This window comes from Rubripirellula reticaptiva (genome assembly GCF_007860175.1).
Taxonomy (GTDB): domain Bacteria; phylum Planctomycetota; class Planctomycetia; order Pirellulales; family Pirellulaceae; genus Rubripirellula; species Rubripirellula reticaptiva.
Window position 1 is genome coordinate 1026424 of the sequence record NZ_SJPX01000003.1, and the last position, 115343, is coordinate 1141766.

Genomic DNA, 115343 nt, shown 5'->3' on the forward strand with positions numbered 1-115343 from the left:
TTCCAGTTTGCGTCGCGGGCAAACTGTGCGGCTTTTTGCGAGTCCTTTTCACTGGCGACTCGGTCGCGCGCTCGAGTGGCACCCTGCCCGGCTTGTTCCATCTTTTCAATCGCTTCGCCGATCGCACCAATTTCTTTTTGAATGTCGCGAACCATCGACTGGATGTTTGGCGACAACCGATCATCGTTCATGCCGTGGCTGTACTTGTTCATTACCTCATTGCCAAACGACTCGACTAAAATTCTCAGTTGGCCTTCTGGTCGCATTTCCTGAGTGATGTCTTCGAAACGAATTTGCCAACTTTCGGACCATCGGCTCCATTGGTTTTGGAAATGTCGAAGCGTTGATTCAGGCATCGTCAGTTTGTGCCGTTCGACCAATCGGTCGATCTCTTTCATTCGCCCCATAATCACGGTCAGGTAACGACCGAACCGTTCAAACGGCATCTTGGTTCCATCCGTGTTCTCGGCGCGAATCAACGGACGCAAGCTGCGGTTAAGAGACGAAACATCGGACGCGATCGCGATCGTGAAATCTGTACCAAAGTGGCTTCGCATGAGTTGATTGAGACGCGAGGCCTGAGCGGCGATCGACTTTGACTTTCCTGACGCGCTACGAAGTTCCTTTTCTCGCTCTTCCTTCCACGCGGGATGTTGCTCATCAGCCGCAAATAGTCCCGATGCAAACACATGCCTCAGTGATAGATCAAGGTTCTGTATGCCACGGCCCACCAATTCAATCGTTCGAGCGTTAGGAAGGTTGGTGGTATCAGAGATTTGTTGCTGAATCCGTGTCATCAGCGGATCTGTCGTCCCAGTAAGTTCATCAAGTTCCGTTTGTACGGCCCGAACGTTTTCGGGATCGAATGAATCAAAGGCAACTCGAAGGTTTTCGGATAACTTCGTCGCGCGGTTTGTCCATTCGTCGACCAGCGTGGCCAAGTTGGCGAGTTTGTCGAGTCTCTGATGACGGTCTCGGTCAAATTGTTCGTCCGCAACCAACAATTCGATAAACGGCGATTCACCTCGTTGACCAAGTCGGTCGATGGCGACCAGTCGAACTCGTACGATATCGCCGCCCGCTAGTTTGGTTGATTCTTGACCGTCAAACTCGCGATGCAATAGGTCCCAGTCCCAATCGATCTCGATTTGTCGATCCGATCCAGGAATGGAAACGTTGCGCTCGACCAACGCGTAATTGTTGACTTGAAATTCTTGGATGACTCGGTCCATTGGCAAGTCGTCAGTCGCAATCGCCGACAACGCAACGACTTCCAAAGGCGAAACCATCAACTCGGTTGCTTGCGTGGCCGACCAAACAACGCTTGGCGGTCGATCAGCGATTGGTGTAATTGTGTTTTGCGGGCTGAAGGGATTGTTCAAGCCTGAACGCTGGCTGGTCGCATCGACTTGGTACTGAGTCGGTGTCTTGATAGGAATCATCGTGCGAAAGACTTCTCGCGAACCATCGACGGGTAACAGTTCATATTCTGGACCACGTGACCCGACACGGACCGCCGCTTCCTCGACTGCTTCGTCAAATCGGACCGTCAGATGAGCGCGAGTTCCGATGATCGCTTCCAGGTCACCGTGTTCGGCTTCTTCGATTCGGTCATCCAGGTTTGCATACCCCGGAAACTCGTACCGCTTCTCGTAAGACACAACACTCGGACGGGGCAGCGGTGTCAGCGTGTGCCACAGTGTGATCGCATCGCCGCCAACGATTCGGTAATGCATCGGTTCGGTTCCAACCAAAACATTTGCCGCAAACAGTTCGCCTCGCGGTAGGCTTGGTTCTTCGTCGCCCGTCAATTTTGCTTTAGCGGTCGCAGGGCCTGCGATTCGGATCGACATGGGCGTTTGGCCATCCGTGCCATCATCCATTCGCCACTGCAACGTGACTTTGTCAGCCATCACGCCACCGACGCGCACGATCACACCAACCGCGTCGCCTTCGGCCACGAAACCTGTCGCGGGGTCCGGTGTCACGATCGTCAGTGACGTTAGCGACGCCCGCTGGATTGACAGACCAGGAAGCATGGCACGGGCAAACCGACGGGCGAACTGTGCTCGCGGAATCAGCAGCATCGCCGATACGATCGCGACAAGGATCATCGCGCACATCATCCATCTTTTGACCAGAGTAATCGGCAACAGCTTGGTCACGTTGACCATCGAAGTGCGACGACCGACGCTGGTTTGCAGACGCTCCCGAAAACTTGCCGAACCGTTGGCAGAGTTTGGATCTGCAAGCTCGACCGCGGACAATAAGTCATCACGCAGTCGCGGATCGGCGGATTCAAGCTGACGTGCAATTTGCCGCGGATCTTGCTGGCCAAGATGTCGCAGTCCGAATCGCCATGCCGACGCGCCGACAACGGCGTAACCGATCAGACTGAGCGTCCAGCGGACACCGTCTGACAATATCCAGACGTAATCGCAGACCGCGATGACGGAAACTGCAGCGATCGCCACGACCAATCCGACCGCGAAGGCGCGAAGGATCAACAGAGCTCGTCGCCGGCGAGTGAACTGCTGCAGCGCCGACGCTGTGGTGGGGCTGAGGTCGAGTGGGTTTTGCAAGTTTCCAGTGACAGATGCCATCTTTACACCAACCCTGCTTTTTTACGCAGCCACCACTCGAGTCCGAGGACTCCTATGACAGCCCAAAACCAATAGAACGATTGCCAAACCAAGACATCCGATTCAACGATCGCGCCTGATGACAACGGTCGAAGTGAATCCAGGATCTCTGACGCCGACGATTCATGCAGATAGACGCCACCTCCCGCACTGGCAATCTCGGTCAGAGCATTGCGATTCAAGCTGACGCGATTCATTTCCACGTTGTCTCGTGTTCCCACCCAGATTGGCGACGAAGCTTGCATTGCGGACGCGTCGAACCCGCTGGCGCGAATGCGGACTTCATAACTTCCAGCGGCCAACTTTTCCGTTGTGCCCAAATACGTTCCTCGCGCCGGATCGTCGATCGACATCGGAACGGTTGCGACCACTTCGTTGTCGGCGATCACTAATGCGTCGACCGTTGCATCGCCGACGGGTTTGCCGTTGGTGTCTTGCAATCGCGCTCGGATCACCGCAGATTCGCCGGGGACATATTCAATCTGGTCGGTCCCGAGTGCCACATATTCATCGCTAGCCGCATAGGGTGGCTGCATTGATGCAGCCATCAACTGATTCCAAAATCTTGCGTGAAAGCGGTCGGCAACTTTGTAGCGCCAACGCCAAGACTGGTCCGACGAAACATAGAAGACTCGTCCCGCACCGAACAACCGCGTCACCAACCAAGGCGAGCGATTGCCTTCGGAGTTGACGATGTCCGCCCATGACTCGGCGCCCTCTTGCACTTCAACGGACACCGCCGATTGTGGCGCGGGCAATTGCAACCACAACTGTTCCAGATCAGTTTTCTCACCACCCAGGTTGAACAGAGGTTGTTCTAGACCTAGATGAGTAGGCGATATCGATGCAATGGAAGTCGACACGTCGCTGAGAAAACGCACTGGGACTAAGTCACTTAAAAAGTCGCTTGCCACTCGTTTGACGCGACCGTATCGGCCGTCAATCACGATCAAGCCGCCGCCGCGAGTCACGAATTCCCGAATCAAACTTGCATCAGATGCATCAAATTGGTCGGGCGGCACTTCGCCAAGGACGATCACGTCGTACCGCGACATGACTTCGCGATTGCTGGGGAATTCGCCCGGCTCAATGCCTCGTTTCAAACGTAGGTTGTCAGTGCCGGGACCGTATAGAATCGTATCGACCGACCAAGCGGGATCGCGGTCAAAGACATTGCGGATGTAGCGCATCTCCCAGCGGCTCGATCCATCCAAAATCAGCATCCGGCGATCACGCATCGAAGCAGCGACGCGAAACGACATCGCGTTGTTGACATCACTACCGTCACCTTGAACCGGATCCAACCCCGCACGTAAATCCATCACCACGGTGCTGCGGCGGACGCCACGCTGCGATCCCGCATCCATATTGTCCAGTACCGACTTGACGTCGATCGCGAACGGAATCGTTTGCTTTTCGTTGGCGGTTGATCTGACAACTGTTTGCCAGACAACGTCGCCGCCTTCGCCAGATTCGATCCGAACGTTGAACTCGCGACCTTCCAACCCAAATTGATTCAGCACGATCGTTCCGGCGAGCGTTCCATCGAACGCGACTGAATCGGGATGATCGATTTTCACGATTGCGACTTCGGTTGGTTCCGTTTCGCTGCCCATGCCGATCGTGTGAACGGTCGCGCCGATGGTCTTCATCGGCCCCGCCAAGTCGATTGCAGATTTACCCACGTTGTCGCGGCCATCCGAGATCACGACGAGTGCCGTTTGAGTTAGTTCGGCAGAGTCCTCGGGATTGCCTGCGCCCACCGCGGAACGATGCTGGCTAAGTGCGGAAACTGCCGACGCCAAGTCGGTGCGTGTTCCATCCGGTTCAACCGATAGAAAAGCGATGGAGTCGGTTTCGCCAGAAGCGTAATCTTCGTCGGTGCTTGACCACACTGCGACGGGTTCGCCGGAACTGAACGCGACGACGTCCACATCGTGGGTTGTCTTCAATGTTTCGAGCCAACCTTCCGACCCAGCCTCGCCCGTCAACATTCCCATTGCACGTTTGATTCGGCTCGGAGTCGCCGAGGCGGTTTCGCTGTCGGAAACGTTCATGCTTTGTGATGCGTCGATCGCAAACACGACACGACCAAGCGTTCCCACGGTCACGCGTCGATGCCAGACGGGGCCGGCCAAAATCAAGATCACCATCGCGACCGCGGACGCCCGCAACGCCGGCAGTACAAAACTTAACGGTCCTTCGATATTGCGGGTCTCACGCAGGTACAACCACGCCACCAGCGCCGCGGCGATCAGAGCCGCAGTGCATACCAACCAAGGCGAAAGGTCACTGGCGAATCGAATCGATGCTAACATCAGCGGGCTCCTGCGGTTTGGCGGGCACGAGCAATCAGCGGTGACTTCCACCGTCCGAATCGACGCTGCTGTAATAGCAATTCACCGACCAGTCCCACCAACAACGCGACCAACAGCCAACGCCAGACTTCGCGGCCGAATCGCCGAGTCTGGTCATCCGACTGCAATGATTCCAGGTCTCGATAGACCGATGCGTCCACCAGTTCGGCAGCCCGGTTCAGTCGTGATTTATCGGCGTCGCGCAATTGAGACTCGGCTGCCGGGACCTCGGCAACACGAATGGTTCGATTGACAATTGGTTCGCCCTTCGAGTCAAAGTAGTGCTGCCGGAATTGATACACGCCTGGCGTCGCTGCGCGAGAGACCTGCAGTGAATCCAACTGTTCGTAAATGAACGGCTGAATTGCCGTTTCAACTCGGTTGGGATTTTCAAACGAGTAGGTTGCCGTAGCTTTCTGATCGATCTTTGTATCGGCCGGCAATTGCGATGTCAGTTCGATGACGGGCACATCGATCGGTGAACCCACATCGACCGTTGTTTGCTTTTGCGACCCGGCCAAGTCCAACACCATTTGCTGCATCATCGGCAAAAAGACCAATCGCAGCGGTAAGTTCGACCAGGATGCGTCGCAGGGAATCGCAAACTGAACCACTTGGCCCTTGCCGCGCCGAGCCCGCACGACCAACGGATCGCCTGATGAGAACGACAACAACTTTGTGGTGGTGGCAGTTTCCGGCCCCGACTCGTCGAGGGAAAGTTTTCGGTACCCTGTGATGGCAATCTCGCTGATCGGTCCCGTGCTTGTGTCTGCACCGGATCCGGACCCGATGATCGACCACGGCGCGTAGAGGTTGTTCAATTGACCGATCGAGTATCGGGGGAGATCATCATTGTCCGATCGTGGTCCGCCAACGCGATCACCAAGCTGTGCCGGCAATTTCCAGCCGTCGTCTGAATCGCCCCATACCGTGTTGTACGATTCTGGTTTCAGCTTGTCGCCGTCGAAGACGACCAAGGATCCGCCACGCTCGACGAATAGTGCCAAACGTTTGCGTAGCTCGCTGGTCACGTCGTCAACGTTCGCCAAGACGACGATGTCCGGTGACTGTTTGTCGATTTCCACGACAGCGGCTGTCTTGGTTGTGACCTGATTTCGAACCGCGTCGGGTTGGTCCTGTCCACCGAATGCAAACGGGCTGAGCGCGATCGCCAGAAAATCAGTTGCGCCTTCGAGCGGCCGGTTGCTGGGGCTACCGTTGACCATCAACACGTTGATCTCGCGGATCACGTCGACTGCGATGACTCGTTCGTTGTCATCGGGCAACGCGTCTGAATGTTCAATCGAAACGCTAACCGGATGAACGCCCACAATGTCTACTTTATGTGTCAGCCGAGTGATCGTCGATGAGCGCGGCGGCAGTGTGATCGTTCGCGTGTCAAGCGGTCGACCAGCGACAGTCCAAGCTAAACGCAAGTCCCGAATCGTATGATCGGTTGAATTGCGAATGCGGGCTGAAAACTTTGCGCTGCGTCCAGCGACGACGGCTGGTGAGTCGGAGGTGATCGATTCGACGGAAACATTGTCCAGCGTGTTGGATTGGTCACCGACATTCAAGAAACTGATCGTTGGACGGATTTCTTGCTCTTTAAGCGACAGTTCTAGACGCTTTAGCGATTCAATCGCCGAGTCGCCGACCATGTGACTTTGAAAGTCTGATACCACGATGATTTGTCGCTGGGGGTGTGCGGCGTCGCCAGATACTTCGACCGCTCTTCGAACCAATCGACCAAGGTCAACGGGACCACCCGTTGCGGTCATGTTTTCAACTTGGTCGATCGCGTCAGCGGTGCCCATCGAGCCAACGACGGCATCAATCGAACTGGTGCGGACCAGGATGATTTCGTCGCGCCGCGATAGAGTTTTGAAAAACTTGGCAAGCCCCGCCGAAACGTGGTGCATCCGCGTTTGCCCATCGGAATCACGCGCCGCCATGCTGCGACTGTCGTCGATGGCAACGACCACCGTCCGGGCGGCGTCGCCGGGCAGCGCGCGAAAACCGGTCAAGACGGGCCGAGCCAAACAGAACGCCAACAGGATCGGCAGCATGCAGCGCAGCAACAACAGCAACAAATTCATCAGCTCGATCCGTCGCCGATTGACTCGCACGACATCGTCGAGCAAGTGCATCGCGCCCCAGTTCACCGTGCGGAATCGACTGCGAAAGAGCAGGTGAATTGCAAGCGGGATTGTGAAGGCTAGAGCACCGAGAGCGAGCAGGCCGTTAAGGAGCGTCACCGCAGCCTCCGGCGAAGTGCAAAGTATTCGTGCAACGCATCGTCGAACGGTTGATCGGTGGTGACTGGGAAATAGTCGACGCGGTTTCGACGGCAAGCACTTTGCAGTTCTGATTGGTGTTCGGCCAAACGTTGCAAATAGATGTCGCGAACTGAACGTGAATCGACCACGTGCTCGTTCGTTTCGTTTTCAAGATCGCGAAACTGAACCCGGCCGGTGAATGGAAAGTCCATTTCGTCTGGGTCAAGAATCTGGAAGAATAGGACCTCGTGATTCTTGGAACGGAACTGCGTCAACGCGCGGCTGATCGAGGCAACGTCACCCATTCCGTCGGAAATGATGATCGCCAGTCCTCGTCGGCCCAACTTGGACGCAATCTTTTGAAACACGCCGCCCAAGTCGGTTTCGCGTTTCGTTGCATCCGATGCAAGCGCCGTCATGACTGCACGCAAATGCGACGGGCGGCTGCGAGTCGGGATGATATCGCGAGGTTGATCGTCAAACGTGATGCACCCGACGGCGTCTTGTTGTGCTAATAGCAAATAAGCGAGCGACGCAGCAAGCTGTTGGGCGTAGTCGTATTTCGTCAGCGACTCAGATCCCGCAGTGATTCCTTTGCCGCCGCGATCGCCTCCGTATCGCATCGAACCGCTGCGATCGACCAGCAGGGTGCAGCGCAGGTTTGTTTCTTCTTCGAATTCACGAATGTAAAGTCGGTCGCTCTTGGCGAACACTTTCCAGTCGATGTTGCGCAGTTCGTCGCCGCGGACATACGGTCGATGTTCTTTGAACTCGACGCTGAAACCCTTATGAGGCGACCGGTGGCGACCGGAACAGAAACCTTCGACCACTTGTCGCGCCAGCAATTGCAGCCTCGCGACGCGCGACAGTGCCTTCGGCGTGACGAGGTCCAGGATACGCATGGTGGGATTGGGCCGAAGGCGGGATGGGGCGGGAGCCGCCATTGTAGCCAACTTTGCTGTCGATCGCGTCTTACAAACTGACGGGGTCGAACAGATCTTCGACAGTCCCGTCGCTATCGGCGAACGAATCCAGCGGGACGCCGGCCTTGTTCAGAATGGTCAGGTGCAGGTTCGCCAATGGAGTGGGTTGGTCGTAACGAATATGACGACCGCCACGCATGTTGCCCGCGGCGCCACCAGCGACCAAAATCGGCAAGTTTGTATGGTCATGTGCGTCCGAATCGCCCATGCCGCTGCCGTACAGATAAAGCGTGTGATCGAGCAACGTGCCGCCGGCCTCGGGCGTCGCCTTCAGTTTCTGTAGAAACTCGGCGAATAACGATACATGAAACCGGTTCACTTTCGCGATCTTGGCAAGCTTTTCGGGATCGTTTCCGTGGTGCGTGATCGGGTGGTGAGGATCCGGCACGCCGATTTCGGGGTACGTCCGAGTGCTGGCCTCGCGAGCGAGTTGGAACGAAACGACTCGCGTGATGTCGCCTTGGAACGCAAGCAGTTGCAGGTCGAACATCAGTCGTGCGTGATCCGCATACTGAGCCGGCACACCGACCGGCCGATCCAAATCAGGCAGCGGATTGTCCTTGGCCGTCGCTTCGGCACTGGCGATTCGACGTTCGACTTCGCGTACGCTTTCTAGATATCCGTCGATGCGGTTGCGGTCGGCCGGGCCAACCACGCGCTTGAGTCGCTTGATTTCTTCGGTCACCGAATCCAGCAAACTTGCGCGGCGGCGCAGTGCTGCTTGTCGTTGCTCGGGTGTCCCGCCGTCGCCAAAAAGAGTCTCGAACACGATTCGCGGATGGGCTTCGCTGGGCAGTGGCGTCGTCGGCGAAGACCATGACAAGTTGTTTTGGTAAACGCATGCGTATCCGTTGTCGCACTGACCGACCGTCGACAACAAATCCATCGACAATTCCAGCGACGGCAACTGTGTCTGACCACCAATGTGTTTGGCAGCGATTTGATCGACGGTTGTACCTAGCCGGTAATCTGTGCTCTCGGTCCGTTTCGCTCGTGCCGCACTCAGGAATGCCGCGTTCGACGTCGCGTGTGATCCGGGATAGGCGTTCTGCAGATCCATACCCGTCAACACCGTGACTTGGTCTTTGACAGGATCAAGCGGCATCAACGTCGGTGACAATGTTTCCAGCGAGTCCCCGTTGGGAATCCACTCGGCCGGATTGAATCCCATCGGGATATAGATGTATCCAAGTCGGCGGAGTCGTTCAGGAGCCGCCGCGGTCGCCGCGGTTGCTTTCATCGACGGGATCATCGCGTCGAGCAGCGGCAAAGCAAACGCAGCGCCGGCACCTTGCAGGACCGTGCGACGCGACAGTGCTTTTCGAGGAATCATCATCGCAGGCTCCGGTGAGTAAACGCGTTACTGGTAACGATCTGAGTAATCAGAGAACTAAATCGGTATTCCGAGCCGGCTGCGGATGCAACAATCTTGCGAATCGTCGGGCCATCGTCGGGTTCAATGCCGCGCCCAAGTCCGAATGTCATCAGCTTTTCGGTCATTGTCGACACAAACATCTCGGGACGCGCAAGTATACCTGTTTCCAGGGCGTCGATTCCATTGATCCTTTGTCCATCCGGCATCATTCCGTCGGAATCGATCGCAAGTTCACCATCAAAATCGCGCCAACGTCCGACGGCGTCAAAGTTTTCGAGCGAAAAACCGACCGGATCCATCAAGTCATGACAACTGGCACAAGCCGGATCCGCACGGTGCTGGGCTAATCGTTCGCGAACGCTGGTCGCCGCCAACGTCGACTTTTCCTTTAGATTCGGCACATTGGCCGGCGGCGGAGGCGGAGCCGTTCCGAGGATATTCTTCAGGATCCAGTGGCCACGGATCGTTGGCGATGTTCGCGTCGCATAGGACGTCACGGTCAGGATACTGCCATGACGAAGGATTCCGCCCCGGATGCTGTCGGCTGGCAAGTTGACTCGGCGAAACTGACTGCCAAAGACATGACCGACGCCATAGTGCTTGGCCAATCGCTGGTTCAAATAGGTGTAGTCTGAATCGATCAGCCCCAGCACGCTGCGATCGTTTCGAACCATGTCGCGGAACAGCTCTTCGGTTTCTCGCCGAAACGCTTCGCGCAAGTTGTCGTCAAAGTCGGGGAACAACCGCAGGTCGGGAGTGATCGAATCGAGGTTGCGAAGATACAGCCACTGCGAAGCAAAGTTCGTCGTCAGTGAATCTGACCGATCGTCTGCCAACATTCGCGTCACCTGTTTGGCCAGCACTTCGGGGTCATGCAACTGGTTCGCCTCGGCAAGCGACAACAATTCATCATCCGGAATGCTGCTCCATAAAAAGAACGACAACCGCGACGCCAGTTCCACGTCGCTGATGGGAACCGAGCGACGCTCGGCATCGTCTTCGGCATGATCGGATTCGACCCGAAACAGAAAATTGGGGTTTACCAAGATTGACGTTAACGCCGACTCGACGCCGGCATCAAAACCGCCTTCGCGATCGCCTTCGGAAAAGAAGAACATCGGTGACTCTAGGTCTTCGTCCGTGATCGGGCGACGGTACGCGCGACGGGCTAAAGTTCGGACGATCTGTTCGCCACATTCCATGCGTTCCTGCGCCGCAGCGTCATCGCTGGGCCGGCAAACAAAGATTCGCTTGTCGCTTGCCGATCGTGCGTTGGCGTCTGCCCGATCTGATTTCGTCGGCGCCAGCGGGCCAATGATCGAAACTTGAAAAATCGCGGGTTCGGCGCGCGGGTGACGGTGCCGGTTGTAGCTGGCGTCGAACGGTTGGCGTTTGGTTTGTGCTAGCGAAGCACCCTTGCTAGGGAATGTGACTCCGATGCGATGCGAGCCTCGGACTACGTCGATGCGAGTTCGCAAGTTTGAGTCGACGTGAGTGAAGTCTTTTCGGCCTGGTGGTGGCTTGACGGTGAACTGATGCTCTCGCTGGTCATCGACCAAAACGTCAATCTGGTGAGGCTCGGTTAAGCCTTCGACCATCTCGTCACGATCTCGCGTCAGTCGCAACTCGATCTCGTATTGACCCGACGCCGCAAAGTGGTGCTCGAACACCGTTCCACCTCGCGTGCCAAGCGGCAATCCTTCGACGTGCGCTAATTGAGTTCGGTCGGCAGGAACTCGAACCGTCAAACCGATCGGCCCCGAATCAGCACGCCCGACCGCCGATCGGGCGATCGCCTGAGCCGCCGAAACATAGCGACTCAGCAGCATCGGCGAGAGTTCACCGACTGTGATGTTGTCGAAGCCGTGGCTCGACTCATCAGGCGGCAACATCGCGACGGCATCGATGGGAATGCCCAACAAGTCGCGGATCGAGTTTTGATATTCCGTTCGAGTCAGCCGGCGAAGTGACTCGGTGCGGCCCGGATTCGGAAATTTGGTGGCTCGCTGGTCTAGCAAATCAGTCATCGCCGAAGTCACTGCCTGATACGCCTCCTCACTCGGCCGATCCGGATCGAAACCGTCTTCATCAGGACTATACTCGCTGGCTGGTGGCATCTGCCGAGTGCTGGTTCGTTTTAGGATCGCTTCCCAGACACGGCTGTCAAAGTTCGCCGCCGCAAGCGTTTCGGCCGAGAAATCGACAGATTCCAAGTCCAATCCACCGCTCGCATCCCCGCCGCTGTGGCAACCAATGCAGTTGTCCGAGACGAACGAAGTCACGGTGGCCAGATTTTGGTCATTCGCCGGCGGTGCGTCTGCAATGGCTGTCCGGCTAGAAAGAGCTGACAAGCTCGCCAAAACACAAACAGACAGTGCGATGGTGAATGCGAGAAGTTTCGTCACAGTTTTCATTTGCAGCAAATGGATCGGAACCGATTGCCTTTCATTCTAGCATCCATCGTTCCACAAGTGGGGGATCTTCGCCGTAAACGGACTCGGTAAGCCGGCGATCATCCCGGTCGACTCCCACAGCGACTGCGTCGCTTTGCGGAGCCAAGATCTTCGGCACCTTGCGTAGGGTCTGCTGGCAGCCAGATTGTGTGGTCTCGGAAAGAATCCCACGTTCGTTACCATACGCGTCATGGAACCCATCACTGAACATCACTCGTCGGACAAAGCCGTGACAGTCGATTCCAAAGTTTCATTGGTACTGCTTCGGTTTACCGGTGAAGACCGGCCAGGATTGACCGCGTCGCTTTCCGAATTGTTGGCATCCTTTGGTTGCTTGATCATCGACATCAACCAAGCGGTGATCCACCAGTCACTGCTGTTGGGTGTGCTGGTTCAAATTCCAGCAGAACAAGATCCTGATCGAGTCATCGAAGCGATGCAGGATCGTGGCGAGTCGTTGGGGCTGCGGTGTAAGCCGCGGCACATCCACGACGGGGACTATGACGCCTGGGTCGATCGCCAAGGAAAGTCACGGTTCATTCTGACGCTGCTATCGCGGGCCGTGACTGCGGAACAGTTCAGCGCCGTCAGCAGCATGTTGGCGCAACAGGGATTGAACATCGACGTCATCACTCGGTTGTCCGGTCGCCCCCCCCGCATCCCCACCAGCAAGCTGACTCGTGCCTGTGTCGAGTTCTCGATCCGCGGCGAACCGCGTGACAAAAACCAACTGAAAGCCAGTCTTCTGGAACTTTCTAGCAGCTTGGAACTCGACTTGGCTTGGCAGCGAGATGACGCCTTTCGACGGAACCGCCGCGTCGTCGCGTTCGACATGGATTCGACACTGCTGCAAGCCGAAGTGATCGACGAGCTGGCCAAGGAAGCAGGCGTTGGTGACGAAGTCATCGCAATCACCGAAGCGGCAATGCGAGGTGAAATCGATTTTGATGAATCGCTGCGTCAGCGTGTCAGCAAGCTGGCCGGATTATCGGAGTCGGTGTTGCCGATCATCGCCGAGCGATTGGAGTTGACCGAGGGCGCCGAGCGGTTGCTAACGTCACTGCGTCGGTTTGGATATCGAACCGCTATTTTGTCGGGCGGATTTTCGTACTTCGGCGAGTACCTGAAAAAGCGTTTAAAGATTGACTATGTCTACGCGAACGAGCTGGAAATCGTCGATGGCAAGTTGACTGGACGTGTGACAGGCGAAATCGTCAACGCCCAGCGAAAAGCCGAATTGCTGCAGTCGCTTGCAGATGCCGAGGGCGTCGACCGAAAGCAGTTGATCGCGATCGGTGACGGCGCAAACGATCTGCCAATGTTGGCTCGCGCGGGACTCGGTATTGCATTCCACGCAAAACCAATCGTTCGCCAATCAGCCGAACACCAAATGTCGACGCTGGGACTAGATGCTGTTCTGTATTTGCTGGGCGTGCGAGACCGCGACTTGGAATAGATCGCGAATTAGGCTTGGCTGGCCGGTTTCGCGAATATCTTTTTTGCCAACAAAACCACTGCCAATACAATCGCGCCGATCAAAACGCCGATGATTCCGTTCAGTACCATGGTCGAAATGCTGGCCAGAAATCCACCAATTGGTTCGATCGCCGCAACGCGATGTTCGACCGATTCAATGAAATGGTGGATCGGCGCGATTCCGTGGGCAAGCAGTCCGCCGCCGACCAAGAACATCGCGACCGTGCCGGCCAACGACAAGAATTTCATTAGATACGGCGCCAGCGTTAGAATCGACGTTCCAATCGACCGTCGCAGGGATGACGCTGGCTTAGCCGGACTGGTCAGAATCAGATGTCTACCAAGGTCGTCCAGCTTGACGATTCCCGCCACTAAACCGTAGACGCCGACCGTCATCAACAGGCTAATCGCCACCAAAACGGCGACTCGCGTCATGAATGGTTCCGTCGCTACGGTCCCCAGAGTGATGACGACAATCTCAGCCGACAAAATGAAGTCGGTGCGAATCGCGCCGGCGATCTTGGTCTTTTCGGCTGCCACAATGTCGACCGAGTTATCAGCGATCAACGACTCGTGCTCTCGAGCGTGTTTTTCGTCTTCCGGATCATGAAAGAACGCATGCGCCAGTTTTTCGCAGCCTTCGAAACAAAGATAAGCACCGCCGGCGATCAACAGTGGGTCAATTGACCAAGGTGCGATCGCGCTAAGCGTTAATGCCGACGGGACCAGGATTACCTTGTTCAATAGCGATCCCTTCGCGACTGCCCACACGACTGGCAATTCGCGACTGGCGTCGACACCCGAAACCTGCTGAGCGTTCAGAGCCAAGTCGTCGCCCAAGACGCCGGCGGTCTTTTTAGCAGCAACCTTCGTCAATATCGAAACGTCATCGAGAATTGTCGTGATGTCGTCGAGCAACAACAACAAACCGCTAGCCATACAGAAACTCGCAACGAGCAAAACGAAAAATGAGAGACCCTATTTTGTCGGCCAACTTATCATCCAATCGACTTGCTGTGTGAGCAGCTTGAATCGACTCGCCGCATGACGGCCCGCATCGGGACGCACAGTCTTGCTAAGACTTGATCTTTTGGCGTTTCTTCTTCGGGTTTGCCGCCCTCGATTTCCCGCCATTCGGTTTCGGTTCAGGTTTGGGCAATACAGCCGAACTTAACGCCCATTTTCTCCACGCCGCCACCATCTCGTCTCGCGTTTCCGTCTCGGACTCGGCAAGGTTATCTTGCTCGGTTCGGTCCGTCGCCAAGTCAAACAGTTCCCACGGTTCGCCCTTCACGCGGACCAGCTTCTTGTCGCCGACTCGCATCGCCGCATTGCCTTCGTGTTCCCAGAACAGTGGTCGATCGTTGAAAGTGCCTTGGCCGGTCAACAGCGGTTTCAGGCTCTGCCCCTGCATGGGTGTGATCGCGTTGCCGTTAAATTGTGCTGGGTAATGGGCACGGCCCAAATCAACACAGGTCGCCATCACGTCGATCAAGTGAGTCGGTGTGGTGATCCAGTCTTTTTCGTCGCCGCTCGGTTTGATCGCGGCCGGCCAATGCGCGACCAACGGTGTGGCGATGCCACCTTCGTGGTTGTAGTGCTTGTACATGCGAAAGGGCGTATTGTTCAAGTGAGCCCAGCAGCGACCGATGAACACATTCGAATGCGGATTGCCTGGCAGGTCGCCTTCGTACTTTCCGTTGATGCCAGCCTCGGCATTCCCACCGTTGTCGGACATGAACAAGATCAACGTGTTGTCCAGTTCATTTCGTGATCGAAGTGCTTCGGTCAGTTTGCCCAGATTCTTGTCGATCTCTTCGATCATCGCGGCATAGATCGCCATCATGTCGTCGTAGCGTTTTTGTTCTTCGGCAGATAACGAATCCCAAGCCGGGATCGCGTCGGGCCGAGGTTCAAGTTTCCAGCTCCTGTCGATCAGTCCCAACTCGATCTGGCGTTCGTAACGTTCTTCACGCAGCACATCCCAGCCCTTCATGTACTTGCCACGGTACTTTGCGATTGTTGCTTCGGGAGCCATGCAGGGAAAGTGCGGCGCGGTATGGGCGAGGTACCAAAAGAATGGCTTGTCGGCCGCAATTGCTTCGTCCACAAAACGAATGCCTTGATCGGTAAACAGGTCACAGGCATACCACGGTGGGTTCAATCGCGGATCGTCTTTGGCGATGCTGTCGCCGTTCAAGAAAATCTTCGAACCACCCTTCGATCCGGTCTGATTCGAAAAGTGGACGCCACCGGCCGGCAAGTTCAAGCTGCGATCGAAGCCTCGTCCCCAGGGAGTGACGCCATGCTCGAATCCGACGTGCCACTTGCCCGTCATCGCGGTCAAGTAACCAGCCTCTCGCATCACCTCGGCAATCGTGACACAGTTCGAATTCAGTCCGCCGGCATACCCAGGCGTTCCTTGATCGGTCGTCATCCAGCCCACACCGGCCTGGTGCGAATACAGTCCAGTCAGAAGCGAAGCCCGGGTCGGGCAACATCGTCCCGTGTTGTAGAACTGCGAAAACTTGGCTCCGCCCGCCGCCATCGCATCAAGATTCGGCGTCGGAATCTCGCTGCCGTACCCCATGTCCGAAAACCCCATGTCGTCTACCAAGATGACGATGATATTGGGGCGTTCGTCGGTTCCAGCCCTATCGGCCGCATCGCCGACGGCAAGGCATACCGTAGAGCAGGCAACCGAAACAGAAAGAATCGCAGCAATCGCAACGGCAAACATCAGAGTTCGCATGGGAGGTTCCTAGACACGTTTTTAAATTCACAAACACAGTGACGTCAATTTGGACTGGGGTATCTTACTGCATCGAGAGACTGCGTTCCTGTTTGCGAATCGGCACGCTGCAGTTATTCTGGTCAGGCAAATCTATTCTCTTCTGATCCAGGATCTGTTCGTGACCCACTTTGATGTCTTCAACGGTGATGCCGATGGTATTTGTGCCCTTCACCAACTACGGCTCGCGGATCCTCGGCCGAGTACGCTAGTAACGGGCGTCAAACGCGACATTGATTTGCTTCGACGGGTCGACGTTAAGGCCGGCGACAGTGTCACAGTGCTGGACATCTCGCTGGATAAGAACCGCGACGACCTCGTTCGCTTGCTAGGTGACGATGTTCCCGTAGTCTATTTCGACCACCATTTCGCAGGCGAGATCCCTGACTCGCCGCACTTGACTTCACATATCGATACCGCAGGCGACGTTTGCACGGGCTTGTTGGTAAATCGATATTTAAAGGACGCTTTTTTGCCGTGGGCTGTGGTGGCACTGTACGGCGACAATTTGTACGACGCGGCTCGGTCGGCGGCGAGTCCACTTGCATTGAACGAGACGCAGCTCGGCCAACTCGAAACGCTCGGGACGCTGCTGAATTACAACGGTTATGGCAGCACGCTGGATGATTTATTCTTCGCACCCGGCGAACTCTATCGGCGAGTTTCTCCTTACGCCGACCCGTTTGAATTCATCGCCTCCGATACGACTTTTCAGACGCTTGACGAAGGTTTTCGCAGCGACATGACGCGAGCTCGAACGATCGAACCGGTTTTGGCGACTGAGAAATGCGCCGCGTTCGAGTTCCCATGCGAATCGTTTTCGCGCCGAGTCAGTGGCGTGTACAGCAACGAACTCGCACGCTTGAATCCTGACCGTGCCCACGCTCTGCTCAGCCTGCTACCGTCGGGCGACTATCTGGTCAGCGTCCGCGCGCCGCTGGCAACCAAAGTTGGCGCCGATGATTTAGTTCGGCAGTTTCCGACCGGCGGTGGGCGTAAAGCGGCTGCGGGAATCAACCAATTGCCGGCCAGCCAACTGCAAGAGTTTCTGGACGCGATGCAACGTCAGTTTGTCTGATCGTCCGCGGAAGTCTGTGGCGGCACTTTTGCTAGTTCAGTTCGTCCCAATGCAAACCGAACCGAGTCAGGTACTTCTTCAATCGGTCCGCGTCATTCGGCTTGGCTTTTGACTTCCGCGAAACGTTGAAGAGTTCGCGTCCGGCTGCGGAAAGTGTTTTCGAGCGTCGGCAGACTCGAACCACTTCGGCCAACTGGATTCGATCAAAAGCGTCGATCTCGGCCAGTCGATCCTTGCCCAGCAGCGGCGTCAATGTGTCTTCCGACGTTCGATCAGGGGAAGCTTCTGTCCAGCTTGATCGCAGGCGTGTGATTTCCTCGTCGACAAGTGCGGGAGTGATTCGGCCACCGTCGGCGAGCGTTGACATGCGAGTCACGGCCGCGTTTAAGTCACGGAAGTTGGCTTTCCAAGACGAATCCGGTGCCATCGCAAAGTCGACAAACGCCTTCCTTGCTTCCTTGCCGATCGTAATCTTCTGGCCGCTCGCCTTCGTGAACTGTTGCAGTTCGAAGTCGAGGTTGGGATCAATATCAGCTCGCCGCTCGACAAGTCCCGGCAACCTGAACGACCACAGATTGATGCGAGCGAGCAGGTCTTCACGAAAAGTGCCCTTTGCGATTTCCGAACTGAGATCGCGATTGGTTCCAGCGATCAACTGAAAATTGCTTTCGGTTGTTTTATCGGAGCCGACGGGCAGGAACTGTTTCTCTTCGATCGCGCGCAGCAGCATCGCTTGCTCATCGAGCCCAAGTTCGCCGATTTCGTCAAGGAACAACATTCCGCCGTCCGCCGACTTCAGCAGTCCGGCACGCGAAGTCGCCGCCCCAGTGAACGCGCCTTTGGTGTGACCAAACAGAGTCGACATCGCCTGCTCGCCACGAATCGTTGCACAGTTGACTTCGACAAGCGGGCCTTGGATCTGTCGTCGGTTTCGTTTGAGCTCGTAGATCCGTTTAGCCAACTGAGTCTTGCCGGCGCCGGTGGGTCCTGTCATTAAGATCGGTGCCGTGGTTGCCAAACTGACTCGTTCGATGCGTTCGATCAGTTCGTTGAACGCGGCGTCTTTCGTGTCGATGCCGCACTTTAGAATCGACCGAGCTTCGTCGTGCTCTTCGCCGAACCGTTTCGCGAGTTGATCGTAGCGCGAAAGGTCTAGGTCAATGATTTGGTAGCTACCCGCTGTGCTTTCGGCCTCTAGCCGTCGCGAACGTCCACGGCTTTTCGGTGGCGACGTTTGCAACAGCGTCGCGGGCAAATGACGCGATTCGGTCAGCAAGAACAAACAAATCTGGGCGACGTGCGAACCGGTGGTGATGTGGACGTAGTAGTTGTTGCGATCGGTGTCGAACGAATAGCTGCGGCTGAAGTCATGTAGCGTCGCATAGACTTCTTCCAAGTCCCAAGGATCGGCAAGCGCGATCAAGTGTTGGTGAACCGTGGTTTCGGGCGACACCGTTTCGATGTCCGCCGAAACCTGGTTGGCAAGTTTTGTGTGCTTGGGATCGGCCAACAGCTCAAATCGATCGACGATAAAGTCATCCTGTTGGCAGATCGCCACGGACGGACGCCAGCCCGACCAGCGATCCGTCGACTTGCGAGTCGCGGTGTCCAATTGGGTACCAAGCAGGCCGATCAAAACGTTAGATTTGTTCATTGAGTGGTTTCGACGCAATGCGTGATTTTATCCAAGTTTATAAATTCGCCTCTTTTATGATAGTTCTTTCAGGTTCTTGCTGCTGGTACGCGATTGCTGTTTTGCCGTAAGTGCCTTCATGGTAGTGACTTGCGGTAATTTTGTGCGTCTTGGCACAGCGCATGCTTGGTATTAAGTTCGCCACGAAGGCGAATTTACTTGAACCCCTGAGGCCATCATGTCCACGTCAAGCTCCAACCCTGTTTCAAACACGGCACCACCCAAGGCGCCGGCGCGACGCCAATCCGGCGACCGTCACGTTTACAACGGTCCCGGCATGATCGCGACTGGCGAAGCGACGGCACTGTTGCCAACCGAGACGACTCCGCCAATCAAAGTGTTTGGAACCGCGGCGATCCGTGAGACTTTCGACGACCTGTGCTTGCAACAAGCCGTGAACTCGCGACTTGCGCCCGGCGTGACTGACTTGATCCTGAACCCCGACGCGCACTGTGGTTACGGGGCGCCGGTTGGATCCGTTTTGGTCTCGCCGACGCATATCTATCCGGGGCCAGTGGGGGTCGACATCAAGTGCTCGATGAGTCTGCTGCAGTTGGACCTGCCGGCCGACGCAGTCGACGACCGCAAGGTCCGCCGCGAATTGATTTCGGCGATTTGTCGACGTACGCCGACGGGTGCGGGAAAGGGGCAACGCAGTGTTGCTCAGTCGCGTCACGTCAATCGAACGCTTGGAAAGCAGTTGGTCCTCGAAGGTGCCAGCAAGGATGTTTGCATGGCGCTGGGGATTCCACCGAACTGGGCGTTCCGATGCGAGGACTCGTTTCATGTCGGGCATGATGGGACTGCGACCGCTTTGGAAGCTCGTTTGGAAACTTTGTTGGCGACACGCGAGATGACGAACTTTAGCGAAAAGATGCAACAACTTGGTTCATATGGTGGCGGAAATCATTTCGGCGAATGCGAAGTGGTGGAGGTCGGCGATAACGAACGAGCTCGAAGTGTTGCTGAAACGTTTGGGCTGCACGATGGAAACGTTGCGTTTCTGTCGCACTGTGGTTCACGCGGTTTCGGACACATTTTGGCGTCGGGGCAATTCAAGCATTTGCAAACTAAGTTCGATCGCTGGGGAATTCCTTTGCCGGCGGGCGACCGTCAATTGGTTTATGCGCCGCTTGGATCGGACGAGGCCAACAACTATTTGGACGACATGTCGTTGGGAGCGAACTTTGCAACCGTGAACCATTTGCTGATCAACGCTCTCGTACTGGAAGCGTTCCAGGAAGTGATCCCGGGCGTGAAGGGTGACCTGGTGTACTTCATCAGCCACAACATTGCGCGTCGAGAAATTGTCAACGACCGACCTGCGTGGGTTCACCGCAAAGGGGCAACGCGAGCGATGCCGGCCGGGCATCACTCGCTCGAGGGAACTCCGTTCGCAAATTCGGGTCACCCAATTTTGTTGCCGGGGAATCCTCGCGATGGGTCGGCGGTGATGGTGGCGGATCCGGGTGCCGAAGCATCGTGTTTTAGCGTGAATCACGGAGCGGGACGAGTGCTCGGGCGTCGTCACGCAAAGCGCGTGCTCGATCAATCGACCGTGGATACTGAATTGGAATCAAACGATATCCTTAGCAACTGCCGACGTTATCCAATCGACGAAGCGCCGGCGGCTTACAAGGACTTCAATGAAGTGCTGCATAGCGTGAAGTCGGCGGGACTGGCCAGCGAAGTGGCACGGTTGAAAGCACGTTTCGTGATCAAGGACGCCAGCAAGGCGGATGATTGAATGGTGATGATCGAGATCGATGGCAGCGAGGGCGAAGGCGGCGGACAGATTATTCGTTCGTCACTGGCTCTCGCTGCCGTGACGGGAAAGCCGGTCAGACTGCAGAACATTCGCGCTGGTCGTTCGAAGCCGGGACTACTGAGACAGCACTTGACGGGAGTCAAAGCGATCGCCGAGATCGCCGGTGGCGAGATGATCGGCGCCGATCTTGGTTCGCGCGAGTTGACGTTCACACCGGGCACAGTTCGCGGTGGCGAATACCGGTATCAAGTCGGTTCGGCCGGCAGTGCGGTATTGGTGGCCCAAACGGTTTTGCCGGCGCTGATGATGTCAGATGCCTCGTCGACGGTCACGGTCGGTGGCGGGACGCATGCGTCGTGGGCGCCTCCGTTTGATTTCTTTGAGCGGTGTTTCTTGCCGCTGGTCAGTCAGATGGGTGCGAACGTGACCGCGTCGATTTCAGCGCATGGTTTCTATCCGGCCGGCGGTGGAGAAATCACCGTTGGGGTGAATCCGTCGTCTGGATTGCGCGGGATCGAGCTTGTCGAACGCCTAGGCGAAATGCGACCGCGAGTCATCGCACTCGTTTCGAAAGTCCCGACCTCGGTCGGTGATCGCGAGTGCGATGTCATTCGCCGGAAAGCAGACTGGAACGTTGACGTCTGCGAAGTCATCGAGGTGGCCAAGTCCGGTGGACCGGGGAATGCGGTAATGATCGAGTGTCAGTTCGACAATGTGACCGAACTGTTTGTCGGCTTCGGAAAGATTGGGGTTCGGGCTGAACCGATTGCCCGTTCAACGCTACGCGAGGCACGGAAGTACTTGGTCTCGGACGTTCCCGTCGGGCCTTATTTGGCGGATCAATTGCTAATGCCGATGGGATTGGCGGCAAGCCAGGGCCGCGCAAGTCGCTTTCGCACGACCACGCTGACTCAGCACAGCCTGACTCATATCGCAATCTTGAAACGCTTCTTAAACATCCGAATCGACACAACCTCGAAAGACGATGGCAGTGTCGAAGTTATCGTTTGTTAAGTTGGTGTTTGGAATAATTCGCGGCGGCGGTTCTACAGTTTTGCTGCCGCGGGTTGATCCAGATAGAACGTCAAGTCGTCGACTTGAATGTGCGACGCCGGATAGCGATCGAAGTCGCCGGAGTGACCGACCACATCGGCCAGCACGTCTGCCTTGCCGGCACCGGTGATCAGGAAGGCGATTTTATTGGCGTTGTTCAAGACCGGCCCTGTCAACGTGATCCGTTTCTGTCCCGACGTCGGGTGCGTGGCGACTTCGCAGACGTTCGATGACTTCAGAAACTGATTTTCGTGCGGGAAGATTGACGCGGTATGACCGTCATCGCCCATTCCAAGCATCACGTAGTCGAACACTGGCAATCCGTTATCGCCGACGGCAACATGTTCGGCAATTTCAGTCTCATAGCGAGCACGCTCGTCCGCGGGCGTTGACTCGCCGATCATGCGGTGAACGTTTTCGGCCGGAATCTTGACGCTGTCTAGGAACAGCTCTTTTGCGACTCCATAGTTGCTGTCCGGATCCTCGGGCGCGACGCAGCGCTCGTCGCACCAAAAGAAGTGCACTCGCGTCCAGTCAACCTTGTCGGCAAATTGGTTTGCCCAACGAGTGAAAAGTAGCTTCGGTGTGCTGCCGCCTGACAACGCCACCGTTACCGTTGGCTGCCTTTGCTCGGATAGCCAATTCGAGAAATCCGCGGCAAAGGCGTCTGCTAAAGTCGAAGGATCCGCGAATGTTTTTACTTGAGTTGGCATGGCAATGAAGGAAGTGTCAGCGGGCATTGACGGCAATTGGTACGTGGTCGAATTAGAACATTTACACCGTGGTCTGCGCACCCGCCAACGAGTGTGTGATGTCAACGATGTGGGATACCATTACAATTTCCGATTTTCCGCACCTACAAAGTCTTATCATGCAACTTGATCCGAAGGACCGTATTTCTCGCGTGGACGCTGGGAATCCGTACCGACCGTCGGCAACGTCGTCGGCGTCATCGTCGGCAGTGGCGTCGGCAGTGGCGTCGGCAACACCCGAACCGTCGCAGTCCGACGCCAAGCCGAGTGAAAGGCTCGCTGCCAGATCGCTGCGATATATTGCTCATGGTGTGTACTTGCAGATCTTTTTGGGCGTCGGTTTCCTTCTGCTGGCGGCAACGGGTGTCGATCTGACCCGTCTGCTTGCCGGTCCCCATGTCGTCGGTGGATTGCTGATCATGTTGGGGATAAACTCCCTGATCTACATTCACCGTTACAAAAAGTCGCTGCGTCAGGCTGACTAAACTGGGGCGTTGTTCGTTTTAGAATTCGAAAGAAAGTTTGGTTTGACAATGGTTCGTCAGTTCGGGTTGATCGTTTTTGTTCTTTTGACCGTACTCTGTGCGCGGGCCGACGCCGCCGATGCACCGCCGAACGTCTTGCTGATTTGTGTGGACGATCTTCGTCCCGAATTGAACTGCTTTGGCGCGGACTACATTCGTTCGCCCAACATTGACCAATTGGCCGCGACTGGGCGAGCCTTTCACCAGCATTTCGTGCAAGCGCCAACTTGTGGTGCGTCGCGGTATGCGATGTTGATGGGCTGTTACGGAGGCAGCAGCAACGACGCAATCTTCCATCGCGCCAAGTTGATCGCGGCTGGGAAGTCGGTTCCGACCAGCATGCCGGCTTGGTTTCGCAAGCATGGCTACACCACGGTTTCAGTCGGAAAGGTCTCGCACCATCCCGGCGGACGTGGCGGCAAAGACTGGGATGACGACGACCAGCCCGAGATGCCGGATGAATGGGATCGTCACCGATTGCCCGCCGGTCCGTGGCAGCATCCGCGTGGTGCCATGCACGGGCTGGCACGCGGCGAGATCCGTGAAGATCCCTCAAAAATGGATGTCTACCAATCGGCCGAAGGTGACGACACGATCTATCCGGACGGGCTGATCGTGGACGATTCGCTTGACCAGTTGGATCAGCTTGCCAAAGACAACACGAAGCCATTCTTTCTAGCCGTGGGAATCATCCGGCCGCACCTGCCGTTCGGCGCGCCGGCAAAGTACATGGAACCGTACCGTGATATTCAGCTTGCGCCGATTCAACATCCCGAACGTCCGATCGGCCCCACCACTTGGCATCGATCGGGCGAATTTATGCGATACAACCGTTGGGGCCGCGACCCAAACACCGATTCCGAATTTGCGGATGAAGTGCGCCGGCACTACGCGGCTTGTGTGACGTACGCCGACGCGATGGTTGGTCGAGTGATGGCAAAGCTTGTCGAAACTGGCGCGGCCGACAACACCGTGGTCGTGTTGTGGGGCGACCATGGATGGCATCTGGGTGAACACGCCATCTGGGGCAAGCATGCGTTGTTCGAAGAATCGCTGCGTTCTCCGCTGATCATCCGTACGCCCAATCAATCCAAGCCCGGCGTCGCCACCAACGCGATCGTTGAATCCGTCGATATGTTCCCGACGCTGTGTGACCTGACCGGTATTCCTCGGCCATCTTCGGTGACCGGAGTCTCTTTGCAGCCGATCGTGAATCGACCCGAAGCACCTGGGCACTCTGCGATTTCGTACTTCAACAGCGGCAAGACCATTCGGACGCCCGAGTATCGTTTGATCCAGCACAAGAACGGTGAAATCGAACTGTACGATCACGCAATCGACGGCAGCGAGACAAAGAATTTGGTTCTAGAGACGCCCAAAGAAACGATCGAATCGCTTCGCAGCGAACTGAATACGCGGCTGCCGTAGCTGCAAACTAAGAAACGCAGCCAGTTTGTTAGCGACTGGCTGAGGTTCGTCTAGCAATTTTCAATTTGAAATAGCCTTTGGCAATCACGTCCCGTTTTGATCGCGGCGCGTTAGACTTGGCATGCGCGACAGGGGTCGCAGTCACATCCCCCCGAAGGAATCTTCAATGCAGTTCCGCCAATCCCGTTCTGTTTTACCTGCGGTGGTTATTGCCGCTATCGTCGCGTGCTGTTCGAACAATGTTCAATCGCAATCGCCGCCTACCAACGTGTTGGTCATCATGGTGGATGATCTAGGGTTTTCTGATATTGGGTGTTATGGCGGCGAAATCGAGACTCCCAACTTGGATCGATTGGCCGAAAATGGACTGCGATTTAGCCAGTTCTATAACACGGCAAAGTGCCATTCGTCGCGAGTTTCGTTGTTGACGGGCCAGTACTGCGAAGCGGCAGGAAACGAGTCTCTGAAGCATGCGGTTACGAGCGCCGAAGTTCTATCTAAGGCCGGCTACTCGACTCTGATGACGGGCAAGTGGCACCTTGATCGTGAGCCAACGGATGTTGGATTCGATCGATATTTTGGCCATCTCAGTGGAGCGTGCAATTACTTTTTGGGTGACAACACGTTTCGGCTTGACGGTGAAAAGTTTGATGTTCCCCAAGAAGGTTTCTACACGACGGTTGCTGATGTCGACTATGCAATTGATTTCTTAAGTGACGCTCGCGAGGAAAGTCAACCTTGGTATCTGTATGTTGCCTTCAACGCACCTCACGCACCGCTGCAAGCACTGCCAGAGGATTACGCCAAGTACGAGGGCGTTTATGATGCTGGCTGGGATCAGGCTCGCGAGAAACGAGTGGCAAAGCAAATTGAACTCGGTCTGCTCGACGGTGTTGATCAGCCGAGTCCGCGTCCCGAGCACGTGCCGGCGTGGGATTCGCTTTCCGATGTACGTCGCGATTTTGAAACCAAGCGAATGCGAACGCTAGCCGCAATGATCGACCGGGTTGACCAGGAGATCGGCCGGTTGATGTCAGATTTGGAAGCGGCTGGCGAATTGGAAAATACGTTGATCTGGTTCGTCGCTGATAACGGTGCCTGCCCTTATGATCGCGTCAGCAACCATGTCGACAAGGATCCGACCGACGGATCGGTCAGTTGGTCAGACTCGACAGGTTGGGCATGGGCTAGGAACAGTCCATTTCGATACTACAAGCAAAACCAGTACGAAGGCGGCATCAGTACGCCAGCGATCGTTCACTGGCCAGCTGGCTTGAAAACCGACCCGGGGGCCATCCATCGTCAGCCCGCGCACCTGATTGACGTTATGCCGACGCTTGCAGAAGTTGCCGGGGCCGATATCCCTGGTGCGTTCGCCGACCGCGAACTGCGCCCGGTATCAGGTCAATCATTGAGGCCGATCTTTGACGGCGGAGAAATCGAGCGAGCCGAACCGCTGCACTTTAAGTTTGCAACCGATCGCGGCATCCGTGACGGCGACTGGAAAGCGGTCAGTTTTCGTGGTGAGCAGTGGGAACTCTACAACATCAGCAACGACCGAATTGAGATGATTGATTTGGCGACCGAAGAACCCGAACGTTTAGCAGCACTAGTCGAAACTTGGACTGCGATGGGGCGAGAGGTGTTGCACGCAGCAGATCGATCACTCGTTCCAGCCAAGGAAGCGAAGTTGCCACACCTGAACCCCGAGTGGACTAACTTTGAAAAAGATCCGGGTGGTGACGGACGAATTCGAAGCAAGGCAAAGAAGACAGCCGCAACGAAGCCGAAACAAACGGAGTCTGAGAAGCCGAAGAAGGTTCGTGCTCGAAAGAATACTCAGCTAAAGATCGAAGACGGAACGCTGCTAATGACCTTTACCGGCGATGATCCAGGTCTGGCGTTTGATGCTTTCGACCCAGCCATTGCAAGTGGCCCGTATCAGCTGCAGTTTCGTTTGTTTAGTGCGGCCAAGGGTGACGGCGAGTTGTTCTTTACGACGGACGAAGAAACGAGTCTGCCCAACGGAACTCGCATTGAATTCCCTGTGGATTCAGACCGAAAGTGGCATGACTATACGATCAGCATTCCAACCGAAGCACGGATGCACCAACTGCGATTGGACGTTAGCGACGGCGTCGGCGAAGCCAAGATCGAGCAGCTTCGAGTAACTGATGCGACTGGAAAAACCTTGATTGATCTTCCCTAGTCGCAGGGCCGAATCCGACCGACCATTTCAAACTGGCCGGTGAGAACCGGCATGACGTTCTGCAGCCGACGCTATGCTAGTGGGAATTGACTGGTGCTGTCGCCGAACTCGTCTTTGGCGACACCCATCCGATTGATCAATTCCAAGTGCAGGTTCGCCATCGGCGTCGACGCAGCTAGACGCTGATGGGTGCCGTTTTTGATTCCCTTGGCTCCGCCGCCGGCAAAGATGATCGGCAGATCGTCGTGGTTGTGACGGTCGCCATCGCACAATCCGCTGCCGTAGACCAGCAGTGTGTTGTCCAGCAAAGTGGTTTGGTTGCCAAACTGATGCGATTTCATGGTGGCCAACAAGTAGGCCAGTTGTTCACAGTAGAACGTGTCGATCTTGGCGATCTTTTCGAGCCGTTCTTCGTCTTTCTTGTGGTGCGATAGGTCGTGGTGTCCGTCGCCAATTTCGATTTCCTTGAACGAGCGGTTGCTGCCGTCGTGTGCCAGCATCAACGTTGAAACTCGCGTCGTGTTGCTGGCGAGTGCAAGTGCCATCACATCCATCATCAAACGGATGTGTTCCCGATAGCTGTCGGGGATTCCAGCGGGCGTCGCGTAATCAGGATCCACTGGCATGCCAAACCGTTCGGTCTTCTCAATGCGAGTTTCTATTTCTCGGATGCCCGTCAAATACTCGTCAACCTTGCGACGATCATCCGAGCCCAAACTACGATTGAGGAATTCGGCTTCATCGCGAAGGAAGTCAATCACGGACTCTTGCTTCGTTTGACGGCGGGCGAAGTTGGCTGCTCGCTCGCCGTGAGAGCCCTCGCCGAATAGCCGTTCGAAAACTAGGCGAGGATTCGATTCAGGTGCGACCGGCGTCTGTTCGTCGGCCCATGCCAGGTTGTATTGGTAGGCACACGAATAGCCCGAGTCGCATTCGCCGCTGGTCCGTACACCGTCACAAGAGAGTTCCAGAGACGGCAGACGTGTTTGCGATCCAATTTGCTGGGCGACCAACTGGTCCGCCGAGACGCCGACGTGGATGTCAGCGCCGGATGTCTTGTGGGGACGCGCGGCGGTCAAGAAAGATGCATGGGCGCGGGCGTGGTCGCCGGCACCGTCGTTGTGAATGTAGGCTTCGCGATGTTCCAAGCCTGTGATGAATCGCATCGAATCACGGAATGGCTCTAGCGACTTAGTCGATCGATTGAATGTAAAGTCTGCGCCTTCGCCTTCGGGCCGCCAGTGCTTCATGTTGACCCCGTTGGGCACGTAGACATAGCACAACCGAGTCGCTTCGGCGGCAGCTTCGGTCTCGGCTGCTGCACGAGCGGATCCGGCCAGGCTAGGCAGCATCGGCAGTGCCAACGACAGACCCGATGCTCGCAAAAAACGGCGACGTGTTAGTGAAGTCGATGTGGGATTCATGGTTGGACTCGTGAAAGGACGACGTTGAGGGATCGCTCGGATCAGTCGGCGGAAATTAGCGCCACTGAATCGCTTTTCGGTTGATGGGTAAAGGGAACGCTACGGATGATCGACTCGATCAGAGTTTGCATTTGACCATCATCCGCTTTCAGTTTGGCAACAATTTGATCGACGGTCGTGGCATCACCAAACGTCAGGCCGCGACCGAGTGCAAACACAAGCATCTTTTCGGTCAGACAGCGATAAAAGTCCTCTCGCCGATCGTTGGCAAGCACGTCAGCAAGTTCGACTACGGAACTGAATTTCTCGCCGGTCATCAATACGCCAGTTGGGTCGATCTCCTTGTCGGGTTCGGCTTCCCGGCCGCGTCGTCCTGGCAAGCCAAGCTCCATCTCGCGGTACTGGCCGATCGCATTATAGTTTTCCAGTGCCAACCCCAGCGGGTCCATTCGACGGTGGCATGACGCGCACATGGGTTCGCGTCGGTGAAATTCAAGAATCTCGCGCAGCGACGCGTTCTTCATATCGCCACTCTTTGAATCTTCCAGCGCTGGAACGTTCGGCGGTGCAGGAGGCGCCGGCGTGCCGAGCAAGTTTTCGAGGATGAACAGCCCACGCTTGACCGGACTCGTCCGAGTCGGGTTGCTGGTCACCAGCAACATCGAGCCATGCGTCAAAATGCCTTTGCGATGACTGTCGGCCGGCAAATCGACTTTACGCATCTGGTCTCCCTTGACCCCGTCGATGCCATAGAACTTTGCCAGCGGTTCATTCAGGAAGCTGTAGTTGGCGTTGAGCAGTTCCTCGATCGGACGGTTTTCTTCGATCAAGTAACGAAACAACGTTTCCGTTTCTTGTTTCATCGAATCGCGAACCTGCCACGAAAAATCTTTTTCGTCGCCGCGATACGCTAACACCCGACGGACATCGATCGACACGCTGGTGACATCACGCGTTTTGAGCCATTGGCCGACGAAGTTAGAAACACCCGTTCGCATTCGCCATTCGTCTCCAATCATTCGTTTGATTTGAGCGTCAAGCTCCTGACGCAACTTTCCTTCGCCAGCCAACCGAAGCAACTCGTCGTCCGGCGGTCCGCCCCATAAAAAGTAGCTCATCCGGGTGGCCAGAGCGTAATCGTCGATCGGGTCGCCAAGTGCCGAGACCGGTGTGTTAGGAGGGATCGATGTGAGTTGGTTCGGCGAGATTGAATTTTCGATTCGGAACAAGAATCGAGGAGAAGCCAGAATCAGTTTCAATGAGGCGGCCAAGCCGTGTTCATAACCACTATCGGGAGCAGTGCGAGTTTCGCGTGCAATCGCGACTAGCCGATCGAGCGAACGGTCGTCGATAGGCCGGCGAAACGCCCGCAATGCAAAGCGTTCTAGCACCACGCGGCTCATTTGATCCAGTACTTCTTCGTCCGCGTCGATCGGCGGCGGTCCACCGACCAAAATTTTACTGCCCTTACGGTACTCTCGTTCGTCAGCGTTGAGCGGGCCGACCACGTTCGCGTTCGAGATTCGGAAACTGTACGAAGCGTCCTCCGCCTCGGGAAGTGTCTTGGCGTCGGCGTCGCGAGGCAGCGGTTTAAAGCGAATGCTCACGTGCAAAGGCTTGTCGGTGACCGTGACCTTGCCACGAAGATCGCCTTTGGTTTCGAAAAAGAAACCCGCCTTTGCTTTACCGATCTCAACCGTGTTCTCTTTGTCAACGTGGTGCAGCAAAATCAAGTCGGCGTTTTCACCCGTATTGGTCCATGCACCGTTGACTTCCCATCGCACGGCAATTTCGTAGTCGCCCGGTTTTTTAAGAGTTTCCACCAAATGGAAATCTCGCGACTGATCAAACTTGACCGTCTTCGACTGTTCGCCCTCCGGTGAATCGAGGTGCAAATGGTCGCTCCAGAAACGTTGTTCCGGTGGCGTCGCTCCTTCCAGTGGGATTGTGTCGTGAATGATCGACTCGGCCGCCAGCAGGTACTTTTCCAAAACCACAGGCGAAATGTGCAGCACTTCCCCGATCGTGTCGAATCCGTATCCCGTGTCGTCCGCAGGAAAGGCTTCGTTGCCGTCAAAGTTGACGCCGGTGAGTTGCTGGATAGTTTCGCGGTATTCGGAACGATTCAGACGACGCAGCACAACCTTGCCCGGATCAATGTTGTTGGTATCGAGCCGGAAGACTTCCTTTTGGATCCAATCAACCCATTCGCGACGCTCGTCCGGTTCCGGTTGGAACTCGTCCGCCGGAGGCATCGTTTCGGCTCGGATGTTTTTCCAGACCGCTTCCCAACGCTTCATCGTATCGTCGCCGTAGCTGCCATCGGCCAACGCATCAAAACTGAATCCGCCTTCATCGGCACCGTCGCCGTGGCAACCAAAACAACTGTCTTCGAATCGGTGGCGAAGGGTTTCGATGTCGGTCAACTGTTCGCCGTTAGCCGACTCGATTGCCGGTGCCCCGACGATGAACGCCAGGAACATGGTTGCTGGGCAAACCGCAGTTAAAAATGTTCGGGGACGGAAGTTGCGATGTGGATTGGCGGGCATCATGCGGTGGTATTCGGTAGAGGCGGGGACGCAGAGCAGAGTCGATCGCTGTGCGTGTCGAAGATTGTACGCTGCTGGCTACAAAACTGCTCTCGCTATCGCAGGGGGATGAAACGAATGGTCAAAGCGCACTCACAACGATGACACTAGACTCGATGGCAAATCGAAGTGATGACACTGTTCCTTTTTGCTGTTTCGCGTCTCGATCGTGAAACCGGCGTGTTTTGCCGTGTTTTGCGATGGATTCTGAGATTGTGAAACCCGTTGGCACGTTGGATGCAATTCGTTCCCTGTCAATGTCCGAGTCAGTTCGGATGTTTGGCTTCCCCCGCACTGGAACAATCTCAGGATCCTAATCATGACACTTCTTAAATCCACCATCGCATCGCTCGCACTGATTTTCGCTTCCGCTACTGGATCAGCGCAGGCAAACACCTACCACCATATCGACCAGTTGGCGCTGAAGATCGAACGCGAGTCAAAGCAACTTGTCTACGAGACTCGGCTTTACGTTCACACACCCGAGTACGGTCACTTGGTTTCGGATTCGCGAGAAATGGCGACGTTGGCTCACCACCTGCATGATGTCGCCCACAGTGAAGGCGAGTCGTTTCACTTGGAATCCGATTTGGCTCAGTTGGATGCAAAATTCCATCACTTAGAATCGCTGGTCGATGCGATTGAACACCGTGCAGCCTACGGCGACGGTCACATTCACGGTGGCACCTCGCATGTGAAACGATTGCTCAATTCGATCGAGGACAGTATCCATCACTTGCAAGACGATCTGCGTTCGCTTCGTACGGCAAGCCACCGCGCCCCGGTCGTTGTTCGTCGCCCCGTCTACGCACCGTCGTACTACCGACAATCGCCGCACGCTGTCCCGGCACCGGTTGTTGTGCCAAGTCATCGTGGTCATTCGGATCACGGCCATAGTCCGGGTCGACGCACGACGCGAACGATTAGCCTTGGAAACGGACGCTTCTCGTTCAGTTTCTAAACGGTTGCCCGCTCGAGTGTTCAACAGGACTATGACAGAAAACCTCGCCGACGGTTTATCGCTTGCACGAGCGGTTAGCCGTCGGTTTTGTTTTCAGCGCTTAACCGTGAACGCTCAATACATTCGAGACTTGCATCGATCGTTCACTTGCCCAACACACGTCTGATTGCCTTCCATCGCACGTTCATTGATCCATGCAGTAGGGCAACCAGGGCGGATAGTATTTGAATGTCCTTGTCGGTCCGGGGCCGCAAGTGTGGCATCCATTTGCCGTGTCGCACTGCCGTGACTTTTGCAGTCGTCATCGCCAGCAAGCCTTCCTCGCCACGGGTCACTCCGAATCCGCTGCTGCCTCGGCCACCAAACGGTACTCTCGGGTCCGCGGTTGGCACGATCACATCGTTGATGGAGACCGATCCAACCGAAAGCCGACTTGCGATCGCGACTGCCCCCTTCCGGTTGCCGAAAACAGACGCTGCCAAACGGTACGGACAATCGTTGACGATCCGAACCGCGTCATCAATTTTTTCAACACGCATGATTGACGTCACGGGGGCGAACAGGTCGGCCGAAGCGACGGGATGGTGAGGTTCAACGCTGTCTAAGATCGCGGGAGCCATCTTGCCGGTTTGGCGCAGGAACGTCGCGTCAAATTTATTTGTGACGTCAACACACCCGGACGCGATCGACCGTTCGATGATGTCAGCAACCGTCGATCGCGCGGATGAATGAACGATTACGTCGCGCCGGGATACTTGTCGTTTGACGAGAGCCGATTTCAGCTGATCAGCAGTCGTTGATTCGGCGATCAGCCGACGTGGTGCGATGCAGGTGGCGCCCGAGTTGAAATTGAGTGCAAAGTCGATCGCGTCGGCGGCTCGTTCGATGTCGGCGTCAGGCATGACGATCACAGCGTCACAGCCGCTAAGTTCCATGATCGTGGGCGTTAGCGTTTCAGCGGCTTGTCGCATGACGGCACGCCCCGTCGATGCCGCACCCGTCAGCACGATCAAGTCGACACCGGCATCGATCACTCGGATCGCTGCATCGGCCGACGAATCAATCTGTATCAGTTCAGTCGTGGGAACCCCGCCGGCATGAAACGCTTGGATCATCCGTTCGGTCGCCGCTTCGCAGCCGATCGCCGGTTTTACGATGACTCGATTGCCAGCGGCAAGTCCTTGAGCCATCTGAACACCCGTTAGCAGCAACGGATAGTTCCACGCTCCGAGAATCAGAACTTTGCCGTGCGGCTGACGGCTGACCGTGCTGTGAACACCCGCTAACCAAACAGGCCGCCCAGCGATGCCGCATTTTCTTGGCGCCAGTACTTTTGTTCCTCGGCGGCCAATCCACCTCAGCGCTGATGCCAAGGGTAATAATTCCGACGTGATCGTTTCGACAGGATCACGCCGCTGGTCGGACGTACACAGCCGAATCAATTCCTCTGTCGCATCCGCCATCACAGTCGCCACCCCTGCTACGATTTGGCAACGCTCTTTGATTGACAATGATGACCAACAACGTGTTTCGTCGGGATCTGCCACGAAATTCAGTCTCCTTTTTATTGAGCGAACGTCCTCGAAACTTTCCAACCTTCGCGAGCTTGTATCGATGTCCATCAACCCGACTGAATTTCCAGTCATTGAATCCATCCAAAAACGCTGGAGCCCGTATCGCTTCGACGCCAGTCCGATCGACGATTCTAAAATTCTGTGTTGCCTGGAAGCAGCCCGGTGGGCGGCCAGCAGTTTTAACGATCAACCTTGGTCGTGGATCTTGGCGAAGCGTCAAGATACCGAAGCATTCAAGAAAATGGTCGGCTGCTTGTTGGAAGCCAATCAAGGCTGGGCCGCAAAGGCCAGCGTGATCATGGTTTCAGTGATTCGGACGACGTTCCAGTACAACGGTAAACCGAACCGCGTCGCCTTGCACGACCTCGGGCAAGCGTCGGCACATCTTGCTCTGCAAGCAACTGAATTGGGGCTTCAAGTTCACCAGATGGCAGGGTTGAATCTAAGTGCAACACGCTTGGCGTACAATATTCCCGAAGGCTACCAGCCGGAAACCGCGATCGCGATCGGCAATCCCGATACCAGTGAACCGGCAAGCGAAGCTGAAGTCGAGTTGCAAAAACGCGAGCTCGGGCCGCGGAAACGTCGATCGCTTGCCGAGCAAGTGTTTGAAGGAACCTGGTCGGTAAAAGCCAGTTTTGTGCCGCCATCCTAGGAGCTACGATCGGCGAGTTTTGAGCGTCTGGGGCTTTCACCAAAATGTTTCTTGGCGAGTCCGCCAGCATCCCTGCTCTCAGGTCGTTAAACTGTTTTTTCGTTAAACTGTGCGGATCAAACGCGTTTTGCTAAGCTGGAAGTCAGAAAGAACGTGATGAAGGTTGCTGCGGGATTCACCAACTGAGCCCGCGTTCGTATTCGAGTGCATGTTTGTTTAAATGGTTGATCGTTTGAATCGTCGGCGAACCCGCGTCCATTCCCTTTGTTTGAGTCAATAGCCGGTGTCGGAGCGATGGAACCCAGGAATCGTGTTCGCTCACCTGACGGATGTCGGGATGCGCCGCGCCAACAACCAGGACTCGCTCGCATGCTTGCCCGCAAAGTCCCCTGAACGGTTCCGCGATCGTGGACATTTGTTCGTGGTCGCAGACGGTATGGGCGCTCACGCGGCTGGCGAACTGGCTAGTCAGATGGCGACCGAACGAATTGCAATGCAGTTTTTTCGTTCGCATTCACGCACAACGGCCGATGCCCTGCGATCAGCGGTCTCCGATGCAAACGACGAAATTCACCAACGGGGGCAAAGCAATCCCGAATTTCATAACATGGGTACAACCGCCAGTGCGCTGGTGATTGCACCAACCGGCGCGTGGGTCGGGCACGTGGGAGATTCGCGTGTCTACCGGCTGCGTAATGGGTTGTTAGAACAATTGACGTTCGACCACTCGCTGGTCTGGGAAATGGAAGCGACGGGCCAAAGCTGCCAGGGCATCCCTTCCAATGTCATTACTCGTTCGCTTGGCCCCAACGCAGTTGTCAACGTTGATCTTGAAGGTCCGTTTCCGGTTGAGGTCGGCGACCAATTCCTGCTGTGCAGTGACGGATTGACTGGCTTAGTCGAAGACAACGAGATTGGCGTGTTGTTGGATTGTTTGCCCGCAGAAAAAGCGGTTCGTGTCTTAGTTGATTTGGCAAACCTTCGCGGTGGTTCCGACAACACGTCGGTGATCGTGGTTCGAGTAACCGAACCAATCGAAGGCAGTGACGTGCCACGAAAGCCAAGTCGCGGTCGAGAGGAACCTGGCGTCTCGCGCGCGATTCTGGGAACGGTAGTGATCTGTATCCTCGGCGCGATCCTGCTAGCCGTCATGGCGATCGTTGATCCCTACGATGCCAACACTCCGGGCGATCGAAATTGGATCGGACCGATGGTGGTTGCAATCATCTTAGGCACCATCACTTCTGTCATCGCGTTGGTGCAGTGGATGCAAGTCGTCAAGAATCGTTCGCCAGCCGTCGTGGCGTCCGGTGCAAAAGGACCCTATCGTCGATATGACGCCAAGCCAACCAACAAACTGTATGAACGACTTGGCGAAACGGTCCAGTCGCTGCGCGATGCGGCTAACCTGAACAACTGGATGATGGATTGGCAAAAAGTCGATGCGCATCAGACGCAAGGACGCCAAGCCCTAGAACACAAGGACGTCAAGGATGCGATCCGAGCTCAGTCCGAAGCGATCATTGAAACGATGAATCAGCTGCGCGAGCAAAACAATCGTGCAGCCGACGAAACCGCGATCGACTATTAGTTTGCGGCAATCGGCTGTTTCGATTTCGAAGTACGGGTTCGGGGCCAGCTCGGCCCTGTGGTTATCGCGATCGTTGCACCCGTTTTTCTTTGATCATTCATGGTTTGCTCTCGCAAGCCTTCTCGATCTTGGTGCGATCATGCCGCTTCTGCGGTCTTTGACGGGTGCGGTGTATCGGCAACATCCGTTCTAAATCGATTTGGTGACGATAAGCCATCCAAATTTTGCCAATCGGGCGGCAATTTCTTTTTCCTAATCCGCATGATTGTTCGTTGTGTTGTAGGTTTCCAACGTCGGCAAGGTGCCCGCGGTACAGATTCCAACGTTTACTAGAACAATCGAGCGATATTCGGATGAGCCAAACGACCATCAAACGACGCAAGGCCCTGGTCGACCCCGAAGTCCAAGGTGGCGTCCTGAAAAAAATTGCGATTCACTGGGTCGTATTCTTTATCTGCAACGCGATGGCACTGACGATCTGGATTCGCTTGTTCGAACAACCCGATGTGCCTTGGGGTGCGACTTTTGGTGATACCGTCAAACGGTTCCTGCCGTTCTTTGTCATTACGTTGGCGTTGATTCCAGCTTTCGTTTGGGACACGCTGAAAATGACAAACCGGTTTGCCGGACCAATCTTGCGATTGCGTGCTGCGCTTTCCGACGCCAGCCAAGGCCGTGCTGTCGCGCCGCTGCACTTCCGCAACAACGACTTCTGGGGCGAGATCGCCACCAACTTCAATTCGTTGATGGAACGCAATGAATCGTTAGACAAGGCGGCGCCTGCCGTTGAACTGGACTTTGACGAACCGGCCTCCTAGTTCGGCACTGACGTCCTCAGGTTTGTTTTTTGCCCTCGGCTTCAAGTTCTAATCATGCATCGTCTATCCAAATCCGTTACCGCAAGAACCCGCCGCCATCGATCGGCTGGTCAAAGTCGACGTGGTGTCGCAGCGGTAGAGTTTGCCGTTTGCCTGCCCGTGTTAGTGCTGCTGGTTTTCGGTTCGATCGAAGCGTCCAGCTTCATCTTCCTGAAACAGTCACTGAACGTCGCGGCGTACGAAGCGATTCGCGAGTCCGCACGTGTCAGCAGCGACAATGTCCAAGGAACTGACCGAGCCATCAATATTCTGCAGGCTCGCAACGTCAATGACTTCACCATCGGCTATCCCAATGGTGATTCGGCCGCAGCGAATCGCGGCGACGAGATTGTGGTCGAGGTCAGCGCACCGACCGCGACCAACAGTCCGTTGGCTGGACAATTTGTCACCAACCGTATTCTGACCGCGCGCGTCGTGATGGTGAAAGAGTAGGCAAACCTGATGAGAATCCTAGACTTGAAAGCTCGTACCATTTTCACTGCAAACCAAAGCCATCCATTGCCGTCGCCTTCCATTGTCCGTCATCAATTGGCGAAACGGAAAGCATCGAATCGCCGTGGTGCGATGTTGATTTTGATCGTTGTGATGATGATCGGATTCATGGTCGCCGTTGCCTTTTCGGTCGACATCGCTCACATGCACCTGGCGCGAACGGAACTCCGTACCGCGACTGATGCTGCGTCCAAGGCTGCGTCGGCAAGTCTGGCGGAAACTTTGGACCAAAACCTGGCCATTGCCGAGGGCCAACGAATTGCCGCAGCAAACACAGTCAACGGCGAGCCATTGTTACTGGACGCAAGTGACTTTCGTTTCGGACGAAGCGTCGAACAGGTGTCCGGAAAGTTTCAGTTCAACCAAGGCGGAACGCCACAGAACAGCGTCGCCGTTAATGGTCGACGCACGTTTGGTTCACCATCGGGACCGATTCCGTTGTTTTTTGGAAACGTCTTCGGTGTCAACTTCTTTGAACCGGTCAGTACCGCAACCGCGACCTACATCGAACGGGATATTGTCTTGGTGGTTGATCGCAGCGGCTCGATGCGAGGGTCAAAGTTCAACGATCTGATCCGTGCGATTGACACGTTTGTTACGACGCTTGACGGCACCCCCGTGGATGAAGCCGTAGGGATGGCTTCTTACAGCACGTTCGCAACCGAGGACATTCCGCTAACCGAAGACTTGACGCAGATCACTGCGGGGATCCGAGCGATGTCGGTCGGTGGCAACACCAGTATTTCTCGCGGGCTGCAAGCCGGTGCGAATATCATGGCCGGCAGCGTTGGAACTCAGTTTGTCGATCAGACCTACATCTTGATGACCGACGGCCGGCACAACACAGGCGCGGAACCATCAACAGTCGCCGTTAACCTGGCTGCCCCTAACGTGACAATTCACACGATCACATTCGGCGCAGGTGCTGATCAAGTTCGGATGCGGGACGTCGCATCGATCGGTGGCGGTCGTCACTTCCACGCGGACACTGGACTTGAATTGGAAGCCGTCTATCGCGAGATCGCTTTGACCCTCAGTTCGATCATGACAGAGTAGTTGCGGATCGATTCCAGAACTTTGCGAGAATCCATTTTATCGTCCATCCAAACCGGACACTCGAGATGAAACGTTCCCCTAAGCATCAAATACGTCGCGGTACCACGGCAGTCGAGTTCGCAATCGTCGCGCCCTTGTTGTTCTTATTCTTTTTTGCCGCAATGGAATTCGTCCGCGTGGCAATGATTCGCCACACAGCTGACAATGCTGTCTACGAAGGCTGTCGAGCTGGAATTGTCCCCGGCGCAACGGCAGGGGAAGTTCGCGATGAAACATTGCGGGTCATGAACAGCTTGGGCGTCAACAACGTCGGATTGACGGTCACACCCGCCACGATTGACCGAACGACGGACGAGGTCACCGTGCGGCTGGAAATTCCGCTCGACTCGAACAGCTTTGTGCCGAACAAATTCGTCGCTGGCCGTTCGATCATCCGCGAACTAACCCTGCGACGCGAAGGCAGCCGGTAAAGCGAACTAGCGTTCAAACGTAGGTATCGGCTCGACACACCCATACCAGACTCAACGATGTGACTAGCAGCCGACCGCGGCTGCATCCCACTTCTTCCGCTGATCCGCAGACTGGCCAAGTTCGTGCCAGTACTCGACCTTCTCATCGGCCGGATGCCAGCACAGTCGGATGGGCCGACGGTTCAGTTGAGCCGGAAAATCAACAAACCCGTCAAATGGCTGGTGAACTTCGACTCCGAGCCGCGCCAGTTCGTCGATGCAAGTTTGCAAGCGCTGGATGTCCCCGTCCAACATTCCCCGCATGTCTGACAATTCGTCGACGTAAGCCTGACGGTCCATGGTCGCAGAAAGCTGATCGATACCTTTCAGCTGGTCCTTTTGTGCCGAGATCGACTCGTTCAAACGAACCAAGTCATCGACGATCATTCGCACCAGCGGCAACGTTTGGGTTGCTCGCGTCGGCGTGTAATCCGAAAGTCCATTCTCGGCGGTGTTGCTAGTCTTGTTGTTGATTGCCCGGACCATGATAAATCCCCTCGGAGAAGCAGCTCGATATGGAAGGATTCCAGTCTTTACGACGCAGCGAACTTGGAAACGGTTCCGGCGGTCATGAAGATGATCGCGTCAAAGCCGCGACGAGGCAACCTCGGTGCCTCACGCGAATGATACCCACTGGTGCTCAAAAGACCACTTCGATAGCCCGCTGGTAGGAGTTCCGACCGTGAAACTGTCCTTTTGCAAGCATTAAAGTCCTGTTTTAGCGATTGTGTGCCAAAACGATGGAATGGGCAGCGAAATTTACAGCTTGTCAAGGTGGGATTCCTTGACGTGGCCATTTTTTGACCTAGAGTTGGGGGTGTCAGGAGCGGCGAATACCCACGGAAAGAATTCGCGTGGCACAACCGGCCTACGTAGCGGTGACGCAGGGATCAGTTTTGATTCAAGAGACCTGCACAGCATCGGGACTGTAGGCAAGCACGAAAATTTCAAATTGGGCCGGTTAAAATAAAGGACGAAACATGCTGGTTTTATCAAGAAAAAAGAACGAAAGTATCGTAATCAACAACGACATAAAAATCGTTGTTGTCGAGATCCGCGGCGACAAGGTTCGCCTTGGTGTCGAAGCGCCGCGCGAGGTGCCAGTTCACCGCCGCGAAGTTTACGATGCGATCCAGCGCAGCCTCGAAGCCGGCGAATTTACTGTCGAAGCAGGTGATGCAGCGACAGAAACTGGCGATACGCCCATCGAATCGTAGGGCGTTTTTCGCGATCAGAGCCCAACGGGAAAAGAAATTCCTCGGTGTCGTCTTGAATGCCTTGACGACCTCGGCTCACCTTCGCTACAACGGTGCCCATGAGGAACACGAAAGCGAATTCACTTCGCCGAGATGTTCGTCTAGCTAAACGGTCCCTTCGTCTAGCGGTCTAGGACACTGCCCTTTCACGGCGGCAACACGGGTTCGAGTCCCGTAGGGATCATTCATTAGCCCCGTAGATCACGCTTGATGTGTGCTTTGCGGGGTTTTTTCGTGCCATGATTTTCGATCGAAAGTTCGTTTTCAATTGGGGGAAGAGCGCAAGAAAAAAGTTCTAATCCCAGAGTCAGGTTTCGAACTTGCGGAACCCGGTCAGGTCCGTTTTTCGGACAAGCTGGTACATGGCCCAGCATATCGTGTTGCGGGGCTTCCGTTGAGAGTGATTTCGCAGCGGGGGAACCGGTGCTGACTGCCAAGTTCCCGAAAACACGCTGCTGACGTCAGGGAGAGAGGCCTCGTTTCGATCGGTTAGGCCCCAGTCTTCAAATAGCGCTGATTCGCCTCATGAAGTTTCAACGTATCGCGTTTCAACGTATCGCGCTTCAACCGGGGACGTCTTGGATCAAGAAACGCCTTTGCAGATCACGACGCGAAGTTGCTCGCCGTTGCATAGCATCGGGATCGAGTTTTCAATTTCGGTGCCGAAAATGCGAATGTCGAATTCCTTACCGGTCGTTACGGTCGGCAGCGACAACGCGGACGGTCCGGGCACGAGGCTCTTGATATTGCCGCCGATCATATTGGCGATCTCCGCCATCGTGTCTTGGCAATCGTTTTTGTCCAGTTGGTCGACTTCCATCGCAAACATTTTGCTGGCGACGAAGGATGCCAGTTTTCCGCTCGTCTGGACTAAGATTGCCCCGGTCCATTCGCCGGATATTTGAACGCATCCGGTGATAGGTGACTGGTTCGCTAGTTCGTCGGTGTCAGCAGCCAATTCAACATCGCATCCGACCATGGTCGTGAACACGTTTGTAGAGACGGCGAGGATTTCTTCGGTCGAGATCATAATCTTTGCTTTTTCAGATAGGTTTGATTCAGTTGCTTTTGGCTCGATGGAGCTAGATCGGCAGGTAGGTTGTTGCTTTGCCGATGATCTTTCGATCAAACTTGACGTTCAGGTTCATGGTGGATTCGGCACCACCTAGAAACAAAGCGCCGTCGCTCTGCATGACTCGGTGTACTTTGTCGAGAATTTGCTTTTTGGTATCAACGGAGAAGTAGATCAAGACATTGCGCAAGAAGACGATATCCATCTTTGGAAGCATGGAAGGCCAGGGCTCGATCAGGTTTAACGCTTTGAACTCGACCATTCTTCGAATCTCATCACTGATACGCCAATGCATTCCATCGCGTTGAAAATACTTCAAGAGCATCGGCATCGGCAAACCACGATTGATTTCGGTTTGGGTGTAGATGCCCGATTGAGCTTTCTGGAGAATCTGCTTTGACAAGTCGGTTGCAGTCAATCGAACACGCCAACCGGCAAGCTCGGGAAAGTGTTCTCGGATCAGCATCGCGATCGAGTACACCTCTTGGCCGCTTGAACAAGCATTGGACCAGACGTTCAGGACACGTTCTTTCGAACGGCGAGAAATTAAGCTTGGAATCACTTCTTCCCGAAGCGCGTTGAACGGGTGCAAATCGCGAAAGAAGCTAGATTCGTTTGTCGTCATCGCGTCGACGACTTCGTCGACAAGAGCGACCGCACCTGGCTTTTGCAAAGCCTGAACGAGTTCATCGAGAGACGCCATCCCGTGGGCACGCGCCACCGGCAATAGTCGAGACTCAACCAAGTAGTTCTTTCCAGGATCAATGACGATCGCGGACTTGCGGACAATGAGCTGCGAAATGTAATCGAAGCTCGGTGTCGTGGCTGTTTCTATTGACATGCCATCTGTCTCCCAATTGCGGTGCGGCCCAGTGCAGAGCGTCGTTGGATTTCTGCAGCGATTCGTTCGAGCGGTAGTGTCGCGTCTTCGATTCCGAGTCTTGAGACTGCGCCTGGCATGCCCCATACGACTGAAGTTGCTTGGTCTTGAATGATTACTTTGCCGCCCGCTTGGCAAACAGCTTCGGAACCTCGAGCTCCGTCCTGGCCCATTCCGGTCAAAACAACGGTCAAAAGGTTCGGTCCGTAGATTTCAGATGCGGATCGAAAGAGTACATCGACGGCAGGTCGGCACGAGTTCTCGGGGGTTTCCTGGTCGAGCTTCGTCTTGATCTCCGTGCCCACTCTTTGAATTCGCATGTGAAAATCACCGGGCGCGATCCAAACACCCCCGGGTTGAATCGTATCGCCAGGCGATGCTTCAAAAACCGACAGCGCTGATAGGTGATTCAGTCGGTCAGCAAGGTGTTTCGTAAACACAGGCGGCATGTGTTGAACGATCAAGACCGGGACCGGAAAGTCGGCCGATAATTGCGTCAACACAGTTTGCAATGCATTCGGTCCACCGGTCGAGCTGCCAATGGCAACTGCGTCGACGCGAGCCGGAAGGCCCACGGGACGACTCGGTGTTCTTCGGGGTAGCGATGGCGCGGTTGCAGCCGGTGCGGCCGCAACATGCGGGCAAAACGCCTTGATCCGTGGAACCAATTCGTCGCGAACTTGCTGCATCGCTGCGGTGACACTGCCGACATTCGCAGGCTTGGTCACGTAGTCGTTGGCCCCCTTGGCGAGCGCGTCCATTGTTGCCACGGCGCCACGCTGAGTCAGCGTGCTGAACATGATGACGGGAAGTTTCGGGTAGAGCTTCCGCAGCTCGACCAACGTGGTGATGCCGTCCATTTCGGGCATCTCCATATCCAGCGTCAAGATATCCGGGTTCAGTTGCGGAATCTTTGCTAAGGCGATCTTTCCATTTGCCGCGATTCCACAGACTTCGATCTGGGGATCCGCCGCAAGTGAATCGGAAAGGAGTCGCCGAATGACGGTTGAGTCATCGACGACGAGTACTCGAATTTTACGCACTTGACTAAGCTCCTACGCCGAGGATTTGCAGCTTCTCGGTGATGGTTGCTTCGTCGAATGGCTTCATCACGTACTCATTGGCCCCGGCGATGAATGCTTGCGCCATCCGTTCCATTTCGGTTTCGGTCGTGACCATCATGATCGCCACGTCGGAGTACTTGTCCTGTGCGCGGACAGCTTTGATCAAGTCGATCCCGTTCATGACAGGCATGTTCCAGTCGATCAGAAGCACATCGGGCGTCTCAATTTGCTCGAGTTTCTCCAAAGCATCAACGCCATGTTCCGCTTCGTGAACTTCGTATCCCAAGTTGCGCATCATGGTCCCGACGATTCGTCGGATTGCGCGGGAGTCGTCTACAACAAGAGCTCGCATGATGCGATTCCTACTTTTTAAAAGTACAGGTAAGCTGATTTGGTTGGTTTGGTTGCGCGGCGAATCCATCATTGGCGCGCCGTTGCGATTGAATCGGGTTGGTCGAATGCCAAGTGGCTCCCAAGCCGGTTGGTCCGAACCTGGGAGCACTGGATTTCATCGCGTCGGCACTAAACCGACTGGTACGAGCCGATCGGAGCGGTTGCCAAGACGGGGGAACCGATTGGATTGCTTTGCAAATTGCCGCTCGATCCGTTCCCGCTGCTCTTGAATCGAGATACTAAATCTTGCAATTCGGCAGCCATGCGGCTGAGTTCACCCGCAGCTTGCTGGCTATTCTCAGCACCTCGCGTGGTGCTTTCCGCTGCGGTCGCGACCGAGGTGATGTTCTGAGCAATTTCGCTGGCTCCGCGAGACGCTTCGGCGACGTTGCGTCCCATTTCGTTCGCGGTTGCAGTTTGCTCTTCAACGGCACTGGCAATGGTGCTGCTGATGTCGTTGATCTGGTTGATCACTTCACTGATCTCGCGGATTGCATCGACAGCTCCTTGAGTGTCGCCTTGGATCGCATCAATCTTTTTGCTGATGTCTTCGGTTGCCTTGGCGGTTTCCTTCGCCAGTTCCTTGACTTCGTTTGCAACCACCGCGAATCCCTTACCAGCTTCTCCGGCACGAGCCGCTTCGATCGTCGCGTTCAAAGCCAACAAGTTGGTTTGTTCGGCGATCGAAGTGATCACTTTGACAACCTTGCCAATTTCGACACTGCTTTCGCCGAGCTTGGCGATCGTGCAGTTCGTGTTGTCGGCAACCGAAACGGCTTGCAGCGACACGCGTGCCGCGTCGGTTGCGTTCTTGGCGATTTCGCGAATGGCGGCGTTCAATTCTTCAACCCCAGTCGAAACGGTTTGCACATTCATGCTGACCTGTTCCGACGCCGCCGAGACAACGTTGGCCTGCGATGAAGTCTCTTCGGCGTTGCCGCTCATCTGCATGCTGACGGCCGACAGTTCTTCCGATGCCCCCGCCAAAGCGGTCGCGTTTTCACCGATCGTGTTCATCGCATCGCGAAGTTCCGATGCCCTTTGACTTTCACGTTTGGCATTCTCGATCGTCTCGAATTCGGCCAGCTTAAGTTCGGTAACGTCGGTAACGATTTTGATAACCTTTTGGACACGTCCCATCTCGTCCTTGACTGGAGAATAAACGGACTGCAACCAAGCAGCACTGCCATCCTTACGTATCCGTCGAAAGGTGTCCGAAATGATTTTTCCATCCGCCAAGTTACGCCAAAAGTCAGAATAGTCACTCGAGCTTGCCTCGGCTGGCTCGACAAACATGCGGTGATGGTTACCGACAATTTCGCTCAAGTGATATCCCATCGCGTTGAGGAAGTTCGAGTTCGCGGTAATGATCGTTCCGTCTCTCTCAAACTCAATGTAGGCATATGCCTGATCGATCGCGTTCAAAACGCCAGCGGCGTTTTGCCGTTCAAGTTCAGCGTCAGTGATATCATATCGCACACCGATGTACTTTCGAGGCTTTCCATTGTCGCCCATAACCGGAGCGATGCATGCATCGACGTAATACGGTGTTCCGTCCTTGGCCAAGTTTTTGATCTTGCCACGGAAGATCTTTCCGCGACCAATGGTCGACCACAATTCCTTGAATACTTCCTTTGGCATGTCGGGATGGCGCGTCGTGTTGTGCGGCTTGCCAATCAACTCGCTTCGGCTGTACTTAGAGACTTCAATGAACTTTTCATTGATCGCAATGATGTCACCCTTCAAGTCCGATTCCGAAACGATGCTTGTTAGATTGATGATTTCCTCGCGAACCTTCAGTTCCTCGGCTCGCTCCATGATCTCGTGCTTTAAAGTGCTGTCATGCTTGATGGCCATCACTTTGTAAGGCTTGCCTGTTGCGTCCAGGACTGGGTTGAAGCATCCCGTGAACCAGATTTCCTCGCCTGTCTTGGTGATGCGTTTGCATTCACCGCATTGAAACGATCCCTTCCTCATGTGGTCCCACAATTCCTTCTCTGCATCCGCCGCCTGTCGGGTCGGCTCAATGAGCATGCTGTGGTTCTTCCCACGAAGATCGTCGATCGAGTAGCCCATAAGGTCAAGGAACTGATCATTGGCCGTTAAAATTTTTCCATCGAGATCGAACTCGATCAAGCAAACGGATCGGCTTACCGCCGCTAACGCATAGGCGTATTCGTTGTTCTTCTCTTCTTGCTTGGCAATTCCCTTCCGCAACCAAATCGTGAAACCCACAATTGACGAAAGTAGAAACACTCCGAGCGACTTCAATAAAAATGATCTTGATTGAGTGGTAGCAGTCGCCAAGTTCTGGTCGATCTCCTCAATCTCCTTGTTCCGGGAAACGGTCTCCTTGATCGCAGCGAAGTGATCACCAAAGTTCTGTTCCAAATCGTGAAGCAATAGCTTCGCTACTGCCTCGCTGTCTTGGCGTTTAGCAGCGGGGATCAGCTCTTTCTCAACGACATTAAAGAATTCACGGGCGGCGACTTGCGAACGATCCAGAAACTCTCGTTGAAGTTGCGGATCCTCGATTGTGTCCGTCCAATTCTTAAGCGAAGCATTGTATTCGCTTTTGAGACGCGAGAATTCAGACTCGATGAACGCAATTTCATCCGGCGACGTTGTGTCGCGAAGCTTCCGTGAAAGCCAAGACGCCTCGATAATGAAAGCTGGCGGTGGCAAGATGTCTGCCATCAAATTCTTGTCGGCCACGATCTTGTTGTAATGTGGCCCGTCGATCTTGACAGTGCTGAGCGTCGAGAAAGCGACAGCTCCGAAGATCAAGAATCCGGTTGCGAAAACTGCCGACAGCATTAGCAATTTTGCGTTCATTGAAAGGTTCTTAAATTTGGTCACTTTTATATACCCCTAGTTAGTTCAGTTTTTAGGTTTTGATTACCGCATGAGCGGTAGGTGAAGGAAGGATCACTCGCGAATGGCATCTTTGGTTTTCAGCACTAATAGCAGGCCGTCCTTGAGTTTGTAAGCTCCTTCGATCAGCTCACGTGTCAGTCCTTGAAGTGTGTCAGGTGCGGTCTCGAACTCGTCTTTCGACACTTCGATAACATCGCCGATGGCATCGACTAACAGGCTGACAGCACCGTCGTCGGATCTTACGACGACGTTCATTGGACGCTTGTCGTCATCCCGATCGGGATAACCGAGACGTTTACGCATATCGATCGCCGTTACGATCTGGCCACGCAGATTGATGAGCCCACTGACCGACGACGGTGCCAGTGGCACGTGTGTCATTTCTTGATAACGAATGACTTCTTGAACCATGTGCGCGTCCACACCAAAGATGTGGTTGCCCAAAAAGAATGTGCAGAGTTGTCGGGTAGGTGCGACCATGGAATTCATTGTCTGATAGGGTGGATGTGTTTTTCAGTTCGATTCGCGGGGCGTGTTTGACTTTGACTAACGACTAATGATGGCCGGTAAATCGATCAGGTCCGTAACTTGGCCTAGGATTACGGTCGACATGGCACGTCCGGAATTGCATGCTCTCTTATCGATCTCAATCGTCTGTTCGACGATGTCGATGATCCGATCGACAACGATTCCGATTGCTCGATCGTCGTCGTTGTAAACAATCACGTCGATGAATGGATCACTGTGGTCTCGCGAACTCGGAACACCCATCAGATCCCCAAGTCGAACGAGCGACAGAATCTCGCCGCGGTATTGAACGACTTCGCGGTTATCTGTGTGTTCGATCTTGGAGGTGTCGATCTTCTCTAACCGTGTGACTTGAGCCAATTCGATCGCGAATCGGTTTGACTTTCCGACTCCGGCCACCAGCAGAGTGTGTCGGTCTTTGTTGAGTGTTTGCGACTTTTCTTGGCTATCTTGTAAGTGTGTCCTACCCGCGTCGGTGATGACGTTTGCCGAATGAGCAACGCCCATCACATCAAGAATTAGCGCAACCTGGCCGTCACCCATGATGGTCGTGCCGGAATAGACGGGAACGTTTTTGAGTTGACTACTTAGCGGTTTGACGACGATTTCTTCGCTGTCGTTGATTCGATCGACGACCAACCCGAATTGACGGTCGTCGGCTCGCAAGACGACAATGTTCAATGCATCAAAATCGGTTTCGGTTTCAACCTTGAGCTGTTCACGCAAGTAAACCAGCGGCAACAAGCGTCCACGAAGTCGATAGACGGGAGCCGATTGGATCCATTCGATGCTGCTGGATACTTGGTCGCCATCAAGGCGGAGCAGTTCCAACAAGTTGACTTGCGGAATGGCGTAACGATCGTTGTCACAGGTCACAATGAGCGCGGGTATGATCGCCAGCGTTAAAGGGATCTTGATCTTGATCGTGGTGCCCTTACCTTGCTGGCTCTGCAGATCGACCGTTCCACCGATTTTTTCAATGTTGGTTTTGACAACATCCATGCCGACGCCACGACCAGAAACATTGCTGACTTTTTCGGCGGTTGAGAAGCCTGGCAAGAAGATCAAATTGCCCGCGTCGCGGTCGCTCATTTTCGCGAGCTGTTCTTGCGTCATCAAGCCTTTTTCGAGTGCCTTGGCTTTCACGCGTTCGGCGTTGATCCCGGCGCCGTCATCGCAGATTTCGATGTTGACTTGACCACCCTCGTGATAGGCACGCAGTGTCAAACATCCTTCGGCCTGTTTGCCGACTTGTGTACGAACTTCGGGACGCTCGATTCCGTGGTCGACGGTATTGCGAACCAAGTGAGTCAGGGGGTCCTTGATCGCTTCGATGATCGTTTTGTCGAGTTCCGTTTCCTTGCCTTGCATTTCGATGCGAACTTGCTTTTCGCAAATTCCGGCAAGGTCTCGAACTAGGCGAGGGAACTTGCTCCAGACGTTTCCGATCGGCTGCATGCGTGTCTTCATCACGCTTTCTTGCAATTCGCTAGTGATCAGATTGAGTCGCTGAGATGTGCGATGCAGTTCACTTTCGATATTGCCGCTCGCAAACTGTAGAATCTGGTTGCGGGCCAGTACCAGTTCGCCGACTCCGTTCATCAACTTGTCGAGCAAAGAAACATCGACACGAATGGTGCTCTCGGCCGCGCTGATGTCGCTATTGACGCTCGCTTTGGCTGGCTCTGGAGTCGCGTCTTGAGAGATAGATTGTGCCGCCATCGATTTGACGGTGGGCTGCACATTGTTCTCGGCGAGAGCGGCGTCCGTCCGCCGATCAGTTGTTTTGGGCTCTATCTTTGGGTTGCTTTTAGCTGGCGATTTTTTCTTCGCTGATTCGCTTGGCAATAGAATTTCGTGGAGCGTCATCAGGGACTCGGCGAGTGAGTCGCTGCCGCATTCGGTTTCGGTGCCATCAGTCTCGATCGCCGAAAGCAGTTCGCGAACCTTGTCGACAGTCGTTAGCAAGGCGTTGCCGATTTCAGATCCCATCGGTAGCGTTCCGCTACGCACGTCGCCGAGAAGGTTTTCAGCGACGTGGGACAAACGTTCGAGCTTGCTAAAGCCGAGGAATCCGGCTGTGCCTTTGATCGTATGGATGCTGCGGAAGACACCGTTGATCAACTGCTCCGATGCGGGCTCACTTTCGAGCGACAACAAGTCTCGCTCGAGTTGTTCGAGATTCTCATAGCTTTCGATGAAGAACTCGCGGAGCGCTTCATCGTCCAGGCCGTTCACCGATGACTTAGCAGAATCGGGAGCAGCTTCGTTCATGCCTTGAACGCATGTCGCTCCCGCAGCTTCTATTGCTGCGATCAGTGCTTCGGCTTCGGCGAGAGAGTTGTCAGCAGATTTTTCTGCCGCGGCGACTTTCTTCTTTGCTGGCGTGCGCTTCTTCGCTGTTCTCTTCGGTCAAGTTTTGGTTGGTTTTGATGCTTTTGATGCTTTTGATGCTTTTGATGCTTTTGATGCTTTTGATGCTTTTGATGCTTTTGATGCTTTTGATGCTTTTGATGCGGAAACGGCAAGCGGTTTGGCAGCAACGGTCGGATTTCCCGCGGCGACGGAACTGAGCGAGTTAGAGAGTTCACTCACGTCGACTTCGTTCGAGTTCATTACGTTTTCGAGCAGCCCACGTAGTTGGTCGGCGGCCTTCAGCATCATGTCAACGATGGCTTTCGTCGGCACCAACTGTCGTTCACGCATCAAGTTGAGAACGTTTTCGAGACTGTGCGCCAGTTCGTTGATCGACGTTAAGGATAGAAAGCCGGCCGCACCCTTGATCGAGTGAACCGCGCGGAACACCGTATTGACGAGGGCGACGTCTATATCGGCACCGCCCTCTTCAATCGTAAGAAGCTGGTTTTCGATGTCTGAAAGATGTTCCGTCGATTCAACGACGAACTCTTGAATGATTTCTTGATCCTCAAATACCACTGGGTACCCCCGTACCGTTGTTTCCAGATGGTTGTGCCCATCGCCATTTTCTCGGTTCGAATACGAAATGTCCGAGATGAACTACTGTCAAATTTGCAACAGGGTTAAGAAAAGACAAACGGAAAGCGTTCAGCTTGCGGATCTTACGGAAATATCCGATTCTTCATTGTTGATTGATTGGGTTCGCTTTGACCCACGTACTTTTTGTCGGTGTTACACAGATCAAGTGTTATGGTTTGACGGGCGAGCAAATTGGGAACCAATGTTTTCAAGTGTTTTGGCAGCAGACACGCAACTTTAGAGAGCTACTCGTTCCACGACCGAAATCCGTTTTTCAAAATTGAACAGAATCTAGTAATCGAGTTTTATGATGAGCCAAAAGGTATTGTTGGTTGATGATTCGGGTGTGATGAGGAAGATCATCCTTCGTGCGCTCAATGCGATCGGAATTTCGGATGTCGTGGAAGCAGCCGACGGTGCGCAGGCACTCGCGTTGTTTGGCGAAGAAAGCTTTCAATTGGTATTGACGGATTGGAATATGCCAAACATGAACGGCCTTGAATTACTAAAGGCGATTCGATCGAGCGGATCAACGACTCCGGTGATCATGATCACGACGGAATCGGAGCAGGGGCGAGTTTTAGAGGCGATTCAGGCCGGCGCCAGCAACTACTTGGTCAAACCATTTGAGCAAGAAACTTTAATGGACAAGCTCCAAAAATACGTTGCGGTCTCCGCGTAACGGGTTGCTCCGATCAGCCGAAAACTCATCCAGCGATTAAATGGGGCAAACCATGAATGACGAAGTAGTCAAAGCGTTCAAAGACTCGACGACCAGCGTTTTTGAAACAATGCTCGGCAGTGAAGTCACCAGCGGCGAAGCAACACACAACCATCAACTCGCTGCTCGCGGTGTTAGCGGAATCATCGGATTGACCGGCTCGATTTCGGGCGACGTCATCATTTGCTTTGACGAGAAAACCGCAATAGCGGCCACTGCAGTGCTTCTAGGGATGGAGCCGGACGGATTGGACGGTGACGTGATCGATGCGGTCGGAGAATTGACGAACATGATCGCCGGAAATGCCAAAGGGCGTCTCGAAAAATACGATTTAAGTTTGGCGCTGCCGACGGTGATTACCGGTACTGGACACCGCATCGGATTTAAATCGGGAATCCAGCCCGTCAGTCTTCCCTTCATTTCTCAGTGGGGTAACTTTAGCATCGAATTAGTATTGGCTGAGGTTAAGGCACTGCAGTTCGGTTGCTAGGGAATCGAGTACTGACTTTCTCGCGGAAGGTGTTACCGATTTTGGTAGCAGGTCATTCGGTGTAAAGTCTTTTGAACATCTTCTTCCATCGACAAAGCCTCTGCTGGCTGATACCAAGCTTGCGGCGCGCCATCTTCAATGGATGATTGAGCATCCGCCTGCTTCAATCCAAGGCGATTTGCTGGGCAAGAAGTATCGAATTCTTCTTCGCATTCGCTACAACGAAATGCCGGCCAAATATTAGCCGATTGTTTCACGTTGCGCGTACCTTTTACTTGCTCACATGTCAGCTCCCGATCATTTAACGGAATGCGCAGGCGGATTCGAGGGTCTCGAAATGCTGTCTATCTCTCTCCAAAATGATGAAATTCAAATCTGCAACGAAAATGTGTTGCATATTTATTGGTGAACAAGTTTGGTTTCTGAAGAAGGACGATACAATGGCGACGGCGGACATGATTGAAAATACAAGAGACGTTCGCAGTGGCAAACTTGTTGAGGTGCTTGCAAACGAGAACGTGCAACTAAAGAGCGGATTGGCTCGCATTCAAGCAAACCTTGCCGAGTCGGTTTCGATCAACAACGAAAACACCACCAACTTCCGGCAGATCGAAGACAACTGCCGGCAGCTCTCAAGTGAATCTGAATCGATTCGAGCCGAGATCGGCGAGTTTAGTCATGCGGTCACTCAAATGCGCGCGTTGGTAGAGCAAACCGACCAGCAGTTGATGGGAATGCACAAATTTGTATCTTTGATCGAGGACGTAGCGTCCCAAACTAACTTGCTTGCGCTCAACGCGACGATAGAAGCGGCGCGAGCGGGCGAAGCGGGTAGGGGATTTGCCGTTGTCGCGAGCGAAGTGAAAACGCTCTCGCGTGAAACACAGGCGGCAGTCGCAAGTATTGGCGAGTCCATCGAGAGTATCCAAAAGAAATCAAAGCAAGTCGCCGAACAGACACGCGCTCTCGATGAACGCAGCGCCCAAATTCGTGACAAAGTGGCCGCGTTCAATCAACGCATCCACGAAACCAATGAAAACAACGTCGAAGCGACCCAAAAGGTCAGCGGTGCGAATGATCGAGTCTTTATGAGCTTGGCGAAGCTCGATCATATCATCTGGAAAGTAAACACGTACCTAAGCGTGATCGAGGAGAAGCCGACGTTCACCTTCGTTGACGACCACAATTGTCGTTTAGGTAAATGGTACTACGAAGGAGACGGACAAACATCGTTTTCAAGCTCATCCGCCTATTCGGGGCTCGAACGACCGCATGCTGAAGTGCACCTGGCAACCAAACGCATCTTCGAGATTCTCGAGTCGGGAGTGTCCGATAACGGTGCCCCTCTGGTTCGTGCACTCGATGCGATGGAACAAGCTAGCGTCGGGGTTTTTGATTCGCTTGACAAAATTCTGAGTCAGAAATCCAATTCGATGTGAATGCAAGCGACTGGATCCTTCAGAAACAATTGGAAACTACCAGAGCTGTTTCCATCATTTTTATCCATTTGACTTTCGGCTCTGCAGCCAGTTTTTTTAGTGAGCGTGTGTCGGTTAAACGAAAGATCAAAGGCGACGACTTTGTCTTCGATTGTGTCGACCGTCGTTTAATGCTCTTCGAGAATCTGGTCAGACGCAAAGAACGCGGCTCGAATTAGCTCTACGTTTTTAATGGCTGGTGAGAATCGTATCAAAGCTATCGAGGGTTTGGTTCCCCGACAGGGTATTCGAATAGACAATTGTTGCTCGCACCCGCGTCCGCAGAGGCTTTGGGTCTGCTAATACCTGATGCTGTCTAGTCGACGCTCGGTTAGAGCGGGCTGACGGTGGATTGGCTTCGGAGCTGATCAATGTTAGGTCGCTAGCTTGCCGCAGATAAAATCTGCGGGCGGTCGACGTGAATCGTCGGTCGATATTTAGCGGAATCGCAAAAGGCTGCTTAGCCAGCGAGAAGTTCGGCGAGCGAGCGATGTTTTTGTGGCTTCGATTCGGGTGTTGGCTAGGGAACCGGTTAGCGCAGGGATTTCGTCGGTTAGGTTCAGTTCGATTCGGACCATGTATGAGGTGGAAAGGGGGGATTGGGATCTGGCTGCTGCGACATCGTCACGACGCTGCGAGTTCTGGTGTTCTTCCCACTCGGTGCGGGCGATTTCGATGACTGTTCCGGTGAAAATTTTCGATGGTGCCGATTCCATTGCCAACTTGACCGCAGCGCCGAGCGAGATTCGCTCCACTTCGTCTTGTTGCAGAACGATTTCCGCATCCCAGCCGTCACCTGGCAGTACGCTCATCAGTTCGTGGCCGGTTTCCAAGTAGCAGTTTGCGTTTTGCGGGTCCGTCGGATACCCGGACCAACTGACGAGGTGATTGGAAAGCACCGCCTTTCGGTCATCCGGGCGTCTTGGTGCGGCAATCAATCTGCCGGTTGCCGTGGCTTTGATGGTCAGCCCGTCATGCCGACTTTGGTGAGTCGCTAGTTGGGAGGCCAGATCTATAAGCAATGATTGCTGGGCGGGCAGTTCGTTGGCGATATCAGGATTGTCGATCGACGCGTGATGCATCGATTCGACGGTTGCAAACTGAGTCGCATGCTTTCCCTTGGCCTTGATGAACGCGAGTTCGATGTCGCTGTTTTCGAGTCGTGCGATCACGTCGCCCGACTCGACCAAATCGCCGGGCCATTTTTCGAGCGATCGAAGCGACCCGGCTGTCGTTACGTAGATAGGATTTTCTTGGTGAGGAACGATTCTGGCCTCTGCTGATACGCCAGACGGGAATGGGTAGAAGGCTAGCCAGATCAAGCCGATGGCAACGACACCCGAAATCATCAAGCGGTTCATCCGGATGTGTTTCCTACGTGCGGGGTTACGAAAAAAATTAATTGGATTACGGAGTAATGTGAACAGCATGCCTCCAACGGCAAAAACGCATAACAGCAAACCAAGCGATTCAAGGCCGTAGGGACGCAATAGCGTTGCCAGTAACCAAACGATCGCCAAGGTGAGTGACCATCGGTAGACGAACGCAAGGACTGCGTAAAACATCAACCAAGACGACTCGGTCTTCGAGATCATCACGTCTGGCAGCTCGTCGACACCCATCGTCGCTTTCATCGCGTAACCGGACAACAACCGACGCGATCTTTCGCCCAAGTTGGGAACGTCAACCAGATCCGATAAAACGAAATATCCGTCATAACGCAGCAGTGGGTTAGCGTTAAACAATACTGTGCTGACACTGCAAACCAACATCACATTCATGGCGACGTAATGAACCAATCCCGGCGCAGTCGATGCCCAAACGATGGTTGCAATTGACGCCAAGATGACTTCGGTGCCGATGCCCGCCAATCCCACCGCGGCTCGTTGCCAACGGTTGGACAGCATCCACGAGTCCGACGTGTCACAGTACAGTGCCGGTGTGAAGACCAACAGCATTGGGCCGATCTGGTGACACTCGCCGCCAAAGTGCTTGCACATGACTGCGTGGCCCAATTCGTGCATCACCTTGGTTCCGCCAATGACGGCGGCCAAAATCAAGACGGCTTCCAAGCGAATCCATCTTCCCATCGCTGGAAACTGTCTCATGAATTCATCAAAGTGCAGTCCGAAGACGACCACGGCAAACAGCACTAACACGATTGCCGCCGCAGCGCCGGCCTTGTTCAACATCGGTCGCATCGCCGGATACAAGCGGTCCAGCAGCGGTGCCGGGTCGACCCCCGGAAAGCGAATGAACAGCAAACTTGAAAGGTGTCCGATTCGCTTCTGTGCTTTCTCTTTTCGGTTGCGCTCACGCAATCGATCGCCTTGCAAAGCAACGTCCGAAATGGTCAGCCCCGACTGATGCAGACGGAACACTAAATGGTTTAATTCGCCAGTCGTTACCTTCTGTGGCGCATAGGTTGATTCGTAGTCACTGCGAATCTGTTCCAAGGTCGTGTTGCCGTCCAAGCGATCAAGGACAAAATACTCGTCCGGACGCAGGCGGTGGTACTTCATCGCGACCGGGTCTTTCACCACGATCGCAGAATCGTGCTTGTGCCGCGTTTCGACCACCTTCAAGTCCAACCGTTTGCGCACAAGCAGAGGTCGGCCGCTGTCGGCAGCCTGCGGTGCGGTCGGCGGGATAGGACGAAGCTTGTTCACGGAATGAAATCAATCGAAGGCAGAGAAATCGATCATGATGTTGATCCGTGGATTTCGAACGGATGCACGAGAGTCAGTGGGGAATCACTCTAGAAGTAGAACAGGATGTTACGGTGTACAAAGTCAAAAACGTCGCCAAACCAGCTTCTTAGGATCGATCGTTTTCCACACATGACTTTAGCGGTGATATCGGCTCCGCTGCGCATCGTTTCAATGTTGAATGTTTCGAAACGATCCGTGTCGCTGGGTTGCAGTTCGATGGTTCCGCCGGCGTCGATCACGTATTGACCGTTTTCGTCCAGTCGTGACGCCGTCGACATTTCTTCTAGTTGGGCAACGAATGAGGACTCGGGAAGTGTTGCGACTGCAAATTCGATCGGTAGGTGTGGATTTGACTTGCGGGCGTCGATGACGGCACCCGCATCACGATCCGGAATTTGCATTTTCAGTGACCATGGGCCATCCGGATTGACCACAGAAACCAGCACGTTGCCTCGCGTGATCGGGCGATCCGACAGTCGACGCTTCAGTTGCCATCCGACGATATTTCCGTCGATGGGGCTGGTGATGAAGAGTTCCTTTTGCTGGGTTTCCAAGATGGCCAGTTGACCGCGCAGATTCGCAAGCTCGCTTTCGACTTGCCGCAACTCAATTGCCATTCGGCTAGACTGAGCCGGATCCGCATCGCTGCTGAGGCGGACGGATTGGATGGATGCAAGTCGCGACGTTGCCGTCTGGATTTCGCCGGTCAATGCTTCGGCGCGGCTTTCCAATTCCGCGTTTTCAAGTTCGAACAGCATGTCGCCCGCTTTGACGGTTTGTCCATCCGTCACATGCAGCGTTTTCACGGTGCCATCGATCGTCGCAAAGACATCACGCCGTAGCGATGGTTCGGCGGTCCCTTTCGCGATTACGTGATGGTCGATCTGAATCACCATCGATGCGACTAGCAACGCGACGATTGCGGTCAATCCAGCGACAACCCAAGGCCAGCGGCCATCGCCGACCAGTCCGCCGACGGACTTCCATAGGGAAAGCCCGAATACACGACTGTGTTCGCGTGAGTTTCGCAGCGCAAGGGTTGCCTCGGTTGCCACCACCGTCATCGGCAAATTGATCGATGTCGGAACTTCGCCCGAAAAATACTCTAGGACGATCACACCGATACAGTCTCCGTCGCCACTGAGCGGATCAAACGAAGTGACTTCGGTTTCATCATTTTCACTTGATTGGCCGAACCAATACAGTGGCAAAACGATCGCGGAGTTGACTCCGGTTTCGTCCAAATATGTCTCTAACGGATCCTGGATTTGCGGAGGCAATGGATCGGAACCTGGCAATACAAGCGGGCGCGACATGACGACGGCAGCATTCACCATTCGCTCGGCCGATCGAATGGCGTTGCCGCGTTTGTCAACCACTGCGACTCCGCTGACCGCGGCCACTTTGAATCGACTACCGCGCGAGACCAATACCGTGGTTCGGTCACAGTCTAATAATCGCCGCGACTCGTTTGCGATGCGATAGCACGTCGCATCGAGATCAAGGTCACGATGCAGCCACTGTAGCGATCGGTGTCCCGCCAAGCCGGGATGGGGCGCCGGTGCAAGCGTTTGCACAGAATCTGTACTTTCGGCAACCGACGGATTCGCGATCAACTGAGGAAAGGTTCGCACAACGGATCGAGTGGCTTCGCCGTACGACTGCAGCAATCGAAGATCACCAATTTGCGTCATCGCCGAAGGACGACTTTCGATGGGATACAACAGAATCAGCGCCGCCCGATCAGGTGACGGTACGATCTCGATTCTTAGCCCTCTTGCCACGTCGCTTTCGCTTGGGGAATCGGAATCCAAATCGAGCGAGAGGTTGCAGGCGACGGGCGCGACGGTCGCGGTCGACAAAAGTCCTTTCAAATCGGACCGAGTGACTCGTTTAGATAACGATTCATCTTTGACCAGCATCATCGGTGCTGGCCAATGAGCGGCTTCGATTGCGACGAGCCCACACTGCAGACTTTCAACGATCTCAGCGGCAAGTCGTTTGTAAAAATCAGTCCGGTCTGCCGCAGCATTGGCCATCGCCGCAACGCGATCATAAATCACGCTGGATCCGGCAACCGTTTGATCTTGCCGACTTTTCGACGTTTCGGTGGTCTCAGATGATGTGCTCAAGGCAGCGTCAACGTCGGCGGGAATGAGGTAAGCGGATGGAAAGGCCGTCGAAAGTTTCCTCTCAACCTAGTTCCGGCTAAGTGCAACGAATGCTCGAGCGTACCGGTTTGGTGACCAAAAATCAACAAATTGCGACGAATGCGCAGCTTGTCGCGATTGTGTTTAAAGCACCACGTGGAACCGAGTCCGTAAATCAGGATCTTGCAGGGCCCGGTTAGTCGGTTGGTAACGGTTGCAATGCCCGATTGTTCACTGCCAGAATCCGTTCCGCCTAGGAGTGAACTGATCGGATCTGTCACGACACTGTGCGGTAACTTGGTCGGCTTGACGGCGTGACGCGAAGGCTTGGGAAATGGTGATGGTCAAGCTACAATCTCGCGGTTCACAAACGGACTGGTTCACGCCTTTTCAGATCCCAGAATGACGCGTTTAGGGCTTCGAGTTCTTGCCCACGCAGGTTGACGTTGGCAGTACGAACGCGAATCGAACGAAGTTGATTTCAAATTTTTATGGCGATTTGAAGTTCTGTTCTTTGGAGACGATCGTTGAGACAGCCAACTGAGAGCGAAGAACCATCAAAGCCCGAAACGATCTTGGTGGTCGATGATGACCCGCTGGTATGCCGAGCTACATCACATTTGGTGACGGTAATTGGCTATTGCGTTCGGATCGCGGACAATGGTGACGAGGCGATTGAAATCGTCAAGAATACGCCCACGGAAATCGACGCCGTGCTGATGGACGTTTCGATGCCGGTGATGAATGGGATCGAATGTTTTGAAGCACTCATGAAAATCTCGCCGACATTGCCAGTCATCTTGATATCGGGTCATCCCTTCGTCGCGTCTGAATTGCAACGTCTGAACGATCTCGGCTTGCGCGGCTATCTAAAGAAGCCGTATCGGATTGCAGATCTTGAGCCAATGTTTGTCGAAGTGTTCGGCAAGTAAACCTGCCGAGCAAAGCATGTCATCCTTTGCTCGGCGATCCGTTGGCGTGTTGCCCTAGCAGATCTACTGACCAAGCATGGTTCGCATTGACGATTTTGCGGTATCCAAGGCGGTCGGCAACTTACTGGGGTCGCTGCCGCCGGCTTGCGCCATATCGGGACGTCCACCACCGCCGCCGCCGACGATCGCCGCCGCTGCGCCAACCCAGTCACCCGCCTTCAACTTACGATCAACTAAGTCTCGACTCAGTCCGCCAACCAATAAAACTTTGCTGCCCGTAACGGCAGCCAACAATATCGCGGTTGGTTTGTTCGCTGTTTTGCGAATCTGGTCAATCAATCCACGCATGATGTTTGGATTGGCGCCGGGGACTTCTGCCACGATAACGAGTGTGTCGCCCACACTTTCGCCACCTGCGATCAAGTCGTCAGCCGAAATTTCGCTGCTAGCGCTGACTTGTTTCAGTTCGCCGACCAGTCGAGTTCGTTCGGCCAACATAGCGGACAAACGTTCGGGAACGTCATCAATCGAAACGTTTAGCCAACGAGTGATCGTTCGCACGGCCGTTCGAATCGAGTTGTAGTCGGATGTGTCCGTCTTTTCGCCCTTTCCGTCGTACTTGAAGGTGGGCGAATGATTGGTCGCCTTGCCAGTGGTCAGGCCCTTCTTCATTGCTCGAACTTCTTTGATCAACGCGTCGGCAGCCATCATCGCATCGGCTTCGGTGCAAGCAAGTGCAGTCGCGACCTGAGACAGCAATTCACGAGTTTGAGTGCGATGCTGCTTAGCCCGCTGGCCCGTTAACGCTTCGATCCGGCGAGTGCCCGTTGACACGCTTTCTTCGACAACGACTTCGAAGGCTTCAACATCGGCTGTGTTCGTCAGGTGCGTGCCCGCGCACAATTCACGACTGAACTCACCCATCGAAACCATACGGCATGGATCCGGATATTTTTCGCCGAACAACATCATTGCGTTCGCTTGGCGAGCATCGGCCAGCGAAACCGTGTCCCAGCGAATCGGTTCGCCTTTGGCAACAAATTCCAACACTTCCTTCTCGATCAGAACGAGTGTCTCGTCCGGGATCGCTTTGGGATTTGTAAAGTCGAATCGCAACCGGTCGGCTTCGACTTTGCTGCCCTGTTGTTCGGCATGTCGGCCAATATGGTTGTGAAGCGCGTGGTGCAGAATGTGAGTGGCCGAGTGCGCGCGGGCCAATGATTGGCGGCGTTCCGTATCGACTTTAGCCTCGCACTTTGCATCTTGCTTCATCGATCCCCGTGTTAAGACGCCGTGATGAACGATCAGGGCGCCGTGCTTCTGCGTGTCGGCAACTTTGAATGAAAAATCATCGTTTTCGATCACGCCGGTGTCGCCGATTTGGCCGCCCGATTCGGCATAGAACGGCGACTGGTCCAGGACAACTCGCAGCGGTGTTTTGCCTGGCGAGTCAATGTGTCCCATTAGCTGGCCGTCGTCGTCTTTGCCACCTTCGCCCGTGATGATTCCCTTGATCGTCGATTCTGCTTCGGTAGCGTCATAGCCAACGAAGGGCGTCACTCGCAGGGCTTCTTTGAGTGTTTCCAGTGGCCCGGTTTGGAACAGGACTTGTTGGTCGCCGCCGCTGACGGTGGCGTGTTCATCCATTGCCGTGCGGTAGCCTTTCCAATCGAACGTGTAGTTCTGCTCCGCTGCAAGGGTTTGTACCAATTCAGGCGGCACACCGTACGTCGTTTGCAGATCCGCAGCATCGGCGCCTGGCACCATGCTTTGCGAATCTGATTGCATTTGTTTGAACAGACGTTCGATGCGGGTCATGCCGCCATCGATCGTTGCAAAGAACGCTTTTTCCTCAGCCTCGATCGCTTCGGCGACTCGCGCCGTGGTTTGACCAAGTTCCGGATACGGGGTCTTGTGAGTTTCGGCGACCGCTTCGACCAGTTTGTATAAGAACGGCTCGCGCAAGTTCATCTGATATCCGTCCAACACCGCGCGGCGGATCAACCGGCGGATGACATACCGAGCGTCTTTGGCACCGGGGTAAACGTTTTCGTGAATTGAAAACACACTGGCACGGGCATGGTCGGTGATCCGGCGCAGCCGTCGGCTATTGTCGTTGTTGTACTCGTACTTGACTCCGCAAACCTCCGCGGCTGCTTGCACGATCGGGAACAGACTGTCGATATGAAAGTTTGTCGGCACGCCCTGCAGCACGCTGGCGGTCCGTTCTAGCCCCATCCCTGTGTCGATGTTCTTGCTGGGCAAGGGACGCAAGTTGTCGGGCGGATTGCCGGAACGGTTGAATTGCGTGAAGACCAGATTCCAGATTTCGACTTCGCTGCCGTCTTCAAGGTGGTAATAGATTTCGCTGCACGGACCGCAGACTCCGTCCGGGCCTTCGCTCGGCGCGGAAGCTGGCCAGAAGTTTTCGTCTTCGTCCATCCGCGCGATCCGGGCATCGGGCAACCCGATCTTGTTGTGCCAGATTCCGTGTGCTTCGTCGTCGTCTTTGTAGACTGTCACTGACAGACGGTCGCCGGGGATGCCGAGCCATTTTTTGTCAGTCAGAAATTCCCATGCCCAGTGAATCGACTCTTCTTTGAAGTAATCACCGAACGAAAAGTTACCCAGCATTTCGAAGAACGTGTGGTGGAACGCCGTCCGTCCAACGTTGTCGATGTCGCCGGTTCGCAAGCACTTTTGGCAGGTGGTCGCTCTGGTGAAATCCAACTCAACTTTGCCAAGGAAGTGATCTTTGAACTGATTCATGCCCGCAGGCGTGAACAGCACCGACGGATCCCAAGCGGGTACCAAGACGTCGCTGGGGCAGACGGTACAACCCTTGGTTTGGAAGAAGTCGAGGTACTTTTGGCGCAGTTCGTCAGTTTTCATCGTCAATGACAGATTCGTTTTGTCGTTTCAGTGGCCGTGGAAAGGCCAGATCATATCGAAAAGGACCGGATTGTTGGAATGCGTCTGCCGGACAGACTTGAAAGCCTCGAAAATAGTTCCTCGGAAGGTGGCTTCGGGCGGCAGCTGGCCTGGCCACGGTTGGCTCGGGCTTCGTCGCCCTGGATGCCGTTGGCAGAGTGTGCCCGGGATGGGGGAGATAGGCAGATGGGGAGAGAGTTTGGCTGCGATTCACGATTTGGATGGCGGAATCCTAGTGGAAAGAGGCATCTGAACCGAAACTTGGGGTGTGATTGTTTGGTTTAGAAAGGTTGGTTTGTGAGGACGACGGAAACTAGGACGCGGAGCCGGAGGTTCTGGGTTTTGCGTTTGAGATTGCCAAACATTCAACTGACAGACTGCGAATCACGCCCGAATGAAACTTCTCGAATCCGTTCGGACGGCTACAATGATCTAGCCTTCCGTCGGTTCCTTTAATCCTGCCGCCCCCAAGATCGCTTGTCCTCTGCCGCGTCCTATCCCGACCCTACTGCCGGACCTGAAAAAGAGGAAAGGGTGAAGCGTGCGCCAAAGGTGCGGTTGCGTCGCAATTCTCCTCTGGTTACGCGTTTAGTCGGGCTGGAAACCGAATACGCTACATTGGTCGCCGATAACCAGAATCTGACTCAGGCCGATCTGCCACCGTCTCAGTTGGTGTACTCGCAAATCTGCGAAGCGATCCGCCGCGATCAGCCAACAGTGTCGGGACTTTTCGATAGCGAGCAGATGTTCTTGGCAAGCGGCGGTGCGGTCACGTTCGAGTCGCATCCGTCGATGTATGCGTTGCCCGGTGGATTGGTCGAAATCGCGACGCCTGAGGTTCAGAGCCCCGATGACTTGTTGGCTTGTCAGCGATCGATCGACGAGCTAGCCAGTGACGCGACGGCGGATTCGGAAACGAGTTTCGACTTGCGAATCTTGAAGAACAGTTCCGATGCGCTTGGCCATGTTTATGGCTGCCACGAAAATTATGAAGCAGAAGTCGCATCGGGAATCGGGTTGGTCGTCTACCGCGCGTTTGTGCTGTTGATGTGGGGCATGCAGGTGATCAGCCTGATGTGTTCGTTGCCGCTAATGATGCTTACGTTTTCGGCGGTCAGTATTTCGAGGATTTTGTCGCGGCAAGAATCGTCGCATGAAGAAAACGAACCGCATGACATTTTTGAATTAGTGCCAACCTGGATTTCGACATTGCTGGTCGGCGGGCTGCGGCTTGTGCATCTTCCAACGGTGATGGTTTTGCGATTCGTGGCCCGGCATGTCGCCTTCCGCGTTCAACGTCGTTACCTGTCGGCCATGTTGGTGTCGCGCGTCGCGATTTGCGGTTCTGGCAATTTAGATCCCGACAGCCGGTTTTGCTTGAGCGCGAAAGCGATGGCAATTGACGCTGTCGCCGACATGGGCGGTTTCCGCGGCGAGCGACCGATCTTTGTTTACGGTCATTGGCTGGGGCAATACTGTGCCAAGTCGTTCCTGTCGCTTGGCTCGACTCGTCAGATGTTTAACCGTCGCCAGCGACTGCAGATTGGATTGTCCGATTCGAACATGTCGGACTTGGCCGAGTATGTCAAAGTCGGATCCGTATCCCTGGTGCTAGATATGCTGGAGGCGGGTGAGACGACTGGATTGCCGGTACTAAATCGACCCATCGAATCGCTCAAGCGGATTGCGAGCGATTGGAATCTCGTTTCACGTGTTCCGACCAATCGCGGTGAAATGTCAGCGATCGAGATTCAACGCGAGTTTCTGCATGCCGCCGAAGCCTTTGTCGATGCGACGCCCGCGAACATGCGAGGCGAAGCGCCGCTGGTGGTTTACCGATGGCGTGAATTGCTTGATTCCGTCACGGCGTTTCGCAAAGACTTTCACGACATCGAAATGGGACTCGGGCGCGTGGACTGGATGACAAAGCGATGGTTGATGGACCAGCTTGGCGATGACAAGCCCTGGGCCGCCAAAAAGAAAATCGACCTGCGCTATCACGAACTGTCCCCGGACGGATATTACGTTCAGTTCATTGCAACGCGACCGGATTTGCGATTAGTCGATGACGACAACATTGCCCGGCGTCGCAAGTCGCCCCCGGCAAGTTCACCTGCCGCTCGCCGCGGTTGGCTGATACGCGAATTCGCCGATAGCGACGAACTGCTGCAAAGCGAATGGACATATGCCATGATCGGTCGCGGTCGCCGCAAACGCCGCGTCGACTTTTCCGGACAATAACGCCAGCATTTGCGTTAGATACGCTATTTCCGGTGAATCCATTGATGGCTGGTCGCTCGGTAGACGGCTTGTTCGCCGATTTTGTCTCGCAGTTGATCGACGATCTTATCGACCTCTCGCTGGTTCGTTTCGCCCTCGGATTGATCGAACAACGATAATTGCTGAGGAGCGTTTTTTCCGCTCAGTGAACCGACGGAAACGCCAATCAATCGGACAGGACGCGGTTCTCGCTTTCGCATCTCGACGAGCATCGATTCGGCCACTCGGTAGATTTCGGCGGTCGAATGAGTCGACGTTTTCAGAGTGGTGGACTTGGCAAATGTTTGAAAGTCATCGCGGCGATACTTAATCGAAACATTCTTGGCTTGCCGTCCGTGCCGTCGCAGACGCCGCGTGACTTGTTCGACCAAGTAGCTGACCACGGCTCTCAGCATCGTTTCGTCTGTCATATCGTCGGCGAAAGTTCGTTCGTGACTGATTTGTTTTGCGCTGCGGTCTGGGACAACTCGTCGCTCGTCGATCCCGTTGGCAAGTTTCCAAAGGTGTTCGCCCCAAGAGCCCAGTGAACGCTGTAAATCGTCGAGTTTGCGAACACGCACTTCGCCGATCGTTCGCAGCCCCATTCGATGCAGACGTTCTTCGCCTACTCGACCGACGCCCCAAAAACGAGACACCGGCAGCGGATCCAAGAACCGAATCACGTCGGCAGCAGCGACTTCGACAAACCCGTCGGGCTTGTTCACGTCGCTGGCGATCTTCGCAACGAATTTGAGCGGCGCTACGCCCACGCTGGCCGTCAGATCGAGTTCCTTCCGAATCTCGTCTTTGATACGTCGGCCAATCGTTGCTGCGGGACCGAACAATCGCTCGCTGCCTGTCACATCCAAGAATGCTTCGTCGAGTGATAGAGGTTGAACCAGTGGCGTGTAGCGGCAGAAGATGGCACGAACTTGCCGACCAACTTCGGCATAGTGTTCGATTCGGCTTTTGACAAAAACCGCCTCGGGACAAAGCTGGGCGGCCCGTCGGCCTGGCATCGCGCTGTGAATTCCAAACCGGCGTGCTTCGTAGCTGGCTGCGGCGACGACGCCTCGTCCAGTCGAACCGCCCACCACGACCGGGCGACCACGCAGTTCAGGCCGGTCTCGTTGCTCAATCGCGGCGTAGAACGCATCCATGTCGATGTGCAGAATCATCAGGTCGGTACTTCGCCGGTCAGAGAAATTTGCAATCCAGGATGCTCGTCTTGCGATCTGTTCGTTACTGAGTCAGCCAACGCATGATTTCGGGCAAGTTAGTCAAATCATCTTGAACGGTTAGCGGTGATTCGCTTTCCAGTTGTTCTCGCGTCTGCCCGCCGGTGCAAACCGCGATGACTTTCGCTCCGATCGCATGTCCGCATCGAATATCGGCGACCGTGTCGCCAACCACGATCAAATCGTCGGCGGCTGCGGATCCGTAACGGGATACCAGTTCCGTGGCCGTGCGTTTGGCGAGTTCGTTGCGACAGGAATCGTGGTCACCGCCGAAAATGCCGCGAAAGAAACCGCTCAGTTCAAAATGCTGCAACTTGTGTTGTCCGGTCTCATGAAAATTACCCGTCATCACATAGGGACGCAGCGACTGATCGCTGGCGACCTCCTTCATCAGCGGAAGGACACCGGGCATTAATTCTCCGCCAACCTGGTTGAGCGTTTCCGGAAACAGACGAACATAGTGAGCACGTAGCCGATCACGGTTGGATTGGTTGTCGACCAATCCGTTCAACAGAAGTAGTTCGGTCAAAATCGATCGATCCGTTCGGCCACCAAATTGAATGCCAATATTCGGCGACTCGATCCCGAATCCGTGATACATAGCCTGTCGCAATGTCGCCGCGCCGCCACTGTGAGTGACCAACAGGGTGCCGTCGATGTCGAAGAGAATCGTTTTCATGCGCTAATGGTACGCTTTTGTGGCGATCTTGTCGCCGAGCGTTTGGGGGGCCATTCGCACCCAATTCCAGACCGTATCCAAGCCGTGTACCCAGGCCGCGTCCGCCGCATGGGGCGTATTTGTTGGGCCACGGGTTCATGGGTGCTTCGGGCGTGTTACGAAGACGGGTAAGATGCGGTTAATCGCCTGAAACATTGACGACCGGGTGATTGCCGCTGACACGAAAGAGCTGGAAAGAGACATTCATGACCGCAACTGCCGCCCAAGCTTCTGAGACAAAAGAATCGACCGAGGCCGTCGACAAGAGCAATCCAAGGGTGCGGGAGATGTTTCGCCAGATCGCGCCGCGCTACGACAAGATGAACCACGTTCTGTCGTTAAATATTGACAAGTATTGGCGTGCCCAGGCCGTCAAACGCCTTCGCATGGTGCCCGGCCACCCGATTCTGGATACTTGTACGGGAACGGGTGATTTGGCAATTGCGATTTCCGCAAAAGCGGATCCGTCGGTTGAAGTCGTCGGCAGTGACTTTTGCCATGCGATGCTGGAAATCGCGAGAGAAAAACGAAACCCAGCCAAGTCCTCGTCCCGAATTGATTTCCTAGAAGCCGATTCCCAATCGTTGCCGTTCTCTGACGATACATTCCAGTGTGTGACGGTTGCGTTCGGATTGCGAAACGTGGCGGATACAGACAAGGGACTGCAAGAAATGGCACGTGTTTGCTTGCCGGGTGGCCAAGTGATGGTTTTGGAGTTTTCGACGCCGCGGACGATCGGATTGAAACAGGCCTACGGTTTCTACTTTCGCAACGTGCTGCCGCGAATTGGCCAGTGGTTCGCGCGTAACGACAAGTCGGCGTATGAGTACTTGCCCGAGTCGGTTGGGCAGTTTCCGGACGGGCAAGCGCTGGCCGATCGAATGACGGCCGCCGGGTTGATCGACGTGAAGTTCAAACCGTTGACGTTTGGTGTCGCGACCATTTACGAAGGTACCAAGCCGGGTGAGTTGCCAGCGCCAGGGATCCAAACGCCAGGGATCCAATCGTGAGCGAATCTCGACTGCCGATCGTGGTTGCGATCACGGGCGCGAGTGGCGCGATTTACGCTGCACGTTTGGTCCAGTTGCTGTGTCGGACCGATCATGAAATCCATCTGACGATCAGTCTTAGTGGGGCAGCGGTGATCAAGCAGGAACTTGGATTGGCGTTGGACGTTAGGCGACCCGATCTAGCCAGCCTGTTTGGGTACGTGCCGTCATGGACGACATCCGACGCGATCAAGTCGAACGCGGAATACGCGGCAAAAGTGTTTGCTGGTCGAGTTCGTTATCATCAGCACGATGACTTCATGACCCCGATCGCAAGCGGTTCGTTCCGAACACAAGCGATGGTAATTTGTCCGTGCAGTGGCAGCACACTTTCGGGAATCGCACGCGCTGCGGCATCAAATTTGGTCCAGCGAGCTGCCGAAGTCCATTTGAAAGAGCATCGCAAACTGGTGATCGTTCCTCGCGAGACACCAATGAGCGTTCTGCAGCTCGAAAACATGCACCGTATCGCGCAGGCAGGCGCGGTCGTGTTGCCCGCAATGCCGGGGTGGTACCACGGCGTCGAATCGCTCGACAGTCTGGTCGACTTCGTTGTATCGCGAATCCTCGATCAGATCGACGTCGACAATTCGCTGATGAAACGTTGGGGCGAAGCTTAACGTTTCAAGAGAACGCAACCGCTGACCGAAATTTAAGCTGCCGCCGAATACACGCAATCACTTGCGACGATAGGTGATTCGGTACTCGGTTTTGTCGGTCGTCGTTGCGGTCGCATGAGCGGTATGGATCTGGGCGTCGCCACGATTACCGTCATGAGCAGATGCGTTGTTTTGAATGTGCTCGTGAGTGACCAGCCCGATGACGGTTTCTTCCTCTCGATCGATCACGTATCCACCCGGGAAATGCTCGTTCATCAACTCGACCGCTTTTTCACGGTTTCGTTCGCTGTTCGAGGGCATCGCAACAACGCCGACATCCGGATCTTTGAATACGTAACGCGCTGATGAACACCCAACGAATCCACAGACCACCGCGATTGCGGCGGCAAGAACGAAGCGTCGCTCCATGACGATTTCTTCCTCTCAACTAACAATGATCGGTTCAGCGGGCTACGAATAGTTGGGCGTTGGTGGGCGATAGTCGCCAAGATCGATTGAATTGAACCAGTCGATTGTCTTTTGAAGTCCTTCGGCTAGCGGAATCTTAGGTTCCCAGCCAAGTTTCTCTTTGGCTAGTGAAATGTCCGGTCGGCGGCGAGTCGGGTCGTCGGCCGGTAATGGACGGGTCACTAATTTGCTCTTTGAACCTGACAGTGCGATCACTTGCTCGGCAAGTTCGCGAATCGTGAATTCAACCGGGTTACCGATGTTCACAGGCCCCACAAAATCATCGACGTTCATCATCGACATGATCGCGTTGCAAAGATCGTCGCGATAGCAGAACGATCGAGTTTGGGATCCATCGCCGAAAATGGTGATGTCTGTGCCCGCCATCGCTTGGCGAATGAAGTTCGACACGACTCGGCCATCGTACGGATGCATTCGTGGGCCGTAGGTGTTGAAGATCCGTACAATTCGAACGTCTACTTTGTTGCTGCGGTGATAGTCCATGAACAACGTTTCGGCGACCCGCTTGCCTTCGTCGTAACAGGCGCGAGGGCCGATTGGATTGACACTGCCGCGATAGCTTTCAACTTGTGGGTGCACTTCGGGGTCGCCATAGACTTCGCTTGTGCTAGCCTGCAAAATTCTAGCCCCGCAACGTTTTGCAACGCCCAACATGTTGATCGACCCCAGGACGCTAGTCTTGATCGTTTTAATGGGGTTGTATTGGTAGTGGCCCGGGGCGGCGGGACAGGCCATGTTGTAGATCTGGTCGACCTCTAGGAAGATCGGCAGTGTCACGTCGTGGCGAATCAGTTCGAAATTCGGACGATCCAACAGGTGAACGACGTTCGATTTTTGGCTGGTAAAGAAATTATCCAGACAAATGACGTCGTGCCCTTCGTTAACCAATCGTTCACAAAGGTACGAACCGAGGAAGCCGGCGCCGCCGGTGACGAGAATCCGTTGAATCATGACTAGCCGAGATCGTAGAACAGGTGATCGAAAACGCACAGACAGAAGCGTAGTCGATTAGGCCGTTTACAGAAATATGAACTGATGATTCAGCGGATTTGGGGCCAGAATGACTCGAATGGCCCCGTTTAGGACTTACGCAAGTTCCGTTAAACGTCCACTACTGTCACCGATCGACTCAGCCGGCGTGCCCATTCCGTCCAGCATCGAAAGGAACAGATTGCCCATCGGGCGTTCAGATTTCGGCTGGATGAACCGGCCAGTTTTGAAACTTCCGCCACCACCACCCGCCAAAACAATGGGTAAGTCGCCGTGATCATGGCGATTTCCGTCACTGATTCCGCTGCCGTAAAGCACCATGGATTGGTCCAACAAAGTACCGCCGCTAGGATCGGAAATCGAATCCAGTTTGTTCAAGAAATACGCAAACTGTTCGACCAAGTAGCGATCAACGTTGCGAAGGTTCTCGACCAAGTCTTCACTGTTACGGTGATGGCTCATTTGATGGTGTCCTTCTTTGACACCAATTTCGGTGTACCGCCGACTACCGCCTGCGTTATCCAGCATCAAAGTTGCCACACGTGTCGTGTCGGTTTGGAAACCGAGTGCCATCAAGTCGTACATCAACCGAGCGTGTTCGCGGAACGCTTCGACGCGGCCAAAGGGAACCTTCAAATCGGGCATCGCCTTCTGGTCATCTTCTTCGGCACGCACAATCCGCGTTTCGATTTCTCGAACGCTTGTGAAATACTCGTCTAGTTTGCGTTTGTCCGACTGTCCGACTTTCTTCATTAGTCGCTCAGCATCGACTCGCACCACGTCCAGAATGCTTTGACGCTCGACATTGCGTTTGCGATTCTCGTTGGCGTTTCCCTTGCTGAACATTCGCTCGAATGCCAACCGCGGCGTAATCTCTTTTGGCATCGGCTGAGTTTCGTTGCGCCAAGAAATGTTTGACGAGTAGGCACAGCTGTAGCCTGAGTCGCAGCTTCCGCCGCCGCGATTGGTTTCCAATCCAAGTTCAATCGACGGCAACCGAGTTTGGTTGGCCAGATGAGTTGCCGCGACTTGGTCTACCGATATGCCAAGCCGGATGTTGCCGCTGGTCTTAACCGGCCGAGCAGCTGTCAGAAAAGTGGACCCGCCGCGTGCGTGATCGCCTGCACCATCGCCGTTCGCACGTCCATTTTCGTGAGCCAAGTTCGTGATCACGTTGATCTTTGACTTCAACGACTCCAGCGGTTTGAGTGTCCGCGAGAGTTGCCAGTCGTTTTCGGTTCCGGTCGGTTTCCAATCGGGCATGATCGCCCCGTTTGGAAAGAAGATCATCGCCATGCGTTTAGGCGATTTGGTTTCGCCTGCAGCAAACGCGCTTTTGGCCATCGGCGTCATGGATTCCAGCATTGGCAAACCCAAGGCCATTCCCGTACCACGCAGTAGCGTCCGGCGGCTGAGCTTTGCACCCGACATCGAACCGGCATTGTTAGTCGTTGGATCATTCATTTCAGTTCAATTCCGTTTCAAGGTTCGTGTTTGAATTCGAATGCGCGGACGTGGTGGTCTCGTTACCTGGTTCGATCCAGTCATAGTACTGGAACGGCGGGCTGAGGATCGTTTCAAAGATCAAGTCGCCAAATCTAAAATCGTTCTTAGCGGTCTTTTCGATGATCGCATCAATCGTGCAGCGATCCGAAGGCGTCAATTCGCGTCCCAATGCAAACGTTAGCAATCGCGAAGTCGCTGTCCTTGCGAACGACTCGGACTCCGTCGAGCCCAACAATTTGCTTAGTTCGACCGCTCCATTGAAATTGCGTCGACCTGGCATTTCGCCGCTCGCATCGATCGGCTTACCGCCATCGGTCGTACGGAAACGCCCGACGGCATCGAATTCTTCGAGCCCAAATCCCAACTGATCCATCACCCGGTGGCATGACGCACACGACGGATCAGATCGGTGTTGTTCGAGTTGCTCGCGAAAACTTAGACCTGCGGAAGACGTTTTTGCTTCATCAATCTGTGGAACACCGGGCGGTGGTTCCGGCGGAGGCGTGCCGAGTACGTTTTCCAGAATCCACTTTCCTCGGCCGACTGGTGAAGTTCGGTTTGGGTTGCTCGTCAGTGTCAAAACACTGGCGTGCGACAGGACACCTCGCCGTGGCATTCCGTCGAGAGAGACTTTTTCGAACTTATCGTTCTTCAGCTTCGAAACAATCTCTTTCGGCATCGCATAATGTTTTGCCAAGTCCGCGTTTAAGTAAGAATAGTCTGCGGTCAGCAATTCACTGGCTGGACGATTCATTCGCAGGACATGGTCAAAGACCAGTTCGGTTTCTTTGGCCATTGCCGCCTTGAGCGCAGGTCCAAACGTCTTGAACTGAGTCGTGTCGGCTTCGTGTTCGGCTAATTTTCGCACGCCCAACCACTGTGACGCGAACTCGGACGCCAGCGAATTTGATTTTGGATCTTTCAACATCCTTTCGATTTGTTTCGGGATTTCCTTTGGCGTCAGCTTCCCGCGATCAGCCAGATCTAGCAGCGTTTCATCCGGCATGCTGCTCCACAAAAAATACGAAAGTCGCGTTGCCAATTGGTGCTGGGTTAGTGCCACCGGATCGGATGCGTTGTTCTGTTTTGCGAGTTCATCTTCGTCGGGTGTTTCGACTCGGAAAAGAAAACGGGGAGACACCAGCACGGCGGCGACCGAAATTTGCAAGCCGCGGTAATAGCTTTCACCCCGCTCCTTCGCCTCCAGCGCCAAGTCCGCATACCTTGCCACTTCTTCGTCTGATACCGGCCCGCGGAAAGCGCGTCGCATCAGCGGTCGCAAACATTCTTCCGCAGATTCATCAACGTCATACCAACTGCTGCCACGGCGCGGCGCGACTTTGCGAACAATCATCTTTTGCGTTGGCGGAAAGGCTTCGTCGGGTAACTTGGCCGGACCAGTCAAGCTCATGCTTCGAAACATGACCGAATACTCGCCCAAGTCGATGTCGCGATCAGGTTTTCGCGGTGTCTTTAGTGCGTCCGTGGTCGACTTGACCCAGTCCGGGTCAAGCGAGTCGAAGTCTTTTCGATAGGTCTTGCCGATTTGAAGCGGTTCATCTTTATCGAAATAACAGATCATCAATCGCCGACGCCCGGCGGCAAGGTTTACTTTGATTTGCCCGCTGCTGGCTCCACCGCCGCCGCCGAAGTAGCCGAGCTTCATCGTACCGACGAGCTTGCCGGCATCGTCGAAGACAGCTGCAATTCTGTCTCCGGATTTCTTTTCTGAAACGCCGCCGCGAAATTTCAGCAAGTATTCGCCTGGCATTTTCACATCAAAGTTTGCCCAAACAAAACTGTCGGGCTTCATGAATCGGCCAAAGAAACTGCCGACCTTCAAGTCGCCGTGACTAAGCAGTTGGTCGCTGGGGCGGTCTTCGTCAAGTTTTGCGATCGTTTCGGGGTCCACAATCACCGCCGCCGCAACTTGCTCGGCCGCCGTAAGGTACTTCTCGATCATCAACGGAGACATCGACATCACGTCGCCGTTGTTGTCAAAACCAGCACCGGTTTCGTCGGATGGAAATTGATCGGCGGGACGCAAATCCATACCAAACAAATCGCGAATTGTATTGTTGTATTCGGTTCGATTGAGTCGCCGTGCAGTCACCTTTCCGGGACGTGGACGCAGATCACAGGAAACCGCAAACATCGTTTCGTCCAGCGACTTGACCAGAGCTTTACGTTCCTGGTCGGTGGGCAGGTCCGAGTCTTCCGGTGGCATGGCGCCAAAACGCACCATTTCCAGAACCCGTTGCATCGAGTTGGCACCGCCGTCGACGTCGTCGAAATTCTCGAAGCTGGAAAGATCCCATTCGGCTTCGGCGTTGTCCGCGTTGTGGCAGTCGATGCAGTATTTCTGCAGCAATGGCCAACCGACAGTTTTCCAGTCATTCGTTTCCGCGACCGTTGTTTGATCGTGTGACAAAAATGCCACGATCAATGCGGCAAGCGAAACGATTCGAAAATCGATCACAGCGGCGGAGCCTTGTGGTGAGTGGCTGCACCGATTCGATGTCGGTCAGTCAACTTCTGTAAGGAAGATGCTGTGAGACGACAGGTTCGAAGGCACGACGCCAGCGGTTTTGGTGGGGAAGAATGGTGGGACGCTGAAATACAACGCTGCACTCATTATAGGGAAAATTCCCCCGTTGACCAGATGAAACTCGCCACCAAATCGTCGCGAAGCCCAGTGGTCAACCTGAATCAGGCGGACCCGCGCGTCGACTCGAACCGCAATTTAGACCGCTACTTACACGCCGAAAACGCTAGCAGATTCTTCGATTTTACGTTTCAGTTCTGTATTTTCGCTCTTCAGCTCTTCCAATTGAGCCAGAACGATGTTGAAGTCGTCGGCGGCTTCCAACCAAAAATCGCCGGTGCGGAACTTGATCGGGCCAGTTTCTTTGTTCTGGGCCAGTGATCGCAAGGCGGTGCGTAGGCGGTACATCGGGCCGGCAAATCGGTTGCTCAGTTTCAGCGAGTCACGCAGGAAGACGGGCAACAGCATCAACATCACAAGGATAATTGGCGTCTGAGCCTTCAGCGACGACCAAGCGGAATCCAAAAGTGGTTGATCACCAGCGGTGAAGATCACGCGGACCAGGGTGCTAATTGCAACCAAACAGACCAGAAACATCGTCCAGTGGCCGGCCAATCGTCCGGCAATCGTCCATTGAACTTTTGGATCTACAAGGATTCTTGAGCGTTCGTACATTGCTTGTCTGCTGTTAAGTAAATGTCTGCGAATTTGTGAAGCAGGGCCGTCGTTGCCGTTGGTCCCGATTCCGTCCGTACAAAACCGTAGCTTTCGGATCGTGAAACTGACGTTGGTTTTTTTGATTCTCTTCAAGTTCCTCAAAAGGCGGTGCTGCAGGCCCCCCTGTGAATCGTCACATTCGGAACGACCGGCTTGATCCGAGGCCGATTGAAACAATCGTGCTGGCGCCGGCCGGGTAGCCGGGACAGTAGCGAGTGATGTGCCGATTGTTTCAGATGCCCGGTTGCAAGTATCGAAACGAATAGACGAAGCGAAAAAAACATGAGTGCGATCGAAACGAAAGACCTTTGCTGCACCGAAGTCCGTTCGGCTCCCCGGATGCTTCGGTCCCGTGTGGCCAGTTTGGCTACGATCGGCTTCGGCTTAGGGATCTCGATGGCTTCTGCGATCTGCCTCGATGCGAACGCAGAGGAATATCATCCGATTGAACGAGCCGGACGCTGGTCCGGAATCGGATGGGGCGATGGATATCATGCCTGCAAGAGTTCCGGCGTCGGTATTTGCAGCGACCTGCCGCCCCGGTCCTATTCCGCCACCTTCGGTGACCAGACGTCTCGAGGTAACGCTCATGCGCACGGAGCCAATCGGTCGGACCGTTACCCGACCTTTTATGATCGATTTGACGCAGGCCAGATCGTCGAGTGCAATTCGGTCGGTTGTGCTACGACTCTGTGTGATTCGGCAGGCTGTGACTCGGTACGTTGCGACTCTAATGGCTGTGATGCGGTCGGATACGGGACGGCGACAAGGGGCAACGAGTTCGGATACAACTCACCGGGCATTGAATCGGCAGGACGCGGTGCTGTCGCAGAGTATTCGGTCGAACGTGAATCAGTTGCGCGTCAGCCAGCTGCACGCGACGCATCGAAACAGCTTGCGAACAATGGCGATGTTTTTTGGTTTGGTTCTGCGAACCAGGACTCCGTTTCCAATCCTTCCTACGAAATGAACTTCGGCGAGCACACCTCGCGATCATCCGATTCAGTGCCTTCGTACGCGTCTGCGAAGATTGCTACAGCAGTTGATCCGATCTTGGAAAAGTCCTTGGCGATGGATCCAGGCGAACTGACTTTGGCGACTCCGGAACCGCTTCAGAAGCCAATGATTCGGCCGACTGAATCTAAGACGTTGCTGTTGCCACCGGTTCAGCAAATCGCCCGCCAAGAACAGGAAGTCGTGAAGCTGCCAATCACGGTTCGATCAAGCGATAGCCCTGCGCGAATTGAATTGCAAGTCATCGCCGAGAATGTGGAGGCAACGTCGACTCGGGATGCCATTGCCAGCACCGCGCCTGTGAGGACAGCGGTGGCAAAGCCAAGCCGTCTAGCTCGACCGACTCGAATCCCGTTTACCCAAGCAACGGTCGAAGCGACCAGCGATTCCACAGGTGATGGGATGTGGTTGAAGCCTGCGACGAACAATCCATTCGTCAAATAAGGTCGTGCAGTTTCTTAGTCGTTTTCTTTCTGGCGCTTAGCTCACTCTGCACTCTTCAACGAGAGTGTGAATTGAAATGGCATGACACGTTGCTGTCGGAGAATTTGGATGGCGACTGAACCTACCGTTGATGTTTTGCTGGACAGGTTTAGCCAAGAAGCGATGTCGGTTTTCTATCCATTTCTGATTGTTTCGGTGGTCGATCGAAACGGATCGGCGTCACGAGAACAGATCGCGGGGGAAATTTCCAAGCTAACACGTGGTGCATTTTCGTGTGAACCTGCGTCGCACAACCGACAAGTTAGTCGTCTCGAAAAAACGTTTCGGCTGATTGAGCCCGTGAACAACGAAAAGAACAGAACGCTGGTGCAATATCGACTGACCGCAAAAGGTAAACGCTTGTACGCCGAGTCGCTTGAGCAAGTCGTCCATCCGCTGCGGAATGTACTGAAATCCCTAGACTGACTAGCTGTGTCAGAAAATTGCCGCTTGTTGCAACGTGAAATTCTGCCGGCTACAGACTCGCGACCTGCTAAAAGCGGATGCCAATCGTGTCCTCAAACAGCAATTCCAACTCGTCTTCGTCATGAAACAAATCATCGGCTCGCGACGCTTCAAGTGAAGTCGTCAGCAGATGATTTTTTCGCCCTGGTCCGTTTTGCAGTTCACTCTCTGTCGCGGTTCGACCTAAGCGATTGATGACTTGCAACGCGTCGAGGGCTGTGATTTGGAAGTCTCCGTTGACGTCATACGAAAACGCGGGAGTAATTCTAAATTGGACATGACCAGATGTTGGGTCAATGAATCGACGCAGTGAAAGCTCGTTGATGATGTTCAACGCATCCAACGCTGTTACCTGAGCGTCTTCGTTTACGTCGTAGGGATTTGATTGGTTCGTCCAGGCTGATAAAGCAGTCACGTCGAAACGCACAGCCATCAGATTGTTGCCTTCGTCCGACTCGGTGACCTCGTTGTTTGCGTCAACATCAAGCAGCAGGAAAAACGGTCCGTCGGCAATTCCGTCTGGCACGACTATTCTCGCGTTCACTTGTGAATGCGATTCAAAGGGCTCGATCGCAGTGGTTTCAAAACTGTCCAATTCGATGTCGGTTGCATCAAGCTGTGCGTCGCTGGACCAATAGACCCGGTGGGTTGATGCTGTTGCTTGAGTGCCCCCGGCATTCTCAATCAGCCATTCAAGATAGACAACGTCGCCGCTTGGTCCGCTAATCGGTGCTCCATCATTCGGCAGGACTCCAACGAGGTCTGCCGCCGAGTCGCCACGACGGGGCAGGTCAGCACTTGCGGTGTTGTCTGACTCTTCGATTTCCACGAACCGCGAGTCAGAATCAAGAACCGCTACGAGTTCTACTGCCCATGACGGTCTTTGGTACCGTATTTTTGAGTATTGAAATCGTTCGAAGTTGACTGAATCGTTATCCGGCACAACCGAGCGAGTGAACGCAGTTTGTCGCGAACTGCCGCTATCGTTACGCCAATAGAGTTGGATCAGCAGTTCTTCGCCTGCAAGCAGACCGTCGGTGTTGTATTGCAGCAAAAAGTTGCCAGCGTCCCTGTCGTACGTCAGCGACAACGCGTTGAGTGAAGGCCTGATGTCGAGGGCGGTATTGTTATCGTCCTCGTCAGTCTCTGCAAACCTCTGCTGCGGGTCAGCAGTCGCGATCAAATGGGTTGCAGTTTGGGGACGATTTTCAGAAAAACCAGCGGTTTGAAAAGTAATCTCGGATGCCAAATTTCCTGTTGGTGACCACGTCGCTGAATCCGCGACCGCCAACAGGTTCCCCTGTTCGTCGGCCCAGTGGAGTTCAATGTCAATGATTTCGTTTGAAAACACGTTGCTCGCTTGAAGCGTCAACGTCGCAACATCAGCTTGGTCCGAAAGAAGCAAAGATGACGCGGTCACGTTGGCCGGAAGCTCACTGGATTGATTATCCGACTCATCCATTTCGAAGTAATGATTATCAGCATCCAGTACGGCAGCGATTGAAACAGCGTTTGTAGGTCGCGGAGTTCCTAGCTCGCTCGCGAAGATGAAAGCGTCAATTTCGCCGTTTCCTTCGATCGGAACGTCTTTTGTCAACGCAGTGCCAACGATATCTCCATTGGCGTTTCTCCACTGGTAGTCGACGCGAATCGTTTCGGAATGGATGAAATTGACTGCTGTGAACCGATGTTCCAATCCATTGCCGCTCGCATCAAGTTGCAATTCGTTCAATCCCAAAAATGCCGTTACGTTCAGTTTTTGAAAGTTATTGGATTCATTGGACTCTTTGTAGTCATTGTTTACATCGACTTTTACCGACAGCTGGGCTGCACCGGCGGGGCGATTCAGTAGTAGCTCGTCGTAGTCAAACTCGATAGGAACGAGATCTGAAGCGATCGGGTTTACCTGTTTGATGGCGGCGGTTTCTAGATATCCCCCGGTTTGATCTCCCCAGTTCAGACGCACTGAGACAGAATCTTGGATTAGCAAATTGAACGCCACCATGTTGATCGCGACGGTCTGGTTGGAAGCAATGAGATCGAGTGATGTTGCCGCAATTTCTGGTGCCACACTTAACGAGGCCTCGTTGTTCATTTCATCGGATTCGACGTGAATGTCGCCATCGTCTGCAACCACTAGAATCGATGCAGCAGCATAGGGGCGGTCATAGGGGGCCGATAACGCGTTGAGAACAGTCTCCGTCTCTCCCAACGTTTGGACCTGCCAGCGAAGAAGTTCCGAGATTCTTTGGCCCGAATCGTCGACCCAATAGGCAGCAACATCAACTGGACGCAACAGATCTGTTTCTTGAACAATTACCGTTGCAGTCACAAGGCCGCTCGATTCGATCAGCGATTTGACTTCGACGTCACCAATGAATCGACCTTTCGAAATCCATGTCCCAGAGGACTGGCCATACTGAATCAAAGTGGTGTTTGTCAGCGGATCAATCTGCTCTTCATATTGCCCGGTTGTCGGGTTGTAGTAGTCGCAAGCTTCGTACCCGTAGTCGCCTGACCAAGTGCCAGTGATCTCGGTCATCGCTGAATTGAAGCGGCCACTGAATTGGCCTACGTAGCCATATTCATCAGCGAACACTTCATCGTGTCCAGTTACGTTGTTGGCAGTGACTGTTCCGGTGCGAGTGACGCCCGTTGCACCTGTTGTGCAGGGCTGGCGCACGTTGGGGTCCGTGTCGGTGACCGTCCCGGGCTGCATGGCTTCATCGATTGCGCCGTTCCCCGCGGCGACATCCGTAAAGTGAATGCGCGTCGTACCTTCCGCCAGATTGATTCTTGATGACGGATGCTGGGTGACCACCGTGCTGACCAGGTCACCTTGCCATATTCCAACGGCCAATAGTCGACGCTGCTCGAGTGCTTCCAAAGCAAGCGATTTGGTGTTGTATCTGCGTGGACGACGTTGCGTGTTCATCGTTGATTGCCTCGGTGCAAAGGCGAGCAACGCACTTGCTTGTCGAGTTTGGGGGGAAACAATTTGACATTTCACCCTAGTCACTTCGGGGCGTGATGCCAAGGCTCTCGCATACTTTTGGGTAACGATGTTTAGCACTTTAAGCATTGGGGACGCCGGGATCGACCAGCTTGATACGTGAACTCGATGCGGACTTTGGTATACGTATGAGCGTGCCGAAGATGAGGTTCCCAGGCGTCGGGTTTGCCCAAAGGATCAGAAGAGCGAATTACTCGACGAACCTCGATCTTGCGGTGCGTGTCTTTCTTCGTCTTCCAAAATCTGGTCGGAATCGACGCGGATTCTCCCTAGATCTGGGTACTGATGCTCCGGTTGAAAGAATACACTGAGACCTTGCAGCTATGGTTAGACAAGGTGCCGCGATGAACTATCGAAAACGTAACCGCCGGTCGCGCCGCGCTCGAGTGGAGGGACTCGAGCAGCGTCAGTTGTTGGCTGGCGATCTGGTTTTGGTCGATGATCGGTTCGCGACGGATCAGAACTCGAGACCGATTCTTTTCGATGTTCTGGGCAACGACGTGGTCGACAATGACTACACCGGAGCAGGCAAAATCACGGCAGTGAGTACCGCGAGTCTGGGCGGGCGAGTGCAGATCGTCGCAGGTGGATCCCGTCTTCAGTACACTCCGCCGGCCGATCATGCTGGCACGGAAACGTTCCGTTACACCGTTGATGATCTGCTGTCGGCCGAAGTTGCTGTCGAAATTGTTTCTCCGTTGATACCGTTTGAGACAACCATTGATTTGTCGCAAGACGAGTATCGGTTGGACTTGTTGCTAGGGGCTCGGTTCCCTGATGGCTACACCGGTGACCGTCGAATCACGCTGGCTAGCGAGACTGCGCAGGGATCGGGACTTCGCATCAGTGATGACGGGCAGTCGGTTGTCTATCGAACCGAGACCAATCGTTCATCCAAGGATCAGTTCACTTACATTGTCGATGACCGCTTCGTCGGCACCGCAGTGGTCAATGTTCGCAGCCCGCTGGTCTTCGACCAATTCGAGATCGTTCAAAACAGCGGAACGACGAATCTGGATCTGTTGCGAAATGATTTTCGGCTCGGCGCGGCCGGATCCAATGACGGAGTGTTGTCCGAAGACGACTGGCTGGTGGATCGCCTGAATGCACGCATCACCCATGTCCTCGGCGTGCCTGATTCAGTCGACGTTACGATCGCCAACGACGGTCGCAACGTAAACTTGACGGCCGCGGACGACTATTTCGGCTACATCAATTTTCGTTACGTCGTTGACAGTCGGTTTGAACAGACCGCATCGGTCCGAGTCGCGCGGCCGGTCGCCAATGATTCTTTGTTCGCAGACATTGATGGCGGTGTTCACCGCTTGGACGTCTTGAGCAACGACAAGTATAGATCAGTTTTTGGTGGATCGCAGGTCGATGTTGTTGCCCGAGTGACTTCGGTGACTTCGGGCGATCAGGGAGGCACGGTCGAAGTGTCCGAAAACGGCTTGTCTGTTCTTTACACACCGGCCGACGGGTTCACTGGTGTTGAGCACTTCGATTACATCGCAGACGGAAAATTTTCGGCGTCGGTGAGTGTCGAAGTCACCCTGCCCGTTCGCAATGACTACTTCAGTGTCTACCCCGGTACCACCAATCGTATTGACGTTTTGGCCAACGATTTCTTGGCAGACGGTTTTTTCGAGAATGACCGCCCGGCGCAAGAGATAACGTCGGTCACCGCGACGGCGTTGGGTGGGACGGTTGTCGTTGGCAGCGTCATTCAATACACGCCGCCAAATGATGTCGTCGGCTACGAAAACGATTCGTTCGAATACATGGTCAACGATCAGTACACCGCAACGGTCCAGCTTCGGATCACGCCACTGACCGAACCAGTTCGATTCGAATTTGATCAACGTCAGCCGCGTGATCTTTACGTCCTTGGCAATGATCATTTCGGGCTCGACTACTTGGGCGATTCGCAAATCACGAGCGTGTCACAGCCGAGCGATGGTGGCACGGCGTCGATCAGTGAAAGCGGCAGGTTCATTCGCTATCAACCGGGTGGTTCGTCGGAGACATTCTCTTACACGGTGGACCAACGCTATACTGAAACCGTCTCGGTCGGGGCAATTCCGCGACTCCGTTCTGATCGTGCTGTGGCCGACCAGAACGGAGCCGCGATCACCGTCGACGTCCTGGCAAACGATTTTCCCAGTTACTTAAGCGGTACTTACGGCGCCTATGCTGGCCCTCGCGTCCTGAGCGAAGTGACCGCAACCGAGCAGGGCGGCATCGTCTCGATCGTCGATGGAAAGATCCGCTATACGCCACCGCCGGAATACATCGGGGAAGACACGTTCCAGTACATTGTTGATGACTATCTCAGCCAAATTGTCCGAGTAAATGTGGTACGGCGTGCCGCTGACGATGTCGTTCGCGTTGCTCCCGGCAGTCAAGCGAATACGCTAAACGTGCTAGCCAACGATATTCTGGGCGCGGACTACAACGGTGTCGGCTTGATATCCGAGGTGTTTGCATCGACGGCCGGCGGCGAAGTCACGATCGCCGACGACCGGCGCAGTGTCATGTACACGCCGGCGGTCGGCTTCACCGGCGAAGACACCTTTGTCTATACGATCGACGGCCAATCGCGGGCGACCGTGACGGTTTCGGTCCACGAAACGACGACCGATCGGCTGGGCAAGTTCGATTCGGTGGACCAGTTCCGCGACTACGTGCTTGATCTCGCCGTGACTCGTTATCAGGGGCAATTTGGACAGTCTGCCTATCGTTACTTTGACGAGACCGACGAACGATACGATGCGCTCAATTTCGATGGTGGTGTCGCTTCGCCCGAGTATTCGGAAACCAACGTCCAAGTCGCTGGCGTCGACGAGCATGACATTGTCGAAACGGACGGCTTCTTCATTTACACGCTTCGTGGCAACGAACTAACCATCGTTAAGAGTCTGCCTGCGGATAATCTTGAACTCGTCTCGCGGACTCAAGTCGAAGGCACGCCGATCGGCATGTACCTGGACGGCGACCGCGTGACCGTCATTGCACAAATGACCAGCGACGTCGTCAGTCCGCAAATATTCGACTCGTCGCGGTTCGTCGTTGACATTCCTGTCGGTCTCTCCGTGTACCCTCGGCCTAATTCGCCATCGTCGACAATCGTGACGGTCTTGGACGTTGCCGACCGTTCGGATCCCATCGTCGTCCAGAGGACCCAGTTTGACGCTCGTTTTGACGATTCTCGCCGGATCGATGATCAGGTTTTCCTAATCATGCAGTCGGACGGTTTGTTGCCGGATCTCGAACTTGTTTGCGTCGAAGAAGGCGTTTGCACGTACGAAACAGAGCAGGAGTTTTCCGATCGAGTGATCGCGAATTTTGCGATGTTGATCGAGGAGACGCTGCCGGGCTACGAGAGCTATGACGCCGACGGTGAATTGGTTCGCGGTGGCCCGCTGCTGATGCCCGAGGACATTAATCGATCACTTGATAACGCTTCCTCGATGACAATTGTCGCGTCGATCGACATGGCGTCTAGCCAACCTGGCCTGTCCGCCGTCTCGGGTGTAACGTCCGATTTTCGCAGCCAAATTTTCGCTAGTGCGACCAGCTTGTATGTCTTCACCGAACATCGCGAGGCGGTCGAAAATGAGGTTTGGACCGAGATCCAGAAATTCGACTGGGATGCCCAGTCAGGTGCGATCGAGTTCGCAGCGACTGGTGACGTCCCGGGGCGGTTTTCGAATCAGTTTGCCGCGGACGAGAGTGATGGATTGCTGCGAGTGACAACGGAAATTGTCAACGTGGGCACTGGCAATCATTCCGCCCAAAACGAGACCGGCGTGTTCGTGATGCAAGATGACGCGGGTGTACTCGAATTCGTTGGCAGCCTCCAAAACTTGTCGGTTGGCCAGAACATCAAGAGCGTGCGTTATTTTGGCGACCGAGTTTTCGTAACGACATTTGAAACGATCGACCCGCTTTATGCGATCGACCTCAGCGACGTTGCATCGCCAAGTGTGATTGGGCATGTCTCGATCCCAGGCTTTAGCAGTTACATGCAGTTCATCACGCCAGATCGTTTGTTGACGATCGGCACCAACACGGCAACCGGTTTCGGTGGCCGTGCGATGGTCTCGCTGTTCGACGTCAGCGAGTTGAATCATCCAGCCCTGGTGGACCAGTACAATTTGCCGAAGTACTCGACCAGCGAGGCCAACAACGACCATCACGCGTTCGGTTGGTTCGCAAATCACGAATTGCTTTCGGTCCCGACCAGTCGCTACTTCAGCGAACGATTCGATTCCGATGATGACGGCTACAAGGATTCGACTCGGTCGGTCCGGGAAGACGAGCTATCGATCTTGCATATCGACGCCAATGGGATCTCGCCACGTGGCGAAGTGGCTCATCAAGCCAAGGTTGAGCGGAGTGTGTCGATCAACGATTTCATCTATTCGGTTGGCCAAGACGGGATTCGTGCTGTCAACGTCGGCGACGCTGCCACGGTTGTCGACCAAGTTTTGTTCGACTGGGATTTGGTCACGTCGGTTCCGCCTTGGGGGCCGTTTGAGCCGCTGCCATTGGCCAAAGCGGTTCGCCAGCGACTGGCGTCGGACAAGGGCATCGATGTCGGCAACGTGATGTTGGTCACCCAGGAAAAAGTCGGCGGTCGATTTGATGTCGTGGTCCGCTCGGGTAGCGATCACTATCACTATCAGGGCAGCGACGAACATGATTTGGTTCTGGCTGACGAAACGTTCGCGTTCGCACCGAACATGCACAATCGCGAAAAGCCGTTGGATGCAAACGGCGATGGTGCAATCAGCGCGTTAGATGCGTTGATGGTGATCAACCAACTGGCGTTGCAGAAGAGCACGTCGGTCGACCAAGTTCTGCGGCAAATCAATGTTCAAATCGGTCGCTACGTCGATACCAACGGTGACGGCCAAGTGACCGCGATCGACGCGCTTAGGATCATCAACGAAATGGCACGTGCAAACGCTCGTGATACGGTTTCGTTTGAATTGTTAATTGCTACCCTTCCGCAGCGGTCCCAAGTCGTTGACAAATTCTTCCGTGACGAAGACACCGTCGGCCAGCTTTTCTAAGCGTAGACGCATGGTTCGCACGCCCAACAGTGCGGAGCGTGCTTTTACTTGGCTGAATCGAGTTGTGCGTCCGGTTCGCCTAACAGTTGCGAAAAGGATCGTCGGTCGACGCCATCTGGCAGTCGATTCGTGTCTTCGTTTTGCACCCAAAGATGATCCTCGGCGAACCAAACGCCGTTGTTCTTTGAGTCTCGTACGATCAGCGGCAGATCAGGTTTGTCGCTGTTTTGCGGCGTGAAGCCGCCAAGCTCGGAATCGTACAGATGAATCGATGACTCTTCTCCGTTCGACACGATCAAGTCATCGTGTCCGTCGTGGTTCAAGTCCACGAATCGCACGCCATTGTCCTGGCCACGATCATCGACGATGGCAACTAGCATCGGTGATTCTCGTTCAGCCCAAATTCCGGTTGCGCCGAGCTTCAAGATTCGCTTTGTCACTGGATTCGCAACAATGATCTCCGACAGTCCGTCGCCGTCCAAGTCGCGCAGACGTACTCCTTGGTCAATTCCGTTGACCGAAGTGCGGACGTCCGACAATTCGCTTGGCAATGCGATCCGCACGAAATTGCCATCGATGAAATCGTAGATCGCTCGTTCGCGTTCGTTGCTGACTAGCAGCGACACCGTTGCGCGACTGGACAACCGGCCAAACTTGACTCCCAGGTCAACCACGTCACCAGATTCGCGGTTGTCCACAAACTGTACTCCATGACTGTCGCTGGCGAATTCAACGTCTCGCCAATTGTTCGTTTCCGGTTGCCAAACTCTGGCGACCTGGCGTTGCTGGTTTCCGATCAACACATCCAGAAATCCGTCCTGATTCAGATCCAGAATCCGGACGCCGTTGTCACCGCCGGCGGACGAGCGAATGGGGTGCCCCGAAAGCAAGTTTTGGTTGATTCGCTGCACGCATTCTTTGAACGTCAGGAATTTTACTCGCTTGCCGTACCTAGCGTTGACTCGGTCGATGACCGTAACCATTTGGTCGGGACGTAGCCAGTTGTGCGGATGAAAGACAATGTTCGCGATCCCCTTTTTGATGACGGTGGCGTCAATCGCGGCCACCAGGTCATCAACCGTCTTGGGGTTGTACGGTTGTTGGATGTTCTGGCCATGCCAATCATCGGGAACCGTGCATGGAAACTCCCAGCAGGTTTTTCCGATGACGTAGGGATAGGGGTAGTTGTCGACCTTGTTCACAAACGACGGAAACGGTAGGTATCGGCGGAATCGCTCTTGGCCGTTTTCGTTCAGCGTGATCGACTTTGGCAGCATCGGATCGGCTGACGTGAACAGGCATTCGACAGAACTGCTCGCTTGCAGAAAGTTGCCCTTGTCGGTGGTCGTGTTGACAATTTCGGCAAACGCTCGCGGGCTAGGCGTGTTCTTCGAATCCATGCACGGGAATCGAAAGGCAACGGGTTGGTTGCCGGGTATCGCAAACATGACATCAACGCATCGATCGTAAGTCGATTTGGCTTTCGCGAAATCGTTTCCCTGCAGGCATGGGCAGGGATGGTCGACCGTGTGTGTTTCGAGCGATAGTCCTTCGGCGAGCCAGGCCTGTAACTGGGGATCGTTCGGATCAACTTGGCAGGTCATGATGCTGACAGCCGCTCGGCCATCAATCGCATTCAGGCGGTCCAAGATCGGACGCAAGTAAGCTTCGTACTTGGCCGTGTCCCGCATGTCATCGATTCCCAATGTCACAACCGCATCGACGCCCGGTTCGCCAATCCACTGGGGCGTCGTCAGTTTGGGGAAATCGATTCCGGGATAGTACGGGTCCAGGAATTCGTCCAAATAGGTCAACGCGTTCGTCTGGGCTGAAAGGACGCCACAGAATACGCAAGCCCATGCGGCAAAGAGAACTGGCAGAATCAAACGCATGATGAATCGAAATTACCCGAGGGAATTGGAATAAAGTAACGAAAATCTAGAACAGAAGCGAAATCGCAACTTCAGCAAAACTTCGGCGGTGCGATCATCATAGACGAATTTGTCGCTAGTAAGGTCCAACGCGGCTAGCCCGCCCCCGGCCCATGCACTGGTAACCGTTTGATGCGGGGCATCTTCAGCACGGGCGTTTCGAAACAGCTATACTTTTGACCCGGCAAGCTTGTGCTTCGCTCCCGCCTGTTTCCACCCGCCTCTGAGATCGCTAATGACCGATCACTCTCCGGTACCTAGCCGTTTGATGATGGCCATATGTCTTGGCATCGTTGGCATGACTACATCGGTTATTGCGGACGAGATCGCTAATGTCGATTTTTTCGAGACACGAATCCGACCTGTTCTCGTCGAGCATTGTTACGAATGCCATTCCAGCGATGCGACAGAAGTGGGTGGTGGATTGTGGCTGGATTCGGCCGAAGCGATGCTGGTCGGTGGCGACACGGGGCCGGCGATTCAACCTGGCAACGTTGATGAAAGCGTTCTGGTTTCGGCGCTGCGCTATGATTCATCAGAGATGCCGCCGAGTGGGAAGTTGCCGGACGAAATCATCCGGGATTTCGAAAAGTGGATTGCTGCGGGCGCGACCGATCCTCGCACCACCTCGCTCGGTGTCACGCCGCACCCGAAATCCCCCGGAATCGATCTCGAGGCCGGGCGACAGTTTTGGGCATTTCGACCACTGCATGCCAGCGAAAATCTGGTACTATCGAGCGAGGTAAGCTGGATTGACGAACTGGTGCAGTCGAAATTGCAGTCGGCTGCAATCGTCCCAAACCGGCGTGGCGATGCTGATACATTGCTGCGTCGACTTTCGTTTGATCTGACTGGACTGCCGCCGTCGGCAGAGTCAATGATTCGCTGGCGTGCCGACCCTAGCGATGCGCAGTGGCAAGCCATCGTTGACGAGATGCTCGCCTCCACCGCATTCGCTGAACACTGGGCGAGGCATTGGATGGACGTCGCTCGATACGCGGACAGCAACGGCAGCGACTTCAATGCCACCTTTCACGACGCCTGGCGGTACCGAGACTATTTGATCAGCAACATTGCTGACGATACACCGGTCGATCAAATGATCCGGCAGCAGATCGCCGGTGACTTGATGCCTGCCGAGACCGACGAAGTCCGTCGTCAAAACTTGATTGCGACCACATTTTTGATGCTCGGCACAAAAATGTTGAGTGAACGCGACAAAGCAAAACTGACGATGGATGTTGTTGACGAGCAGATCGACACGGTCGGACGTGCGTTCATGGGGATGACACTTGGCTGCGCACGTTGTCACGATCACAAATTTGATCCTGTACCGATGCAAGACTATTACGCACTGGCCGGTATCTTTCGCAGCACGATGTCGTTGCAAGGCGAATCGCAAAAGTACGTCAGCACCTGGAAGCCGGTCCCGTTGCCTACTAGTCAAGATCATCTCGATTTGCTTAAAGAACATGCCGAGAAACTAAAGCAGACGAAGGACGCACTCGCTGAAGCCGAAGCCCAAATCAAAAAGTATGCGATACCTGCAAAACAACTTGCCGGTGTGGTGATTGACGATGAATCCGCGATCCGAACGGGCGACTGGGTCGTGTCGACCTATTTGAAAGGTTTCATCGGCAGTGGATACTTGCATGACGACAATCGGAACAAAGGCGACGCCTCGTTGCAGTTCAAGGCTACTCTAACAGTTGAACGATCAGAGTCCGGCAGCGAAAAAGTGACGAAGGAAAAGAACAGCAGCCCAACGGTGCGGTGGGAAGCCCGCCTGTGGTACACGCCTGGCGGGACACGTGCGTCAAACGTCCCAGTTGAAATCCGAATCGGCGACGAAACTCGACTTGTAAACGTCGATCAGCGCAAATCTGGTGATGATGGACCGGTCGCGAGCTTAGGATTCTTCGAAGTTGACCTCGGAACCGAAGCGGTGGTCACCGTTTCGAATGCCGGAACGTCCGGGCATGTGATCGCCGATGCGGTTCAGTGGATCCCGCAGGACGGTGCGCAACCGGCGACCGAACGGGTGGACCAAAACCTGCAAAAGGTCACCAAACTGAAGCAGCGCCGGGATGTGCTAAAATCCGAATTAACCGCACTCGTCAAAGCCGCGCCCGCGCCGTTGCCAACCGCGATGGCCGTGGTCGACAGACCAACTGAAGAAGTCGTCGATTGTCCGTTGCATGTGCGAGGCGAGGTTAGCAACCTCGGTGATACCGTTCCTCGCGGATTTTTAAGTGTCTGCGGTGCACCGGATGAAAGCCAATCGTCACTATCATTCACGGGCAGCGGACGGCTGGAACTGGCGGCTTGGCTAACCGACCCCGATCATCCGTTGACATCTCGTGTCGCCGTCAATCGAATCTGGATGCGCTTGATGGGCGACGGGATCGTTCGCACGGTCGACAATTTTGGCGAGCGAGGTGAACGCCCATCACATCCCGAGTTGCTTGACTCGCTTGCGGTTGATTTCATGCGGAACGGCTGGAGTCGCAAGAAGCTGGTCCGGCAAATCGTTATGTCGGAAACTTACCGTCGTGGATCGCAATCGTCTGCGATTTGCGACGCCGTCGACCCCGAAAATCGCTTACTGTGGCGTGCCAATCGAAAGCGGCTGCCCGCCGAATCGATTCGCGACTCAATGCTCGTGATCGCTGGGTCGCTCAGTCACGAAGGGCTCGATGATCCGATGAACGGCTACGGAACGCTGGTTAGCAGCAACAATGCAGGATCGAAGTCGAAGATTTCATTTACGATCAACGACAACCGACGGACGGTTTATTTACCGATCATCCGAGGAGCGATCCCGGCGTTGCTTTCCGCTCTTGATGTCGCGGACGCGGACCTGCTGGTTGGCAAACGGCCGACGACGAATGTACCCGCACAAGCTTTGGCATTGATGGGCAGTAGCGAAGTCCGGCAGTGGGCCGGACTAACCGCAACCAAGTTGCTTGTCGAAGTCCCGAATGAAAGCGAACGCGTCCAGTGGGTTTATCAGCGTGTTCTGCAACGTTCGCCGACTGCCGAGGATCACGAACTTGTGCACCGATGGCTCGGCAGCGAAACGGCTCAAGCGATGCCAAACGACCAGACGCGTTGGCAACAGTGGATTGCGGCGATGTTTGCAGGAACCGAATTCAGAATCTTGGAATAGGTCATAATTAATCATGTTTGCACACAACCGACTCGGTCGCCGCGACCTGATGACGTCGACCGCGATGACGCTCGGATCGCTTGCAGTGACCGCATCAAGCCCAAATGTGTCGTGGGCAGGCGGCAACGCGTCGATGAATGGCGCTGCTAGCGGACTGCATCATCAGCCGCGCGCCAAACGTGTGATCTTCTTATTCATGCACGGTGGGCCGAGCCATGTGGACACGTTTGACTACAAGCCTCGACTGGCCCGCGAAGACGGTAAAGCACTTCCCTTTGCCCTGCCCACAAAGCTTGATGCCAAGTCGACGATCATGAAAGGTCCATGGACGTTTTCGCAGCATGGCGAAGCAGGTCTTTGGGGCAGTGATCTATTGCCCGAGATGTGCCGCCACCTCGATTCGCTCTGTGTGGTTCGGTCCATGCACACACGGGGCCAATCACACGGCCAGGCGGTTGGCATGGTGAACACGGGCAGCGACAACTTCGTTCGTCCAAGCGTTGGTGCATGGATCAGCTATGCACTTGGATCGGCTCACCCCGATTTGCCGGCGCACGTTGCAATCGGTCCGGCAACCGCCCACGGTGGGCCGCGTAATTATGGTGCCGCATTTTTGCCTGCCAAGCATCAAGCCACCGCGATTGGAAAGAATGGCTCACTTGGCACCGGCAAAGTCGCCTACTTAGAAGACTCGCAATTAAGTCAATTCGATTTGGTGAATCAGCTTAACCACCGTCATGCTGCACGCATTGGTCACGATCGTGAAATCGAAGGAGCGATTGAAGCGGTTGATCTAGCACGCCGGATGCGAGGAACTGCACCGGAGATTATGGATTTGGCATCGGAAACCGTCGCGACGCAGAAACTTTACGGCATCGGCGAAAAAGCCACCGACCAATATGGTCGCAGTTGCTTGATGGCACGGCGTTTGGTCGAAGCGGGGGTGCGGTTTGTCAGCGTCAGCAGCGGCCAAGTCTGGGACCAACATGGTGGACTGAAGGCCGGTCACTCAAAGAACGCCCTCGCAACCGATCGGCCGATCGCAGGTCTGATTGCCGATCTCAAATCACGTGGGATGTGGGATGATACCTTGATCGTATGGGGGGGCGAGTTCGGACGCACGCCGGTGGTCCAAGGTAAAGACGGCCGTGACCACAATCCGCAAGGCTTCAGCATGCTGTTGGGTGGCGGCGGAGTTCGCGGTGGAACGACGTATGGCGAAACCGACGAATACGGTTACTACGCCGCAGTCGATCGCGTCCACATGCACGACTTGCACGCCACAATGCTGCATCTGTTGGGAATCGATCACGAACGTCTGACCTACCCCTACGCGGGACGCGACTTCCGCCTGACCGACGTCCACGGACGAATCGTAAACGACATCATGACATCGTAAGCCGTCGTTCACTTGTCGAGTCCGTGGTCCTGGGAACCGTTTGGCTGAAGGATGTTTCATCGGAAGACAGAGGAAAAGTTTGACGGCCTGGGCGTCCTTGCCTAAAAGGTTGCGGACGATCTGCAAACGGCTCACGAACTGCTTGCGTCAATTGCAATTGAGCTTGGAAAAGATTTAGGCCTTTGACTCGTTCGCAATTTCAATCAATCCCGATGATCTCGCGACAGTTCGGATAGTTGACGCATGCCCAGAAGCGTTTGCCGGCGTGTACTCCTTTCGCTGCTTTGCGCCTGACCATTGTCGTGTGACATTTAGAGCAGGACGGTTCGCTTGATTCCTGCGGCAATGGTGGCGGAGATGACAGGAAAGTTGCGGTGTCTGGCAGAACGGCCGCGATTTGTTCTTGGACTTCGGTGATCGAATATGCGCGGGCAGCTTTGATGTGCAGAATCGACAGGGCGGCGGCAGCAAATGCTTTGTCGACGAATGCATCGCGATCTTGTCGGTCTTTGCGATTGTGGGTGGTGTCGTCAAGCTCGATGGCGAGGACGGGCTGCATTGTGGTGGGATCGCAGAGCAGGAAGTCGACATGCTTGCTGCGGATCTTGTTCTCGTGCGTGCGGCTGTCGTCGCTGCGCGGGACGTACAGCACGTCCCATAGTCGCACCTTATGATTGATCGAGTAGGATTGCCCGACCGCTTGCTGAAGAACTCGAAAGAACGCCAACTCGGCGGCTGACAAGAAGTTGTCACGCAGGCGGTACGGCAGGACATTTTGAGTCACTCCCGATCTAGCACCTGGACCGATGCCCAAAAGCTTGAAAAAGAAACCAAAGCAACCGTCTCGTTCTGACTTGTCGGCCATTTCTATTCTGCACCATGCGTTTGAGCTGCATAAAGTTCGTCGTCGCCGACGCTGACGACGTAGTCTTCGGTGATGAAGGTGCCGATTGATTGGACTTGTTTGTAGTCTTCGCTGCGGATCGTGAACATCAATTGAGACTTCGGCGGACGACCGACAGATCCCCATTGCTTGTCTAAAAATCTCAACGTGCCTCGAACCTTAAGAGGTTTTCGAGTATTGATTTGAGCCGCTTGTTCGCGAGTCATCGGGATCGATAGAGGCTGTGTGCTGGTGATTTTGAAAGGCATCTTTCGTGATGGCTTGTAACTTGGAACGCGTGAGGAAGTGCGGAAAGTACCCATTCCCGTCTTCCAGTCGACGCCAATGATCTTGACCTCGAATTCAAGATCTACTTCATCGAAAGCGTCATGGATTGCTTGACGAAGGTTTGAAAGTGTGTCCTGCCGTTCCAGCTCTGATTTGCCAGGAGGGTTTCGCCTTGCGAGCAACTGCATTTCTTTTACGAAAACCTCAACCGTGACCACTTCCCTTTTCTTTGTTTCGTCAACGTCATTTGCCGCCACGGACGATTCGACGAAGAACGCGAATGCAAATGCGAACGTGGCGATTTTTGATTTTCCCAAGCTGACCATCTCAAGATCCCTAGACTCGAATTTTAGAACGTGATCGAGTTTCTAGCAGAATCATGTGATTGTTCTTCGATAGTGTCGGTGAAACATTCGTCAAGTTTTCATGAATTGCGCCTCCATTGCCTGCATGACCCTTGAATGTCTTCACCGAAAGTTTCACAACTTCAGTTCCAAGTGTGCATTCCCATGGGGTGTTTGTCCCTTCGTCGCCCAAACGTCGACGCATCACATCTAGCGATGGTTCCACCACTGAGTGAGATGGCGTTTCCTGCTTCTTTGGATGGGATGTTGGAACTGGCTGAAGGAAAGAGCCAGTTGGATCCGAACACGGAAAGAGAGTGATTGGTCCGGGGCCATGGATCTAGTGACGATCGGCTCTCATTCAAAACCATCTCCAATAAGCTTCTCGCCGAGCATAACGCTGATGTCGTGAAGAATCGGTTCAGGTCTGCCTTCAAAACGAGTGACCTGGACGACAGGTTGCAGGAGTGAACGTCGCAACGCTTTGTCGCGCTGAGCCGACGCATCAGAACTGGAAACACTGATCGTCACTCATCGACACTCATCACTCATCGACACTGACGAAGCCTGACGCTGGATTCGTGTGAATGAGCGTCGATTAGAATTCTGCTTTCTTCTTTGTCATGGTCAAGATTGCGTCTTTCTGCCAAATTCAGATCGCCTCGGTTTTCTCGCCGCCCCTGTGTTTCGACAAACGTGCTGACAGTGACGAAATCGATTCGCTGCGGCACCGATTCAACGGTAGCATCGGTTCACTGGTCCGGCGATGACAAACGCGGACTTAGATGCCAAGCTGCGCGCGAATATCGGCTTGAATCGACGCCGGTGGACGTGTGCCGTCGATGTTGAGTACCAATTCCTTGCGTTGGAAGAGACCCAGCACCGGTTCGGTCTTCGAATGATATTCCTTCAATCGACCGGCCAACGCTTCGGAAGTGTCGTCGGGGCGCGAAACGAGTCCGCCTCCGCAAACGTCGCAGATGTTTTCAACTGCTGGACGATGCGAGATGAGGTTATAGTCCAAGCCACAATCACGACACAATCGCCTCGACAAGACTCGCTCTCGCACTACCTCATCAGGCACTTGAATGTGAATCACCGCATCGATGTCATAACGTTCGAGGAAAAACTGAGCCTGCGACTCACTCCGCGGAAACCCGTCGAGAACAAAGCCGAAGTTCCAGTCGTGTTCTTCCAGACGCCGATTGACGATCCCCTCGACAACTTCATCGCCGACGAGGTTTCCTGAAGCGACGATCCGCTTGACTTGAGCGCCCAACTTGGTGTGATTCTTGATGTGCCAACGGAAGATGTCCCCCACGCTGATGTGCACCAAATCAAAGGCGTCAACAAGCATCGAGGCCTGCGTCCCTTTCCCACATCCCTGGACGCCCATGATCACATATTTGTGCACAAATAGCCTCTCATTCTTGCAAGTATTCAACAAGTTTACGAATGAATCATTGAACGCCTGGAATGAACGCTCGATCTTGTAAGGACGGACCCACGTAGCCTCCCTCGGCAGGACGCCGTCGTGTGGGCATCAGGTCTTTGTAACTGATCATGCTCAGAAAGTGCCACATGCAAATCAATCATGCGTATTATTGCAAGTCAGCTTTGGAAACGTACCACGGCGTTTGCTTAATGTCGCTGCGAGCAAACATGGTGTCTTCTGCCTTGTATTACTCAGTCCATCGCGAGCGAGATTCTACATTCATCGGGCTCAGTTTCCAAGTTCGGGTTGGATCTTACAATCGCTTTGAAACTTCCGCTCCCGCTGCTCATCGCTAACCGAAAAACCAATCCTTCCTTGCCTGGATTCTCGATCGAACTAGCATCTTCTAGAGTTCAGGGTACGAGCGGAGAAATTTGTGATGCGGTGCGTTTGTGATGCGGTGCGTCGGAGCAAAATCACGTCACGTATTTGACGCTGGTCCGGTGGCACCAGTTTCGATCAAGCAACACGATTTCGGCTGCAATAGGCCAATTGGCGAGATCTCGCTGGAAGGCCGTGCTTCGCTTTTCTTGCCCGGTTTTTAGAGATTGCGTTGCCGATTGAAATGCGTTGGCAGAACACTATCGCTGTCGGTCGAGTATCCTGAGGCGGTCCAGGACGGTGAAACCGGGAATTCAGATCAAGCTTGAAAAGCGAAAGTTTTCCGCTGGTTCCTGCGAAACTGGATACCGGAATTGGACACAGAACCGCAACCTGCGAGAAACACGATCACGCAGATTCGTTCACAAGGCAATGTTTGGCAATGCTACGGTGTGCTCCTGGGTTGCTGGACCTTCAGCCACTCTTGGATCGAATATTTCTGGTGCAAGACAGGCCTACTATCTCGACTACTTTGGTTCAAAACAAGAGAACGGAAATGATACGATTCATAGTTGTCTTCGCGTCGCTGTTTGGGATCGTTTCGATTGCAGATGCTTCGGAACGGCCCAACGTGGTATTTGTGGCGATCGACGATTTGAACGATTGGGTGGGCTGCCTGGGTGGTCACCCACAAGTTCAGACGCCTTGCATTGATCGGCTCGCCGCACGTGGCGTGAACTTCACGAACGCTCACTGCCAGGCTCCGATTTGCAATCCTTCGCGAATCAGCATGTTGCTGGGTAAGCTGCCTTCGACCACTGGGCACTACTTCTTGGCGCCGGGCTTTCGTGATGTCGATGTGACTCGCGACGACGTGACGTTGTTTCAGTACTTCCGTTCGCAGGGATACCGGACTGAGTCGATGGGCAAAGTCTTTCACTCGGGTTCAGACGAAGCCTCGTTTGACCACGTCGAGCGATCGCAAGGCTATCGTCGTGCGAAGGGTCAAACCGAGAAGCTGCGTTATCGGCTGCCGGGATCGCATCCTGGTTGGGACTGGGGCGAGTTTCCGATGGCTGATAAAGACCAACGCGATCATTACACGGCCGCCTGGGCAGCCAAGCGGATTCCGGAACTGGCAGAACAGGAGCAACCGTTTTGTATGGCGATCGGTTTCCATCTTCCTCATGTGCCGATCTACGCAACGAAGAAGTGGTTCGACATGTATCCGCTTGCCACACTTCAAATGCCTAAATCGCCCGCCGACGATCTTGATGATGTGCCACCGATTGCAGTGCAGCTTAGCCTGAATCCGACGGCGCCGCGTCATCAGTGGATGACCGAAACAGGTGAGGACAAGCATGCTGTGCAAGCTTATTTGGCTTCGATCTCATTCGTTGATCACCTGGTGGGAATGGTCACCGATTCCATTGAGAATGCCGGGCTTGGCGACAATACGATGGTTGTCCTGTTCAGCGACCACGGTTTTCACCTCGGCGAAAAGAACAAATGGGCTAAACGTAGTCTTTGGCTGAGGACAACCCGAGTGCCATTGATCATTTCGGGACCTGGGTTTTCCAAAAATCAGCTTTGCAATTCGCCCGTTGGTTTGATTGACGTGTATCCGACACTGGTCCAGGCTTGTGGACTGCCGATGCCCGATGGTCTTGATGGGAATAGCCTTGTCGGTCTGATGAAAGATACGGCATCGCCTTGGGATCATCCCGCGATCTGCACGTTCGGTCCCGGAAACCATTCGGTCCAATCACGCGACTACCATTACATTCGCTATCAGGATGGGGCAGAAGAATTGTACGACCACCGGACGGACAAAGACGAACTTCATAATCTTATTGGAGACGAAACGTTGGAACCGATTTCGGCTCGGCACCGTGCTTGGGTTCCTGTTGATGACGCACCTATGGTTCCCGGCAGTCGAGGCAGCGATTCACCGCTTTACGGCGAATCCGAAGGCCTTCTCGAAGCGATGAACCGCAATGAATAAGCCCAATGCAAATCAGGCTGCGTCGAGTGATGCACTTCATGAGAGTCGTTATTAGCTTTTTCACATTCACCGTGTGTGTGGTGACGTGCCAAGCGTTGACGTACTCGCAGGAAACCACTCGTGGAGACGACTCGCGCGTTAGTCATGATCGTGACCGCGATTTTCCGAGCCCTACGATACCGAACCGGAAAAGACTTCGCCGATGTCGGCAGAGTAAGCTACGGCACGGCGGTGTTGCTTGAGAAGTTTCGCTGCGAGGTGTTTACCAGCGAGCTGGATGCTAGGCAACCGATTGCACTGCGCTTTGACGATCGCGAGCGAATTCGGGTGGCCGAGTGCTACACCCATGCAGAGCGTCCGGACCGTTGGGCCGATGATCTTCGCGATCGAATCAATATCTTGAAGGATACCGACGGTGATAGTCGAGTGGACAAGCGAGACGTGTTCCGGGACGAATCGGTTCACTTGACCAGCATCGCGAAGTTGATGGGGGCGTGTACGCGAGTTGTCCGCCAAATCTGCTTTACATCGCGGATGCCGACGGCGACGATATGCCCGACGGCGAACCGAAAATGGTTCTGGTTGGATTCGAAGCGGACTCTACGAGCCACAACGTTGCCAACGGCTTGAAGGTCGGCCTCGACGGTTACCCCGACGGTTGTCTCTACGGTTGTCACGGTATCCTATCGGTATCAATGGTGGGCACTCCGGGAATGCCCGAGAGCCAAAGAACACCGGTCAACACGGCGATCTGATGTTATCAGCCAGACACAAAGCGTTTGAAGTGTTTTTCAGCGGCGGAACCAATCCGTGGAGACTTGATTGGAATGCCGACGGGCAACTGTTCTACACCAACACCGTGATTTGACATCTCTGGCACGGACTGCCCGGTGTGTATTGCGAACGAATGTTCGGCGATCATTTGAATCCTCACGTCTACGATGTCATCACGTATACGGCGGACCACGTTCATTGAGATAAAGGAACTGATCCATGCGAGTTCCAAGCAAATTTGCATCGGCGACGAGCACGGTAACCGAGCGATTCACTGGGCGATCCCTGCCCGTCGAATTCCCATCATTCAAACACTGTGTAATTCCAACGCAGAGATCAACGCGAAACGTACGGATTTGCAGTCGCCGCTACATCTGGGCCATGCAGGTACGGTGCCTGCGTAGCGAACGAAGTGTTGTGATGGCGATTCAATGGTCAAAAAGTTTCTCAACCACGCGACGGCGAAACGCATCTGCAAAGATAGAGAGTCTGAAGTGTTAGGAACGTAATGACAAACAGAACCGCTATCGAGAATTTTCATTCGCGATAGTGAATCGTGAATTCCATACTCGTTAGTTGAACTCGAACAGTGAGATAGCAATTGTCGTGGAAGGTGTTGATGCTTTCGCACATCAGTCCAAAAATCGCTTGGCAGTTCGAAAATTGCGAGACGACGAATTTGTTGAGCTGACTGACTGGATTCTGTATCTACCTCGCGAGCATCTCCCGTTGCGCGACCGCGTGACGCTGTCTTGATTGCCCAGCAGTTTGTCCTTTTCTAAACGGACGATCGAAGGGCTCCCGATGGCCAGAACGATCCAGAGAGAGAACGACGCTAGATTTTTTCGCTAGACTTTTGTGGTAGACGTAATGCACCGCTGGCGAGTTCGGTCGAATTTCTGAATCAGTGCTTCAAAGTCGCCCGACCGCTTTGGCCGGTTCGGCAGAAAACCTTTCGAACGGGCGGAGTATTTCGGCAACAATCGATATCGATTGTCGCAACGTCTAAACCGAGACGGTCTTCGGAAAATCATGAGAATTGAGGATAAAGCAACTGTGTCAAACCAAATTCCATTCGCTCGCCAGATGCTCGCATCCGTGGTGATTTCCAGTTTGCTCGCATGCTCTTCGTCGAGTTTTGCTCCGGCGCTCTACGCCCAGACGGTAGCGCCAGAGTCTGTGTTGGGTGACACCGCGATGCCTTCCTCCGACGACGTATCGCAAACCTTCCCTTACGGAATCACCGGCAAGACACCACCTTCTTTGATCAAAATCAATTACGACGGTCAGCCTCCGTATCACAAGCACCGCATCAATCTGAGGATCTTTCAAGGCTGCCCACAGGTAGAAATTTCCGAGGGCGGCAGACTTTGGGCAACTTGGTTTGGCTCCAACGTGCAATCCGAACGCGCACCGTTCCACCAAGGCCAGTTCTCGGTCATCTCGACTTCCGCAGACGATGGTAAAACTTGGCAAGAAGTGTTTGTCTTTGACCCGAGTGACCTGCTTGGTGGCGGCGCATCGGATCCGATGTTGTGGAAAGACGCCAAGGGCAATATTCGCTTTATTGGTCTTCGGAACATCGATTTCAAAGGCAAGGATGAATTCGCATCTTCGGCGTGGGAGTTCACGATGCTCGATCCAGAGAACGAGTACACTGCCTGGTCCTCGCCACGTCTACTTGGAAATAAAAACATCTCGGTCATGAAGCCGCTTATCTTCCCGGATGGAACGATCATGCGCTCGATGGACGACTTCAAACTCGTTGGCAAACCTAACGAAGTGAGGATTCGCTTTTTGAAAGAAGACTCCATCGGCAAGCCGATCTTTGTTTCTGAATTCCCCGTCGACAACGACGCGGTGTTTGCGGAGCAAATGCCAATCATCCGAAAGGATGGAAGCCTATTTACCTTCTACCGCGCTAAAAAGGGCCAGAAGTTTGCCGAGTCTTTCGACGGCGGCAAGAACTGGAAACTTGGCGGCTATTATCCGATGCAGTTCTCAATCAACACGAAGTGCATTCTCAAAACACTCCCGTCGGGAAGAGTGCTGTTGGTCGCTAACGATGTCCAAATGAACGTGGACAACGGCAAGAGCAAGTTCTACTACACCGATGGAAACGGCAATGAACGCGAGCTCGAAGGATACAAGGGCCCACGCGCCCGCATGACGGCCTACTTAAGTGACGACGACGGCAAAACCTTTTCGCACAAGTTGCTTTTGTGCGACGATGGCCAAATCAGTTACCCCTCGGCAACGATTAACAAAGATGGTGCGATTTACATCGCCTACGACCAGGGACGTGGCGTGATCGGCCAGCACACAATCTTTCTGTCGAAAATTTCCGAAGAAGACATTCTTGCTGGCGAACTTGTCGATGGCGAAAGCTTTTTGAACAACGTCGTGAGCCGCCCCAGCGATCAAGGTGGGGGACGCCGCGAGGGCGATAAAATCTAAGATCGACTGCGATTGTCTGTGCTGGATTGCGAGCGTGTCGCCGACTCGTTGACTACAAGATCGTGACGCTTTTGATGTCGTTGTGGATGCTTGCTTGACGCGAGAAAAGCGTAATCGCTTGCCGCTTCATCGAGAGTCGGTCCGAAACGAACAGTCGCCGACTTTCTGCTCGTCATGCCTCTGTCTTCCGCAGGTTCGCTGGGCTTTTACATGATGTGCATCGCCTGATGACGGTTCGATTGTTTCGTTTGAAAGCATCACAGCACAAAGCCAATCTCCTCTTCGCAAATCCTCTTTGGCCTCGCTAGTCTGATCTCGTTGTGGTCGAACGCTACTTCTCTGGTGCTAGAGCGGGTTGCTGAATTGACGCGTCGGATGTGGCAGTGTCGTCTGCATTCAGATCACCGATGGCGTACTGAATCCCGTCGAGGATGTGCCTCAAAATATCGGGGTTCTCGAACGTCTCGTCACGATGCCCAAAGTTGGTGTAGAAGACACGTCCCTTGCCAGCTTTGTGAATCCACGACACGGGCACTTCGCGAGGCCCATCGTTGATGCGCCCCGAGACTTCATCCTTGCTCATGTCCAAGCTGACTAGCAATCGCAGGACACTTGGCCCTTGGTAAGAATCCGGTCTGTATTGATAGATCTCGTCCTGGTGCCAGAACCCCTGGCCCTTAAAAGTTGCATTCAAAATGTGTTTTGGATCGTCCAGTTTGAACGCCCACGTCCCACCAGCGCCCCAGGGATGACCTGCAAATCGTCCTCCGACCAATTCCACACATTCGGGGTGCCGCCCGAAGTTGTCACTTGCCGCGTGAATTCCTGCTAAGCCCTTTCCATCGGCAATGAAATCTAAAAATGCATTGAGTTGGGATGGCTTGGGAAATTGCATGCCCGTCGTGTTGTTCAAAATGATGCAGTCATACTGCTTCAGATTTTCAGTCGTGAACACGTCATAGCTGTCCGCGATATCGGCACTGTAGGCATCGGTCTTGGCACCCATCTGTTCGACCGCATAGTTGGCTGAAGGAATCGAACCGTGCACGAACCCCTCACAGCGATAGAACACCAACGCTTTTCTCGGTTTGGTTGGTTTGACAGTCGCTTCAATAGGGATGGCAGCGATGATTGCGTCCTTCGCGTTCTGCGATACGTCAAATTTGGCTTTTCGCTGTTCCCAGGTCGGTTTCTGTTTCGGCTTGTCCTGCGCGGTGACGACCGCGGCTGTGAAAATAAAAACGAGAGCTATGGCGGCAGGTCGAATCATGTCTCTTGGTTTCCAATAGTTGGATGGTGAAATGGACAAGGCATTCGTTCTTTCGTGTCCTGACGAGCGTGCCTCGTCGCGAAGGCGGCGTCAGCCGTGGGGGGACAGAGATTATCCGCTAATCGCGAGTCCCAAGCTAGCGCTCGATGTACTCGATCTTAAAAAGCGGCTTCGGCGGATGAGTATTCGAGATCTTTGATCTCTTGACTTGATTTAGCGCAACCCATTGGGCAAATTGGCTATTCCTCTGTTGCCACAGAATACCCACCGAACGACTCGAATTGCCGTAGCATGCTCCAACGCTCGATTGCCTTCGCTTTAGTCCTCTTCCTCCCTTGTTTGTCGCTTACCAAAGCTCAATCGCAGAGTTCGAAAGCTCCGCCGCTAACTCCCGAGCAGTCGATTGCCACAATGCAGATCCAGCCCGGATATCGCGTTATCCCGGTGCTGACCGAGCCACAGATTCACGAACCGACGGCGATTGCGTGGGATGGCGATGGTCGGATGTACGTTGTGGAAATGCGAACATACATGCAAGACATCGACGGCACGGGGGAAATGAAGCGAGGGAGTCGTGTGTCACGTCACGAGGACACCGACGGAGATGGCGAGTACGACAAGCACACGGTCTTCGCCGACAATTTGTTGGTGCCGCGAATGGTGTTGCCGCTGTTGGATCGAGTCATCATTGGCGAAACCAACACGTTGGACTTGAAGAGCTACCAAGACACCAACGACGACGGTGTCGCGGACAAAATTGAAATGTGGCACGAGTTGGGGCCACGAGCCGGAAACATGGAGCATCAACCCAGTGGTCTGATCTGGAACATCGACAACTGGATCTACACGACCTATTCACAGCACCGGCTTCGTCTTTCGAACGGAAAAGTCATTCAAGAACCGCTTCCGTACGGTGCCGGTCAGTGGGGTCTGACTCAAGACAACGTCGGCCGAATGTTCTTCTCAACGGCGGGAGGCGAAAACCCGGCACACAATTTTCAGCAACCGATCGTTTACGGCAAGTTGGATCTGCCGGGCGAACAGGCCGATGGGTTTCGCGAAGTTTATCCGATCGACAACGTGCCCGATGTCCAAGGCGGTCTGAAGCGAGTGCGTGACGACGGTTCGCTGAATTGGTTTACCGGTTGTTGCGGTCAATCGATCTATCGAGGCAACCGATTACCTCCTGATGTCGATGGTGATCTGTTCATTTGCGAACCTGTAGGTCGACTGATCCGACGGGCAAAAGTTGCCAACGACGAAGGGCGGATCGTAGTTTCTAATGCGTATGACAAGCAAGAGTTCATCGCGGCGACCGATCCCAATTTTCGTCCGGTCAACAGTGCCACCGGGCCTGACGGTTGTCTGTACATCGTCGATATGTACCGCGGCATCATTCAAGAAGGCGCCTGGGTTCGCGAAGGCTCGTATCTTCGTGAAGTCGTTCAGGAATACGAGCTAGATAAAAATATCGGCCGAGGTCGAATTTTTCGCGTCGATCAGGGGTCGACCAAGCGAGGGTCACAACCCCGAATGCTTGACGAGACTCCGGTGCAATTGGTTGCTCATCTATCAAATCCGAACGGATGGTGGCGCGACGAGGCACAGAAGTTGATCATTTTGCATGGTGACAAGAGCGTCTTGCCTGAACTGCAACACCTAGCCCGATCGGGAAGTGATCCGCTCGGGCGTCTGCATGCCCTGTGGACACTCGAAGGACTGGACGCAGCCGATTCTGAATTGCTGTTGCAAGGATTCGGGGACAGTGACGCTCGCGTCCGCGCCGCCGCCGTGCGTATCGCCGAGACACGACTGGATTCGGATTCTCAGCTCGCCCGAGGCGTCGCCGCACTGGTACGTGACGAATCACCCGATGTCGTGATCCAGACACTGCTGTCCGCGATCCGAGGAAAGCACGCGCAAGCGGATAGAATCGTTGCGGAAATCTTGTCATCTCACCCAAGTAACAAGTGGATTGCTTCGATTGAGCAACAGGTGCGAGCCGGTATGGCGGCAATCGAAGCCGAACAACGAAAACACGCTGAAATGGCAGAACGCAACAAGGCACTGGCCGAGTCGGTGGTTCAGGGCAAAGCGATTTTTTCGACACTCTGCGTCACTTGTCACGGCGCCGATGGAAATGTCAAGAAACCGCCGGCGTATTCAAGAGAGATATCTGCGGTCGAGATCGTTCTAATTTCGGGAAGAGAGTTGCTCGATGCAAATTCTGGATTGGTTCGCGGGCGACTAGTAACGTTTTGTGGGTCATGGAAGAAATTTGTCGCTCCACCTGGACGAGCCATTTTCGTTCCGAACTTGAATCGGGGCTGCTCTACCGCGAAGTCCTTCGAGAGGCGGCATCATCTTGAAGACGCCACGCTCGCGGACAAAGCACGTGAACCAGAAAAGCCTTTCCGAACCGGGATTTCGCAATATTGATCGAACAAGCGGCTTCGTCGCTCGCCTTCATGAGTGTCCCTCTACGGATACGCCAGAAGAACATTGCCAAATCAATTTTCTTCATCTTTGAAGGTGTTTTGCGTGGTGAAACGACTAATCGATCGGAACCATCGGTGTTTGCCTGACCCGCTACGGCAGGGATCTTTGAATCATGCTCGTATCGAAAGAAAGTTCGTTGCGATACAGTCGGGGATCTCATCGCAAACAGTTGTCCGAGGAAATCATGGCAAAAGACGATCAAGAAGCCCCGAAAAACGAAGAACGCGTGTCGGCGTCAGACCACACGCAAAAAATCAAGGCGCAGATTCTCGAGAAGACCGGCCAACCGCCGCGACTGCATCACGTGGAAGTGTGCCAGCACCACAATGGGAACTATCGGGTTAACGTTTGGGAGAAACTGGTGCCCTCGGGCAATACGAGTTTTTCGACAGAAATCCACATTGGGTCATCGTACTATTTGAAGGTCTCGGATTCTGGCGAGATCGTCCACAGCAACCCGCCGCTAACTCTGCGTTGTTTCTCGGCGTAAACTGCGCACCCAAGACCTCAAAATTTAGCTCCGGCAATCTTTCAGTCGCGCCTGGTCGTATGAGTAAATTTCGACAGAGAGCTCGGGGCGATTTGACACCCCGTCGCAGGTTCTTGCGGCGTCGAGCGACGCCGAGAAACATCGGGTTGTCTGGTTGTCGAGGCGGGGGGCGTGTCGCGGAACACAAGCGGAACCACGATTGATTCGAATTTTCGTTTGTTTCGTTTCTCACACCATTGACCCCGGATCGCAAGGACGGCTGGTGCCATCTCAATGATCGATAGTACATTCGCCTTGCTGCTTAGCTACTAAAGTGCCTTCGAGTTGACGCATGTCTAGCAACCTTACCGAGAAGCCCGCCGACCACGCTACGAAATCAACGGCAGAGATTACTGTTCGCGTCGTTGTTTTGGGTTTGATCCTATCCGTCGTGATGGGAGCCGCCAACGTTTACGTCGGGCTCAAAGCCGGGATGACCGTTTCGGCATCGATCCCAGCAGCGGTCATGGCGATGCTGTTGTTTCGGTTGTTCTTCAAAAACTCGTCGATCCTTGAAGCAAACCAAGTCCAAACCTGTGCTTCGGCGGGCGAGTCTTTGGCAGCCGGGATTATCTTTACGATGCCGGCGATGATCCTGATCGGGTATTGGACCGAGTTCGATTATTGGACCGTCACGCTTGTCGCATTCACCGGTGGCCTGTTGGGAATCTTGTTCATGATTCCTATGCGGAAAGTATTCGTGGTCAACAACGATGAACTGAAATATCCCGAAGCGGTTGCCTGTGCCACGGTGCTCCAGGCCGGAGAAGCGGACGAAGAAGATGGAGCCGGAACCAGTCTGATTGTCGGTGGCGTGTTGGGTGGCTTGGTAAAAGTTTTTGGCGGCTTCCTAGGACTCATTAGCGGCAGTTTGGAAACGGCGGGCATTTCAGGTTCCAGGATTTTCTATTTCGGTGGCGACCTTTCACCCATGCTGATCGCCGTTGGATTCATCGTCCGGCTAAACGTGGCGATCTTGATCTTTATCGGTGGCGCGATGGCTTGGTTGATCGGCATTCCGCTGCTGGGCGGCGCGTTGACCGGAGATGGCGCCGACGGAGCGGTCGACCAAGCGTATGGCATTTGGAGTAGTCAGATGCGTTATGTTGGTGTCGGAGCCATGGTTGTCGGCGGTTTTAGTGCGCTGATCGCCGTGCGACACGGATTGGTGGCTGCTGTCGCCCACCTATGGAATGGCATGACTGGCGATCAAGACGCGGTGCAAGAAGACATAGATCGCGACATTCCCTCGTGGGCCGTTTTGCTTCTAGGTTTACTCTGCGTGGCTTTGCTTGCGATGATGAACTACTGGTTCACCAACAACGCAGGGATCACGCTGCTATCGACCACTGTGATGTTGGTCATGGGATTCTTCTTCACGGCGGTCGCCAGCTATATCGTTGGATTGGTCGGCAATTCAAACAGTCCCGTCTCCGGTATGACAATCACGGCGGTACTAGTCGCTGGTGGGCTGTTGTACTTGGCCAACTATACAGGCATGGACGGCATGGTTGCGACGCTTGGTATTGCGGCGATCGTATGCTGCGTCGCATGCACCAGTGGTGACGTTTGCAATGATTTGAAAACCGGGGCATTGGTGGGTGCTTCACCTTTTCGCCAGCAGATGATGCAGATTGCCGGAGTATCCGTTGCGGCATTTGTTATGGCGCCAGTTTTGACCTTGCTTCACGAACACGGCGGCGGAATCGGTAGCAAAGAACTGTCGGCTCCCCAGGCTGGCTTGTTCGCGAGCCTAGCCAAAGGTTTTGCCGGCGAAGGAGAACTTCCCTGGATGATGATCGGAATTGGCGCCGGATTGGGATTTGCAATTCTGTTAATCGATGAAGTCTTGAAACGCAGCGGAGCGACATTTCGAGCTCACTTGATGCCGATCGCAGTCGGCATGTATCTGCCATTCGGATTGGCGACGCCCATTTTGATCGGCGGCTTGATTGCCTATTTCTACTCCAAAGACAAACCCGAGAAAGAGCACGATGCGGTGTTGCATCGCGGCGTCTTGTTTTCATCCGGAGTCATTGCGGGCGAAGCCTTAACGGCGGTCGGCATCGCCGGGTTGGCGGCTCTCGGAATTCAATCGCTCAAACTTGGACTTTCACCTGGCATGGTGACGATGCTCTCTTGCCTAGCAGCAGTACTGATCGTGATCGTCTTCGTCGTCATGTCAAAACCGATCCCGCAAAACAAGAAATAGAGCTCTTGTCGCGAAACCAACGGGGCACAACGCAGTCGACCATCAAGTTAAGCCGCCTGTACCACCATTGCGCAATCGGTTTCCAATGTGCTTTAACTGGATTCGCCAATGCCGAGCGGATCGACACCGACGAGCGGATCTTCCGCGAAGGCGAAACAATCTACGGGAGCAAAGAGGCTGGGTTTGCCACTCCAACCACGACCGAGCCCTCCCTAGATCTCATTGCCCGCTGACCACAGCGGTCCGACAGACTCGCGGACAACCACGAGCGGCAGCATCCGATATCGCAACGTTAACAACAAAAGAAGAATCTAGACTTCATGTGGTTTCTTCTACGCCTGAACCCGTGCCACTGAGATTGCATTTGCGAGTTCGGATAGATGATCTTCCGAGCGGACTACGATCGTGAACGATATTTCATCGAACTTTGGATTATCCGCGAGTGGCGCGACTGCGGTTCCGAAGTCAGCGATTGCCATCGGGCCGTAGCCGGTGGCTAGTGTCGGCGTCGAGATTGTTTTCGCTCCTGCCCTGATGGCAAGGTCCAGTGCCGAAACAACGGTTTTGCGGACCAACTCGATGGACGAATCGTAGAAAGGGTCGATCGCAACAGCATGCAGAATGCAATCGAACGGAAGGTTTCCAGCTCGACTACGGACGACTGTTCCAGCCGGCACGGCAGAGATCGCATGGCTCTTCAGATAGGCGTGCAATTCATCTTGAATCGTCGGCCCAACCGCCGAAAGGATCGCTCCGTTGACGCCGCCCGAAAGATTCAACCACGGATTCGCGGTAGAGATCAACACATCAGCGGCAACTTTTAGAACATCGCCGACTTGTATGTTGATTTTCATTGGAACGGAACCGGTTGATTCAGTCTTTCTGAAACTACACGATGAGAATTTGCCGTTCGAAGCTTACGCTCGCGAGGCCGTCCCTCATTATATCAAGAACGGCGCCGCTTGACCCGATGCAGATGCCATCACCGATCGACGGTGACGCGACCGAATTGAAAACTGTTTGGAAACGGGTGGTGTTGCGGACGCAGCAATTGCGAATTACCCCGTGGCGTGTACGCCCGCAAATTCATCGTTGCTGATTCGAGTGTCTGCCTGCGCGTGGGCCAGTTTGGCGGCTTGCGATTCGATCCAAACTTGCAAGTCGTCGTGGATAATCATCTTTACGTCACCCACACCACGCAGCGTGTACTGGACCGTCTTTCCGATTAGGTACCAACGCGTCGGCTCGATGTGGCAGTCTCCATAGGGAATCAGTAGCGGCGGGTGAAAAATCGAAAAGGGAGACATCAGTTGCAGCGAAATACCCTCTCTCGTCACGCCGACCGTCGCGATTCCTTTGTATGAGTTCCAACCGATATCGCCGGCTACCAAAATCACCGTCTGCATTGTCCGCTCGGCTACACTGCCGGTTGCATCGACAGCGTGATACTGTCGGGCCAAGCGGGTCCACCGCCGAGCGTTGAGTTTCCACATCATGCACATTAAACCAAGAGGAAAACTGGAGCCCACCAGAATATACAAGAAGCTTCCGATCATATTTGTTCCTTTTTTGCGTTTTCTTGATCATGCCTCTGCAGCTTATCGGCTACTTGGCGAAGGTTCCGCTCAACAGACTGAGGCGATTGATTTGGGAATATTGGTAGGTCCTCGATCGAGACACCCATCCTGGCAAGCACGAATCGCCACTGATCGGCATCGCCGGCGTTGTTCATGATTGGCGATGGTCGACGTAGGAACAGTTCTTGGATCCGTGGTACCGCGGCCGATGCCTGCGGACCCAAGCGAATGAGTGCTTCGCGAATGCCTTCGATCAATACGCGTCGATCACGCCAATGCGGGATCGCCACCGTGCTATCGAGCATCGCATCGAGCTTTGGCATCGCGTGCTTTGGGCCAAGGTCAGCCAAAGTCGCGATCAGCGGTGCCGCCTGTTGATAGATCTCAGGCGAGTCGAAGATCTCGAGATACTCTTCATCTAGATTGGCAAACGTACCGTGCGGAAAACTTGCCAGTCGCTCGGCCAACCAATGACGCAGATTTGCCGAGGTGTGATCCATGGCGATTCGATCGACGAAGGCATCTCTCATCACGACGGGTGTCTTGTTCTTGGAAAAGACATTTTTGATTTGTGTATCAATGTCTCGGACTCGATCGTCGGCCATGATCCGCGCGATCAGTGCATGATCCCGCGGCTTGGTGTCAAAGAAAAACAAGCCAAGGTAGCGACGCGATAGGTCGAGCTGGGCGGTCGTCGCCATCGGGTCATCGAGTGCTTGCACAGTTTGGTCCCGTAGGACTTCGAGCGCCTTTGTATCACACGATGGAACGATGTAGTTGATCGTTTGCAGTAGCGCGGATTCCGGCTTGAGCGACCGCTCACCTGACTCTATGAGTTGACGCCCGACATGAAAGGACGCCGAAACGGGGCCACCGGACATGTTGGCTTGGAATCCAAAGTGGAACATGCGAGCGGGCACTGCCTGCTTTCGATAGCTTTTGCGAAAGCGCACTTCGCCACCGGAGTCAAAAATCGTGATCCGACGATGGGTGTAGGTTCGGCGATTTGATGGGTTATCAATGCGGATGATCCAATCGACCGCCTCGGCTTCGATCGCTTTGACTTCTCGAAGTCGCTCTTGTCCGGCCAATCGAACCGTCCAATTCGCCTCCACCGCCTTGGTCGCCGTGAGTAACTTCTTACCACGATTCGCTTGAACCAACGGTGGATACTCGCGGACGATCTGGCCTGGCTCATACGGAAAGATGCCAGGGGTGGGGTCTGTTTTCGCAGAAATCAAGGCATAGGTGGCGGATAGCTGAGTATCCGACGGCTTGCCTCGTCCGGCTGTCACCGTGGTAAGACTAGCCACATCGGGCAAGTCGAGCACGGCGAGAGCTAAGTAGTCGCATTTAGGCTCGCGGCGTTGATCCGGCCTTTCGAGACGAACATGTCCGTTAAGCTCGATGTCCTGATCCGGTCGCAAATCGGGCAACTCGTCCGCCTGATATGCATCTATTGCGGCCCAGCGAAATGGCTGCATGATGGCCCACCCAAGCAACAGCGAGACGCCGAATGCCGCCGCGGCGGACGACATGGGCGAAGAGATCGGAAGCAATCGCCGAATCGCCGCTGTGGCGACCAAATAGACGAATGCGGTGGGTGCGAATGAGAGAACCAGCCCAGGCACGATCAAGAGGAAATACCCAAACACCACCAGTTCAGGCAGTGCGATCGCTAGCCCAGCGAGAACGCCGGTGATGAAAATCGCAAACTTCATCCGCAAAATCGTTACAAAGATTAGGTTCGGCGCGGGGTGACCGATCGAATCGCAATCGTCGATCGCTCGCAACCAAAACGAGCGTCTGCCACTCAGAAATCTAGCTTGCTGCTAGTCGACAGGCCAGGATTTTCAAATTCCTGAATTCCCGGCCTCCTCAGGTTCGGTGCTGGGAATTGGCAGTGGGCTCAGCAGGCGGCGTGCCGAACAGAATTGGCTAGCTGCCCAAACAACCACTACTCGCTGTCATCGCTGCGCGGCTCGACGAATTGCACGTCGCTTTCAGTGTTAATTCAAACTGAATGGCGGAGGGAAACGTTCGTCTTCTGCCTCGTTGCCCTGAAACGATTGTTCCTCGTTCGATACCGAATGCAACGTTACCGCACCGGTCTTAAGCAAACGGATCAATTCGCAGGCTCTCGCGTCCACGTCGGGCTGAGCAAGCAGTTGCAGTTTCGCTTCGACGTCGAACGGCAACGTGTAAGAGATGATGTCGGTGATCGGGCCGAGTCCCATTTGCCCGGCCATCAACTCGTGCAAATTCTGTTGCACATTGGCGCTCGCCGGAATTACTTCGCCAAATGCATTGAGCAGTTCGCGTTTCAACTCCATTCGATCTTCCGCACCGATGGGCGGATAGATGTCATGATTCACATCGACTTCCGCGATTCGAAACGGACGGCCGGCATCCATTTCGTAAACCAATTTAGCTCGCTTGGTTCCCACTAACAAAATGTTGTGGCGGTCATCGCCAAGGTCGGCATGCGAGACGATTCGGCCGATGCAGACAGTCGTCGCGATCGGCGGTGATTGATCCGGCATCGTCGTGATTCCGCCAGTCAACGTCGCCATCGCGATCAACCGATCGCCGGCCAATGACTCGGCCAGCATTTCGGTATAGCGTGGTTCGAACACGTGCAATGGCTGCATCGCGTGAGGAAACAACACCAACTCGGGCAACGGAAACAAACGAACTCGACCATCAAAATCATCAGGCAGCCGGGTTACATCGTCCATGTTGTGCATCACGTCAACCGAAAACAGAGCCAAGCCCCAGACAGTTGCCAGGGCGATTGCAAGGAAACGGATCAGTCGCTGCTGGAAAACGACATTAACAGTTGCAGCACGTACCAGAACAAAAGCACGACCGATGCGAACAGCGCCAGCGAAGCTGCGACGTACTGTGACGTGTTGTAGTGATGCAGCACGTTCGAGGTGTCGTACAGGATGTAGCCGCACGAGAGCGCCACCATCAATCCGCTGAACCACAGTCCGAGGGAAAACCCGAACGCGATTCCGGCGAAGATAACGCCCATTGCAACCAAGCCACCGAGGGCCAGGAACTTGCCCCAGCTCGCAAAGTCAGCACCAGTGACGAACACAAACGCCGTTAGTCCGATGAAGCAAATCGCTGTGATCGCGGCTGCCATGATCGGCAGGTTCGGCTCGCCCATCACGCGGATGCAAATGTAAAGCATCGGCAATAAAATGATCGCTTGAGCGCCAACGTACAGGCCGAGCCCAGCGTACTGCATCGCTTTCGAAGTGTTGCTGCTTGCCCAGCTGCGGGCGATCCAACTGACACCCATGAAAATCCCCAGCACAATCATCCATCCCCAACCGCCGAGCATTCGGCCGACTAGGGCGTTCATTGTTGCGGCGGGCACGACGGCGAACAAAACAAACTCGATCGCGATCAGAGCCAGGATTGCCCCGGTCATGTGCGCGTATGTCTTGCGGATGAACGCCATACGTTCGTTTTCGGCAGCAAAGGCGGCCGGAGTGTCCATCGAAGAGACGGCGTACGGGTTGGGGCTGTCCACTTGCATCGCGGTATTTTCCTGGATCGTTGGTTCGGGGGGGAAGCGTCCGCGGTTGGCAAGATTTATCAATCTTTCCGGCGCCGCGTCCTCTACCCATAATATACGCAGGCTTGTCAGGGCGGTGGGAGAGTAAATGATTGACGAAGCGATCACGATGTCAGAGAATATGAAGATTCAATGAGGCGACCGCTTCGAATTGCGATCGAATCGACGTCATTTCTCCCTGAACTTAGACCCAGGCTTGGTAAACATGCTCCTCTCAGGCGACGAGATTCGGCGGCGACAGAACGACTCCATTCGGATTGAACCGTTCGACGAGTCGCGGCTGAACCCGAACAGCTACAACCTGTCGCTTCACAACGAATTGCTCGTTTACGAAGAGGTCGTGCTCGATGCGGCCTCGCCGAGCCGGTATCGTCGTCTTGAAATCCCCGACGAAGGGCTAACCCTGCAGCCAAACCAGCTTTATCTCGGACGGACAGTCGAGTTCACTGAAACCCATGGCGTCGTGCCAATGCTTCAAGGCCGCAGTTCGCTTGGTCGTCTCGGGTTATTCGTCAATCCGGGCGGCAGCATGGGTGACGAGGGATACTGCGGAACTTGGACGCTGCAAATGTACTGCGTCCAGCCGGTTCGGATCTACGCAGGCATGGAGGTATGCCAGATCTGCTATCTAGGCTTGGAAGGAACCTGCAAGGGATACTCAAGCGATAAGTACCAAAACAGCCGCGATATCAAGCCCAGCCAAATGTTTCGTGAACTTGGCGCGGACAACAGCGACACGCAATTGGAATTGAAGTTCGACGAACTTCTGCACGGCGTGCGCTAGTCGTGCGGCGATTTCGCACCGGTGTTTACTGTCGTGTGCTCAGCGTTCCCTTTTCGCAGGGCCAGCATGTCAGCGCCAACAACGTTGAAACTGCCGCGACCACTGCGGTTTCAACTCGCAGCACCCGGCCTCCGATGCTTGCCATCACAAACCCTTGTTCACGAATGAGGTTCCGTTCGCGATCCGACCAGCCTCGTTCGGATCCGACCAACAAACACGTTGCATGATTGCCTGGATCAATTGCCGACGACAGACTGCAAGTTGCTTCGTAGTTATCAAGGCAGATCCTCGAAATCGGCGGACGGGCGGTCACCGGTTCATCCGCGATCGTTTGGGCAAGCGTTCGGTCGAATCGGACGGCTGGCAGACTGGTTTCAAACGCTTGTGAGACCGCGCTCGTCACGATTTCTTGGTATTCGCCAGACGACCAGAGTTGGCTTGATGCGTACGACCGCTCGCCCGACTCGGTCAACACAAACTCAATCGACCTGACGCCCAAACTCGCCAGCGACCGCAGCACAAAACGACAAGTCTGTGGCCGACTGATTCCGACCACAACGTCGACCGGATACAGCCCGCCCGCAGGTTCCATGGTGTCGAACTCGACCGGCAGCCGGCCACCTGTTTCGACGCCGAATTTTGCTTTGCCGCGCATCCCATTGATCACGCCAGCGTCAAAATACTGTCCATCGTGAATCGATAGCACACGGCGCACATGCGTCACTCGATGATCATCTGGATCGACGCCGTGGACGCGTTCTTCTTCGGTAAACAAAACGATATTCATACTTGACCGCGCACCGTAATCTCAACTGACCTGCGACAACACGCGGTATCGTACCCGTTCACTTGGTTGTCTGCTAAGGACTTAGCGGCGTGAACGCTGCGACGCGATTTGGCACAAGCTGTGGACGGCAATTGCAGTGACTTCGCCGCAAAGCCGCATTTGCAACTAAGGCAAATAGGGCCAGTAGGTCAGTTTATCGTTGAGGCAGGCGACGAATCGGACGTCGCCGTCTTGCGATACGACCACCGCGATCGCATCGGTCAGCCCGTTGACCAACCGATAAGCCGAACGATGCCTCGTTCCCGATGAATCACCGCGCTCCGCGATCGTGTTGGTGGCTTCGAGGTCAAGTGCGCGGTGAATGGAGGACACGTGCGAATCGCCCAGGATTTCGCCGCCGAACCCAATGAACCGGAAACTGCGATCCAATACCAGCGAACCGTCAACACTCATCATGTCGGCAAGCAAATGACTGAACTCAATCAACGCCTCGTCGATCGTTGCTAGCTCAGCATCGTGCATTTGCAAATAGTCGTTTAACGTCACGACGGCCAAGCCTTTTGTCTTACCGATCAACGCAACCCGTTTCATCAACTTCAAAATTAGTCGGCGGAAGCGAATCGTTGAATCGTCTTGTTGGAATCGGACGCGAAAGCGAAACCACTGGTCCGGAATTTCTGTTTCGTTGGCGTTGTCGGGTAGGTAAACCAACATTCCACCGTGGCCGCGCATTCGTACCAGCCGAAGAACGCGGCGCACCACAATCTGGGCGATGTCTTTAACAAATTCATCGCAGATCTGGCATTGCGATCCTTCCTCGGACTGCGGATCGAACTCCTCCAGCAGTGCTGCCCGAATCGTTCCAAACTTCTGTGGCAACCACTTCGAGTGAAATGGATCAAAGCCGTCCGTCAACAACTTGCCGCTGTCCGACTCAAGGATCCGGGTATAACCTGATGCGGCAACGATGTGTCCAGGTGCCAGAATCTGAATGACGAGATTGTGAGGCAGCGGTGCTCCGATTGGCCTGCCGCCTTCCAAGTGATTGACCCACTGAGTGCCGGTCACGATCATGCCCCAGACGCTGAGCCCACCGGATGGTTCCTGCTTCACGGCCAACAGAGCGCGGTAGTAACCAGCGGCGGCCGCAAGTTTGCGCAGATCCTGGGCTGTGAATGGAGTAGCGACTTTGAATCTCAAGACGTGCAGCGAACTCGATCCGTCTGAAATTTCGGACTCAAACGAGTCCTCGGTCACGAACGCAATGCGACACTGGACGGGAGAGTTCTCCTCACGCAGCAAGCTGGCCTGATACATCGTATCCAACAGCGTCACCAAAACTTCATGTTCCGGAATCGCCTCGACCGGCAACTCGCGTGATCCCCAGCGATCTCGCAATGCCGTCGCGATGTCGATGGGGTAAGCAGACTTGTCGAATTGTTCCATTTTCCATTCCATGGCGATTCTCGATTCATGAGCCGATCCGCAAGCCGCGCGTCACGCGTTCATTCGAAGATTCCCGTTGAACTTTGCTTCCATGTGTTAGCTTCGTTCGCTGCATCAAGACCTGCAACGCTCGAATTCTCGTGATTCAAGCGATATGCCGACGCCAGGATTACGAGAGGCTTTCTTGCATGTCCGCTTCCACAACGTTTTCAGCGAAACTTTGATACGCCGCACCGATTTGCTGCGCCATTGGGTCGGTCCAACAGTGGAAGCGACCTTCGGCAATCGCGTCGAAGATCGCCTTGGCAACCAAAACAGGCGACGCGGCAATGTCGCCGAAACCCGCAGCCACTCCCATATCGGTTTGAATTGGTCCTGGATGAACGCTAACGACGTGTGTTCCCTGTTCACGCAGCGATTCTCGCAATCCCTGAGTAATTGAATAGCTTGCGGCCTTAGATGCGCAGTAGGTCGCGAAGTTTCCGAAAGTCTTTACCGATGCAACACTGTTCAGCTGCGCAAACGCTCCGCCGCCGTTCGCCTTCAAGATGGGCGCGAACGCCTGGGCGACGCGAATCAAACCGTAAACATTCGTGTTCATTTCAAACTGCAACGTTTCGATCGCATCTTTTTCAATCGCCGTCGATACCTTCAACACTCCAGCGTTGTTGACGACGACATCGACGTCTTTGGCTGTTTCGGCTGCCGTGGTGATTGATGCGTGATCATCAAGGTCAAGTCGAACTGCCACCACTTGGTCGCCGTGCTCGGCAACAAGCGAATCGGCGGATTCCAACGTTCGTACTGCGGCATAGACTTTCGTCGCGCCGCGTCGGAGCGCCTCTTCAAGAATTGCTTTTCCGATACCGCGGTTTGCGCCGGTTACTAGAACTGTCTTATTCTTTACGTCGAATGTCATCGGTTGGTATCTTCAGATTTGAGTAGTTTGACTGTTTTTCGATTTTGCTGACGCCAACATGAAGCCAGTGCGTCATTGGTGCTTCGCTCGTCTCTTGCTTGGACGAATCGCCTGATCAATCTCCCAATGGTATCCAGCCTCCAACGATCGGTCGACACTCTGCAACGAGAGCTTTTGATCTGAAAGTCGCTTGACGAATCAGTGGCAGCCGATATCGCCAGCCAGATCAACGGACGTGAGTCCGTACCGAGACTCTGGAAGCAGGGGGCCAAATCGAGTGAAGAAATGCAAGAAGCACTGAAACCCGATCATGTTAGAGCGAATGAGGTGGCGGATCTCGGGTTTCAATGGTTATCACAGACTAGCCAGGGGAGCGTCATCACAGTTTAATCACCAACCCATACTCAATCGGTTTCGCGATGAAACGCAAGTCTATCTTTTTGTTCGTCTCGATAACGCTGGCGATGATTTTGGTTATCGGTTGTGCCGACAGCGGATCATTCGCGTTTCGTAAACAAGATTCGATCGAACTCGATTCGCTGCTGACCGACTCCGAACTGATCGACCAGGCACGAGTCAGCCACGCAGGATCTCGTGGACAGACACCGACAATTGTCACCGCTGCTTCGGCGAACTTGCGTCGAGCACCGTCGCTCGTAACGCTCGCGGCTGGCGAAGACTTGCAAGCGAAAATGAACGACGCTTCTGGCGCGGTGCTGCTCGACTTTTATGCCGATTGGTGCGGTCCTTGCCAGGCCCAAGGCAAGATTCTGCATGACTTGGAAAGCACGGCAACCGAATACCAAACACTGATGATTAAGATCAACATTGACGACCACCCTTCGATCGCCGAAGAATTGCAGGTCGATAGCATTCCGACATTGATACTGGTGCGAGACGGTCGAATCGCCAAACGCGTTTCCGGTATAGCTGACGCAAAGAAACTAACTCAATGGATGCAGTAGCCCGCTCCGGCGTTGGTCGACCCAAAACTCTTACGGTCATTCGCTGGGTTTCTGTCCTGCTGATTCTTGCAGGACTGTTGACGATCGTGCGTTCTCTGCCAATTGACCAACTGATGTCAGCGGGAAAGATTTGGATTTCTGGTCTCGGGCTATGGGGGCCAGTCGTTCTGGTGCTGCTTTATATCGTTGCCACCATCCTGTTTGTTCCCGGGACGATTCTGACTTTGGTGGCGGGCGCACTGTTTGGACTTGGGATTGGCACAGTTATCGTCTCCATTGGGTCCACGATCGGCGCATCGTTCGCGTTCCTGATCGCACGTTATGTCGCAAGAGACAAAGTGATCGAGATGGCAAAGGGTAGTCGGCGTTTTGGTGCGATCGATCGCGCGATCGCTGAAGGCGGTTGGAAGATTGTTGGTTTGCTGCGTCTATCGCCGGCGATCCCGTTCAACTTACAAAACTACTTGT

General features: G+C 54.4%; 85 protein-coding genes and 1 tRNA gene (2 of these 86 only partly in view). 39 read left to right on the forward strand and 47 right to left on the reverse strand.

From position 1 onward, the window contains the following. The 6 genes from Poly59_RS16480 to Poly59_RS16505 all read right to left on the reverse strand — a co-directional run. Nucleotides 1-2603, reverse strand: the start of a protein-coding gene (locus Poly59_RS16480; protein WP_146535156.1) for a hypothetical protein. It extends 3079 nt beyond the left edge of the window; the window shows 2603 of its 5682 coding nt (coding positions 1-2603); its start codon is at nt 2601-2603; the stop codon falls past the left edge of the window. A gap of 2 nt (nt 2604-2605) precedes the next feature. Further along, on the reverse strand, nt 2606-4960 hold the full coding sequence (locus tag Poly59_RS16485) for a VWA domain-containing protein (RefSeq protein WP_146535157.1): 2355 nt from the start codon (nt 4958-4960) through the stop codon (nt 2606-2608). Then, nucleotides 4960-7257, reverse strand: coding sequence for a BatA domain-containing protein (locus Poly59_RS16490; protein WP_146535158.1), 2298 nt, complete (start codon nt 7255-7257; stop codon nt 4960-4962). The genes Poly59_RS16485 and Poly59_RS16490 overlap by 1 nt, the downstream gene beginning before the upstream one ends. Then, complete coding sequence (locus tag Poly59_RS16495; protein WP_146535159.1) at nt 7254-8180, reverse strand: DUF58 domain-containing protein; 927 nt, start codon at nt 8178-8180, stop codon at nt 7254-7256. Before Poly59_RS16495 ends, Poly59_RS16490 begins: the two co-directional genes overlap by 4 nt. Nucleotides 8181-8250: 70 nt before the next feature. Beyond that, nucleotides 8251-9597, reverse strand: a complete 1347-nt coding sequence (locus tag Poly59_RS16500) for a DUF1552 domain-containing protein (RefSeq protein ID WP_146535160.1) — start codon at nt 9595-9597, stop codon at nt 8251-8253. Continuing rightward, entirely contained in the window at nt 9594-12050 is a 2457-nt protein-coding gene (locus Poly59_RS16505) for a DUF1592 domain-containing protein (protein ID WP_146535161.1), read from the reverse strand. The genes Poly59_RS16500 and Poly59_RS16505 overlap by 4 nt, the downstream gene beginning before the upstream one ends. 229 nt (nt 12051-12279) lie before the next feature. Here Poly59_RS16505 and serB point away from each other — a divergent pair, with 229 nt between their 5' ends. Next, entirely contained in the window at nt 12280-13545 is a 1266-nt protein-coding gene (serB, locus tag Poly59_RS16510) for a phosphoserine phosphatase SerB (RefSeq protein WP_146535162.1), read from the forward strand. Between the two features lie 8 nt (nt 13546-13553). On the opposite strand, the gene Poly59_RS16515 is transcribed toward serB, so the two are convergent. Both Poly59_RS16515 and Poly59_RS16520 read right to left on the reverse strand, forming a co-directional pair. After that, entirely contained in the window at nt 13554-14504 is a 951-nt protein-coding gene (locus tag Poly59_RS16515; protein ID WP_146535163.1) for a DUF808 domain-containing protein, read from the reverse strand. 136 nt (nt 14505-14640) lie between these two features. Next, a complete protein-coding gene (locus Poly59_RS16520) occupies nt 14641-16317 on the reverse strand; it encodes an arylsulfatase (RefSeq protein WP_146535164.1) in 1677 nt (558 codons plus the stop codon). Nucleotides 16318-16477: 160 nt separating this feature from the next. Here Poly59_RS16520 and Poly59_RS16525 point away from each other — a divergent pair, with 160 nt between their 5' ends. After that, the gene (locus Poly59_RS16525) at nt 16478-17434 is read left to right on the forward strand and encodes a DHH family phosphoesterase (RefSeq protein ID WP_146535165.1); all 957 of its coding nucleotides are present in this window, start codon (nt 16478-16480) and stop codon (nt 17432-17434) included. 31 nt (nt 17435-17465) lie between these two features. Here Poly59_RS16525 and rtcR read toward each other — a convergent pair whose 3' ends face one another. Continuing rightward, nucleotides 17466-19088, reverse strand: a complete 1623-nt coding sequence (rtcR, locus tag Poly59_RS16530; RefSeq protein WP_146535166.1) for an RNA repair transcriptional activator RtcR — start codon at nt 19086-19088, stop codon at nt 17466-17468. A gap of 316 nt (nt 19089-19404) precedes the next feature. Between rtcR and Poly59_RS16535 the strand changes: the two genes are divergently transcribed. Together Poly59_RS16535 and rtcA are read left to right on the forward strand one after the other, a co-directional pair. Further along, nucleotides 19405-20874 (forward strand): RtcB family protein, encoded by a 1470-nt coding sequence (locus tag Poly59_RS16535; RefSeq protein ID WP_186776345.1) that lies wholly within the window; start codon nt 19405-19407, stop codon nt 20872-20874. A 6-nt stretch (nt 20875-20880) separates the two neighbouring features. Further along, nucleotides 20881-21909: an RNA 3'-terminal phosphate cyclase gene (gene rtcA, locus Poly59_RS16540; protein WP_146535168.1), complete on the forward strand. Its 1029-nt coding sequence runs from the start codon at nt 20881-20883 to the stop codon at nt 21907-21909. 32 nt (nt 21910-21941) lie between these two features. Here rtcA and pgl read toward each other — a convergent pair whose 3' ends face one another. Next, nucleotides 21942-22688: a 6-phosphogluconolactonase gene (gene pgl / locus Poly59_RS16545; protein WP_246151704.1), complete on the reverse strand. Its 747-nt coding sequence runs from the start codon at nt 22686-22688 to the stop codon at nt 21942-21944. A gap of 131 nt (nt 22689-22819) precedes the next feature. Here pgl and Poly59_RS16550 point away from each other — a divergent pair, with 131 nt between their 5' ends. The 3 genes from Poly59_RS16550 to Poly59_RS16560 all read left to right on the forward strand — a co-directional run bounded on the left by Poly59_RS16550 (nt 22820) and on the right by Poly59_RS16560 (nt 26861). Next, on the forward strand, nt 22820-23185 hold the full coding sequence (locus Poly59_RS16550; RefSeq protein ID WP_146535169.1) for a hypothetical protein: 366 nt from the start codon (nt 22820-22822) through the stop codon (nt 23183-23185). A 48-nt stretch (nt 23186-23233) separates the two neighbouring features. Then, nucleotides 23234-24652, forward strand: coding sequence for a sulfatase (locus Poly59_RS16555; RefSeq protein ID WP_146535170.1), 1419 nt, complete (start codon nt 23234-23236; stop codon nt 24650-24652). A gap of 166 nt (nt 24653-24818) precedes the next feature. Then, nucleotides 24819-26861 (forward strand): arylsulfatase, encoded by a 2043-nt coding sequence (locus tag Poly59_RS16560; protein ID WP_261343500.1) that lies wholly within the window; start codon nt 24819-24821, stop codon nt 26859-26861. A gap of 71 nt (nt 26862-26932) precedes the next feature. On the opposite strand, the gene Poly59_RS16565 is transcribed toward Poly59_RS16560, so the two are convergent. Then, on the reverse strand, nt 26933-28285 hold the full coding sequence (locus Poly59_RS16565) for a DUF1552 domain-containing protein (RefSeq protein ID WP_146535171.1): 1353 nt from the start codon (nt 28283-28285) through the stop codon (nt 26933-26935). Nucleotides 28286-28326: 41 nt separating this feature from the next. After that, nucleotides 28327-30837, reverse strand: a complete 2511-nt coding sequence (locus tag Poly59_RS16570; RefSeq protein WP_146535172.1) for a DUF1592 domain-containing protein — start codon at nt 30835-30837, stop codon at nt 28327-28329. A gap of 355 nt (nt 30838-31192) precedes the next feature. Between Poly59_RS16570 and Poly59_RS16575 the strand changes: the two genes are divergently transcribed. Continuing rightward, entirely contained in the window at nt 31193-31834 is a 642-nt protein-coding gene (locus tag Poly59_RS16575; protein WP_146535173.1) for a hypothetical protein, read from the forward strand. A gap of 143 nt (nt 31835-31977) precedes the next feature. Here Poly59_RS16575 and Poly59_RS16580 read toward each other — a convergent pair whose 3' ends face one another. Beyond that, the gene (locus Poly59_RS16580; protein ID WP_246151705.1) at nt 31978-33381 is read right to left on the reverse strand and encodes an aldehyde dehydrogenase family protein; all 1404 of its coding nucleotides are present in this window, start codon (nt 33379-33381) and stop codon (nt 31978-31980) included. A 67-nt stretch (nt 33382-33448) separates the two neighbouring features. Here Poly59_RS16580 and Poly59_RS16585 point away from each other — a divergent pair, with 67 nt between their 5' ends. The 6 genes from Poly59_RS16585 (at nt 33449) to Poly59_RS16610 (ending at nt 38550) form a co-directional block, all read left to right on the forward strand. Further along, complete coding sequence (locus tag Poly59_RS16585) at nt 33449-34063, forward strand: nitroreductase family protein (protein WP_146535174.1); 615 nt, start codon at nt 33449-33451, stop codon at nt 34061-34063. A 283-nt stretch (nt 34064-34346) separates the two neighbouring features. Continuing rightward, on the forward strand, nt 34347-35654 hold the full coding sequence (locus Poly59_RS16590; protein ID WP_246151706.1) for a PP2C family protein-serine/threonine phosphatase: 1308 nt from the start codon (nt 34347-34349) through the stop codon (nt 35652-35654). 353 nt (nt 35655-36007) lie between these two features. Then, entirely contained in the window at nt 36008-36472 is a 465-nt protein-coding gene (locus tag Poly59_RS16595; protein ID WP_246151707.1) for a hypothetical protein, read from the forward strand. Nucleotides 36473-36526: 54 nt separating this feature from the next. Then, entirely contained in the window at nt 36527-36964 is a 438-nt protein-coding gene (locus Poly59_RS16600; protein WP_146535175.1) for a TadE/TadG family type IV pilus assembly protein, read from the forward strand. A 9-nt stretch (nt 36965-36973) separates the two neighbouring features. Next, a complete protein-coding gene (locus tag Poly59_RS16605) occupies nt 36974-38080 on the forward strand; it encodes a vWA domain-containing protein (protein WP_246151708.1) in 1107 nt (368 codons plus the stop codon). Between the two features lie 65 nt (nt 38081-38145). Further along, nucleotides 38146-38550 carry a TadE/TadG family type IV pilus assembly protein gene (locus tag Poly59_RS16610; protein WP_146535176.1) on the forward strand — a complete coding sequence of 135 codons (405 nt, stop codon included), beginning with the start codon at nt 38146-38148 and terminating at the stop codon, nt 38548-38550. Nucleotides 38551-38613: 63 nt separating this feature from the next. Here Poly59_RS16610 and Poly59_RS16615 read toward each other — a convergent pair whose 3' ends face one another. After that, a complete protein-coding gene (locus tag Poly59_RS16615) occupies nt 38614-39075 on the reverse strand; it encodes a DUF2203 domain-containing protein (RefSeq protein ID WP_146535177.1) in 462 nt (153 codons plus the stop codon). 494 nt (nt 39076-39569) lie between these two features. Here Poly59_RS16615 and csrA point away from each other — a divergent pair, with 494 nt between their 5' ends. Further along, nucleotides 39570-39806: a carbon storage regulator CsrA gene (gene csrA, locus Poly59_RS16620; RefSeq protein ID WP_146535178.1), complete on the forward strand. Its 237-nt coding sequence runs from the start codon at nt 39570-39572 to the stop codon at nt 39804-39806. Between the two features lie 150 nt (nt 39807-39956). Then, nucleotides 39957-40029: transfer RNA gene (locus tag Poly59_RS16625), tRNA-Glu, on the forward strand. A gap of 399 nt (nt 40030-40428) precedes the next feature. Here the strand turns inward: Poly59_RS16625 and Poly59_RS16630 are convergent. From Poly59_RS16630 to Poly59_RS16665, 8 genes are all read right to left on the reverse strand, one after another. Continuing rightward, the gene (locus Poly59_RS16630; RefSeq protein ID WP_146535179.1) at nt 40429-40875 is read right to left on the reverse strand and encodes a chemotaxis protein CheX; all 447 of its coding nucleotides are present in this window, start codon (nt 40873-40875) and stop codon (nt 40429-40431) included. 52 nt (nt 40876-40927) lie between these two features. Continuing rightward, the gene (locus tag Poly59_RS16635) at nt 40928-41758 is read right to left on the reverse strand and encodes a CheR family methyltransferase (protein ID WP_146535180.1); all 831 of its coding nucleotides are present in this window, start codon (nt 41756-41758) and stop codon (nt 40928-40930) included. Further along, nucleotides 41749-42840, reverse strand: a complete 1092-nt coding sequence (locus Poly59_RS16640; RefSeq protein ID WP_146535181.1) for a protein-glutamate methylesterase/protein-glutamine glutaminase — start codon at nt 42838-42840, stop codon at nt 41749-41751. Before Poly59_RS16640 ends, Poly59_RS16635 begins: the two co-directional genes overlap by 10 nt. A gap of 4 nt (nt 42841-42844) precedes the next feature. Next, nucleotides 42845-43213: a response regulator gene (locus Poly59_RS16645; RefSeq protein ID WP_146535182.1), complete on the reverse strand. Its 369-nt coding sequence runs from the start codon at nt 43211-43213 to the stop codon at nt 42845-42847. 170 nt (nt 43214-43383) lie between these two features. Then, nucleotides 43384-46113, reverse strand: a complete 2730-nt coding sequence (locus Poly59_RS30230; RefSeq protein WP_246151710.1) for a methyl-accepting chemotaxis protein — start codon at nt 46111-46113, stop codon at nt 43384-43386. A 69-nt stretch (nt 46114-46182) separates the two neighbouring features. Next, on the reverse strand, nt 46183-46611 hold the full coding sequence (locus tag Poly59_RS16655) for a chemotaxis protein CheW (RefSeq protein WP_146535183.1): 429 nt from the start codon (nt 46609-46611) through the stop codon (nt 46183-46185). Between the two features lie 66 nt (nt 46612-46677). Further along, nucleotides 46678-48933: a chemotaxis protein CheW gene (locus Poly59_RS16660; RefSeq protein ID WP_146535184.1), complete on the reverse strand. Its 2256-nt coding sequence runs from the start codon at nt 48931-48933 to the stop codon at nt 46678-46680. Between the two features lie 138 nt (nt 48934-49071). Then, nucleotides 49072-49596 carry an Hpt domain-containing protein gene (locus tag Poly59_RS16665; RefSeq protein ID WP_186776313.1) on the reverse strand — a complete coding sequence of 175 codons (525 nt, stop codon included), beginning with the start codon at nt 49594-49596 and terminating at the stop codon, nt 49072-49074. 370 nt (nt 49597-49966) lie between these two features. On the opposite strand from Poly59_RS16665, the gene Poly59_RS16670 reads away from it, so the two are divergent. Beyond that, nucleotides 49967-50338 carry a response regulator gene (locus tag Poly59_RS16670; protein ID WP_146535358.1) on the forward strand — a complete coding sequence of 124 codons (372 nt, stop codon included), beginning with the start codon at nt 49967-49969 and terminating at the stop codon, nt 50336-50338. Between the two features lie 52 nt (nt 50339-50390). Then, a complete protein-coding gene (locus Poly59_RS16675; protein WP_186776314.1) occupies nt 50391-50867 on the forward strand; it encodes a chemotaxis protein CheX in 477 nt (158 codons plus the stop codon). Between the two features lie 32 nt (nt 50868-50899). Here Poly59_RS16675 and Poly59_RS29610 read toward each other — a convergent pair whose 3' ends face one another. Further along, complete coding sequence (locus Poly59_RS29610) at nt 50900-51124, reverse strand: hypothetical protein (protein ID WP_186776315.1); 225 nt, start codon at nt 51122-51124, stop codon at nt 50900-50902. A 129-nt stretch (nt 51125-51253) separates the two neighbouring features. On the opposite strand from Poly59_RS29610, the gene Poly59_RS16680 reads away from it, so the two are divergent. After that, entirely contained in the window at nt 51254-52306 is a 1053-nt protein-coding gene (locus Poly59_RS16680; RefSeq protein WP_246151711.1) for a methyl-accepting chemotaxis protein, read from the forward strand. A gap of 476 nt (nt 52307-52782) precedes the next feature. Here the strand turns inward: Poly59_RS16680 and Poly59_RS16685 are convergent, their stop codons facing one another. After that, nucleotides 52783-55014: a peptidase M50 gene (locus Poly59_RS16685; RefSeq protein ID WP_146535187.1), complete on the reverse strand. Its 2232-nt coding sequence runs from the start codon at nt 55012-55014 to the stop codon at nt 52783-52785. An 89-nt stretch (nt 55015-55103) separates the two neighbouring features. After that, nucleotides 55104-57188 (reverse strand): efflux RND transporter periplasmic adaptor subunit, encoded by a 2085-nt coding sequence (locus Poly59_RS16690; protein WP_146535188.1) that lies wholly within the window; start codon nt 57186-57188, stop codon nt 55104-55106. Between the two features lie 545 nt (nt 57189-57733). Between Poly59_RS16690 and Poly59_RS16695 the strand changes: the two genes are divergently transcribed. Continuing rightward, the gene (locus tag Poly59_RS16695) at nt 57734-58138 is read left to right on the forward strand and encodes a response regulator (RefSeq protein ID WP_146535189.1); all 405 of its coding nucleotides are present in this window, start codon (nt 57734-57736) and stop codon (nt 58136-58138) included. Nucleotides 58139-58201: 63 nt separating this feature from the next. Here Poly59_RS16695 and alaS read toward each other — a convergent pair whose 3' ends face one another. Then, complete coding sequence (gene alaS, locus Poly59_RS16700; RefSeq protein ID WP_146535190.1) at nt 58202-61030, reverse strand: alanine--tRNA ligase; 2829 nt, start codon at nt 61028-61030, stop codon at nt 58202-58204. 573 nt (nt 61031-61603) lie between these two features. Between alaS and Poly59_RS16705 the strand changes: the two genes are divergently transcribed. Then, a complete protein-coding gene (locus tag Poly59_RS16705) occupies nt 61604-63310 on the forward strand; it encodes a proteasome accessory factor PafA2 family protein (protein ID WP_186776316.1) in 1707 nt (568 codons plus the stop codon). A gap of 23 nt (nt 63311-63333) precedes the next feature. Here Poly59_RS16705 and Poly59_RS16710 read toward each other — a convergent pair whose 3' ends face one another. Both Poly59_RS16710 and Poly59_RS16715 read right to left on the reverse strand, forming a co-directional pair. Beyond that, nucleotides 63334-64509, reverse strand: coding sequence for a DNA polymerase IV (locus tag Poly59_RS16710; protein WP_261343504.1), 1176 nt, complete (start codon nt 64507-64509; stop codon nt 63334-63336). Nucleotides 64510-64570: 61 nt separating this feature from the next. Beyond that, complete coding sequence (locus tag Poly59_RS16715; RefSeq protein WP_146535193.1) at nt 64571-65245, reverse strand: HAD family hydrolase; 675 nt, start codon at nt 65243-65245, stop codon at nt 64571-64573. Nucleotides 65246-65490: 245 nt separating this feature from the next. Here Poly59_RS16715 and ubiE point away from each other — a divergent pair, with 245 nt between their 5' ends. Further along, the gene (ubiE, locus tag Poly59_RS16720) at nt 65491-66294 is read left to right on the forward strand and encodes a bifunctional demethylmenaquinone methyltransferase/2-methoxy-6-polyprenyl-1,4-benzoquinol methylase UbiE (protein WP_146535194.1); all 804 of its coding nucleotides are present in this window, start codon (nt 65491-65493) and stop codon (nt 66292-66294) included. Continuing rightward, nucleotides 66291-66953 (forward strand): UbiX family flavin prenyltransferase, encoded by a 663-nt coding sequence (locus Poly59_RS16725; RefSeq protein ID WP_146535195.1) that lies wholly within the window; start codon nt 66291-66293, stop codon nt 66951-66953. The genes ubiE and Poly59_RS16725 overlap by 4 nt, the downstream gene beginning before the upstream one ends. A 57-nt stretch (nt 66954-67010) precedes the next feature. On the opposite strand, the gene Poly59_RS16730 is transcribed toward Poly59_RS16725, so the two are convergent. The 5 genes from Poly59_RS16730 to Poly59_RS16750 all read right to left on the reverse strand — a co-directional run bounded on the left by Poly59_RS16730 (nt 67011) and on the right by Poly59_RS16750 (nt 73137). After that, on the reverse strand, nt 67011-67361 hold the full coding sequence (locus Poly59_RS16730) for a hypothetical protein (protein WP_146535196.1): 351 nt from the start codon (nt 67359-67361) through the stop codon (nt 67011-67013). A 42-nt stretch (nt 67362-67403) separates the two neighbouring features. Continuing rightward, nucleotides 67404-68372 carry a UDP-glucuronic acid decarboxylase family protein gene (locus Poly59_RS16735; protein WP_146535197.1) on the reverse strand — a complete coding sequence of 323 codons (969 nt, stop codon included), beginning with the start codon at nt 68370-68372 and terminating at the stop codon, nt 67404-67406. Between the two features lie 135 nt (nt 68373-68507). Beyond that, nucleotides 68508-69875, reverse strand: coding sequence for a DUF1552 domain-containing protein (locus tag Poly59_RS16740; protein WP_246151712.1), 1368 nt, complete (start codon nt 69873-69875; stop codon nt 68508-68510). 1 nt (nt 69876) lies between these two features. Beyond that, the gene (locus Poly59_RS16745; protein ID WP_146535198.1) at nt 69877-72396 is read right to left on the reverse strand and encodes a DUF1592 domain-containing protein; all 2520 of its coding nucleotides are present in this window, start codon (nt 72394-72396) and stop codon (nt 69877-69879) included. Nucleotides 72397-72672: 276 nt separating this feature from the next. Then, nucleotides 72673-73137: a hypothetical protein gene (locus tag Poly59_RS16750; protein ID WP_146535199.1), complete on the reverse strand. Its 465-nt coding sequence runs from the start codon at nt 73135-73137 to the stop codon at nt 72673-72675. Nucleotides 73138-73461: 324 nt separating this feature from the next. On the opposite strand from Poly59_RS16750, the gene Poly59_RS16755 reads away from it, so the two are divergent. Together Poly59_RS16755 and Poly59_RS16760 are read left to right on the forward strand one after the other, a co-directional pair. After that, nucleotides 73462-74637: a hypothetical protein gene (locus Poly59_RS16755; protein ID WP_146535200.1), complete on the forward strand. Its 1176-nt coding sequence runs from the start codon at nt 73462-73464 to the stop codon at nt 74635-74637. A gap of 108 nt (nt 74638-74745) precedes the next feature. Then, nucleotides 74746-75102, forward strand: a complete 357-nt coding sequence (locus tag Poly59_RS16760) for a hypothetical protein (protein ID WP_146535201.1) — start codon at nt 74746-74748, stop codon at nt 75100-75102. Nucleotides 75103-75169: 67 nt separating this feature from the next. Here Poly59_RS16760 and Poly59_RS16765 read toward each other — a convergent pair whose 3' ends face one another. Next, nucleotides 75170-78076, reverse strand: a complete 2907-nt coding sequence (locus tag Poly59_RS16765) for a CARDB domain-containing protein (protein ID WP_186776317.1) — start codon at nt 78074-78076, stop codon at nt 75170-75172. A gap of 422 nt (nt 78077-78498) precedes the next feature. On the opposite strand from Poly59_RS16765, the gene Poly59_RS16770 reads away from it, so the two are divergent. Next, the gene (locus Poly59_RS16770) at nt 78499-83232 is read left to right on the forward strand and encodes a beta-propeller domain-containing protein (protein ID WP_186776318.1); all 4734 of its coding nucleotides are present in this window, start codon (nt 78499-78501) and stop codon (nt 83230-83232) included. A 44-nt stretch (nt 83233-83276) separates the two neighbouring features. Here Poly59_RS16770 and Poly59_RS16775 read toward each other — a convergent pair whose 3' ends face one another. Beyond that, nucleotides 83277-85124 carry an FG-GAP-like repeat-containing protein gene (locus Poly59_RS16775; RefSeq protein WP_146535204.1) on the reverse strand — a complete coding sequence of 616 codons (1848 nt, stop codon included), beginning with the start codon at nt 85122-85124 and terminating at the stop codon, nt 83277-83279. Nucleotides 85125-85398: 274 nt separating this feature from the next. On the opposite strand from Poly59_RS16775, the gene Poly59_RS16780 reads away from it, so the two are divergent. Together Poly59_RS16780 and Poly59_RS16785 are read left to right on the forward strand one after the other, a co-directional pair. Beyond that, complete coding sequence (locus tag Poly59_RS16780; protein ID WP_246151713.1) at nt 85399-88332, forward strand: DUF1553 domain-containing protein; 2934 nt, start codon at nt 85399-85401, stop codon at nt 88330-88332. Between the two features lie 13 nt (nt 88333-88345). Continuing rightward, the gene (locus Poly59_RS16785; RefSeq protein ID WP_146535205.1) at nt 88346-89731 is read left to right on the forward strand and encodes a DUF1501 domain-containing protein; all 1386 of its coding nucleotides are present in this window, start codon (nt 88346-88348) and stop codon (nt 89729-89731) included. 199 nt (nt 89732-89930) lie between these two features. On the opposite strand, the gene Poly59_RS16790 is transcribed toward Poly59_RS16785, so the two are convergent. Together Poly59_RS16790 and Poly59_RS16795 are read right to left on the reverse strand one after the other, a co-directional pair. After that, a complete protein-coding gene (locus Poly59_RS16790; protein ID WP_146535206.1) occupies nt 89931-90596 on the reverse strand; it encodes a DUF2726 domain-containing protein in 666 nt (221 codons plus the stop codon). A gap of 2 nt (nt 90597-90598) precedes the next feature. Further along, nucleotides 90599-91219 carry a hypothetical protein gene (locus Poly59_RS16795; RefSeq protein ID WP_146535207.1) on the reverse strand — a complete coding sequence of 207 codons (621 nt, stop codon included), beginning with the start codon at nt 91217-91219 and terminating at the stop codon, nt 90599-90601. Nucleotides 91220-91363: 144 nt separating this feature from the next. Here Poly59_RS16795 and Poly59_RS29615 point away from each other — a divergent pair, with 144 nt between their 5' ends. Further along, nucleotides 91364-91567, forward strand: coding sequence for a hypothetical protein (locus tag Poly59_RS29615; RefSeq protein ID WP_186776319.1), 204 nt, complete (start codon nt 91364-91366; stop codon nt 91565-91567). 460 nt (nt 91568-92027) lie between these two features. Here the strand turns inward: Poly59_RS29615 and Poly59_RS16800 are convergent, their stop codons facing one another. Beyond that, nucleotides 92028-92660 (reverse strand): adenylate kinase family protein, encoded by a 633-nt coding sequence (locus tag Poly59_RS16800; protein ID WP_146535208.1) that lies wholly within the window; start codon nt 92658-92660, stop codon nt 92028-92030. 958 nt (nt 92661-93618) lie between these two features. Between Poly59_RS16800 and Poly59_RS16805 the strand changes: the two genes are divergently transcribed. The 4 genes from Poly59_RS16805 (at nt 93619) to Poly59_RS16820 (ending at nt 98298) form a co-directional block, all read left to right on the forward strand. Continuing rightward, nucleotides 93619-95067: a sulfatase gene (locus Poly59_RS16805; RefSeq protein ID WP_186776320.1), complete on the forward strand. Its 1449-nt coding sequence runs from the start codon at nt 93619-93621 to the stop codon at nt 95065-95067. A gap of 120 nt (nt 95068-95187) precedes the next feature. Next, nucleotides 95188-95697 (forward strand): DUF7133 domain-containing protein, encoded by a 510-nt coding sequence (locus Poly59_RS16810; protein WP_146535210.1) that lies wholly within the window; start codon nt 95188-95190, stop codon nt 95695-95697. A 311-nt stretch (nt 95698-96008) separates the two neighbouring features. After that, entirely contained in the window at nt 96009-96245 is a 237-nt protein-coding gene (locus tag Poly59_RS16815) for an ankyrin repeat domain-containing protein (protein WP_146535211.1), read from the forward strand. A gap of 652 nt (nt 96246-96897) precedes the next feature. Then, on the forward strand, nt 96898-98298 hold the full coding sequence (locus Poly59_RS16820; protein WP_186776321.1) for a sialidase family protein: 1401 nt from the start codon (nt 96898-96900) through the stop codon (nt 98296-98298). A gap of 331 nt (nt 98299-98629) precedes the next feature. Here the strand turns inward: Poly59_RS16820 and Poly59_RS16825 are convergent, their stop codons facing one another. After that, nucleotides 98630-99568, reverse strand: coding sequence for a ThuA domain-containing protein (locus tag Poly59_RS16825; protein ID WP_146535213.1), 939 nt, complete (start codon nt 99566-99568; stop codon nt 98630-98632). Nucleotides 99569-99859: 291 nt separating this feature from the next. On the opposite strand from Poly59_RS16825, the gene Poly59_RS16830 reads away from it, so the two are divergent. The 3 genes from Poly59_RS16830 to Poly59_RS16840 all read left to right on the forward strand — a co-directional run bounded on the left by Poly59_RS16830 (nt 99860) and on the right by Poly59_RS16840 (nt 104808). After that, nucleotides 99860-102007 (forward strand): DUF7133 domain-containing protein, encoded by a 2148-nt coding sequence (locus Poly59_RS16830; RefSeq protein ID WP_456238991.1) that lies wholly within the window; start codon nt 99860-99862, stop codon nt 102005-102007. A 172-nt stretch (nt 102008-102179) separates the two neighbouring features. Further along, nucleotides 102180-102557, forward strand: coding sequence for a hypothetical protein (locus Poly59_RS16835; protein ID WP_246151714.1), 378 nt, complete (start codon nt 102180-102182; stop codon nt 102555-102557). A gap of 331 nt (nt 102558-102888) precedes the next feature. Then, nucleotides 102889-104808, forward strand: a complete 1920-nt coding sequence (locus tag Poly59_RS16840; RefSeq protein WP_146535214.1) for an OPT family oligopeptide transporter — start codon at nt 102889-102891, stop codon at nt 104806-104808. Nucleotides 104809-105140: 332 nt separating this feature from the next. On the opposite strand, the gene Poly59_RS16845 is transcribed toward Poly59_RS16840, so the two are convergent. The 5 genes from Poly59_RS16845 to Poly59_RS16865 form a co-directional block, all read right to left on the reverse strand. Continuing rightward, nucleotides 105141-105662 (reverse strand): macro domain-containing protein, encoded by a 522-nt coding sequence (locus Poly59_RS16845; RefSeq protein ID WP_146535215.1) that lies wholly within the window; start codon nt 105660-105662, stop codon nt 105141-105143. Between the two features lie 204 nt (nt 105663-105866). Further along, a complete protein-coding gene (locus Poly59_RS16850; protein ID WP_146535216.1) occupies nt 105867-106304 on the reverse strand; it encodes a hypothetical protein in 438 nt (145 codons plus the stop codon). Between the two features lie 56 nt (nt 106305-106360). Beyond that, on the reverse strand, nt 106361-108106 hold the full coding sequence (locus Poly59_RS16855; protein WP_146535217.1) for a hypothetical protein: 1746 nt from the start codon (nt 108104-108106) through the stop codon (nt 106361-106363). Nucleotides 108107-108394: 288 nt separating this feature from the next. Then, nucleotides 108395-109123 (reverse strand): LON peptidase substrate-binding domain-containing protein, encoded by a 729-nt coding sequence (locus Poly59_RS16860; protein WP_246151715.1) that lies wholly within the window; start codon nt 109121-109123, stop codon nt 108395-108397. A gap of 71 nt (nt 109124-109194) precedes the next feature. Further along, nucleotides 109195-109935: a Bax inhibitor-1/YccA family protein gene (locus Poly59_RS16865; protein WP_146535218.1), complete on the reverse strand. Its 741-nt coding sequence runs from the start codon at nt 109933-109935 to the stop codon at nt 109195-109197. A gap of 244 nt (nt 109936-110179) precedes the next feature. Here Poly59_RS16865 and dcd point away from each other — a divergent pair, with 244 nt between their 5' ends. Beyond that, complete coding sequence (dcd, locus tag Poly59_RS16870; protein WP_146535219.1) at nt 110180-110758, forward strand: dCTP deaminase; 579 nt, start codon at nt 110180-110182, stop codon at nt 110756-110758. A 25-nt stretch (nt 110759-110783) separates the two neighbouring features. Here the strand turns inward: dcd and Poly59_RS16875 are convergent, their stop codons facing one another. The 3 genes from Poly59_RS16875 to Poly59_RS16885 all read right to left on the reverse strand — a co-directional run bounded on the left by Poly59_RS16875 (nt 110784) and on the right by Poly59_RS16885 (nt 113910). Further along, a complete protein-coding gene (locus tag Poly59_RS16875; protein ID WP_146535220.1) occupies nt 110784-111545 on the reverse strand; it encodes an RsmE family RNA methyltransferase in 762 nt (253 codons plus the stop codon). 165 nt (nt 111546-111710) lie between these two features. Then, on the reverse strand, nt 111711-113003 hold the full coding sequence (locus Poly59_RS16880) for a putative sensor domain DACNV-containing protein (protein WP_246151716.1): 1293 nt from the start codon (nt 113001-113003) through the stop codon (nt 111711-111713). Between the two features lie 157 nt (nt 113004-113160). Next, nucleotides 113161-113910, reverse strand: a complete 750-nt coding sequence (locus tag Poly59_RS16885) for an SDR family oxidoreductase (RefSeq protein ID WP_146535221.1) — start codon at nt 113908-113910, stop codon at nt 113161-113163. Nucleotides 113911-114329: 419 nt separating this feature from the next. On the opposite strand from Poly59_RS16885, the gene Poly59_RS16890 reads away from it, so the two are divergent. Beyond that, nucleotides 114330-114875, forward strand: coding sequence for a thioredoxin family protein (locus tag Poly59_RS16890; RefSeq protein ID WP_146535222.1), 546 nt, complete (start codon nt 114330-114332; stop codon nt 114873-114875). After that, nucleotides 114863-115343 carry the 5' portion of a TVP38/TMEM64 family protein gene (locus tag Poly59_RS16895; protein WP_146535223.1) on the forward strand. Its footprint extends 413 nt past the window's final position, so only the first 481 of its 894 coding nucleotides appear in the window; it begins with the start codon at nt 114863-114865; its stop codon lies off the right edge, out of view. The genes Poly59_RS16890 and Poly59_RS16895 overlap by 13 nt, the downstream gene beginning before the upstream one ends.

What these genes read in the sequence shown, in the direction of transcription:
- Poly59_RS16485 (WP_146535157.1), bottom strand. Translation starts at nt 4,960, where the DNA reads ATGTTAGCATCGATTCGATTCGCCAGTGACCTTTCGCCTTGGTTGGTA.
- Poly59_RS16495 (WP_146535159.1), bottom strand. Translation starts at nt 8,180, where the DNA reads ATGCGTATCCTGGACCTCGTCACGCCGAAGGCACTGTCGCGCGTCGCG.
- Poly59_RS16500 (WP_146535160.1), bottom strand. Translation starts at nt 9,597, where the DNA reads ATGATGATTCCTCGAAAAGCACTGTCGCGTCGCACGGTCCTGCAAGGT.
- Poly59_RS16505 (WP_146535161.1), bottom strand. Translation starts at nt 12,050, where the DNA reads ATGAAAACTGTGACGAAACTTCTCGCATTCACCATCGCACTGTCTGTT.
- serB (WP_146535162.1), top strand. Translation starts at nt 12,280, where the DNA reads ATGGAACCCATCACTGAACATCACTCGTCGGACAAAGCCGTGACAGTC.
- Poly59_RS16515 (WP_146535163.1), bottom strand. Translation starts at nt 14,504, where the DNA reads ATGGCTAGCGGTTTGTTGTTGTTGCTCGACGACATCACGACAATTCTC.
- Poly59_RS16520 (WP_146535164.1), bottom strand. Translation starts at nt 16,317, where the DNA reads ATGCGAACTCTGATGTTTGCCGTTGCGATTGCTGCGATTCTTTCTGTT.
- rtcR (WP_146535166.1), bottom strand. Translation starts at nt 19,088, where the DNA reads ATGAACAAATCTAACGTTTTGATCGGCCTGCTTGGTACCCAATTGGAC.
- Poly59_RS16535 (WP_186776345.1), top strand. Translation starts at nt 19,405, where the DNA reads ATGATCGCGACTGGCGAAGCGACGGCACTGTTGCCAACCGAGACGACT.
- rtcA (WP_146535168.1), top strand. Translation starts at nt 20,881, where the DNA reads ATGATCGAGATCGATGGCAGCGAGGGCGAAGGCGGCGGACAGATTATT.
- pgl (WP_246151704.1), bottom strand. Translation starts at nt 22,688, where the DNA reads ATGCCCGCTGACACTTCCTTCATTGCCATGCCAACTCAAGTAAAAACA.
- Poly59_RS16550 (WP_146535169.1), top strand. Translation starts at nt 22,820, where the DNA reads ATGCAACTTGATCCGAAGGACCGTATTTCTCGCGTGGACGCTGGGAAT.
- Poly59_RS16555 (WP_146535170.1), top strand. Translation starts at nt 23,234, where the DNA reads ATGGTTCGTCAGTTCGGGTTGATCGTTTTTGTTCTTTTGACCGTACTC.
- Poly59_RS16560 (WP_261343500.1), top strand. Translation starts at nt 24,819, where the DNA reads ATGCAGTTCCGCCAATCCCGTTCTGTTTTACCTGCGGTGGTTATTGCC.
- Poly59_RS16565 (WP_146535171.1), bottom strand. Translation starts at nt 28,285, where the DNA reads ATGAATCCCACATCGACTTCACTAACACGTCGCCGTTTTTTGCGAGCA.
- Poly59_RS16570 (WP_146535172.1), bottom strand. Translation starts at nt 30,837, where the DNA reads ATGATGCCCGCCAATCCACATCGCAACTTCCGTCCCCGAACATTTTTA.
- Poly59_RS16575 (WP_146535173.1), top strand. Translation starts at nt 31,193, where the DNA reads ATGACACTTCTTAAATCCACCATCGCATCGCTCGCACTGATTTTCGCT.
- Poly59_RS16585 (WP_146535174.1), top strand. Translation starts at nt 33,449, where the DNA reads ATGTCCATCAACCCGACTGAATTTCCAGTCATTGAATCCATCCAAAAA.
- Poly59_RS16595 (WP_246151707.1), top strand. Translation starts at nt 36,008, where the DNA reads ATGAGCCAAACGACCATCAAACGACGCAAGGCCCTGGTCGACCCCGAA.
- Poly59_RS16600 (WP_146535175.1), top strand. Translation starts at nt 36,527, where the DNA reads ATGCATCGTCTATCCAAATCCGTTACCGCAAGAACCCGCCGCCATCGA.
- Poly59_RS16605 (WP_246151708.1), top strand. Translation starts at nt 36,974, where the DNA reads ATGAGAATCCTAGACTTGAAAGCTCGTACCATTTTCACTGCAAACCAA.
- Poly59_RS16610 (WP_146535176.1), top strand. Translation starts at nt 38,146, where the DNA reads ATGAAACGTTCCCCTAAGCATCAAATACGTCGCGGTACCACGGCAGTC.
- Poly59_RS16615 (WP_146535177.1), bottom strand. Translation starts at nt 39,075, where the DNA reads ATGGTCCGGGCAATCAACAACAAGACTAGCAACACCGCCGAGAATGGA.
- csrA (WP_146535178.1), top strand. Translation starts at nt 39,570, where the DNA reads ATGCTGGTTTTATCAAGAAAAAAGAACGAAAGTATCGTAATCAACAAC.
- Poly59_RS16630 (WP_146535179.1), bottom strand. Translation starts at nt 40,875, where the DNA reads ATGATCTCGACCGAAGAAATCCTCGCCGTCTCTACAAACGTGTTCACG.
- Poly59_RS16635 (WP_146535180.1), bottom strand. Translation starts at nt 41,758, where the DNA reads ATGTCAATAGAAACAGCCACGACACCGAGCTTCGATTACATTTCGCAG.
- Poly59_RS16645 (WP_146535182.1), bottom strand. Translation starts at nt 43,213, where the DNA reads ATGCGAGCTCTTGTTGTAGACGACTCCCGCGCAATCCGACGAATCGTC.
- Poly59_RS16655 (WP_146535183.1), bottom strand. Translation starts at nt 46,611, where the DNA reads ATGGTCGCACCTACCCGACAACTCTGCACATTCTTTTTGGGCAACCAC.
- Poly59_RS16660 (WP_146535184.1), bottom strand. Translation starts at nt 48,933, where the DNA reads ATGAACGAAGCTGCTCCCGATTCTGCTAAGTCATCGGTGAACGGCCTG.
- Poly59_RS16670 (WP_146535358.1), top strand. Translation starts at nt 49,967, where the DNA reads ATGAGCCAAAAGGTATTGTTGGTTGATGATTCGGGTGTGATGAGGAAG.
- Poly59_RS16675 (WP_186776314.1), top strand. Translation starts at nt 50,391, where the DNA reads ATGAATGACGAAGTAGTCAAAGCGTTCAAAGACTCGACGACCAGCGTT.
- Poly59_RS16680 (WP_246151711.1), top strand. Translation starts at nt 51,254, where the DNA reads ATGTGTTGCATATTTATTGGTGAACAAGTTTGGTTTCTGAAGAAGGAC.
- alaS (WP_146535190.1), bottom strand. Translation starts at nt 61,030, where the DNA reads ATGAAAACTGACGAACTGCGCCAAAAGTACCTCGACTTCTTCCAAACC.
- Poly59_RS16715 (WP_146535193.1), bottom strand. Translation starts at nt 65,245, where the DNA reads ATGAAAACGATTCTCTTCGACATCGACGGCACCCTGTTGGTCACTCAC.
- ubiE (WP_146535194.1), top strand. Translation starts at nt 65,491, where the DNA reads ATGACCGCAACTGCCGCCCAAGCTTCTGAGACAAAAGAATCGACCGAG.
- Poly59_RS16730 (WP_146535196.1), bottom strand. Translation starts at nt 67,361, where the DNA reads ATGGAGCGACGCTTCGTTCTTGCCGCCGCAATCGCGGTGGTCTGTGGA.
- Poly59_RS16735 (WP_146535197.1), bottom strand. Translation starts at nt 68,372, where the DNA reads ATGATTCAACGGATTCTCGTCACCGGCGGCGCCGGCTTCCTCGGTTCG.
- Poly59_RS16740 (WP_246151712.1), bottom strand. Translation starts at nt 69,875, where the DNA reads ATGAATGATCCAACGACTAACAATGCCGGTTCGATGTCGGGTGCAAAG.
- Poly59_RS16750 (WP_146535199.1), bottom strand. Translation starts at nt 73,137, where the DNA reads ATGTACGAACGCTCAAGAATCCTTGTAGATCCAAAAGTTCAATGGACG.
- Poly59_RS16755 (WP_146535200.1), top strand. Translation starts at nt 73,462, where the DNA reads ATGAGTGCGATCGAAACGAAAGACCTTTGCTGCACCGAAGTCCGTTCG.
- Poly59_RS16760 (WP_146535201.1), top strand. Translation starts at nt 74,746, where the DNA reads ATGGCGACTGAACCTACCGTTGATGTTTTGCTGGACAGGTTTAGCCAA.
- Poly59_RS16765 (WP_186776317.1), bottom strand. Translation starts at nt 78,076, where the DNA reads ATGAACACGCAACGTCGTCCACGCAGATACAACACCAAATCGCTTGCT.
- Poly59_RS16770 (WP_186776318.1), top strand. Translation starts at nt 78,499, where the DNA reads ATGAACTATCGAAAACGTAACCGCCGGTCGCGCCGCGCTCGAGTGGAG.
- Poly59_RS16775 (WP_146535204.1), bottom strand. Translation starts at nt 85,124, where the DNA reads ATGCGTTTGATTCTGCCAGTTCTCTTTGCCGCATGGGCTTGCGTATTC.
- Poly59_RS16780 (WP_246151713.1), top strand. Translation starts at nt 85,399, where the DNA reads ATGACCGATCACTCTCCGGTACCTAGCCGTTTGATGATGGCCATATGT.
- Poly59_RS16785 (WP_146535205.1), top strand. Translation starts at nt 88,346, where the DNA reads ATGTTTGCACACAACCGACTCGGTCGCCGCGACCTGATGACGTCGACC.
- Poly59_RS16790 (WP_146535206.1), bottom strand. Translation starts at nt 90,596, where the DNA reads ATGGCCGACAAGTCAGAACGAGACGGTTGCTTTGGTTTCTTTTTCAAG.
- Poly59_RS29615 (WP_186776319.1), top strand. Translation starts at nt 91,364, where the DNA reads ATGTCTTCACCGAAAGTTTCACAACTTCAGTTCCAAGTGTGCATTCCC.
- Poly59_RS16805 (WP_186776320.1), top strand. Translation starts at nt 93,619, where the DNA reads ATGATACGATTCATAGTTGTCTTCGCGTCGCTGTTTGGGATCGTTTCG.
- Poly59_RS16815 (WP_146535211.1), top strand. Translation starts at nt 96,009, where the DNA reads ATGTCATCACGTATACGGCGGACCACGTTCATTGAGATAAAGGAACTG.
- Poly59_RS16825 (WP_146535213.1), bottom strand. Translation starts at nt 99,568, where the DNA reads ATGATTCGACCTGCCGCCATAGCTCTCGTTTTTATTTTCACAGCCGCG.
- Poly59_RS16830 (WP_456238991.1), top strand. Translation starts at nt 99,860, where the DNA reads ATGCTCCAACGCTCGATTGCCTTCGCTTTAGTCCTCTTCCTCCCTTGT.
- Poly59_RS16835 (WP_246151714.1), top strand. Translation starts at nt 102,180, where the DNA reads ATGCTCGTATCGAAAGAAAGTTCGTTGCGATACAGTCGGGGATCTCAT.
- Poly59_RS16840 (WP_146535214.1), top strand. Translation starts at nt 102,889, where the DNA reads ATGTCTAGCAACCTTACCGAGAAGCCCGCCGACCACGCTACGAAATCA.
- Poly59_RS16845 (WP_146535215.1), bottom strand. Translation starts at nt 105,662, where the DNA reads ATGAAAATCAACATACAAGTCGGCGATGTTCTAAAAGTTGCCGCTGAT.
- Poly59_RS16850 (WP_146535216.1), bottom strand. Translation starts at nt 106,304, where the DNA reads ATGATGTGGAAACTCAACGCTCGGCGGTGGACCCGCTTGGCCCGACAG.
- Poly59_RS16855 (WP_146535217.1), bottom strand. Translation starts at nt 108,106, where the DNA reads ATGAAGTTTGCGATTTTCATCACCGGCGTTCTCGCTGGGCTAGCGATC.
- Poly59_RS16860 (WP_246151715.1), bottom strand. Translation starts at nt 109,123, where the DNA reads ATGGACGATGTAACCCGGCTGCCTGATGATTTTGATGGTCGAGTTCGT.
- Poly59_RS16865 (WP_146535218.1), bottom strand. Translation starts at nt 109,935, where the DNA reads ATGCAAGTGGACAGCCCCAACCCGTACGCCGTCTCTTCGATGGACACT.
- dcd (WP_146535219.1), top strand. Translation starts at nt 110,180, where the DNA reads ATGCTCCTCTCAGGCGACGAGATTCGGCGGCGACAGAACGACTCCATT.
- Poly59_RS16875 (WP_146535220.1), bottom strand. Translation starts at nt 111,545, where the DNA reads ATGAATATCGTTTTGTTTACCGAAGAAGAACGCGTCCACGGCGTCGAT.
- Poly59_RS16880 (WP_246151716.1), bottom strand. Translation starts at nt 113,003, where the DNA reads ATGGAATGGAAAATGGAACAATTCGACAAGTCTGCTTACCCCATCGAC.
- Poly59_RS16885 (WP_146535221.1), bottom strand. Translation starts at nt 113,910, where the DNA reads ATGACATTCGACGTAAAGAATAAGACAGTTCTAGTAACCGGCGCAAAC.
- Poly59_RS16890 (WP_146535222.1), top strand. Translation starts at nt 114,330, where the DNA reads ATGAAACGCAAGTCTATCTTTTTGTTCGTCTCGATAACGCTGGCGATG.